The sequence below is a fragment of the Euzebya rosea genome (assembly GCF_003073135.1).
Lineage (GTDB): Bacteria > Actinomycetota > Nitriliruptoria > Euzebyales > Euzebyaceae > Euzebya > Euzebya rosea.
In genome coordinates this window covers 342,994-430,020 of sequence record NZ_PGDQ01000006.1, presented here as the reverse complement: position 1 = coordinate 430,020, position 87,027 = coordinate 342,994, and the positions used below count along the sequence as shown (strand labels likewise).

At 71.4% G+C, this 87,027-nt stretch carries 81 protein-coding genes and 1 tRNA gene; 23 read left to right on the top strand and 59 right to left on the bottom strand.

Annotation, left to right across the window (positions count from 1 at the left end; genetic code table 11):
- Positions 1-58 precede the first annotated feature (58 nt).
- A tRNA-Thr gene (locus CUC05_RS11030) sits at positions 59-131 on the top strand.
- 29 nt (positions 132-160) lie between these two features.
- Here CUC05_RS11030 and CUC05_RS11025 read toward each other — a convergent pair.
- On the bottom strand, positions 161-1,042 hold the full coding sequence (locus tag CUC05_RS11025) for an alpha/beta fold hydrolase (RefSeq protein ID WP_157965455.1): 882 nt from the start codon (positions 1,040-1,042) through the stop codon (positions 161-163).
- 67 nt (positions 1,043-1,109) lie between these two features.
- Between CUC05_RS11025 and CUC05_RS11020 the strand changes: the two genes are divergently transcribed.
- The gene (locus CUC05_RS11020; protein WP_108666129.1) at positions 1,110-1,871 is read left to right on the top strand and encodes an SURF1 family protein; all 762 of its coding nucleotides are present in this window, start codon (positions 1,110-1,112) and stop codon (positions 1,869-1,871) included.
- Between the two features lie 14 nt (positions 1,872-1,885).
- Positions 1,886-2,443, top strand: coding sequence for a LytR C-terminal domain-containing protein (locus CUC05_RS11015; protein WP_108666128.1), 558 nt, complete (start codon positions 1,886-1,888; stop codon positions 2,441-2,443).
- A gap of 40 nt (positions 2,444-2,483) precedes the next feature.
- Here the strand turns inward: CUC05_RS11015 and pepN are convergent, their stop codons facing one another.
- The 4 genes from pepN to rlmB form a co-directional block, all read right to left on the bottom strand.
- A complete protein-coding gene (pepN, locus tag CUC05_RS11010) occupies positions 2,484-4,997 on the bottom strand; it encodes an aminopeptidase N (protein WP_108666127.1) in 2,514 nt (837 codons plus the stop codon).
- A gap of 85 nt (positions 4,998-5,082) precedes the next feature.
- Positions 5,083-5,646, bottom strand: a complete 564-nt coding sequence (locus tag CUC05_RS11005) for a hypothetical protein (protein ID WP_157965454.1) — start codon at positions 5,644-5,646, stop codon at positions 5,083-5,085.
- An 84-nt stretch (positions 5,647-5,730) separates the two neighbouring features.
- Positions 5,731-6,363 carry an RNA polymerase sporulation sigma factor SigH gene (gene sigH / locus CUC05_RS11000; protein WP_108666125.1) on the bottom strand — a complete coding sequence of 211 codons (633 nt, stop codon included), beginning with the start codon at positions 6,361-6,363 and terminating at the stop codon, positions 5,731-5,733.
- 256 nt (positions 6,364-6,619) lie between these two features.
- A complete protein-coding gene (gene rlmB, locus CUC05_RS10995) occupies positions 6,620-7,414 on the bottom strand; it encodes a 23S rRNA (guanosine(2251)-2'-O)-methyltransferase RlmB (protein ID WP_157965453.1) in 795 nt (264 codons plus the stop codon).
- A gap of 171 nt (positions 7,415-7,585) precedes the next feature.
- On the opposite strand from rlmB, the gene CUC05_RS24670 reads away from it, so the two are divergent.
- Positions 7,586-7,795, top strand: a complete 210-nt coding sequence (locus CUC05_RS24670; protein ID WP_157965452.1) for a hypothetical protein — start codon at positions 7,586-7,588, stop codon at positions 7,793-7,795.
- Between the two features lie 42 nt (positions 7,796-7,837).
- On the opposite strand, the gene ispF is transcribed toward CUC05_RS24670, so the two are convergent.
- The 8 genes from ispF to CUC05_RS10955 all read right to left on the bottom strand — a co-directional run bounded on the left by ispF (position 7,838) and on the right by CUC05_RS10955 (position 15,726).
- Positions 7,838-8,317: a 2-C-methyl-D-erythritol 2,4-cyclodiphosphate synthase gene (gene ispF / locus CUC05_RS10990; RefSeq protein ID WP_108666178.1), complete on the bottom strand. Its 480-nt coding sequence runs from the start codon at positions 8,315-8,317 to the stop codon at positions 7,838-7,840.
- 2 nt (positions 8,318-8,319) lie between these two features.
- Positions 8,320-9,015, bottom strand: coding sequence for a 2-C-methyl-D-erythritol 4-phosphate cytidylyltransferase (gene ispD / locus CUC05_RS10985; protein WP_108666123.1), 696 nt, complete (start codon positions 9,013-9,015; stop codon positions 8,320-8,322).
- Positions 9,012-10,133 (bottom strand): PIN/TRAM domain-containing protein, encoded by a 1,122-nt coding sequence (locus CUC05_RS10980; protein ID WP_108666122.1) that lies wholly within the window; start codon positions 10,131-10,133, stop codon positions 9,012-9,014. The genes ispD and CUC05_RS10980 overlap by 4 nt, the downstream gene beginning before the upstream one ends.
- Positions 10,134-10,180: 47 nt before the next feature.
- A complete protein-coding gene (locus CUC05_RS10975; protein ID WP_108666121.1) occupies positions 10,181-10,663 on the bottom strand; it encodes a CarD family transcriptional regulator in 483 nt (160 codons plus the stop codon).
- Between the two features lie 256 nt (positions 10,664-10,919).
- Complete coding sequence (gene disA, locus CUC05_RS10970; protein WP_108666120.1) at positions 10,920-12,014, bottom strand: DNA integrity scanning diadenylate cyclase DisA; 1,095 nt, start codon at positions 12,012-12,014, stop codon at positions 10,920-10,922.
- Between the two features lie 87 nt (positions 12,015-12,101).
- Complete coding sequence (gene nhaA / locus CUC05_RS10965; RefSeq protein WP_205712262.1) at positions 12,102-13,472, bottom strand: Na+/H+ antiporter NhaA; 1,371 nt, start codon at positions 13,470-13,472, stop codon at positions 12,102-12,104.
- 151 nt (positions 13,473-13,623) lie between these two features.
- The gene (locus CUC05_RS10960; protein ID WP_108666118.1) at positions 13,624-14,766 is read right to left on the bottom strand and encodes a YihY/virulence factor BrkB family protein; all 1,143 of its coding nucleotides are present in this window, start codon (positions 14,764-14,766) and stop codon (positions 13,624-13,626) included.
- A 12-nt stretch (positions 14,767-14,778) separates the two neighbouring features.
- Entirely contained in the window at positions 14,779-15,726 is a 948-nt protein-coding gene (locus CUC05_RS10955) for an HhH-GPD family protein (RefSeq protein ID WP_108666117.1), read from the bottom strand.
- Between the two features lie 20 nt (positions 15,727-15,746).
- Here CUC05_RS10955 and CUC05_RS10950 point away from each other — a divergent pair, with 20 nt between their 5' ends.
- Positions 15,747-16,484 carry a dihydrofolate reductase family protein gene (locus CUC05_RS10950; protein WP_108666116.1) on the top strand — a complete coding sequence of 246 codons (738 nt, stop codon included), beginning with the start codon at positions 15,747-15,749 and terminating at the stop codon, positions 16,482-16,484.
- A gap of 181 nt (positions 16,485-16,665) precedes the next feature.
- Here CUC05_RS10950 and nucS read toward each other — a convergent pair whose 3' ends face one another.
- The 3 genes from nucS to CUC05_RS10935 form a co-directional block, all read right to left on the bottom strand.
- Positions 16,666-17,325 (bottom strand): endonuclease NucS, encoded by a 660-nt coding sequence (gene nucS, locus CUC05_RS10945; protein WP_108666115.1) that lies wholly within the window; start codon positions 17,323-17,325, stop codon positions 16,666-16,668.
- Between the two features lie 40 nt (positions 17,326-17,365).
- Complete coding sequence (locus CUC05_RS10940) at positions 17,366-18,475, bottom strand: diguanylate cyclase domain-containing protein (protein WP_170127981.1); 1,110 nt, start codon at positions 18,473-18,475, stop codon at positions 17,366-17,368.
- Positions 18,476-18,918: 443 nt separating this feature from the next.
- On the bottom strand, positions 18,919-21,423 hold the full coding sequence (locus CUC05_RS10935; protein ID WP_108666113.1) for an ATP-dependent Clp protease ATP-binding subunit: 2,505 nt from the start codon (positions 21,421-21,423) through the stop codon (positions 18,919-18,921).
- A gap of 316 nt (positions 21,424-21,739) precedes the next feature.
- Here CUC05_RS10935 and CUC05_RS10930 point away from each other — a divergent pair, with 316 nt between their 5' ends.
- The 3 genes from CUC05_RS10930 to CUC05_RS10920 are packed head-to-tail and all read left to right on the top strand — an operon-like array spanning position 21,740 to position 23,930.
- On the top strand, positions 21,740-22,519 hold the full coding sequence (locus tag CUC05_RS10930; RefSeq protein WP_157965451.1) for a motility protein A: 780 nt from the start codon (positions 21,740-21,742) through the stop codon (positions 22,517-22,519).
- A 26-nt stretch (positions 22,520-22,545) separates the two neighbouring features.
- A complete protein-coding gene (locus tag CUC05_RS10925; RefSeq protein WP_108666111.1) occupies positions 22,546-23,541 on the top strand; it encodes an OmpA/MotB family protein in 996 nt (331 codons plus the stop codon).
- A 20-nt stretch (positions 23,542-23,561) separates the two neighbouring features.
- Positions 23,562-23,930: an RNA-binding S4 domain-containing protein gene (locus tag CUC05_RS10920; protein ID WP_108666177.1), complete on the top strand. Its 369-nt coding sequence runs from the start codon at positions 23,562-23,564 to the stop codon at positions 23,928-23,930.
- On the opposite strand, the gene CUC05_RS10915 is transcribed toward CUC05_RS10920, so the two are convergent.
- The 4 genes from CUC05_RS10915 to lysS all read right to left on the bottom strand — a co-directional run bounded on the left by CUC05_RS10915 (position 23,931) and on the right by lysS (position 27,603).
- Positions 23,931-25,151, bottom strand: a complete 1,221-nt coding sequence (locus CUC05_RS10915) for an RNA polymerase sigma factor (RefSeq protein WP_108666110.1) — start codon at positions 25,149-25,151, stop codon at positions 23,931-23,933. It abuts the gene before it with no gap.
- Positions 25,152-25,159: 8 nt separating this feature from the next.
- Complete coding sequence (locus tag CUC05_RS10910) at positions 25,160-25,501, bottom strand: YciI family protein (protein WP_108666176.1); 342 nt, start codon at positions 25,499-25,501, stop codon at positions 25,160-25,162.
- 15 nt (positions 25,502-25,516) lie between these two features.
- Positions 25,517-25,852 carry a YciI family protein gene (locus tag CUC05_RS10905; RefSeq protein ID WP_108666109.1) on the bottom strand — a complete coding sequence of 112 codons (336 nt, stop codon included), beginning with the start codon at positions 25,850-25,852 and terminating at the stop codon, positions 25,517-25,519.
- A gap of 182 nt (positions 25,853-26,034) precedes the next feature.
- The gene (gene lysS / locus CUC05_RS10900; RefSeq protein ID WP_108666108.1) at positions 26,035-27,603 is read right to left on the bottom strand and encodes a lysine--tRNA ligase; all 1,569 of its coding nucleotides are present in this window, start codon (positions 27,601-27,603) and stop codon (positions 26,035-26,037) included.
- An 89-nt stretch (positions 27,604-27,692) separates the two neighbouring features.
- Between lysS and CUC05_RS10895 the strand changes: the two genes are divergently transcribed.
- Positions 27,693-29,282 carry a hypothetical protein gene (locus tag CUC05_RS10895; protein WP_108666107.1) on the top strand — a complete coding sequence of 530 codons (1,590 nt, stop codon included), beginning with the start codon at positions 27,693-27,695 and terminating at the stop codon, positions 29,280-29,282.
- A gap of 13 nt (positions 29,283-29,295) precedes the next feature.
- Here the strand turns inward: CUC05_RS10895 and CUC05_RS10890 are convergent, their stop codons facing one another.
- The 8 genes from CUC05_RS10890 to folB all read right to left on the bottom strand — a co-directional run bounded on the left by CUC05_RS10890 (position 29,296) and on the right by folB (position 35,716).
- Complete coding sequence (locus CUC05_RS10890; RefSeq protein WP_108666106.1) at positions 29,296-30,063, bottom strand: type III pantothenate kinase; 768 nt, start codon at positions 30,061-30,063, stop codon at positions 29,296-29,298.
- Complete coding sequence (nadC, locus tag CUC05_RS10885; RefSeq protein WP_108666105.1) at positions 30,063-30,983, bottom strand: carboxylating nicotinate-nucleotide diphosphorylase; 921 nt, start codon at positions 30,981-30,983, stop codon at positions 30,063-30,065. The genes CUC05_RS10890 and nadC overlap by 1 nt, the downstream gene beginning before the upstream one ends.
- Before the next feature lie 12 nt (positions 30,984-30,995).
- The gene (panD, locus tag CUC05_RS10880; RefSeq protein ID WP_108666104.1) at positions 30,996-31,409 is read right to left on the bottom strand and encodes an aspartate 1-decarboxylase; all 414 of its coding nucleotides are present in this window, start codon (positions 31,407-31,409) and stop codon (positions 30,996-30,998) included.
- 119 nt (positions 31,410-31,528) lie between these two features.
- Positions 31,529-32,383, bottom strand: a complete 855-nt coding sequence (gene panC, locus CUC05_RS10875) for a pantoate--beta-alanine ligase (protein ID WP_108666103.1) — start codon at positions 32,381-32,383, stop codon at positions 31,529-31,531.
- Positions 32,380-33,768 carry an LppM family (lipo)protein gene (locus CUC05_RS10870; protein ID WP_108666102.1) on the bottom strand — a complete coding sequence of 463 codons (1,389 nt, stop codon included), beginning with the start codon at positions 33,766-33,768 and terminating at the stop codon, positions 32,380-32,382. Before CUC05_RS10870 ends, panC begins: the two co-directional genes overlap by 4 nt.
- 99 nt (positions 33,769-33,867) lie before the next feature.
- Complete coding sequence (locus CUC05_RS10865) at positions 33,868-34,737, bottom strand: Rossmann-like and DUF2520 domain-containing protein (RefSeq protein WP_108666101.1); 870 nt, start codon at positions 34,735-34,737, stop codon at positions 33,868-33,870.
- Positions 34,734-35,309, bottom strand: coding sequence for a 2-amino-4-hydroxy-6-hydroxymethyldihydropteridine diphosphokinase (folK, locus tag CUC05_RS10860; RefSeq protein ID WP_205712260.1), 576 nt, complete (start codon positions 35,307-35,309; stop codon positions 34,734-34,736). Before folK ends, CUC05_RS10865 begins: the two co-directional genes overlap by 4 nt.
- Positions 35,310-35,323: 14 nt before the next feature.
- Entirely contained in the window at positions 35,324-35,716 is a 393-nt protein-coding gene (folB, locus tag CUC05_RS10855) for a dihydroneopterin aldolase (protein WP_108666100.1), read from the bottom strand.
- Between the two features lie 100 nt (positions 35,717-35,816).
- On the opposite strand from folB, the gene CUC05_RS10850 reads away from it, so the two are divergent.
- Positions 35,817-36,779 (top strand): DMT family transporter, encoded by a 963-nt coding sequence (locus CUC05_RS10850; RefSeq protein WP_108666099.1) that lies wholly within the window; start codon positions 35,817-35,819, stop codon positions 36,777-36,779.
- 9 nt (positions 36,780-36,788) lie between these two features.
- Here the strand turns inward: CUC05_RS10850 and folP are convergent, their stop codons facing one another.
- On the bottom strand, positions 36,789-37,928 hold the full coding sequence (folP, locus tag CUC05_RS10845) for a dihydropteroate synthase (RefSeq protein ID WP_205712259.1): 1,140 nt from the start codon (positions 37,926-37,928) through the stop codon (positions 36,789-36,791).
- Between the two features lie 233 nt (positions 37,929-38,161).
- Between folP and CUC05_RS10840 the strand changes: the two genes are divergently transcribed.
- Complete coding sequence (locus CUC05_RS10840; protein ID WP_108666173.1) at positions 38,162-39,451, top strand: aspartate aminotransferase type Ic; 1,290 nt, start codon at positions 38,162-38,164, stop codon at positions 39,449-39,451.
- A gap of 1 nt (position 39,452) precedes the next feature.
- Here the strand turns inward: CUC05_RS10840 and folE are convergent, their stop codons facing one another.
- The 10 genes from folE to CUC05_RS10795 all read right to left on the bottom strand — a co-directional run bounded on the left by folE (position 39,453) and on the right by CUC05_RS10795 (position 49,938).
- Positions 39,453-40,073 (bottom strand): GTP cyclohydrolase I FolE, encoded by a 621-nt coding sequence (gene folE / locus CUC05_RS10835; protein WP_108666172.1) that lies wholly within the window; start codon positions 40,071-40,073, stop codon positions 39,453-39,455.
- Between the two features lie 116 nt (positions 40,074-40,189).
- Complete coding sequence (gene ftsH / locus CUC05_RS10830) at positions 40,190-42,193, bottom strand: ATP-dependent zinc metalloprotease FtsH (RefSeq protein ID WP_108666098.1); 2,004 nt, start codon at positions 42,191-42,193, stop codon at positions 40,190-40,192.
- A 141-nt stretch (positions 42,194-42,334) separates the two neighbouring features.
- Positions 42,335-42,892 (bottom strand): hypoxanthine phosphoribosyltransferase, encoded by a 558-nt coding sequence (gene hpt / locus CUC05_RS10825; RefSeq protein ID WP_108666097.1) that lies wholly within the window; start codon positions 42,890-42,892, stop codon positions 42,335-42,337.
- Positions 42,889-44,364, bottom strand: coding sequence for a tRNA lysidine(34) synthetase TilS (gene tilS / locus CUC05_RS10820; protein WP_108666096.1), 1,476 nt, complete (start codon positions 44,362-44,364; stop codon positions 42,889-42,891). Before tilS ends, hpt begins: the two co-directional genes overlap by 4 nt.
- Positions 44,337-45,332: a zinc-dependent metalloprotease gene (locus CUC05_RS10815; protein ID WP_240606245.1), complete on the bottom strand. Its 996-nt coding sequence runs from the start codon at positions 45,330-45,332 to the stop codon at positions 44,337-44,339. Before CUC05_RS10815 ends, tilS begins: the two co-directional genes overlap by 28 nt.
- Before the next feature lie 86 nt (positions 45,333-45,418).
- Positions 45,419-45,730, bottom strand: coding sequence for a hypothetical protein (locus CUC05_RS24665; protein WP_157965450.1), 312 nt, complete (start codon positions 45,728-45,730; stop codon positions 45,419-45,421).
- Between the two features lie 110 nt (positions 45,731-45,840).
- The gene (locus CUC05_RS10810; RefSeq protein ID WP_108666095.1) at positions 45,841-46,926 is read right to left on the bottom strand and encodes a hypothetical protein; all 1,086 of its coding nucleotides are present in this window, start codon (positions 46,924-46,926) and stop codon (positions 45,841-45,843) included.
- Positions 46,927-47,324: 398 nt separating this feature from the next.
- Complete coding sequence (locus tag CUC05_RS10805) at positions 47,325-48,191, bottom strand: ABC transporter permease (protein ID WP_108666094.1); 867 nt, start codon at positions 48,189-48,191, stop codon at positions 47,325-47,327.
- The gene (locus CUC05_RS10800) at positions 48,188-48,976 is read right to left on the bottom strand and encodes an ABC transporter permease (RefSeq protein ID WP_108666093.1); all 789 of its coding nucleotides are present in this window, start codon (positions 48,974-48,976) and stop codon (positions 48,188-48,190) included. The genes CUC05_RS10805 and CUC05_RS10800 overlap by 4 nt, the downstream gene beginning before the upstream one ends.
- On the bottom strand, positions 48,973-49,938 hold the full coding sequence (locus CUC05_RS10795; RefSeq protein WP_420810902.1) for an ABC transporter ATP-binding protein: 966 nt from the start codon (positions 49,936-49,938) through the stop codon (positions 48,973-48,975). The genes CUC05_RS10800 and CUC05_RS10795 overlap by 4 nt, the downstream gene beginning before the upstream one ends.
- A gap of 135 nt (positions 49,939-50,073) precedes the next feature.
- Here CUC05_RS10795 and CUC05_RS10790 point away from each other — a divergent pair, with 135 nt between their 5' ends.
- Positions 50,074-51,537 (top strand): LVIVD repeat-containing protein, encoded by a 1,464-nt coding sequence (locus CUC05_RS10790; RefSeq protein WP_157965449.1) that lies wholly within the window; start codon positions 50,074-50,076, stop codon positions 51,535-51,537.
- Between the two features lie 233 nt (positions 51,538-51,770).
- Here CUC05_RS10790 and CUC05_RS10785 read toward each other — a convergent pair whose 3' ends face one another.
- The 3 genes from CUC05_RS10785 to CUC05_RS10775 all read right to left on the bottom strand — a co-directional run bounded on the left by CUC05_RS10785 (position 51,771) and on the right by CUC05_RS10775 (position 54,217).
- On the bottom strand, positions 51,771-52,997 hold the full coding sequence (locus tag CUC05_RS10785; protein WP_157965448.1) for a transcriptional regulator: 1,227 nt from the start codon (positions 52,995-52,997) through the stop codon (positions 51,771-51,773).
- Between the two features lie 82 nt (positions 52,998-53,079).
- Complete coding sequence (locus CUC05_RS10780) at positions 53,080-53,379, bottom strand: DUF1634 domain-containing protein (protein WP_108666090.1); 300 nt, start codon at positions 53,377-53,379, stop codon at positions 53,080-53,082.
- Between the two features lie 19 nt (positions 53,380-53,398).
- Positions 53,399-54,217, bottom strand: a complete 819-nt coding sequence (locus CUC05_RS10775) for a sulfite exporter TauE/SafE family protein (protein WP_157965447.1) — start codon at positions 54,215-54,217, stop codon at positions 53,399-53,401.
- Between the two features lie 60 nt (positions 54,218-54,277).
- Between CUC05_RS10775 and CUC05_RS10770 the strand changes: the two genes are divergently transcribed.
- Positions 54,278-55,174 carry an ROK family protein gene (locus CUC05_RS10770; RefSeq protein ID WP_108666089.1) on the top strand — a complete coding sequence of 299 codons (897 nt, stop codon included), beginning with the start codon at positions 54,278-54,280 and terminating at the stop codon, positions 55,172-55,174.
- Positions 55,175-55,440: 266 nt separating this feature from the next.
- Here the strand turns inward: CUC05_RS10770 and CUC05_RS10765 are convergent, their stop codons facing one another.
- The 5 genes from CUC05_RS10765 to CUC05_RS10745 are packed head-to-tail and all read right to left on the bottom strand — an operon-like array spanning position 55,441 to position 60,655.
- Positions 55,441-56,256 (bottom strand): SDR family NAD(P)-dependent oxidoreductase, encoded by an 816-nt coding sequence (locus CUC05_RS10765; protein ID WP_108666088.1) that lies wholly within the window; start codon positions 56,254-56,256, stop codon positions 55,441-55,443.
- Positions 56,253-57,350, bottom strand: a complete 1,098-nt coding sequence (locus CUC05_RS10760) for an ABC transporter ATP-binding protein (RefSeq protein ID WP_108666087.1) — start codon at positions 57,348-57,350, stop codon at positions 56,253-56,255. Before CUC05_RS10760 ends, CUC05_RS10765 begins: the two co-directional genes overlap by 4 nt.
- Before the next feature lie 54 nt (positions 57,351-57,404).
- Positions 57,405-58,262 (bottom strand): carbohydrate ABC transporter permease, encoded by an 858-nt coding sequence (locus CUC05_RS10755; protein WP_108666086.1) that lies wholly within the window; start codon positions 58,260-58,262, stop codon positions 57,405-57,407.
- Entirely contained in the window at positions 58,259-59,215 is a 957-nt protein-coding gene (locus tag CUC05_RS10750) for a carbohydrate ABC transporter permease (protein ID WP_108666085.1), read from the bottom strand. The genes CUC05_RS10755 and CUC05_RS10750 overlap by 4 nt, the downstream gene beginning before the upstream one ends.
- Positions 59,216-59,242: 27 nt before the next feature.
- On the bottom strand, positions 59,243-60,655 hold the full coding sequence (locus CUC05_RS10745; protein WP_108666084.1) for an ABC transporter substrate-binding protein: 1,413 nt from the start codon (positions 60,653-60,655) through the stop codon (positions 59,243-59,245).
- Positions 60,656-60,840: 185 nt separating this feature from the next.
- On the opposite strand from CUC05_RS10745, the gene CUC05_RS10740 reads away from it, so the two are divergent.
- Genes CUC05_RS10740 through CUC05_RS10730 form a run of 3 tightly spaced genes read left to right on the top strand, consistent with a single transcriptional unit; the run spans position 60,841 to position 63,893 of the window.
- Positions 60,841-62,307 carry a mannitol dehydrogenase family protein gene (locus CUC05_RS10740; protein ID WP_205712257.1) on the top strand — a complete coding sequence of 489 codons (1,467 nt, stop codon included), beginning with the start codon at positions 60,841-60,843 and terminating at the stop codon, positions 62,305-62,307.
- 24 nt (positions 62,308-62,331) lie between these two features.
- On the top strand, positions 62,332-63,126 hold the full coding sequence (locus tag CUC05_RS10735) for a DeoR/GlpR family DNA-binding transcription regulator (protein ID WP_108666082.1): 795 nt from the start codon (positions 62,332-62,334) through the stop codon (positions 63,124-63,126).
- Entirely contained in the window at positions 63,123-63,893 is a 771-nt protein-coding gene (locus CUC05_RS10730) for an inositol monophosphatase family protein (RefSeq protein ID WP_108666081.1), read from the top strand. The genes CUC05_RS10735 and CUC05_RS10730 overlap by 4 nt, the downstream gene beginning before the upstream one ends.
- On the opposite strand, the gene CUC05_RS10725 is transcribed toward CUC05_RS10730, so the two are convergent.
- Positions 63,886-65,955 (bottom strand): NAD(+) synthase, encoded by a 2,070-nt coding sequence (locus CUC05_RS10725; protein WP_108666080.1) that lies wholly within the window; start codon positions 65,953-65,955, stop codon positions 63,886-63,888. The genes CUC05_RS10730 and CUC05_RS10725 overlap by 8 nt on opposite strands.
- A complete protein-coding gene (locus tag CUC05_RS10720; RefSeq protein WP_108666079.1) occupies positions 65,952-66,461 on the bottom strand; it encodes a CinA family protein in 510 nt (169 codons plus the stop codon). The genes CUC05_RS10725 and CUC05_RS10720 overlap by 4 nt, the downstream gene beginning before the upstream one ends.
- Positions 66,462-66,556: 95 nt before the next feature.
- Between CUC05_RS10720 and CUC05_RS10715 the strand changes: the two genes are divergently transcribed.
- The 4 genes from CUC05_RS10715 to CUC05_RS10700 all read left to right on the top strand — a co-directional run bounded on the left by CUC05_RS10715 (position 66,557) and on the right by CUC05_RS10700 (position 71,064).
- Positions 66,557-68,473 carry a methyl-accepting chemotaxis protein gene (locus CUC05_RS10715; protein WP_170127980.1) on the top strand — a complete coding sequence of 639 codons (1,917 nt, stop codon included), beginning with the start codon at positions 66,557-66,559 and terminating at the stop codon, positions 68,471-68,473.
- A gap of 100 nt (positions 68,474-68,573) precedes the next feature.
- Positions 68,574-69,002: an ATP-binding protein gene (locus CUC05_RS10710; protein WP_108666077.1), complete on the top strand. Its 429-nt coding sequence runs from the start codon at positions 68,574-68,576 to the stop codon at positions 69,000-69,002.
- Between the two features lie 98 nt (positions 69,003-69,100).
- Entirely contained in the window at positions 69,101-70,195 is a 1,095-nt protein-coding gene (locus tag CUC05_RS10705; RefSeq protein WP_108666076.1) for a L,D-transpeptidase family protein, read from the top strand.
- Between the two features lie 122 nt (positions 70,196-70,317).
- Positions 70,318-71,064 carry a hypothetical protein gene (locus tag CUC05_RS10700; RefSeq protein WP_108666075.1) on the top strand — a complete coding sequence of 249 codons (747 nt, stop codon included), beginning with the start codon at positions 70,318-70,320 and terminating at the stop codon, positions 71,062-71,064.
- Here CUC05_RS10700 and CUC05_RS24660 read toward each other — a convergent pair.
- The gene (locus CUC05_RS24660) at positions 71,030-71,479 is read right to left on the bottom strand and encodes a hypothetical protein (protein ID WP_170127979.1); all 450 of its coding nucleotides are present in this window, start codon (positions 71,477-71,479) and stop codon (positions 71,030-71,032) included. The genes CUC05_RS10700 and CUC05_RS24660 overlap by 35 nt on opposite strands.
- Before the next feature lie 2 nt (positions 71,480-71,481).
- Between CUC05_RS24660 and CUC05_RS10690 the strand changes: the two genes are divergently transcribed.
- On the top strand, positions 71,482-73,431 hold the full coding sequence (locus CUC05_RS10690; RefSeq protein WP_108666073.1) for a cell wall-binding repeat-containing protein: 1,950 nt from the start codon (positions 71,482-71,484) through the stop codon (positions 73,429-73,431).
- A gap of 127 nt (positions 73,432-73,558) precedes the next feature.
- On the opposite strand, the gene CUC05_RS10685 is transcribed toward CUC05_RS10690, so the two are convergent.
- The 7 genes from CUC05_RS10685 to CUC05_RS10655 all read right to left on the bottom strand — a co-directional run bounded on the left by CUC05_RS10685 (position 73,559) and on the right by CUC05_RS10655 (position 81,919).
- Positions 73,559-74,926, bottom strand: a complete 1,368-nt coding sequence (locus CUC05_RS10685; RefSeq protein ID WP_108666072.1) for a cell wall-binding repeat-containing protein — start codon at positions 74,924-74,926, stop codon at positions 73,559-73,561.
- Positions 74,927-75,006: 80 nt separating this feature from the next.
- On the bottom strand, positions 75,007-76,371 hold the full coding sequence (locus CUC05_RS10680; RefSeq protein ID WP_108666071.1) for a cell wall-binding repeat-containing protein: 1,365 nt from the start codon (positions 76,369-76,371) through the stop codon (positions 75,007-75,009).
- Positions 76,372-76,438: 67 nt separating this feature from the next.
- On the bottom strand, positions 76,439-77,587 hold the full coding sequence (locus tag CUC05_RS10675; RefSeq protein ID WP_108666070.1) for a CaiB/BaiF CoA transferase family protein: 1,149 nt from the start codon (positions 77,585-77,587) through the stop codon (positions 76,439-76,441).
- Positions 77,584-77,985: a Fur family transcriptional regulator gene (locus CUC05_RS10670; RefSeq protein WP_108666069.1), complete on the bottom strand. Its 402-nt coding sequence runs from the start codon at positions 77,983-77,985 to the stop codon at positions 77,584-77,586. The genes CUC05_RS10675 and CUC05_RS10670 overlap by 4 nt, the downstream gene beginning before the upstream one ends.
- A 71-nt stretch (positions 77,986-78,056) precedes the next feature.
- Positions 78,057-79,145 carry a metal ABC transporter substrate-binding protein gene (locus CUC05_RS10665; RefSeq protein WP_157965445.1) on the bottom strand — a complete coding sequence of 363 codons (1,089 nt, stop codon included), beginning with the start codon at positions 79,143-79,145 and terminating at the stop codon, positions 78,057-78,059.
- A gap of 141 nt (positions 79,146-79,286) precedes the next feature.
- Complete coding sequence (locus tag CUC05_RS10660; protein ID WP_108666067.1) at positions 79,287-81,251, bottom strand: cell wall-binding repeat-containing protein; 1,965 nt, start codon at positions 81,249-81,251, stop codon at positions 79,287-79,289.
- 89 nt (positions 81,252-81,340) lie between these two features.
- Positions 81,341-81,919 (bottom strand): hypothetical protein, encoded by a 579-nt coding sequence (locus CUC05_RS10655; RefSeq protein ID WP_108666066.1) that lies wholly within the window; start codon positions 81,917-81,919, stop codon positions 81,341-81,343.
- Positions 81,920-82,212: 293 nt separating this feature from the next.
- Between CUC05_RS10655 and CUC05_RS10650 the strand changes: the two genes are divergently transcribed.
- Positions 82,213-83,256: an NAD(P)/FAD-dependent oxidoreductase gene (locus tag CUC05_RS10650; protein ID WP_108666065.1), complete on the top strand. Its 1,044-nt coding sequence runs from the start codon at positions 82,213-82,215 to the stop codon at positions 83,254-83,256.
- Between the two features lie 31 nt (positions 83,257-83,287).
- Here CUC05_RS10650 and CUC05_RS10645 read toward each other — a convergent pair whose 3' ends face one another.
- Entirely contained in the window at positions 83,288-84,007 is a 720-nt protein-coding gene (locus CUC05_RS10645; RefSeq protein ID WP_108666064.1) for a hypothetical protein, read from the bottom strand.
- Positions 84,008-84,220: 213 nt separating this feature from the next.
- On the opposite strand from CUC05_RS10645, the gene CUC05_RS10640 reads away from it, so the two are divergent.
- Positions 84,221-85,795 carry a sialidase family protein gene (locus tag CUC05_RS10640; RefSeq protein ID WP_108666063.1) on the top strand — a complete coding sequence of 525 codons (1,575 nt, stop codon included), beginning with the start codon at positions 84,221-84,223 and terminating at the stop codon, positions 85,793-85,795.
- Between the two features lie 492 nt (positions 85,796-86,287).
- Here the strand turns inward: CUC05_RS10640 and CUC05_RS25600 are convergent, their stop codons facing one another.
- The gene (locus tag CUC05_RS25600) at positions 86,288-86,980 is read right to left on the bottom strand and encodes a nitrilase-related carbon-nitrogen hydrolase (RefSeq protein WP_240606244.1); all 693 of its coding nucleotides are present in this window, start codon (positions 86,978-86,980) and stop codon (positions 86,288-86,290) included.
- Positions 86,981-87,027: the final 47 nt, after the last annotated feature.

The window sequence follows — 87,027 nt, the reverse complement described above, 5'->3', positions numbered from 1 at the left end:
AGCTCCGATGTCACAGCGCTCCCGGCTCTGACCGTGCAGCAGATATCCTTCTGCGCACGCCGGGATAGCTCAGTTGGCAGAGCGTCGCTCTTGTAAAGCGAATGTCGCGAGTTCGATTCTCGCTCCCGGCTCTCTCGCTCCCGGCTCTCTCGCTCCCGGCTCACTCGCTCCCAGATCGGCCAGCACGGTCGTGGAGGGCCAGCAGGTGGTCGGCCACGACGTCGGGGCGCTGCAGGTGCACGTCGTGTGCGCCGTCCAGCCAGACGGCCCGTCCGTGGGGCAGGCGTCGCACGGCCTCCTCGACCCCGGCAGCCTTCCGTGCGGCCCACTCGCCCTCACCGCCGTTCACCGGAAGCAGCAGGGCCGGCACGGTCACCTCGCCCATCCGGGCGAAGGGGTCGGTGGCCCACATCACGCGCACGATGGCTTCGTGGGCGTCCAGCGACAGGCGTGGCTCGACGCGGCCTTCGGGATGGTGGTGCAGGTTCGCCATCTGTGCGTCGAGCGCCCCGGCCGGCCACCCCTCCACCGAGCGCGCGATCATCTGCCGCACCTCACCCGGCGCGAGATCGGCCAGCGGGGGCGGCCGCAGCGCCGCCCAGGCCTCGTCCGCGGTCGGGTGTGCCGCACCGAGGGCGATGAACCCGCCGTCGACGGCGGCCACCGCGGCGAACCCCTCCGGGTACCGCGCCGCAGTCTCCAGCACGACGTTGCCACCCCACGACTGTCCCACCAGGACGGGTCGGTCGAGCCCCATCACCCCACGGAGCGCCTGAAGGTCGGCGGCCACTGCGTCGTAGGACATGTCGCCGTCCGCTGGGCCCGACCGCCCGTGGCCGCGCTGGTCGACGGCGACGACCCGATGCCCAGCCGCTGCGAGGACGGCCGAGACCCCGTCCCACAGGCGGGCGTTGGACGACAGGCCGTGGACCAGCAGGAACGCTGGCCGGTCGCCGGCGCGTTCGCGCACCGACAGCTCGTGCCCGGCCGGCAGGGGGACGTGGTGTTCGTGAAGCGGGGGTGGTGTCGAGACGGTGGTCACTGCCCGCCGAGTATCACCCCCGACCGGCCCGGTCGCCGGCACGAACGGTCCACCTACAGTGGGTCGCATGCCCAAGCAGCTGCTGCGCCCCGGCTGGGTGCTGACCCATCTCGTGGTGATCGCGATCGCCGTGTCGTTCATCAGCCTGGGGCTGTGGCAGGTCCGCCGGCACCACGAGCAGGTCGAGGAGAACACCCGCGTCGAGGCCCAGCTGGCCAGCTCCCCGGCCGCGCTCGAGGACGCGCTGGCGTCCCCCGACATCGACCTCCTCCCCGTGCGGGCCACCGGAACCTTCGAGGCCGACGAGCAGCTGCAGCTGGCGCCTCGGTCCCGCAACGAACGCCCGGGGTTCGAGGTCCTGGCCCCGCTTCGGCTCGACGACGGCCGGGCCCTGCTGGTCAACCGGGGCTGGATGCCGCTGGACAGCGAGCTGCCGGCGCCCCCGGCCGGTGAGGTCACCGTGACCGGTCGGCTTCGCACCCCCTTCGACAGCCGACAGGTGCTGACCGACGATGCCGGCACCATCACCCTGGTCAGCAGCGTCGACACCGACGTGCTGGCCGAGCAGGTCGACGACCTGATCACCGTGGGGTGGCTGGAGGTCGTCGACGAGCAGGCGCGGGAGCAGGGTGTCCTGCCCCGGCCCGCCGAGCCGCCGGTGCTGGAAGCCGGTCCCCACCTGAACTACGCCGCCCAGTGGTTCGCATTCACCATCATCGGTTTGATCGGCTACCCGCTGCTGCTTCGTCGGCGTCTCGCCGACGCCGACCGCGAGTCCGTCGACCGGGCAGGGGCCAGCCGGACCGACCACGCCCTGCAGACCAAGTAGCCTCCGCACCTGCCGTGAACACCTTCATCCGACTGATCGCCCTCAACACCGCCCGGCTGGTGTTCGTTGGTGCGCTCCTGCTGGCCCTGTACGCCGGACTCACCTGGGCGCTGTCGCCCGAGGAGCGCCCCGACGCCGCCAGCATCGCCGCGGCCCAGGCGGCGCTGGACGCCAGCGAGTCAGAGCTGGCCGAACCCTCCGCGACGCCGACGCCGGCCGAGACCGTCGCCGCACCCGTCGAGCCGACCGAGGTCCCGACCACGGAGTCCCCCGAACAGCTGATCGCGGCGGCGAAGCCCCCGGGCGAGACGACGGTGCAGGTGTTGGATGCGGGCGGCGGCAGCGCGAGGGTCGACCAGGCCGAGGCGGTGCTGGAGCAGCTCGGCTACAACGTGGTCGCGCGCAGCCCCTCCTCCCGCGACGTCGTGGAGACGACCGTCTACTACACGGCCGACAACGTCGCCGAGGCAGAGGGCCTGCGGGCCCGCGAACCGCGGTTCCGGGTCGTCGAGGCCAACCGGGGCCTCAGCGAGGGCGTGGACATCCACGTCCTGGTCGGCACCGAGTTCTAGGCCCGGCGCCGACCGGGGCGTGCTGGTGCCGACGGGGGCGTCAGCCGTCGACGACTCGAGCACGCAGCGCACGCTGCGTGGCGTCCCGTCCCTCCGACACGCTGCGCTTGGCGATGCCGGGCAGGTCCGCGTCGAACGCGCGATCGGCCGCGGCGACGACGTCCTCGCTGATCATGGGATGGGGATAGATCGCCTCGGTCATCGTCAGGCCCTCCTCACCGGAGACCTGGTGCCACAGCGACGGCAGCGCCTCGACCCACGCGGTGCTGGCGTAGTCCGCCAGCACGTCCGACTGCTCGACCTGCCAGAACCCGCGCAGCACCGCACGACGCGTGTGCATCGCCGAGCTCGTGTCCATGGCCCGGCGCCACGCCTCTGCCTTCGCGTCGGCGGTGGGCCGTGCCGCCAGCGCCGTCTCGGCCCCACGCCGGCCGACATCGGTCGGGTCCCGCTCCAGCTCGCGTGCGATCGCGTCGGCATCTGCCTCACCCATGGCCGCCAGGTGCCCGAGGGCGAACCAGCGGAGGTCGGTGTCGACGGTGAGGCCCTCGACGAGGGTCGACCCGTCCAGCAGTCCGGCCACGAAGGCGGCGTCGGTCCTGGAGCTGATCACGGCGCGGGCCCAGATGAGCTGGCGGTCGCTGCCGGGTTCGGCCCGGTCCAGGCCTGCACGGCTGGTCGCCGCGATGCGCTCGCGCAGGGCCGTCCTGTTGGCCGGGTCGCCGTAGCGGTCGGCGCAGGCGAACGCCTGTCGGAGGAGCGTCTGCAGGACGCTCACGTCCGCCTCGACGGGACCGTGCTCGCAGACGAGGTCGGCGAAACGGCGAGCCGCCAGCTCGGCGTCGCGGGTTGCGTCCCACAACGAACCCCAGGAGACCGCACGGGCGACACCGTCGGACATCGTGCCGAGGGACCGTTCCAGCGCCTCGATCGAGCGGCTGTCGAGGCGAACCTTGGCGTAGGCCAGGTCCTGGTCGTTGAGGAGGAGCAGGTCCGGTCGGGGCCGTCCCGCCAGCGCGTCGACCGTGGTCGACGGCCCGTCGATGTCGACCTCGACGAAGTCGGTTCGCATCAGCACACCATCCGCGGTCGCGTACAGGCCGATGCCCAACCGGTGCGGACGCAGGGTCGGATGCGCGGGCGGTGCCACCTGGGCTATCTCCACGGCGGTCATGACATCGTCGTCGTCGGTGTCGATCCGGGCCGACAGCGTCGCCACGCCGGCGGTCTCGAGCCAGGACTTCGACCACGAGCCCAGCGCACGGCCGGACGGTCCCTCGAGGGCGTCGAGGAAGTCCGCCAGCTCCGCGTTCCCCCACGCGTGGCGCTGGAAGTGATCGCGCAGGCCCTCGATGAACGCGTCCTCACCCACCCAGGCGTGCAGCTGCTTGAGCACGCTGGCGCCCTTGGCGTAGGTGATGCCGTCGAAGTTGGCCATCACCGACTCGGTGTCGAGGATGTCGGCGACGATGGGATGCGTGCTCGGCAGCTGGTCCTGCTGGTAGGCCCATGCCTTCATCGAATGGGCGAAGTCGGCCCACGAGTCCTCGCCGAACCGTGTGGCCTCGGCCACGGCCTTGTGGGCCATGAACGTGGCGAACGACTCGTTGAGCCAGAGGTCGTCCCACCACCGCATGGTGACGAGGTCGCCGAACCACATGTGGGCCATCTCGTGCAGGATGGTGTTCGCGCGGGACAACCGGGCCGCCTGGGTCACCCTGGAACGGAAGACGTACCGCTCGCTGAACGTGACGCACCCGGGGTTCTCCATGGCACCGAAGTTGAACTCGGGCACGAACAGCTGGTCGTACTTGCCGAAGGGGTAGGCCATGTCGAAGCGTTCGGCGAAGTAGTCGAGCCCCTGGGCGGTCAGCTCGATGATCTCGTCCGGGTCGAGGTACTCCGCCATCGACTTGCGGCAGTAGATGCCGAGCTCCACGTCGCCGTGACGGGCGTCGACACGGTGGTAGGGCCCTGCCACGAGCGCCGAGATGTAGGTGGAGATGGGTTCGGTCGGCTCGAAGGCCCAGCGGCCCGCGGTGCCCGCATCGGGACGCGAGGCCACGCGTGCGTTGGACACGACCTCCCACCCGGCGGGTGCCGTGGCCGACATCGTGATGGGGGCCTTGATGTCGGGCTGGTCGAAGCACGCGTAGACGCGGTGGGCGTCCTGCGGCTCGAACTGGGTGTAGAGGAACACCTCCTGGTCGACAGGGTCGACGAACCGGTGCATGCCGACACCCGAACGGCTGTAGGCGCACTGCGCCGAGACCTCGACCACGTTGTGGTCGGCGAGGGAGGTCAGGCGGATCCGCCCGTCGGCGTAGGCATCTTCCACCGCGGTCCCGTTGACGACGACGGAGTCGACCCGGCGAGCGGCCAGGTCGAGGAAGGTCTCGGCGGACGGGTCGTTGGCGTCGAAGGTGATCCGGACCGTGGAGGTGAACGTGTCGTCCTCGGTCCCGGTCAGGTCGAGGTCGATCTCGTAGGCCACGTTCCGGATCAGGTCGGCGCGGACAGCGGCTTCGTCCCTGGTCAGGTTTGATGATTTCAAGGCGTGTCTTCGATCGGGCGGGCTCTTGGGTCGGCTCTGCAGGCTACCCCTCGTCGCCGTCGCGCCAACCGACCGGGCGTGCGGGTCAGCGGCGGCGTGTTCGGGCGATCGTGCGTTCCCGGCTGGCCCGTGCGGCGCAGGTGGTCAGCAGGGCCATGGCGGCGTCGAGGCGACCGAGCACGTCGTTGCCGAGGGCGGCCACGAACGCCCGATCACCAGCCGATTCCAGGGTCGCCATGGCGCTGGCCAGCTGGGTCGTGGCCGGTTGTTCGCCGGGACGGGCGGCAAGCACGAGCTGGGTGTCGTCGATGGTGTCGATCGCGTCCCGCAGGACGGTCAGCGTCTCCACGGTGTCGGCAGCCGCGACGGCGGCACCGATCACGGCACCGTCGATCAACGCCACGGCCTCCGCGCACCCACGGATCTGGTCCCAGCGGGCAAGCAGGCCGTCCAGCTCGCTCCACAGGTCGTCGTAGGCCACGTCCCGGGTCAGCTGGTGGCCGAGGGCAACCGCCTCCCACACGGTGTCCACCAACGCCTGCCGCACGGTTGCGTGCGGGGCGGTGTCGGCCGCCACGCACCCGAGCTCGATGGCCCGGGCGATTCGCTCGAGTCGATCGGTGATCGTGGTGTGGTCGAGGTGCGTCACGTCATCCGACGCTACCGCGGTCCGCCACACCGGGCGACGATGGACTACAACCGGTTCAGTCGTTCTGCACGCACCGTCACACCATCAGACGAGGACCTTGCGCTCCTCGAGGTAACCCTCCAGCTTGCGCTTGATGCGCTGGATGGCGTTGTCGATGGACTTGACCTGGCGCTCGAGTCCCTCGGCGATCTCGGCGTAGGTCTCCCCGTCGAGGTAGCGCTGCAGCACCTCGGCCTCGAGGTCGGAGAGGATCTGGCCGAAGTAGCTGCGGATGGAGGCCATCTCACCCTGCTGCACGATGCTGTCGGCTGGGTCCTCGCCCCCGTCGAACTGCTCGCCCAGCTCGGTGTCGGAGTCCTCGTCGCTGACCTTGGCGTGCAGGGACACGTAGGAGTTCAGGGGCGCGTGCTTCTGGCGCGTCGCGGTCTTGATCGCCGTGATGATCTGCCTGACGACGCAGAGCTCGGCGAACCCCCTGAAGGACGCCTCGTGCGTCGGGTCGTAGTCACGGATGGCCTTGTAGAGGCCCACCATGCCCTCCTGCACGACGTCCTCGCGGTCGGCACCCACGAGGAAGTACGAACGAGCCTTCATGCGGACGAACCCGCGGTATCGGTCCAGCAGCTGGTCGAGGGCTTCGCTGTCGCCGTTCCAGGTCCTGGAGACCAGCTCCTCGTCGCTGGCAGCAGCACCTCCGAGCGGGGTCGACGAACCCATGCTGGTCCTGTGGCTGGGTACTGCGGTCGGCGGCAAGTTGCCCTCCATGAGCGGCGGCTGGTACTGCGGCGGTAGTCAGCAACTGCAAACCCCCGTTGGCAGCGCGTTGCCGAGAGTTTACGTAGTCACGACTAGTCACTGGCAAAATACCGTAAGAGTCACGAGCCGTCGAGGGCGGGCTTGGGATCCGTCACGAGCGGGTCGGGCGCCAACCGCGCGACCGCACCTCGAGCCGCGCACCCACTGCAACGCTCGACTACCCGTTGTGATGGCGCCGTGACCACTCGAAGGCGGTGACCGCGGTGGCGGTCGCCGCGTTCAGCGAGTCGAGCCTGCCCGCCATCGGGATGGAGACCAGCGCGTCCACCCGTTCCGCGACGAGGCGCGACAGACCGGCACCCTCCTCGCCGATGACCAGCGCCACGCGCTCGTCCAGCAGGGGTTCGTCCCAGATCGTCCGGGGAGCGTCCCCCGCGAGCCCGAGGGACCACAAGCCGTGGTCGCGAAGCTCCTCCACGGCCCTGGTGATGTTGGTGGCGACCACGACCGGCACCCACGAGAGCGCACCGGCCGCGGCCTTCTCTGCCGCAGGGGACGGCGACGCGGCTCGCTTGGACCGGATCACGATGCCACCAGCGCCCGCCTGCTCGGCCACGCGCGCGATGGCCCCCAGGTTGCGGGGGTCGGTCACGCCGTCGAGGACCAGGACGAGGTCGGCGGTGGCGAGCCGATCCATGGAGGCGTAGGCGAACGGGGCGGCCAGGGCAACGACCCCCTGGTGGCGCACCTCTCCGGTCAACGCATCCATCTCGTCCCTGCTCGCGGTGCGCAGCGTCACCCCCGCATCCGCAGCCGCCTGCGCCAGGTCTGCCAGGGCGTCGACCTGGCGGGTGTCGATGATGACCGCCTCGAGGTCGCGACCTGCGCGGATCGCCTCGCGAACGGGCTGCCGGCCCGGGATCACGTAGCGGTCGGATCGACCGTCGCCACCGCGGACCTCCGATGGACGGGTGGTGGTCGGGCGAGACGGTCGACGGTTGCGTGGGCTCACCCCTCCACCGTACGGCGCCGCCCCTGACCCGTGTGCACAGCCGCACGCACCGTGACGTCCGGGCACGACCACCAGGGGCGGGTACGCTGAATGACTGACGCCGAACGGGCTCGAGGGGTGACGACAGCGTGTATTCGTCGACGGCAGAAAGTAATAAAGGACGGGTGGTCCGTGACCGATGAAAAGGCGATGGACTACACCCCGCCACGCCAGAACGTCCTGTCCCGCCTGCGCGACGAACAGGTCATCCGTCGGGTCGAACGTCAGGCGTTCGGCTTCTCGACCCAGAACTACCACCGCAACGAGCGAGTGAAGCGCGCCCTTTTCGCGGTGCTCTGCAGCCTGACGGGGCTGGGCCTCGCGGCGATGGCCATCCTCTAGCCCCACCGGGCGCTCGGCGGACGTCCCGACCGCTCGTCGGGGTCAGCGCACCCGTTCCACCAGGACGACCGCCGTGCAGGCGATCCCTTCCCCGCGGCCCACCATCCCGAGCCGATCAGTCGTCGTTGCCTTGACCGACACCGCGTCGACGGGCACGGCGAGGGCCTCGGCCGTCGCACGCCGCATCGCCGGGACATGCGGCGACAGGCGTGGCTTCTGGGCCAGCACCGTGGCGTCGACGTTGACCGTCCGCCACCCCTCGGCGGCCAGCCGATCGCGGGCCAGCGCGACGAAGGTGGCGCTGTCCGCCCCCTTCGTCCCGGGTTCGTCGACGCCCACGAGGTCGCCGATGTCACCCATCGCGACGGCGCCCAGCAGCGCATCGACGATGGCATGCAGGACCACGTCCGCATCACTGTGACCATCGAGGCCCGGTGCCCCCGGGATGACCACGCCGCCGAGCCGGAGCGGCCGCTCGTCGGTGGCGAAGGCGTGGGCGTCCACGCCCTGTCCGATGCGGATGGTCACGCGCGCTCCTCGTGGTCGCCCGACGCGAGGAAGGCCTCGGCCAGCAGCAGGTCGTCGGGATAGGTCACCTTCAGGTAGCGGGCGCTCCCCGGGACCAACACCACCGTGCCGCCCCCCGCCTCGACGAGGGCGAGGTCGTCGGTCGCGTCGACCCCTCGGGCGTGCGCTGCGTGGAGCACCTCGGCACGGAAGACCTGCGGGGTCTGGACGGCTCGCAGGGACGCGCGGTCGACGGTGCGGATCACCACCTCTCCGTCGGCGACCTCCTTCAGCGTGTCGGTGACCGGGAGGGCTGGAGCCGATGCGTCGGCGCCGTCCACCACCGCGGCGACTGCCCGCCGCAAGGCGGCGGCGTCCACCAGGGGCCGCGCAGCGTCGTGCACGGCGATGACGTCGACCGCGCCCAGCGCAGCCATCCCCGCCGCCACCGAGCCGGTCCGGGTGGCGCCGCCGGGCACGACCCGTGTGCCGGGTCCCATCCGCTCGACCTGCGCCAGGGCCTGCTCCATGTGGGTGGGTGGACCCACGACGACAACGTCGTCGGCTGCCGACGCCAGCCGATCGAGGGCATGTGCGAGCAGGCTGCGGCCGCCGAGCTCGACGAACGCCTTGGGATGGTCGTGGCCGAGCCGTGTACCCGATCCCGCGGCCACGATCACGAGCCCGACGCGGATCGCCGGGCGTCCGCTCATCCGGCGTCGCCCCGCAGCAGCCGTGGCCGGGGTGTCGGATCATCGGCCTCGAGCACCGACGCGAACAACATCCGGCCTCGGGACGTCGACACGATGCTCGTGACCTCCACGGAGAGGTCGTCACCGATGCGGTCGCCCGCACGTTCGACGACCACCATGGTGCCGTCGGGCAGGTAGCCGACCCCCTGCCCCTCCTCCCGGCCCCGCTTCGCCACCGTCAGGGGCAGTACCTGCCCGGGAAGGACCGGCGGTCGCAGGCTCTCGGCGAGGCTGTGGAGGTTGCGCACGGGGATGCCCTGCACCTCCGCGACCCGCGCCAGGTTCCCGTCGGTCGTCACGAGCGGGGTGCCGCGGAGACGGGCGAGCTTGAGCAGCTTGGTGTCGACCTCTTCTCCACCGGGGTCGTCCTCGAGCACCTCGACCCCGATCGAGGACAGCCGCTGGAGCGAGGCAAGGGTGTCCAGCCCCCGCTGCCCCCTGCCTCGACGTTCCGGGTCCGCGGAGTCCGCGAGGCCCTGCAGCTCGTAGAGGACGAACTCGGGCACGAGCAGGATCCCCTCCATCCACCCGTCGCGGCAGACGTCGACCAGGCGACCGTCGACGAGCGCCGAGCTGTCGAGCAGCTTGTAGGCCGACCCGCGGGCCCGGCCGCTGCTGGAGGGCAGGCGACCTCCCGCACCGAGGAACCGGAGCAGGTCGCCGGCTCGGCTGCGACCCAGCCGCATCCCCGCCCAGGCCATGGTGGCCATCACGATGACGGCCATGGGGACGGTGAAGGCCTTGCCCCCGAACAGCAGGACCGGCCAGGTGACCCCCGCGGCGATGACCAGGCCGAGGAGCATGCCGGCCGTTCCGGCCACGATCTCGCTGGCGGAGACCTCCTGGAGGGTCCGCTCGACGTCGGACATCCGCGACTGCGCGAATCGGCCGAGGACGCCACCGACGACGTAGCCGACACCGGCGCCGAGCGCGGTCAGGACGAGCTGCCCGGCCCCCTCGTCTGCCCCCATGCGTGAGGACACGTCCAGGGAGATGGCCGTGGCGAGCACCACGACCGCCAGCCGGATCAGCTCGACGAAAACGACGCCGCCCGGGACGTCAGACGATGACCGTGCCATGTCCGAGCTGTCTCCGGGCGGGGTGTTGTCTGGCGTGGGCGTGGACCCTACGCCGTGAGGACGTCGTCGAGGTAGGCCTCGGCGTCCTCGTCGGACTTGTCGAGGGCCGCAGCGAGCTCGGACACGAGCACCTGCCGCGCCTTGGAGAGCATGCGCTTCTCGCCGGCGCTGAGGCCCTTGTCGCCCTCGCGGAGGGCCAGGTCGCGGACGACCTCCGACACCTTCATGATGTCGCCGCCCTTGAGCTTCTCGTTGTTCGCCTTGAAGCGACGCGACCAGTTGGTGGGGACCTTCGCCCCGCGCATCGAGAGGACCTCGATGACCTTCTTGATCTGTGCGTCGTCGCACACCTGTCGGATGCCGACCTCGTCCGTCTGGTCAGCCGGGACCTTGATCGTCAGGTCTCCGTAGGTCAGTCGCAGGACCAGATATGACCGTTCCTCCCCCAGCAGCTTCCGCGTCTCCTCACGCTCGATCACTGCGGCGCCGTGATGCGGATACACAACAGTGTCGCCAACGGTGTAGGTCATATGCACTTCCCCTGTCCGACTCGGGTGGACGTTTTCTGCGGCTGGCCGGCGGGCAACCTGAGGTGACCCGAGCCGACTAGTGCGAACCCTTACTGTACCACGGAACAGGAGGGGCAACCAAATCAAAAGTGCTGGTCAGACGCGTACCAGACGGTGAACCCGTCATGAACGTGACCCATTCCGCGGACGGTTCGTGCACCGTCCGAAAGAACCATGCGACACAACGTCATCTGCACGGTTGTCAAGGGGCAATGGGTCAGGCGTAGCGCTCGAGGATGCTGGACTCCGCGAGTCGAGCGAGGCCCTCCTTGATGGCTCGCGCACGCGTCTCCCCGATGCCGTCGACGGTGCCGAGGTCCTCCAGGGTGGCGTCGAGCAGGTGGTCGACGCTGGAGAACTTGTCCACCAGCTTCTCCACGATCTGGTCCGGAAGGCGGGGGATGCGCGACAGCAGGCGGTACCCACGCGCCGTGACGGGACGTTCGTCGCCCTGCTCGGCAGGTGAGTAGCCGAGGGCCCTGGCGACCTTGCCGTGCTCCAGAAGCTCGGCGTCGTCGAGGGCGGCGAGCGCCTCCATGACCTTGGAGACCTTCCGGCGCCGGTCGGCGAGGTAGTCGGCGACCACGAGCTCGCGTTCGGACTCGACCCCGAGCAGGAGCTCGTCGAGCTGCAGCTGCAGCAGGCGACCCTCGGTCCCGAGCTCGGCGACGGCGTGCTCGATCTCCTCGGAGATGCGCGCGACCCGTTCGGCGCGCTGGAGGACCTGCACGACGTTGCCCAGGGTGACGACGTTCTCGATCTCCAGGGCGGACAGGGCGGCGGAGACCTCGTCCAGCCGGTTGCGGTACCGCTCGAGGGTGGCCAGCGCCTGGTTGGCCCGGAACATGATGGAGGACAGCTCCTCCAGCACGTGCTTGTGGCCACCGACGTAGACCGACACGATCTGCATCGACTCCGACACGCTGATGACCGGGATGTTGGTCTGCTTGGCCATGCGGTCGGCGGTGCGATGCCGGGTGCCCGTCTCCATCGTGGGGATCCCGGAGTCGGGCACGAGGTGCACGTTGGCCCAGAGGATGTTCTCGCAGGCGTTGTCGATGAGGATCGCGCCGTCCATCTTGGCGACCTCCGACAGGTGCTGGGCCGTCAGCTTGGCCTTCAGCTGGAAGCCGCCGGACCGCAGCTCCTCCATCTGCTTGTCGTAGCCGAGGACGATGAGGGCGCCCTTGCCGGCCTTGATGATCCGCTCGATACCCGCGCGCAGAACCGTTCCTGGTGCGACCTGCTGGAGCATGTCCACCAGGGCATCGTCACGTTCTGCCACTGCTCTCCCTCTCTCGACCGCGGCCATGATACCCACGCCTCGCACGACGACGGGCAGGGTGATCGCTCAACCCTGCCCGAGGCGTGTGCCAGCGGTCGCCGGCGACGGTGGCTGTCAGGCCGTGGTCTTGCGCGCGGCCAGCGCCGTGTAGCCGAGGATCCCGGCGGTGATGGAGGCTGCGAGGATGCCGACCTTCGCCTCGTCGACCAGCAGCGGATCGCCGAACGCGAGCCCGGAGATGAAGATCGACACGGTGAACCCGACACCGGCCAGCAGGCCCACGCCGGCCATCTCGAGCCAGCCGACGCCGCGGGGCAGCTTGGCCACCCCGGAACGGATGACCAGGAACGACGCCGCCATGACACCCAGCGGCTTGCCGACCACCAAGCCGACGATCACGCCGAGCGGCACCGGATCGGTCAGCAGCGCCCCGAAGGAGTCGCCCGACAGCTCCACGCCGGCGTTGGCCAGGGCGAACAACGGCAGGATCACGAAGGCCGACCAGGGGTGCAGGCGGTGCTCCCAGATACGCAGGGGCGACACGGCGTCTCGGGAGACGACCGCGATGTTCTCCAGCTCGTTCTGCTCGGACTCGTCGGCGACGCCGTCCTCCGGGCGCGAGCGCAGGGCGGTCAGGCGGTCGTGGATGAGGCCGAGCACAGCCGATGGCGGGTGCAGCGGGAACGCGGGGGTCAGCAGGCCGAGGATCACACCGGCGATGGTGGCGTGGACGCCGGACTCGAAGACCGCCAGCCACAGGAACGCCGCCAGCAGGACGTAGGGGACGATCGCGTAGACCTTCAGGCGCTGCAGGACGAGGATCGCCCCGACGGCCAGCGCCGCCGCACCCAGCCAGCCGAAGTTCAGGCTGGAGGTGTAGAAGATCGCGATGACCAGGATCGCGCCGATGTCGTCGACGATCGCGAGGGTCAGCAGGAACACCCGCAGGCTGGCCGGGGCACGCTTGCCCACCAGCGCCAGGATGCCGACGGCGAAGGCGATGTCGGTGGCCATGGGGATACCCCAGCCGTTCGCCCCCTCTCCGCCGAGGTTGATGGCCACGTAGACCAGGGCAGGCACGACCATGCCGCCGAACGCCGCCGCGATGGGGAGCGCAGCACGGCGAGGGTCCTTCAGGTCACCGTGGACCAGCTCGCGCTTGATCTCCAGGCCGGCAACGAAGAAGAACACCGCCATCAGCAGGTCGTTGATCCAGTGCTCGACGGACTCGTCGAGGACGAGGAAGCCAAGGTCGATCGTGATGTGGTGGTCGACGAACGCGTGATAGCTCTCGGCGAACGGGCCGTTGGCCCAGATCAACGCGACCGCTGCCGCGAGCACCAGGACGATGCCGCCCGATGCCTCGGTGTGCAGGAACTGCTGCAGCGGCTGCACGATCTTGCGCGCGCTGATCCGGTCGCTGTCGGCGTACGACCGGTTCAGGCTGTTGGCCGGTTCGGTCTTGTTCTCGAGGTCGCTCGTCACATCTTCACCGTGTGTGATCGTGTCCGACAATGCAGGCTCCAGGATGCGTGGGCCTGCATGTCCAGGCCGTCGGAGTCTGGTCGGCATGCGCCGCGCCGAGCTTAGCGCGCGGGGTGGATCCTCCGGCAGTCGACCGGTCGCCGCCGCCGCCTCAGCGCAGGAACCTGCGCCAGGCCCGGGCCGCGAGCGCCGCCCCCGGCGTGGCGGCCGCGACACCCTGCAGCGGCGGGACCACGAGTCCACCGTCGGACGGCTCGTCGTCGCCCTGGTCACGCTGGGTGGTCCCGACCGACGAGCCGTGCCGTGTCCCGACCAGACCCGGATGCCGCGGCATGTCCGCGGTGACGGCGTCGAGGGCGGGGGCGGGGGTCGGATCGGGCCCCGTGTCGCCGCCGGCGGTGGCGTCGGCAGTCAGGTACCGCTCGATCTCGTGGTCCAGCTCCGCTCCCATCAGCAGGACGGTGAAGGAGTAGTTCAGCCAGACGAGCAGGACGATCACCCCCGCGAACGCCCCGTAGGTCGCCGCGTAGGACTGCGAGAAGCTGACGTAGAGCCCGAACAGGAAGCTGAGCAGCAGCCAGCCACCGACGCCGAGCACCGCACCGGGGGTGAGGAACCGCAGCCGTGGCCGGTCGCGGTTGGGCCCGAACCAGAACGCGAAGCCGAAGAACAACATCAGGATGGTGATCGCCGCCACGTACCGGCCCAGGCCGATCAGCAGGCGAAGGGGCGAGTCGAGGACCTCCTGCGGCAGGACGAGCTCCAGCAGCGTCGGGCCGAAGACGATGGCCACGAACATGCCGATCAGGGCCAGGGCCAGCGCGCCGATGACGCCCAGCGAGGTCAGTCGCAGGCCGACGAAGCCCCGGTCCTCCTTGCGGTCGTAGGCCTTGTTCAGCGCGTTGATCAGCGCCGCAGCGGCCCCGCTGGCCGCGAAGAGCCCTGCCCCGATGGAGATGATCAGCGCTACGGTGCCGTCCTCCTTCAGGTTCTCCAGCGCCGTCTGCAGGGCGTCCTCGACGAAGTCCCTGGCGCTCCCCGGGATCAGGTCGCCCGCAGCCGCCACCATCGCCTCGATGTCGGCGGTCGAGACGACCTGGGCGGCGATCGCGACGGCGGCGATGAGGCTCGGCACGAGGGCCAGCACGATCCTGAGGGTGACCACGGCGGCCAGGTTGGACACCTCGTCGGCCTTGAACTCCTGTCCGGTGTTGCGCAGCACCGTGCGCCAACCGTCACCGCCGAGCTTCCACCAGGACCGCTCGTCGAGCGCCTGCGCTGTCGTCCCTGCCATGTCGTGCCCCGGTCAGTCCTCGCGGTCCCGTTCGCCGTCCCGAGACTTGCCCGTCGTTCCCGGCAGCGCAAACCCGCGGCCGCTCCGCACCACCAGCCCGTCGGCCACCAACGCGTCCAGGACCGCTTCCCCGTGTTCGCCGGCGAGCTCGAGGGCTGCCCCGCCCTCCAGCAGGCCCGCACGGGCCGCAGCGATGATCCTCCCGCGCGCCTGGCGGGCCGATCCCTCGAACCGACCCTGCGGGCGGGGACGGTGGGCACCTCGCCCGGCGGGGTCCTCCTCGGGCCCTCCCGCCCAGCTGCACGTCGCCATGACGGGACACCCCTCGCACGCTGGTGTCCTGGCCCGGCAGACCGTGGCCCCGAGGTCCATGAGCGCCGCTGCGGTGGCCGCGCCCCTCCCCCACCGCACCGCCCCGTCGGCCAGCGCCTGGGCGTCCGCACGGTCCAGCACCCTGCCGGTGTGGCGGGCGACGACGCGGGCCACGTTGGTGTCGACCGGGACGACGTCACGATCGAAGGCGAAGGCGAGGACGGCCCGGGCCGTGTAGGGGCCGACCCCGGGGAGGGCCAGCAGGCCGTCGAGGTCGTCGGGCACCTCACCTCCGTGCCGCTCCACCATCACCACCGCAGCACGGTGCAGGTTGACCGCCCGGCGGTTGTAGCCCAGCCCCACCCACAGGTCGATGACCTCCGCCGGGGCGGCCTCGGCCATGGCCGAGGGATCGGGGAACCGCTCGACCAGCTCCACCCAGCGGCCGGCGACGCGCTCGGCCTGGGTCTGCTGGGCCATCACCTCGCTGAGGAGGATCCCCCAGGGGGTGGTGCCGGGCGCCCGCCACGGCAGGTCCCGGTCGTCGGGCCGATGCCACGCCAGCACACCCTCGACGAGCGCACGAACCGCGTCGTGATCGGCCGGGTCGTCAGCCGGGTCGTCAGCGGAGGGAGGAGGGGCACCCATGCTGGGTAGCCTGCCGCGAGATGGAGCAGCTGCACCCAACCCACGTGCCCGAGGTCGACGCCTACGAGGCCCACCGCCCGCCGGCGGACGAGCCGTCGTGGCTGCGGGTCAACATGGTCAGCAGCCTCGACGGGCACATCGTCGACGACGACGGGGTCAGCGGGGGGTTGGGTGGCGAGGCGGACCGGCTGGCCTTCTTCGCGATGCGCCATCACGCCGACGCCATCCTGGCCGGCGCGGGCACCGTTCGGGCCGAGGACTACGGCGGCATGCGGGTCCGCGACACGATGCGAGCCGCACGGGAAGCCGACGGCCGGGTCGACCCGGCGCCCATCGTGGTGGTGACGGCGTCGGTGGACCTCGACCCCACCTCCCGGTTGTTCACCGACACCCGCGTCCCGCCGATCGTGCTGACCACGACCGACGCGGATCCCGAGGCGGTCCAGCGCGTGGCCGAGGCGGGTGCCCGTGTCGTCAGCGCGGGTGAGGGTCGCGTCGACCTAACGGAAGGCCTGGCCGTCCTCCGGGAGTCCCTGGGCCTGCACCACGTCCTGTGCGAGGGCGGGCCGGGGCTGAACGCCGCCCTGCTGGCCGCCGACCTCGTCGACGAGCTGTGCCTGACGCTGGCCGCGACCGTCGTGGGCAGCGACGACCCCAGGCGCATCGCCGGCGGTGCCCACCCCGAACGCCGGATGGCCCTCTCCCGCGTCCTCCACCAGGACGGCGAGCTGCTGCTCCGCTACACCCGCACACGCTGACACGACCACTGAAGCGGGGCGGCAGGAGGCGGCGGGCGGCGGCGAGCCGCGATGTGCACCTCGGCGCCGTTGGGCGCACAGGTGCACAGGACCGGGAGCGGATTGTGCAGTTCAGCGCAGTTGTGGATCAAGCTGCACGAGACGGTGGAGGGACGGGTCGCCGTCCCGGCGGGGGGACGGGTCAGAAGAGCTTGAGCTCGTCGGACTCGATACCGCGCAGCTCGTCGTAGTCCACCTCGACGCAGGCGATGCCCCGTGACTCCGCCAGGACGCGGGCCTGGGGCTTGATCAGCTGTGCGGCGAAGATGCCCCTGACCGGACGCAGCAGCGGATCACGGTCCATGCGCTCCAGGTAGCGGGTCAGCTGCTCGACCCCGTCGATCTCGCCGCGCCGCTTGATCTCCACCGCCACGGCCTGCCCGTCGGCGTCCCGGAGCAGCAGGTCCACGGGCCCGATGTCGGTGGGGTACTCGCGGCGGACCAGCTGGAGGTTCTCGCCGATGGCGTCGGTGTTGGCCGCCAGCAGCTCCTGCAGGTGTGCCTCGACCCCGTCCTTGGTCAGGCCGGGGTCCTCGCCGAGCTCGGTCTCGGTCTCCCAGATGCGCTCGTGCAGGGTGATGGTCAGCGTCTCGCCCTTGGGGGACGTCACGACCCAGCGGTCGTCCTCCTCCTCCAGCCGGTTGGGGGCGTTCATCCAGTTGAGGGGCTTGTAGGCACCACCGTCGGCATGGATGGCGACACAGCCGTCGGCCTTGACCATGATCAGGCGACGGGCCTCCGGCAGGTGGGCGGTCAGCCGACCGTCGTAGTCCACGGTGCAGCGGGCGATGAGTAGGCGCATGGGACCGGCAGCGTAGATGCCGGCACGGCCGCGTGCCCGGTCAGGCCGCGAGGCCGCGACGCTGGCGCGCCGATGCCCGCAGGTGGAGCGCGTGCATCGGGTCGATCGCCGCAGCGGCCTCCACCGCGTCCAGCTCCTCGCGGATCTCCGACACCCGCGTGTGGCCGTCCCACAGCACCACTCCGGCGCTCACCTCGGGACGCACGACAACCCCATCGAGGAGGACCGGCGCATGCGCACGATCCACCAGCCGCTGGGCGGTTCGCAGCGCGATGTCGCTGTCGGCGACCTCGGCGAGGACGACGACCACGCGGTCGTCCCCCACCCGGGCGGTCAGGTCCACTCGCCGGACGGTGCGCATCAGTCGCTCGGCGACGGCGTCCGCCACGAGTTCCACATCGGCCCGGCCGCGCACGGGATGGACTCGGAGGGACACCAGGGCGACCTCCTCTCGCCCGGCCTCGACCATGTCCAGCCGAGCCCTCAACACCTCCTCCGCGGGAAGGGTGTCAAGGGGCTCGGACGACCCGATGCGCGCCCCCGTCGCGTCGAACCACGCCGCCGGCATGCGGGCGAGCAGCTCGCGGCGTCGCGCCCCGAGCAGGGCGGCGGTTGCGTCGGCGGCCAGCTGTCGCTGGGACGGCCCGTCCAGCGTCGTCGCACCAGAGGGACCACCGAGTCGGTTGCCGAGCACGATCACGCCGAGCGGTTCGCTGTCCATCAACGGGACGACGATCGCGTCGTCGACACCCATCCGTGCCAGCCACGGCCGCAGCGGGTGGGCGTCGCCCTCGCGGAGGTCGGCCGGCCGGGGGTCCACCGCCAACCACGCGGTCATCAGCTCGCACAGCTCCTCCGGCGGGCGCGTCTCGATGGTGGTCAGCTGACCGTCCTCCAGCGAGACCCTGGCAACCGCCTTGTTCGGTGGCGTCACGAAGAGCGCGTCGGCCCGGGTGGCTCCCGTGGCCGTCGCCAGCCCGTCGAGGAGATGACGGAGCGCGGCGTCGACCCCCACGGCCTCGCGGGCGCGGTGGACGACCTTCGCGACCACCTCGGGTGCGACGACCGCAGCACGCCTGCGGCCGGCAGCGCGGGCGGTGACGACACCGAGCAGCCCGACGGTGGCAACGGCGATCAGCAGCTCAGGCACGGGCACCCCTGCTCCTCAGGCGACTACGAAGGGCAAGAGCAATACTACCGTGCGTCAACCCACCGGACCAGTCCCGATTCTCCGGGTTCCGGAACGACTGAGCCCCAAGGACGAGCGGGCCCTGGACGAACGAGCGCCATCCTGAACGAGCGAGGGCCCGACGCGCTTGGTGCGTCGGGCCTGTGCTGTGCGTTGACGTCCCCCCTGATCACCTGGGCTCTTGGCGCCCGCCGGGAACGGATCGACGTCGTGTGGTGAGCTTCACGTGACTCGTTGTCCGGATCACGAACGAAGCGTTACCTCATCGTAGCCCGAGGTGAACCCGGAGCCAACAACTTGTCCTCGCTGCGTCACATCCACCAACACCGCGACACCGGCGCCCCTGCACCGAACGCAGGAGGAGCGCCGTGCGATGCACGACGCTCCTCCGACGACTCGAACGGTCAGTCCTCGGCGCTCGCCAGCTCCATCGGCGGCACCTCGGGAGCGTCCATGGCCCGGAAGACCACAGCGTCGTCCTCGATGTCGGCGACGATCAGCTGGTTGGCGGAGAACTCGCCGTACAGCAGCTTCTCGCTGAGCACGTCCTCGATCTCGCGCTGGATGGTGCGGCGCAGCGGACGGGCACCCAGGGTCGGGTCGTAACCCTTCAGGCTCAGCCAGTCCTTGGCGTCCTCGGTCAGCTCGATGTCGAGTGCCTTGGCCTTCAGCTGCTCCTTCACGCGCTTCATCATCAGGTCGACGATGTTCTTGACCTGCGCCTGGGTCAGCGGGTGGAAGACGATCGTGTCGTCGATGCGGTTGAGGAACTCGGGCCGGAAGTGGCGCTTGAGCTCGTCGTCGACCTGCTCCTTCATCTGCTCGTAGTGCGACTTCTCGTCCGCTTGGGCAGCGAAACCGGTCGGCGTCTTGCCGAGGTTCCGGGTCCCCAGGTTGGAGGTCATGATCAGCACGGTGTTCTTGAAGTCCACGGCCTTGCCCTGCGAGTCGGTCAGGCGACCGTCCTCGAGGATCTGCAGCAGGGAGTTGAAGACGTCCGGGTGGGCCTTCTCGACCTCGTCGAAAAGCACCACGCTGAACGGCCGACGGCGCACCGCCTCGGTCAGCTGGCCGCCCTCCTCGTAGCCGACGTAGCCGGGAGGCGAACCGATCAGGCGGCTGACCGTGTGCTTCTCCTGGTACTCCGACATGTCGAGGTGGATCAGGGCGTCCTCGTCGCCGAACAGGAACTCCGCCAGCGTCTTGGCCAGCTCGGTCTTCCCGACACCGGAGGGGCCGAGGAAGATGAACGAGCCGGACGGACGCTTGGGGTCCTTCAGGCCGGACCGGGTCCGACGGATGGACTTGGAGACGGCCACGATGGCCTCTTCCTGGCCGATGATCCGCTTGTGGAGCTCGGCCTCCATCCGCAGCAGCTTCTGGGTCTCCTCCTCGGTCAGCTTGAAGACCGGGATGCCCGTCCAGTTGCTGAGGACCTCGGCGATGTCCTCCTCGTCCAGGGTCAGGACGGTGTCCAGGCCAGAGGACTTCCATTCCTTCTCGCGCTCGGCACGACGCTCGAGGAGCTTCTTCTCTTCGTCGCGCAGGCGCGCCGCCTTCTCGAAGTCCTGGTCGTCGATCGCCTGTTCCTTCTGCTTGCGGACCTTGTTGGCCTCGTCCTCGAGGTCCTGCAGGTCCGGCGGCGCGGTCAGGCGACGGATGCGAAGCCGGGAGCCGGCCTCGTCGAGCAGGTCGATGGCCTTGTCCGGAAGGAAGCGGTCGGAGATGTAGCGGTCGGCGAGGTTGGCGGAGGCCACCAGCGCCGCGTCGGTGATGGTGACGCGGTGGTGGGCCTCGTAGCTGTCGCGCAGGCCCTTGAGGATCTCGATCGTGTGGACGATGGAGGGTTCCTCCACCGTGATCGGCTGGAAACGACGCTCGAGCGCCGCGTCCTTCTCCAGGTGCTTGCGGTACTCGTCGATCGTGGTGGCACCGATGGTCTGCAGCTCGCCGCGGGCCAGCATCGGCTTGAGGATGCTGGCGGCGTCGATCGCACCCTCGGCGGCACCCGCGCCGACGAGCGTGTGCAGCTCGTCGATGAACAGGATGATGTCGCCGCGGGTGGTGATCTCCTTGAGCACCTTCTTGAGGCGCTCCTCGAAGTCACCGCGGTACCGGGAACCGGCGACCAGTGCGCCGAGGTCCAGGGTGTAGAGCTGCTTGTCCTTCAGCGTCTCGGGGATGTTGCCCGACACGATCATCTGGGCGAGGCCCTCGACGATCGCGGTCTTGCCGACACCCGGCTCGCCGATGAGCACGGGGTTGTTCTTGCGCCGGCGCGACAGCACCTGCATGACCCGCTCGATCTCGCGCTTGCGGCCGATGACCGGGTCGAGCTTGCCTTCGCGGGCGTGCTGGGTGAGGTTGCGACCGAACTGGTCGAGCACCGGGGAGCCCTTGGACTCGCCCTCGCCCTGGCTGCCGGGGGCAACGCCTGCCTTGGGGCTGCCCGACGGGGAGCCCTCACCACCGGCGTAGCCGCTGAGCAGCTGGATGACCTGCTGGCGCACCCGGTTCAGGTCGGCGCCGAGCTTCTGCAGGACCTGGGCCGCGACGCCCTCGCCCTCGCGGATCAGCCCGAGCAGGATGTGCTCGGTCCCGATGTAGTTGTGGCCGAGCTGCAGCGCTTCCCGCAGGGACAGCTCGAGGACCTTCTTCGCGCGGGGCGTGAAGGGAATGTGGCCGGCAGGGGCGGTCTGCCCCTGGCCGATGATCTCCTCGACCTGCTCGCGCACGCCTTCCAGGGAGATGCCGAGGGACTCCAGCGCCTTCGCAGCGACGCCTTCTCCCTCGTGGATCAGCCCGAGCAGGATGTGCTCGGTGCCGATGTAGTTGTGGTTGAGCATCCGAGCTTCTTCTTGCGCGAGCACTACGACTCGCCGGGCTCGGTCGGTGAAGCGTTCGAACATATCGTCTGCCCCCTGAAGGCGGTAGCGGGGAGTCGGTGAAGGGTATCGCGTCACTCCGATGGCAGAGGGACGGATCGTGATCCCAACCTGGAGGCCACCCTACCCGTGGGCGCAATGACACGCCGGAGCACGACAACCGTGACAACAGGTGGATCGGCCCGTCCGAGGCGCGTCTGAGCGTCCCGTGCAACGCCGGATCGGAAAGGTGTGGTCCGAGGCTTCAGGTGGCCCCCGGGCGTGCCGATCGAAGTGTGGAGGTTCCGCCAGGGTGGCGGGGCCGTTGCTTCACGGATGAGGCAGGAACGCACATATGGACATGGCACTCATCGGAGGGCTCGTACTCTCCTTCCTCGCGATCATCGTCTCGACGCTGATCGACGGGAACAGCTTCGGACCGCTGATCGGCCCGTCGTCGTTCGTGCTGGTCTTCTTCGGCGCCCTCGGCGCAGGGATGACCGGCCTGAACAAGGAGGACCTGGGACGGATCCCCAAGACGGCGATCAAGGCCATCAAGGGCGCGACGTTCGAGAACTCGGGGACCGTCACGATGATGGCCCAGCTGGCCGACGTGGCGCGCCGTGAGGGCGTGCTGGCGCTGGAGTCACGGCTGGACGGCATCGAGGACGCCTTCCTGCGCAAGGGCGCGCAGCTGATCCTCGACGGCGTGGACTCCGAGAAGGTCGAGGAGGCCATGAGCATCCAGATGGAGTCGACCCTCAGCCGGCACAAGCTGATGATCGCCTTCTACGAGGCCGTCGGCGGCTACCTGCCCACGTTCGGCATGATCGGCACGGTCATCGGCCTGATCAACATGCTGGGCAACCTCTCCGACCCCTCCCAGCTGGGCGCCGGCATGGCCGTGGCGCTGCTGACCACGCTGTACGGCGTGATGTTCGCCAACCTCGCCTTCATGCCCATCGCCGGCAAGCTCAAGCTGCTGATGGAGCAGGAGCAGACCGCCATGAAGGTGGTGCTCGACGGGGTGCTCAGCATCCAGGCGGGCATGAGTCCGCAGATGCTGGTCGAACGGCTCGAGTCCTATCTGCCCCCTGCCGAGCAGCAGGGCTACAGCGACCGCATGGCGGCCGCGGCCTAGCCGCGCGCCCCGATCGGAGAGCTCTCGTGGCCAAGCACAAGTGCGTCATCCCCGACCCGCCGCCGGACACCACCCGGTGGATGGGCACCTACGGCGACATGGTGACCCTGCTCATGGCGTTCTTCGTGATGCTGTTCGCCGTCTCGGAGACCAACAACGAGAAGTTCATCGCCTTCGTCGCGGGGCTCGCCGGCCCGTTCGACAACCCGGCGCTGGAGCTCGGGATCGTCGACGGCGCGGCGCTGCCCGAGACCAGCGTCAGCCCGATCTCGTTGGTGGCCCCCCAGCCGGGGTACCGCGACGAGTTCAGCCAGGAGGCCCTCGAGGAGGTGTCGGCGCAGGAAGCCGCGCGGGAACAGCTCGCCGAGGTCGAGACCGCGCTGGAGGAGGTGCTGGAGGTCACCGACGTGCCCATCACCGTCGAGATCCGCGCTGACGCCCGGGGGCTGGTGGTCAGCATCTCCACCGACCACGTGCTGTTCGACGTCGGGGCGGCGGAGATCTCCGCGGCCGGTCGGCAGCTGATCGCCGAGATCGCCCCCGTGCTGGTGGACGCCCCCAACAGCGTCGTGATCGAGGGACACACCGACGACACACCGCTGTCCGCCGGCGGCGACACCAACTGGAACCTCTCCACCGACCGGGCCGTCGCGGTCCTCGAGCTGCTCGGGACCGAGCACGGCATGCCGTGGGACCGCATCTCGGCGTCCGGCTACGGCGAGCACCGGCCGCTCGTGCCGAACACCTCGGCGGAGAACCGGGCCGTCAACCGTCGCGTGGAGATCCTCGTCGTGGGCCTCGACATCGCCGATGAGGGCGCCCCGCCCCCACCCGCCGACGCCGTGACGGGCGACCCGTCGACCACCACCGCGACCCCCGCTCCGGAGGTCGTGACGGGGATCGTCGAGGACCCGATCGGTGACCCGGTGGCCAGCGCGGACATCTCCGGTGACCCACTCGCCGGGGCGGCCGTCGGTGCCGCCGCGGGTGGACCGACCCTGGCGGCGATCCTCGGCCAGTAGCGGGTAGCGTGGGCCCGACCATGGAGTCCACGCGAGCGGACCGGTGGCTGTGGGCCATCCGGTTGTACAAGACCAGGGCCACGGCTGCGGACGCCTGCAAGGCCGGCCACGTCACCGTCAACGGCAAGAAGGCGAAGCCGGCCGCACCCGTCCGTGTCGGCGACCGCATCGAGGCGCGGGTCAACCAGCACCAGCGCGTCGTGGAAGTCCTGCGGGTGATCGACTCGCGGGTCGGCGCCCCGATCGCGGTGGAGTGCTACGCCGACCACTCCCCTCCCCCGCCGCCGCGGGAATCGGCTGCCTCGCTGGCGGGAGCCCGCGACCGCGGGAGCGGTCGCCCCACGAAGAAGGACCGCCGCGAGATGGAGCGCCTCCGCCGCCTGCGCTGACTACAGGTCGGCGAGGCGGTCGTCGATGTGGCGCCGCTCGACGACGTTGTCGGTCAGGGCGCGGGCGCGGGTGAAGGCCTCGCGGGCGTCGTCGGTCCGGCCGAGCCGGGCGAGCAGGTCCGCGCGGGCGGCGTGGAGCAGGTGGTAGCCGTCGAGTCCGTCGATCCGGTCGATCGCGGTCAGGCCGGCCACGGGCCCCTCTGCCATGCCGACGGCCACCGCGTGGTTGAGGGCGATGACCGGGGAGGGGTCGCCGACCGACAGCGCGGCGTAGAGGCCCGCGATCTGGGCCCAGTCGGTGTCGCCCCACGTCGCGGCCTCGGCGTGGACGGCCTGGATGGCGGCCTGGACCTGGTAGGGGCCCGGGCGGCCGCGGCGCAGCGCCCGTTCGACCAGCGCGCATCCCTCCTCGATCAGCCCGCGGTCCCAGCGCGTCCGGTCCTGGTCCTCCAGCCTGACCAGCCGGCGGCCACGGGTGCGGCTGCGGCGTCGGCTGTCGATGAGCAGCATCAGCGCGAGCAGGCCGGTCACCTCGGGTTCGTTGGGCATCAGGCGGTGCAGCAGGCGGCCCAGGCGGATGGCCTCCCCCGACAGCTCGGCGTCCAGCAGGACCTCGCCCTCGGCCCGCAGGTAGCCCTCGTTGAAGATCAGGTACACGCACGACAGCACGGCCGCGAGCCGCTCGGCAAGCAGGTGGTCGGGAGGGACTCGGAACGGAACGCCCGCGACCCTGATCTTCTTCTTGGCACGGGTGATCCGGGCGGCCATGGTCGACTCCTGCACCATGAACGCACGGGCGATCTGCGGGGTGGTCAGGCCCGCGACCAGGCGAAGGGTCAGGGCCACCTGGGCGTCCTGGGCGAGGGCGGGGTGGCAGCAGGTGAACATCAGCCGAAGTCGGTCGTCGACGATCGTCTCGGCGAACGGGTTGTCGTCGGCCCCCGCCTGCCGGCGGTCCAGCTCGACGGCCATCTCCGCGGTCTTGGCCTCCAGTCGGCCCGCCCGCCGCAGCTTGTCGATCGCGCGGTTCCGGGCAGTGGTCAGGATCCAGCCCCCCGGGTTGTCCGGCGGATCGTCGGCCCAGGTGTGGAGCGCCCGTGCGTAGGCCTCCTGCACCGCTTCCTCGGCGAGCGCGAGGTCGCCGAAGGCACGGACCAACGAACCGACCGCCCGGCCCTGGTCGTCACGGAACGCCCGCTCGACCAGGGCACGGGGGTCCACGGGCGTCCTCAGCGGATCGTGCGCAGGGGCCGGACCTCGACCGACCCCAGCCGTGCGTCGGGGATGCACCGCGCCACGTCGAGCGCGGCGTCGAGGTCGGGACAGTCCAGCAGGTAGTACCCGGCCAGGTGCTCCTTGGTCTCGGCGAACGGCCCGTCGGTCACGACGGCCTCACCGCCCCGGACCCGCACGGTGGTGGCGACATCGGGGGCCGCCAGGGGGCTGGCGTCGACCAGGTAGCCGGTCGACGCCACGTGCGCGTGCAGCACGTCGTAGTCGGCGTACAGCTGTCGCTGGCCGTCCTCCCCCAAGCGGTTCCACTCCTGGATGTCGGAGCGGATCAGGAGCATGTACTTCACGCCCGACTACCCCTCCTCGTCGAAGACCATGACCTGGCGCACCTCGGCGGTGACGCTGGGCGGCAGCTTCCTGGCCCAGTCGAGGGCCGCGGCCTCGTCCTCGACGTCGAGGACGTAGTAGCCGCCGATGACCTCCTTGGTCTCCGCGAACGGCCCGTCGGTCACCGTTCCCGTGGCCACGGCGACCGTCTTGGCGGTCTCGACCGGGTACAGGGCGTCGCCCGCCACGAACACACCGGCGTCCTTGGTCGCCTGGTCGTAGGCGAACCACAGGGGCATCTCTGCGGCTGCCTCCTCCTCGGTCTGGTCGGTGCCGCCGGCGAGCAGGATCATGTACTTCATGGTGATCTCCAGGGTTCGGGGCCGGACCTCTGCCGGCCACTCACCACTCTGACGAACCGGGATGCTCGATATCGACAGCGTGCCGAAAGAAGTTCCCGTCGCTCAGGCCTCCGGCCGGAGCGTCGGGCCCTGTTTGCCCAGGGGGGCTCCGCCCCCCTTCGACCCCCCGGAGTTCCCGTCGCTCAGGCCTCCGGCCGGAGCGTCGGGAACAGGATCACGTCGCGGATGGTCTGGACGTCGGCGAGGAGCATGACGAAGCGGTCCACGCCGATGCCGAGGCCCCCGGTCGGGGGCAGTCCGTACTCCAGGGCGCGGAGGTAGTCCTCGTCCAGGCCCATCGCCTCGGCGTCGCCTGCGGCCTTGGCGGCCACCTGCGCGTCGAACCGCGCGCGCTGGTCGTCGGGGTCCGACAGCTCGGAGAAGCCGTTGGCCAGCTCGCGACCAGTCACGATCAGCTCGAACCGTTCGGTCACGTGCGGCAGGTCACGGTGGCTGTGCGCCAGCGGGGAGGTCTCGATGGGGTGCTCGGTCACGAACGTCGGCTGCCACAGGGTGTGCTCGACCAGCTTCTCGTAGAGCTCCACGATCAGCTTCTGGACCCCCCAGCCGTTCTCCCAGCGGACCTCGTGGGTGTCGCACAGCGCACGGACGTCGTCGATGTCGCTGTCGTAGCCGAGGTCCTCGCGGCCGGTGGCCTCGCGGGCCAGCTCCAGCAGCGGTCGGCGCGCGAAGTCACCGCCGAGGTCGACCTCGCGACCGTCGTAGGTGACCGTGGTCCCGCCGGTGGCCTCGACGGCGGCACGCTGGACGAGCGCCTGCGTCAGGGCCATGACGCCCTCGTGGTCGGTGTGGGCCTCGTAGGTCTCCAGCATCGTGAACTCGGGGTTGTGCCGCGTGGACAGCCCCTCGTTGCGGAACACGCGTCCGAGCTCGAAGACCCGGTCCATGCCGCCGACGATCAGCCGCTTGAGGTACAGCTCCGGCGCGATGCGCAGGTACAGGTCGATGTCGAGGGCGTTGTGGTGGGTGACGAACGGCCGGGCGGTGGCGCCGCCGGGGATCGGGTGCAGCAGCGGGGTCTCGACCTCGAGGAACTCCCGGTCGATCAGCTCCGCCCGGAGGGCCTGCATCGCCCGGGTCCGGATCTCGAAGACTCGGCGCGAGTCGTCGTTGACGATCAGGTCGACGTAGCGCTGGCGGTAGCGGGTGTCGGTGTCGCTGAGCCCGTGCCACTTGTCGGGCAGCGGGCGCAGCGCCTTGGACACCAGCGTGACCTCGCTGGCCATGACCGACAGCTCACCACGACGCGAGCGGATGATCCGGCCCGTGACCGCGACCCAGTCGCCGGTGTCGAGGCAGTCGACGTGCCCCATCGCGTCCTCGCCCACCTCCTTCTTCGACACCATGGCCTGCAGGTCCTCGCCCCGCTCGCGCAGGACCAGGAAGACCAGCTTCCCCATGCCACGCCGCATCACGATCCGCCCGGCGACGGTGACGACCTCGTCGGTCTCCTCCCCTGCGTCCAGGCGATCGGCCCACGCCGCGTTGACGGCGCGGATGCGGTCGGGCACGTCGACGCCGACGGGGTAGGGCTCCACGTCGTCGGCCCGCCACGCCTCCAGCTTCTCGCGTCGCTGGCGCACCAGCTCGTCGAGGTGGCTGGCGTCGGAGGCGCTCGCCGCGTCGGTGGACGCGTCGGCGGAGGGAGCGCCGGTCACGGCGTCGGGCTGGGGGGAGGTGGAGTCGGACACAGGCGCGAAGGGTAGGTCACCCTGCCCGCTTCGTGCACCCTGTGGACGACTGCAGCGGCCGTGGGTTCGACCTCGCTACTGTTCAGCGGGTGAGCCAGCCCCCCAGCTTCGAGCCGTACCAGCCGACGTGGACCCAGCCCGCCCCCGAGCCGTCCCCGCCCGCAGGTCCGGCCGGCCGTGGCCGCACGGCCGTGCTCCTGACGGCGGTCATCGTGCTGATCGTCGCGCTGGCCGCCGCAGGGACCGTCGCCGTCGTGCAGACCACTCGGCTCGAGGCAGCCCGTGACCGGGCGACGGAGCTCGCCGAGGAGGTCGCCGACCGGGATGCCCGGATCGAGTTGCTGGAGTCCGGCGCGGCCACCGCGCCCGACACGCCCACCGATCCCCTCGAGGACCTGCTGGGCGCGGACCCCGACGAGCTGCTCGACACCCTCGAGGGCCTGCTGGAGGACGGGGGCATCCTGGACGGGGACGGTCCGTTCGGCGGTGACCTGGAGGGGTTGCTGGACGGCCCGCAGGCCGACACGAGCGGCTGCCTCGCCGATCTGACGGACGTCGCCGACATCACCGGTGACACGGTGCCCGAGCAGATCGCCTCGTCGCTGGATGCGGTGGAGGCCATCCGGGGGGATCGGTTCCCGGGCACGCTCGATCCGGCGATCCTGACCAGCGAGGAGGTGCGCGAGCGGATCGCGGATGAGGTCGACTCGGGCTACTCCGAGGAAGCTGCCGGCATCGACCTGGCGATGCTGTCGGCGCTCGGCGCCATCCCGCCCGGCCTGGACCTGCGACAGACCCAGACCGAGCTGCTGGGCGACCAGGTGGCCGGGTTCTACGACCCCGACACCGAGGAGCTGGTCGTCCGCAGCGACGACGCCAGCGACGAGCTGGACATCGCCGGCCTGCTCACGCTGGTCCACGAGCTCGAGCACGCGCTGGCCGACGCCGTCGTCGGCCTGCCGGCCCTGGACGACAACCCCGACGACGAGGACGCTGCGATGGCGGAGCTGGCCATCGTCGAAGGCGACGCCGTGGCGCTGCAGACGATCGCCACGGCGGTCGCGGTGTCCCCCGGTGACCTGCTGGGCCTGCTGTCGGACCCGGACCTGCTGGCCGCCGGTGCTGGACTCGACGACGTCCCGCCCTACCTCGCCTCGTCGTTGACCTTCCCCTACGTCGCCGGACCGACGTTCGTGTGCAACGCCTACGCCGACGGCGGATGGGACGCCGTTGACGCGCTGTTGCAGTCGCCCCCGGCCACGACCGCCGAGGTGCTGTTCGGCGACCCGGTGGTCCCCGAGGACCCCGCGCCGCTGCCCGGCCCCGACGGCTTCGAGCTCGTGGAGGAGCGGACCTTCGGGGCTGCCCAGCTCAGCTGGCTGTTCGCCGCACCCGGGGGCGACACCGAGCAGGCACTCGAGGACCCCGTCGAGCTGGTGCGAGGCTGGCAGGGCGGCCGCATCAGCCTGTGGCGCCAGGCCGATGGCGGTGCCGACGCCGACGTGGTGGCGCTGGCCTTCGTCGACGGCGGTGGGCTGTGCGACGCGGTGACCGAGTGGTGGCAGCTGACCGAGCCGAGGCTCGACGGGAAGGTGGGGACGATCGTGTGCCGGGGCGATCAGGTCATGGTCGGCGTCGCGGCCACCGAGGACGTCGCGATGGCGGCGATCGGCGGGTGAGCCCGGCGGCGGATCAGGTGTTGCGCTCCCAGATGATCCGCAGGCCGGACAGCGTCAGCCACGGCTCGTGGTGGCTGATGGTGTGGCACTCCTCGACGATCGCCGACGCCAGGCCACCGGTGGCGATGACCACGGGCTCGGCCTCCAGCGCCTCCGTCAGCTTCTCGACGATGCGGTCGACCTGGCCGGCGAAGCCGTAGACGGCACCCGACTGCATCGCCTCGACCGTGTTGCGGCCGATGGCGGAGCGCGGCCGACGGAGCTCGAACTTCGGCAGCTGGGCGCCGCGTGAGGACAACGCTTCCATCGACAGCATGACGCCGGGCGCGATGACGCCGCCGATGAACGTGCCGTCGGCGGTGTAGACGTCGAAGTTCGTGGACGTGCCGAAGTCCACGACGATCCCCGGCCCACCGAACTGATCGTGTGCGGCGATGGCGTTGACCAGCCGGTCGGCGCCGACCTCGCGCGGGTTGTCCATGTTGATGGCGAACCCCGTCTTGGTGCCCGGCCGGACCACCACGGGGGCGAAGTGGAAGTACTTGCGCGTCATCTCCACCAGCCGCTCGGTCATGAGCGGCACGACGGAGGACAGGACCACCCCGTGCACGTTGCGCGAGAAGGAGAGGTTCTGGAAGGCCATGAACCCCTGGAACAGCAGCGCCAGCTCGTCGGCCGTGCGCCGCGAGTCCGTGGCGATGCGCCAGTGCTCGACCAGCTCGGTGCCTTCGTAGACCCCGATCACCGTGTTGGAGTTGCCGACGTCGACCGCGAGCAGCATCAGGCGTCCTCGCTGCCGGCGTGGCCCGTGTCCCAGGCGATGTCGAGGCCGACGTCGAGGGCGCCGGAGGAGTGGGTCAGGCCGCCGACGGCGACGGCATCCACCCCGGTCGCGGCGATGGCCGGGGCCGTCTCGATCGTGATGCCGCCGGAGGCCTCGACGAAGATCGGTCGTCCGGTCTCCTCCGCGAGCGCCCGGCAGCGTCGGACACCCTCCTCGGTGTCGGCCAGCGAGAAGTTGTCCAGCATCACCCGGGTTCCCCCGGAGGCCAGCACGACGTCGAGCTGGGCGAGGGAGTCCACCTCGATCTGCACGGGCAGGCCGTCGGCGGCGGCCAGGGCGCCCGTCGCGGCGTTGCCCATGCCGCCGGCAGCCGCGACGTGGTTGTCCTTGACCAGCAGCTCGTCGACCAACGACATGCGGTGGTTGCGGCCGCCACCTGCGAGCACGGCGGCCTTCTCGACCAGGCGGAGGCCGGGAAGCGTCTTGCGCGTGTCGCGCACGACACACCCGGTGCCGTCCACCGCGTCGACCAGGGTGCGGGTTGCGGTGGCGATGCCCGACAGGTGCGTCAGGAGGTTCAGCGCGGTGCGTTCACCGGCGAGCACGGCGCGAGCCCGCCCGGACACGACCGCAATGGGTTCGCCCGGGACGGCGGGATCCCCGTCGGCAGCGCGCAGATCGACCTCCAGGGACGGGTCGACCTGGCGGTAGGTCTCGGTGATGGCGTCCAGTCCGGCGACGACGCCGGCCTGGCGCGGGACGAACGAGGCCGTCACCCGCGCGTCCGCAGGAACGGTCGCGCGGGCGGTCACGTCGTCATCGGCGGACCAGCCGGGACCGAGGTCCTCGGCGAGCGCGGTCGCCACCACTGCGGACAGCGGGACGAGCGCGGGCTGGCGGGGGGCGACCTCGGTCATGGCCGCCGGATGCTACGTCAGGTCAGACAGGCTCGCGAGATCGGCCATCGTGGAGTGGGCCGGCTCGTTGCCCAGCAGGTTCACCGGCTGGTTGAAGTCGTCGAGGATGACGACGGTGGGCTCGTGCTCGGCCTGCTCGGCACGGTCGTACATGCCGTAGCTGATCACGATGATCTTGTCGCCGGGCTGGACCAGGCGCGCCGCCGCACCGTTGAGGCACATGTCGCCGGATCCGCGCTCGCCCTCGATCACGTAGGTCTCGAGGCGGGCACCGTTGTTGTTGTTGACGATCTGGACGCGCTCGTTGGGCATCAGATCCGCCATGTCCATCAGGTCCGGGTCGATCGTGATCGAACCGACGTAGTTCAGGTCGGCTCCGGTCACCGTCGCGCGGTGCAGCTTGGACTTCATCAGCGTGCGGAACACAGCTCTTGCCTTTCGTCGTGCCAGGCCCGTCATCTGCGGGCTCCAACCGAGTGGGAAGCTCTTCTGCGTGGTGCTGCTGCGTCGTCGCGTTCCGCTGGACCTCGACGCGGTCGCGTCGCTCAGACGCGCAAGCGCATCGTGTCGATCAAGCGGGTCGTCCCGACCCAGGCGGCTACCACTGCCTGACAGTCTCCTGACCGGACGCCCTCGAGGGGTTCGAGGGTCTCGGGATCGATGATCTCCGCATAGTCCAGCTGGATTCCTTGGGCAGCAGTGAGTCTACCCAGAAGCAGTGAACGCCCCGAATCGACGTTTCCTTCCCATCCGTCGGCAAGTTCCCGGAGCGCTCCCGAGAGGACCAGCGCGTCCCGGCGCTGTTCGGGTGTGAGGTAGATGTTGCGGCTGGACAGGGCCAGGCCGTCGGGTTCGCGCACGATCGGGCAGGTGACCACCTCGGTCCGCATGTCGAGGTCGACGGCCATGCGCCGCAGGATGGCCTGCTGCTGGAAGTCCTTCTCGCCGAAGTAGGCATGGTCGGCCTGCACGACGTTGAACAGCTTGGTCACGATCGTGGTCACGCCGTCGAAGTGCGTGGGCCGCGTCGACGCCTCGAGCCCGCCGGTCAACCCCTCCACGTGGACGGTGGTCCGGCGCGTGTCGGGGGTGAAGGCCGATGGCGCCGGGCTGAAGACCAGGGTCACGCCCTCGGGGGCCAGCAGGTCCAGGTCGGCGTCGAGGGTTCGCGGATAGGCGTCGAGGTCCTCGCCCTCACCGAACTGCAGCGGGTTGACGAAGATGCTGACCACGACCACGTCGTCGGCTGCGGCAGCGGCGCGGACCAGCGACAGGTGACCCTCGTGGAGGGCACCCATCGTCGGCACGAAGCCGATGGTCCGGCCGGCACGCCGGTGGGTGTCCAGCACCGTGCGCACCTCCTCCGGGGTCCGGACGAGGTGCGGGCGGTCGTGGCTCACCGGTTGTTCGGGTCCTCGGGCGGCAGCAGGTCCTCGGGACGGAACGTCCGCGTGGAGCTCGGGTCGAACCCGCCGCCTCCGGGCTGGTCACCCTGCGGCGGCTGCGGCTGCGGCGGCTGCGGCTGCTGCGGGGCCTGCGGCTGGGGTGGCTGCGGCTGCTGGGGCTGGTAGCCCGCCTGCGGCGGGGCACCCTGGCCGGGCACACCGAACCCACCCGACGAGGGCGCCTGGCCGGGCACACCGAACCCGCCCTGCGGCTGCTGCGGCGCAGCGGGAGGGCCGGCGTAGCCGCCCTGCGGCTGCTGCGGCGCGCCCGGAGGTGCACCGAAGCCACCCTGCGGCTGCTGCGGGGCGCCCGCGGGCGCACCGAAGCCACCCTGCGGGCCGGGCTGCCCGGGCGCGCCGTACCCACCCGCGCCGGGGGGGCCGCCGAACGGCGGGGCGGCGGCGTTCTTCTTCTTGCCGCGGCTGCGGAGGAAGAGGAACAGTCCGAGGAGGATCAGCAACAGCACGACCACACCGATGATGACGAACAGCAGGTTGCTGGAGCCACCACCCTCGGTCGCCGAGCCGACGGCCATCATCGTGGTCGCCGAGTCCACTGACAGGTTCCACGTCACCGTGTTGCCCTCGATGGTGTCGGCGTTGTGCTCGCTCACCTCGCCGGGGAAGGTGACCGAGACCGTCGCCTCGAACTCGGGGGCTGCCCCGCCGAGGGCGTCCTCGAAGCCCTGCTCGAACTCGCTGCCGAGGTTCTCCAGCTCCGACCCGAGATCGTCGGGGAAGTCGGTCGGGAAGTCCGTCGGCAGGCCCTCGAGCTGCTGCTCGAGCTCGGAGAAGGCCTCGTCGACCTGCTGCTGGATCTCCTCCGGCGTGTCCTGGGCGACCTCGTCTGCCTGGGCGACCTGGCGCTTCTGTCCCAGGCCCGACCCGGCCACCGCCTGGTTGAGGTCGATGGTGCCGTTGAAGACGAAGTCGTCGCCGTCACGCACGATCGAGAACTCCTCGAACGGGCTGTCGGGGTCCTCGCCGAGGAAGCAGTTGATCGACTCGATCGGGACGCTGGTGAGGGTGATCTGGACGCCCATGAAGTCGTCCTCGGTGTACTCCCCCGCGGTCACCGCGTCCTCGGAGAACCCGCACTGGTCGGCCAGCGCTCGGATCTCCGACGCCGTCTCCTCGGGATCCATGTCCTCCGCGCCCTCGGTGGCCTCCGGCGGCAGGTCGCCCTCGAAGCGGACGCCGATGATCAGGTCGAGCGTGGCGGTGTTGTCCTCCGACAGCACGACGTCGGTCTGGAAGCGCACCGTGCACGCGGTGCTGAGCACGAGGAGCGCGATGAGCGGCAGGAGCCACCGGCGCGGCGCGGCGGGCAGGTTGGTCACGGGAGTCCCCTTCAGCGTCTGGTCTCGACTGCGGATCAGCGTAGAGGACGCCGATCCTCGCACACCGAGACGTCCGGCTCCTGTCACAAAGGGGACCCGTCACCCGGCTCGGCGCCGATCGAGGGCGCGGCGGACCGTGTCGGCCCGATCGGGGTCCAGCCCCGCCCGGACGGCGTGGACCAGGACGAGGTCGGCCAGTGCGATGTAGGTGTCCACGACCTCGGGGAAGCTGACGCCGAGCTCGTCGAGGTGCGCGGCCACGGTCCCGGCGTCGCCCCGGCGGACAGGACCGGTCAACGCCTCGACGCCACGGCTGGCCCCGCCCGTGGCCGAGGCGGTCACGAGGGGGCCCAGGAAGGCCGCGGGATCCTCGATGCCAGCCCCCAGCAGCAGGTCGCGCGCCATGGTGACCACCGCGGTGGTGGCGTTGCTGCCCACGGCCAGGGCGGCGTGATACAGCGTCCGGTCGACATCGCGAACCGTCGCAGGAGCGCCGTCGAGGTCGACCACGAGCTGGCGGGCCCAGGTCAGGTCGACGTCATCGGCGGTGACGGCCCACGAGGCCCCGCGCAGGTTGTCCGCCCCGGTGACCGGATCGGGGAAGGTCATCGCGGGATGGCACGCGGCGACCCGGCCCCCGGCCGCCGCGACCGAGGACAGCACGCCGACGCCGTGGCCACCGGAGGTGTGCACCCACCGCTGCCCCTCACCCACGCCCTCGGCAGCGACCACCCGGCGTGCCGTGACCTCGATGACGTCGTCGGGGATGCAGACCAGCACCAGGTCGGCCCCGTCGGCGACGTCGGTGAGGGGACGCACCTCCACGTCGGGGACCACGCGGGTGAACGCCGTCAGCGAGGCCGATCCGTCGCGGCCCGCCACGGACCGCACCCGGTCTCCGCGTCGCCGCAGCGCGATGGCCAGCGACCCACCGACCCGTCCGGGGCCGATGACGGCGACATCCCTCACCGCTCGAGCTCCGGCATGGGTGGGGGCGGGGTCAACGACACCTGCCGGCCGATGGCGGCAACCCCTTCGATGGGGGCCAGCTCAACCGCACAGCGCGCGAGGGACCGGCCATCGGGCAGCCGCCATCCCGGCGCCACCTCCATCAGCGGCACCAGCGCGAACCCTCGCTCGGTCAGCCGCGGGTGCGGCACCGTCAGCCGCGGGTCCTCCAGCACCCGGTCGCCGTAGACCAGGATGTCCAGGTCGATCGTGCGAGGTCCCCACCGCACGGTCCGGACCCGGCCGAGGGTGGCCTCGATGCGCTGGCACGCCTGCAGCAGCCGTGCGGGGGACAGCTCGGTCCGCAGCCGGACGGCGATGTTGTAGTAGCTGTCCTCCGACGGCCCGACCGGCTCGGTCTCGTAGACGCTGGAGATGTCCTCCACCGCGGTCCTCGGGGTCTCGTCGAGCAACGCGACGGCACGGTTGAGGTAGTGCAGCCGGTCGCCGACGTTGCCCCCGAGCCCGATGAACGCCGCCTCCGGCCCCGCAGGCGGCTGGTACCGCTCGAGCAGCCACCGGACGGCTCGCACCGGTCCTTCGCCGATCACTGGCGTTCGCGCCGCAGTCGGACGGCCACCTCACCGAACTCCTCGGTCACCGGCGCCTCGGGCTTGGCGATGCGGATCTCGGCCGCGGTGACCATGGGGTCGGACATGGCCACGTCGAGGAGGTGGCCGGCCAGGCGCTCGATCAGGTCGAAGCGGGTGGCACGGACCTCGTCGGCGATGCGCTGGGCCAGCGTGCCGTAGTCGATGGTGTCGCCGAGCTCGTCGGTCACCGCCGGCCGTGACAGGTCGGCCTCGAGCACGACGTCCACGACGAACGGCTGTCCGTCGCGCTTCTCGTGGTCGAAGACGCCGTGGTGCCCCCTGACACGGAGGCCAGTGATCTCTATTCGGTCTGTCGCGGGGCGGTCGGTCGCGGTGCGGTCGGTCACAGTGCTCGAAGACTAGACGCGAGCGGCACCGCCCACCGGGCTGTCAGGAGGGGCGGGTGGTGTGTGAAGTGGACCGGTCCGCTTCGGCACCATCGTGCCCATGACCGACCAGGAGCTGGACCCCTTCGCCGCCGCGGACTGGGGGATGTTGATCGCGCTTGCACTGATCTGGGGGTCCTCCTTCCTCTTCATCGCCGTGGGGCTGGAGCACTTCACCCCGGCGCAAGTGGCCTTCATCCGCATCACGCTCGGCGCAGGCGCGCTCGGCCTGGTGCCACGTGCCCGCCGGTCGGTGGACCGTGCCGACCTGCCGCGGATCGTCCTGCTCGGCCTGCTGTGGGTCGGCATCCCCTTCATGCTCTTCCCGATCGCCCAGCAGTGGATCGACACCTCGCTCGCGGGGATGATCAACGGCGGCGTGCCCCTGTGGGCGGCCCTCGTCGCCACGCTCGTGTCCCGACGACTGCCCCCGAAGGGGGTGGGGATCGGGTTGATCGCGGGATTCTTCGGGATCGTGCTGATCGGCCTTCCGTCGCTGGACATCGGCGGTGACATCGCCATCGGTGCCGGGCTCGTGCTGCTCGCGACGGTCTTCTACGGCGTGGCCCTGAACCTCGCCGTCCCCCTGCAGCGCCGTCACGGCGCGTTGCCCGTGATGTTCCGTGCCCAGATGGCCGCCGCGGTCTTCACCCTGCCGTTCGCCGCTGCCGGCCTGGACCGAGCCACCTACGGCCTGTCCTCGGTGGTGTCCGTCGCCGCGCTGGGCGTGCTGGGCACCGGCGTCGCGTTGACGCTCATGGCCACCCTGGCTGGGCGGGTCGGGGCAGCCCGCGGCTCGGTCGCCATCTACCTGGTCCCGATCGTCGCCATCGCCATCGGCGCAGTGGTGCGGGGCGAGTCGGTGCACCCGGTGTCCCTGGTCGGCACCGGGTTGGTCATCTTCGGCGCGTGGGTGACCTCTCGGTCCCAGCAGGCCACGCCGACCACGACCGACGACGTGATCGCCCACCCCGACGATCCGGCGGTGAGCGCTGCCGCCACCGGGGTGGCGTCACCCTCCTGATCGGCCGCCTCAGCGGGTGACGGGGTCCCAGTCGGTGCTGCCCGTTGCGATCGCCCGGGCGGTGCGCACCGCCTGCACGGTCTCGGCGACATCGTGGACGCGGAGGAACGCCGCCCCCGCGCCGGCGGCCATCGCTGCGGCGGCCAGGCTGCCGGTCAGCCGGTCGTCGACCTCGTCCACCCCGGAGGCGGTGGCCAGGAAGCTCTTGCGTGACGCCCCGATCAGGACCGGGCGGCCGAGGCTGCGCAGCTGGGGGACCGCGCGCAGCAGCGCAAGGCTCTGCTCGGGGGTCTTGGCGAACCCGATCCCCGGGTCCACGATCACCTGTTCGCGCGCCAGCCCGTTGTCCTCGCACGCCTGCAGCCCGTCGGCGAGGAACTCGAACACCTCGGCCACCACGTCGTCGTACTCGGTGTGGTCCTGCATGTCCGCCGGGGTGGCGCGGGCGTGCATGAGCACGTACGCGGCACCGGCGCGGGCCGCCAGGGCGATCACCTCGGGGTTCGCTGCAGCGCTGACGTCGTTGACGATCGCGGCGCCCTCGCGCAGCGCCTCGGCAGCGACCTCGGCCTTCATGGTGTCGATGGAGACGCACACCCCGTCGCTGACCAGCGCACGGAGGACCGGCATGACGCGGGCCAGCTCCTCCTTGGCGTCCACCGAGGTCGCACCGGGCCGGGTGCTCTCACCGCCGAGGTCGATCAGGTCGGCCCCGGCGGCAACGAGGCCACGGGCATGGTCGATGGCGCGGCCGGGATGGCCATCGGGGTACAGCTGTCCACCGTCGGCGAAGGAGTCCGGGGTCACGTTGACGATGCCCATGACGAGCGGGCGGACGTTGCACGGCAGCAGCCGACCCCGCGCCTTGACCGGCGGAGCCGTTCCCAGCCAGGCCGCGACCGCCTCACGAAGGGTGCGGTCGACGGCACGTGCCTCGTCGAGCTCCAGCGACCGGCCGGCGGCGCGCGCGAGCGCCTCGACCGTGGACGTGGCGTGCACGCGATCACCGATCCGTTCCAGCGTGGCCCCCGACGACGACCAGGCGGACTTCAGCCGGTCCGGGTGGGAGACCCGGCTGATGACCAAGCTGACCTGGGCGTCCACACCCAGGCTGGCGTCGACGATACGGACGAGTGGCGCAGCCTCCATGTCGCTGAGCCTAGTCCATCCCCCCGGTCCCCGACCGGACACCCAACGCTCCTCGCCAGCGACCGACCCACCGGCCGACCGACCGGTCGACCGACCGGCCGACCGAACCGCCGACCGACCGGCTGACCGGCCGAGTGCCCGACCAGCTGACCGACTGGCTGCTCGACTGGTCCTGCCGCCAGCGGCTACCGTCCGCGGCCGCCACCGTCCCGCCGACCTCGTCCGGAGCTGCGATGCCCGCCGACACCACATCCCTCGACCTCGACGCCCTCGAGGCCGCACACGCCGACCTGCGGGCCCGGGGCCTCGCCCTTGACCTGACCCGCGGCAAGCCCTCACCCGACCAGCTGGCGCTGTCGGACCGGCTCGACGGCATCCTGTCGGGCACCTACCGGCACGACGGCACCGACCTGCGCAACTACGGCGGGATCGACGGGCTGCCGACCGCCAAGCGCCTCGGGGCCATGCTGATGGACGTCCCCGCCGACGCGGTCCTCGTCGGGGGCAACGCCAGCCTGGAGATGATGTTCCACGCCATGCTCGTGGGCACCCACTTCGGCTGGGACGGCCCGGGATCGGCGTGGACCACCCGGCCGTCGGTCAAGGTCCTCTGTCCCGTCCCCGGCTACGACCGCCACTTCACCGTCAGCGAGCGGCTGGGCCACGAGATGATCCCCGTCCCGATGGGCGACGACGGCCCGGACATGGACGTCGTCGAGTCGATCGTCGCCGACGACCCCGACGTCGCCGCGATGTGGCTGGTCCCCAAGCACTCCAACCCCACCGGCGCGATCTGCAGCGACGAGGTGGTCGCGCGCGTGGCCGAGCTGGGCAACCGAGCGCGTCGCGGGTTCAGGGTCATCTGGGACAACGCCTACGCCGTGCACGACCTGACGCCCGAGCCGATCCTCATGGCGTCGTTGTGGGCGGCCTGCGAGGCAGCCGGCACCACGGAGTCGGTCATCCACGTGGCCTCGACGTCGAAGATCACCTTCGCCGGCGCCGGGCTGTCGTTCCTGGCCGCAGGGCCCGAGACCCTCGCCACGCTGCGGCAGCACCTGTCCGCCGTCACGATCGGTCCCGACAAGGTCAACCAGCAGCGTCATGTCATGCTGCTGCCCGACATCGATGCGCTCCGGGCCCACATGGTCCGCCACGCCGAGCTCATCGCGCCCAAGGTCGACGCGACCGTCGCCGCGCTGGAGCGGGGCCTGACCGGCCTGGCCCGCTGGACGACCCCGACGGGCGGCTACTTCGTGTCGTTGTGGACCCCGCCGGGCCTGGCGACGGAGGTGGTCGGGCTGGCCGCCGACGCCGGGGTGCGCCTGACCCCCGCCGGGGCGGCGTTCCCGCTGGGCCACGACCCCGAGGACAGCCACATCCGGCTGGCCCCGTCCTTCCCGACCCTCGACGAGGTCCGCCTGGCCATGGAGGTCGTCGTCACCTGCGTCCGCCTGGCGATCGCCCGCCAGCGGGCGTCACGGGACGGCACGGGCGAAGCGGTGCAGCCCGGCCCGACGTGACCTACGGGCCGTAGGAGGACACGCGGGGGCCGCCGATCAGCGACATGACCTCCGCGCGGGTGCGGGCGTCCTCGCGGATGGTCCCGCGCACCGCCGAGGTGACGGTCATGGCGCCCGGCTTGCGCACGCCCCGCATGGTCATGCAGAAGTGCTCGGCCTCGATCTGGACGATCACGCCACGCGGCGACAGGACCCGCTCGAGGGTGTCGGCGACCTCCGCGGTGATGCGCTCCTGCAGGTTGGGCCGCTTGGCGACCACGTCGACCAGGCGGGCCAGCTTGGACAGCCCGGTGATCAGCCCGTCGTGGCCCGGCAGGTAGCCGACGTGGGCACGGCCGACGAACGGCACGAGGTGGTGTTCGCAGATCGAGGCGAAGGGGATGTCACGGACGATGACGATCTCGTCGTGGCCCTCGTCGAACGTGGTGGACACCACGTCCTCGGGGTCGATCAGCAGGCCGGCGAAGACCTCGTCGTACATCCGGGCGACCCGGTCGGGGGTGTCGCGGATCGTCGGGGAGTCGGGGTCCAGCCCGATGCCCTCGAACAACATCCGCACGCCTGCCCGGATCCTGTCGTGGTCGAAGCGTCGCTGCGGTTCGGCGGTGGTCAGCACCCGCACGCGGTCGTCGGAGGCCTGGCCGCTGACCTCCACGGCACGAAGCTCGATGTCCTCGGCGGACACCTCGGCGCGGTCGCGTCCGCCGATCCCGTCGGGATCGACCCGGTCGCCGTCGCTCACGCGTCGTCGACCGCGGACCGCGGGTTGACCAGCTGCGCAGCGCCCTCGGGGCCGTCGGCGGGGTTGAGTGCCACGGGGTCTCCGCGGCGCAGGGCCGCGACGACCTGCTCGGGGCTGAGCCCCGACGGTTCGCCGTTCATCAGCGGTCGGCTGGAGCGCGACGGACGCGGCGTGACCCGGCTGAGGACCGCGGCCAGCTTCTCCTTGTCCAAGGTCTCGTGCTCCATCAGCTCGTCGGCCATCTCCTCCAGGACCTGGCGGTTCTCCACCAGGATCTGGACGGCCTCGTCGTAGGCCTCGTCGATGAGGTTGCGGATCTCCTCGTCGATCATCGAGGCGACCTGGGCGCTGTAGTTGGGGTGGTTGGTCTCGCGGCCCAGGAACGGCTCACCGCTGGCGTGGCCGAACTGGATCGGGCCCAGCTTCTCGCTCATGCCCCACTCGGTGACCATCTTGCGGGCGATCTCGGTGGCCTTGGCGATGTCGTTGCCGGCCCCGGTGGTGTAGTCGCCGACGGTCAGCTGCTCGGCGACGCGACCGCCGAGGGCCATCGCCATGCGGTCGATCAGCTCCTGGCGGGAGTGGCCGTACTTGTCGCGCTCGGGCAGCGAGATCGTGACACCCAGCGCCTGGCCGCGCGGGATGATCGTGACCTTGTGCACGGGGTCGGCGTGGGGCAGGGCGTGGCCGACGATGGCGTGGCCGCCCTCGTGGTAGGCCGTCAGCCGCTTCTCGTCCTCGTGCATCAGCCGGGTGCGGCGCTCGGGACCGATCAGGACACGGTCGATGGCGTCCTCGAGGGAGGCCATGGTGATCTCCGCCACTCCGCGACGGGCGCTCAGCAGCGCGGCCTCGTTGATGAGGTTCTGCAGGTCCGCACCGGTCAGGCCGGGGGTCTGCTTGGCCAGCACCGTCAGGTCGGCGTCGGGGGCCAGCGGCTTGCCCCGGGCGTGGACCTTCAGGATCGCCTCGCGGCCGACGATGTCGGGCCGGTCGACGACGATCTGGCGGTCGAAGCGGCCGGGACGCAGCAGCGCCGGGTCCAGGATGTCGGGTCGGTTGGTGGCCGCGATCAGGATGACGCCGGTCTTGACGTCGAAGCCGTCCATCTCCACCAGCAGCTGGTTGAGGGTCTGCTCGCGCTCGTCGTGGCCGCCGCCCATGCCGGCGCCGCGGTGGCGACCGACGGCGTCGATCTCGTCGACGAAGATGATCGCGGGGGCGTTGGACTTGGCCTGCTCGAACAGGTCACGGACGCGGGAGGCGCCGACACCGACGAACATCTCCACGAAGTCCGAACCGGAGATGGAGAAGAACGGCACCCCTGCCTCGCCGGCCACGGCGCGGGCCAGCAGGGTCTTGCCGGTTCCGGGGGGACCGAACAGCAGGACACCCTTGGGGATCTTCGCGCCGATGGCCTGGAACTTGGTGGGGTTGGCCAGGAAGTCCTTGATCTCCCGCAGCTCCTCCACGGCCTCCTGCGCACCGGCGACGTCCTCGAACGTGACCTTGGGCTGGTCCTTGGAGATCTGCTTGGCCTTGGCCTTGCCGAAGCTCATGACCCGGCCGCCGCCACCCTGCATCTGCGACATCAGGAAGAAGAACAGCAGGAAGATGAGCGCGAACGGGATGAGGTTGATCAGCAGGCTGACGAACAGGTTCTGGTCCTGTGCGTCCACGTCGAGCTGGTCGGCCTCGATGCCCGCCGCCTGCAGCTCGGCGTCGAGCTGCTCGTCGTTGACGATCGGGTTGAACGTCGCGGTGTACTCGGTGGCCTCCGACTCGCCACGGGGCTCGACGAACTCGCCCTTCAGGCCGTTGGAGCCGGACAGGATCGTGACCGAGGCCAGCTCGCCGTCCTGCAGCGCCTGGATGAACTCGCCGTAGGTCAGCTCCTCGGGTGCGGAGGAGCTCCCCAGCGTGGAGACCATGGCCAGGGCCACGATCAGCAGGAGGGTGATCCACAGCAGTGGCCCTCGCAGGAAGCGCTGTACGTTCATCGACTCACTCAGTCCTGTGTACGCCTCGCAGGGACCGGCTGGCGCCTGCGCCTGCGGTCGGATGCTACCAGCGGCCCCCGAACGGCGGACCCGACCGTCATGGCAGCTTTACCCCGTCTTTGCCCCTCGTCGGACTGGACGTCAGCTGTAGACCTCGGGCTTGAGCGTGCCGATGTAGGGCAGGTTCCGGTACCGCTCGTCGTAGTCGAGGCCGTACCCGACGACGAACTCGTTGGGGACCTCGAAGCCGGTCCACTTCACGCCGATGTCGACCTTGGCGGCGTCCGGCTTGACCAGCAGCGCCATGACCTCCACCGACTTGGGTCCCCGCGCCCGCAGGTTCTTCAGCAGGTAGGACAGGGTCAGGCCGGAGTCGACGATGTCCTCCACGATCAGGACGTGACGGCCCTCGATCTCGATGTCGAGGTCCTTGAGGATCCGCACGACGCCGCTGCTCTTGGTCGACGCGCCGTAGGACGACACGGCCATGAAGTCGAAGATGGTGTCGACGTCCAGGGACCGGGCGAAGTCCGCCAGGACGATGAAGGCGCCCTTGAGGACGGCGGTCACCACGACCTGCTCCCCGGCGTAGGTCTCGGAGATCTGCTTGCCGAGCTCGGACAGGCGGTCGCGGATCTCCTCCTCGCTGATGAGGACCTTCTCGATGTCGGGATGATCGGGCGCCGCGTGGGAAGTCATGGACCGCCACGATAACCGGTCGACCCGCTCCCGTCGGCGGCCACGGAGATCCGCAGGCATGGCTGTCCGGGCACGGCGGGGGCCATCGTCCGATCCCCGACCGTCAGCACGGTGCCGTCGGCCGCGACGACGATGGGTACCTGATCCCGGAGTGCTGCTGGAGTCCGCTGCAGGACCTTGCGGAGGTGCCGGTCGCCCGCCGCGGCACGGGGACGGATCACGATCCCGCCGGGACCGCTCGGTGGCATGGCCACCTCTGCGGTCCATGGCGGCGGACCCATCGGGTGGCCCTCCGGCACGGCGGTGCCGGCGACGCCGGCATGCACCACGCAGGCGATCCCCAGGTCCGGCAGCGACACGACCTCCCGCAGCGGCAGCGGCTGCGCGTCCCAGGTCGGGACGGCTGGGTCGAGGAGGACGCGGAACCCGTCCGCGCCCGTCGCCCGGACCCCACCGGACACGTCGATCCGTTCCCCGGCCGTCAACCCGAGGATCCGCTCGATCGAGTCGGCGTCCGGCGACAGGCGATGGCCTCCGGGCAGCATCCGCCACCCCGCCCGTACCCGCCGGCGCCGCACCGCCTCGTGGACGCGTTCGTCGAGGGCGGTGCCGTCGAGGGCGGTGCCGTCGAGCGCCGTGCCGTCGAGCGCCGTGCCCGTAGGGACGGAACCATCGCGGTGGGGGGTCCCGAGGTGGATCGTGGCGTCCATGTGCACCACGACCGCGGTGCCGTAACGGCTGACCGTGCCCGGCGTCACCGCGACGGCGTCCAGCAGCGCCGCGTCGGCCGCGGCCAGGTCGGCCAGCCTCGCCAGCGCGGGGACGGGATCGCCCTGATCGGGTCGCAGGCGGGCGAGCGCGGGCAGCGCGTCCCGGCGGACCCGTCCGCGTCGCTGGTCGGGGTCGTCGGTGTTGGACGGATCCACGGCGGTCGGATGCGCGTCCGAGACGGCATGCACGTCGGCCCGGCGGAGTCCGAGCAGGGGACGAAGGATCGGGATCCCGTCGCGCTCGGTGGCCGGGCGCATGCCGGCCAACCCGTCGATCCCGGTCCCCCGTGCGAGCCGCAGGAGCACCGTCTCGGCCTGGTCGTCGGCGGTGTGGCCGAGCAGCAGCGCCGCTGCACTCCGTTCGCGCGCCAGGCCGAGCAGCGCCGTGTGGCGTGCGATGCGGGCGGCGTCCTCTGGCCCCTCCCCCTCCCCCACGGCGACCGACAGGACGACCATGCCGGCGCCGAGGACCGCGGCGTTGGCGGCGGCCGCCTCGGCATCGACGGCGTCGTCGCGCAGTCCGTGGCGGACGTGGCCGACGACCAGCCGCAGGTCCGGCCGGGCGCCGGCGACCAGGTGCAGGAGCGCCACGGAGTCGGGGCCGCCCGAGACCCCCAGCACGACGGTCGCATCCGCCGGGACGTGACGGTCCAGGACGTCGGCGACGGCGGCGGTCAGGCCGCGGTGATCCGTGTCACCCATGCGTCGGGATCCTCCAGCTCATCCGGGCTGGGGATGTGCTCGGGCCGTTCCCACACGCGGTGGAAGGTGTCGCGCCCGTGCCGTTCGGCGACCTCGGCGATGAACTGCTCACCGACGGCGTACTGCTCGGCCTTCATGGCCATGCCGAGCGCCCGTCCGACGAGCCGACCGGGCCCCGACTGCGAGGACCGTCGACGGTTCAGCGCCGTCCGGACGCGCGAGGGATCCACGCCGTCGTCGGCGAGGACCTCCACCCCCCAGTCCATGACGATGTTCCCGTGGCCCTCCAGCACCGACATGAGCGCCTGCGCCTGGGCCATCTGCACGGCCTGCTCGGGGCTGAGGAACGCCTCGAGGACGTCGCGAACGTCCAGCCCGCCCTGGCCGATCCGAGACTTCAGCTGCGACAGCCCGCTCTTCAGGCGGTCGGGGTCGATCTGGGTCTCGGCGAGGTAGGTGGTGATGATGGCGTGCAGGTGGCCGCGCAGCCAGTCGACACCCTCGAACTGCAGGCGGTGGCCGAGCTCGTGCAGGACGACCCCGAGGACCAGGTCGGTCCCGTCGATGTCGGTTTCCTCGGCCAGGTCACGCTCGGCCTGCAGCAGGTTGGGGCCGACGAGGGTGAGCTGTCCGGGCGTGCGGCCGTTCGGCAGGAAGACCTCGTACTGGCCGAGGACCCGCGTGGACAGGAACCCGAAGATCGCTCCGACCTGCATGCCGACCGCCTTGGCCGACACCGACTTCGGCAACGACGACCGCGACAGCAGCGCGTCGGCGAACGGGTCGGTCAGGTACCGCATCGACTGCAGGTTGGACCGGATCCATTCGCCGCGACCGACGACCCGTGCGTCCGCCGGGCCGAGGTCGGCCCCGAGCTCGGTCACATCACGGCTGGCACGGTCAGCCAGCGCGACGGCGTCGGCGACCTGTCCCCGCAGGCGACGCACGTCCTCACCGGTCGCCCGCACCACGGACAACCCGGCGACCCGACGGCCGACGCGTTCGGCGAGGGCCCAGTCGGCCAGCGTCGCCGAACCCTCCTGGTCGGTGGGAGTCAGCGCTTGGATCGCGCCTCCGCCTCGCGGGCGAAGCGCGGCTGGAAGACGAGGTACTGCATGATCACGAACCCGGCGACCAGCACACCGGCGGCGGCCAGCGGGTAGATCATCCAGTCGAAGAACCCCGGGCGCTCGGCATCCTCGGCGTCGGGGGTCAGGAACTCCGCCCCGATGTCGGAGGCGTTCTCACGGATCTCGGAGTACTCCGTGAAGTGGCTCTCCTCGCCCTCGGTCGCCATGACCGGACCGGCCACGAGACCGACCACCATCAGGGCGAGCAGCAGGGCGGAAAGGGTTCGAGTAACCATCGGAGCGAGTGACCTCGTCGTTGTCGATCGTGTTCGCACACACCGTGGACGGCGGCGCTGGGGCCGGGATTGTACTCGGTTGAGTGCCCCTGCCAGAAGTCGGCGGACCGTCAGCCAGCCGACATCGGCCCGAGGCCGTCGGCGTCGCCGAAGTCGGTCTCGACGCCGTCCGCCTGGTCGTCCTCGTCGCCGTCGAGGTCCAGCGGCGGGACGACGAAGTCGTCGTCGGTGGTCGGTTCGGTCGTCGGTTCGGGATCCGCGGTCGCCGGGGTGGTGGGAGTGGTGGGAGGTGTCGGCCGGGGGCCGTCCTGCGGCGAGGCTGTCGCGGGCTCGGCGGCGGTGGGGCCGGGGCCGGGGCGAGGTGCCGGTTCGACCATCCGTCCGTCGTCCCCCCACGGTTCCGTGTCGGCCATGTCCGGGACGTCGGGCATGGCGGGCGTCGCGATCACGGGTGGCAGGGAGATGTCGAGGTCCGCGGCGAGGCGGCCGAGGTCGGCCAGGAGGACATCGACAGACGGCACCGTCCCCAGGAGCTCCGACAGCGCCGCGTGCTGCTCGGTGATGACCATGCGCAGCCAGCTGCGCACCTCGGGTTCGTCGCGGACGTCGGCGGGCAGGCCGTCGATCGCGTCGTGCAGGGACGCCGACCGTGCGGTCAGGACGTGCACGTCGCGGGCCTCCCCCGACTCGGCAGCCTCCGCAGCCGCGAGGGCGTGCTCGGATGCCTGGACGGCAGCCAGCAGCGGATCGGGCTCCGGGGCGCGGAGCGGGCCGAGGCCAGCGAAGGCCAGGGCGGCCAGCGCCAGGGCGGCGACGACGCCGCGCCGCAGCGAACCGCCAGCGGTGGGTGTGGCCGGTTCCGTCGTGGGCTCCTCGGCGGACCGCACGTCGACCTCGGGAGGGTGGACTGGGGGAGGTGGTGGGGGGACCGCCTGCGCGGCTGCGCCCACGGCGCGGTCCACGACGTCCTCGGCATCACGTTCCACCAGCGCGCCGGCCACCACGCGCTGCACGCGCGACTGCAGCTGCTCCAGGGAGGCCAGGTGGGACTCCAGCGTGGCGATCGCACGGTCGTGGTCGCCATGCTCTGCCGCGAGGTGGGCGTCGACCAGGTCCTCGGCCAGCGTCGTGCGGTAGTGGTCGACCTCGCGCCGCAGGCCGTCCTCGAGGCGACGTGTCGCGGCGCGGGAGGGCACCGGGCCTCGAGGCGACTCTGGGGCCTGTCGATCCATCGGTGTCCTCCTTTCGCGTTCGGTCTTTCGCGTTCGGTCGTGTGTCCGCGGGGACGTTCGGTGCACGTTCCTCGCTCGTAGGCATGTTCTCGTTCGACAGTGGCCGCACCTGCCGACGTTTCGTCCGGGTTTTGTGGGCCGTACGCATCAGACCGTCCGAGAACGGTCCGAAGTGCGCACGGTTCATTTGGTCATTTCGAGCCATCGACGAGAAGTTGTTCGACGGCCACACTCGTGTGAGTCGAGCTGCGGTAGGGGGCGGGCGGCTCGCTCTGGTGGCGTATCGAGGGAACGCCATCCAGGTGGTTCGGGTCCGGCGGGGCCCGAACCAACCTGCGTCCACTCGAAGCTGGGGCGGAGGTTCAGGTTCGCAGAAGGACCACGAACCGTCGAGCCCCCAGGCGGAAACCGATCAGCCCGAGCACCACCAGCACGCCGAGGTGCAGCACGATCCACGCGTCGACCTGGCCGAGCATGACCTGCCGCAGGGCTGTGACTCCGTGGTACAGCGGCGAGACGTGGGTGATCACCTGCGCCCAGGTCGGCAGGACGTCGATGGGATAGAAGGTCGCGGAGAACAGGAAGAGCGGCACGATGGCGATCTGCAGCAGGTCGAAGTCGTTCCAGCTGCGCATGTGGGTGGTTGCCCACAGGGTCAACGCGGCGAACGCGAAGCCGATCAGCAGCGCCACGGGGATGGCGAGCAGGGCCAGGGGGCTCGTGAGCACGCCGAGCGCGGCGGCCACGACCATGAACCCCACGGCGTACAGCGCCACGCGGCTGACCGCCCACACGATCTCACCACCCGCGATGTCACGGGGCGCGGCGGGGGTGGCGCCCATGGCGTCGTAGATGCCGTCGTGACGCAGCTTGAAGTAGACGTTGTAGGTCTCGTAGACCGTGGCGTTCATCGCGGCGGCGCCGAGCAGCCCGGCCGCGACGAACTCGCCGTAGGCCGCACCGCCGAGGTCTGCCGTGCCGTCGACCAGGCTGCCGACGCCGACCCCGAGGACCAGCAGGTACAGCAGCGGCTCGAACACGCCGGACAGCAGCGCCGGCCACTGGTTGCGCCACAGCAGCACGTTGCGTTCGACGACGTGCTGGCCCCTCGGCGCCCCCAGCAGGCGGTAGGGCGCCAGCCGGGCGAGGAGGAACAGCAGGTCGAGGCGTCGCGGCACCGTCGGCGGGGCCGGTGATCCCGACGGAGCGGGTGCGGTGTCGGTGCTCATGGGTGCAACCGCTGGGTCAGGGTGCGGATGGTCACGAGGACACCGGCGAGGGTGCAGGCCACCAGCACGGCGACGTGGACCAGCGGGGGGTAGGCGGTCGGGAGGCCGAGCCCACCGGCCCGGACCAGCTCGATGCCGTGCCACAGCGGCGAGACGGCTGCGAGGGGCTGCACGGCCGAGGGCAGCTCGCTGATGGGGAAGAACGTGCCCGAGAGGACGAACAGCGGGACGACGACGAAGCGGAAGACGTAGCCGATCTTCGTGCCCTCCTGGGCCCACGCGGCGAAGGCGAACATCGGGGCGCCGCAGGCCAGGCCGACGAGCACGGACGGGGCGATGACGCCCAGGGCACCGGCCGGGTCGACCAGGTCGAGGGCCAGCAACGACACCGCGAAGACGATGCCGGAGATCGTCAGGTGGACGGCCAGGACGATCAACTTCCCGCCGACGATGTCGGCAGGGGTCAGCGGGGTGGACGTCGACGCCACCCAGGTGCGGGTGAAGCTGATCGCGCCCATGACCGGCCACGACAGCTCTCCCGCGCCGGTCTGCATGCTGGAGGCGGCAAGGACGCCCGTGCCGGCGAACGCGGCGTAGCTGACCCCGCCGAGCTCGGCGGCGGCGCCCCCTCCCTCCACCAGCTGCCCGATGCCGAGGCCGATGCCGGCCAGGTACAGGATGGGGGCGACGAAGGTCGAGAAGGCGCTGCCGTACCACGTGCGCCGCCACAGCTCGAGCTGGTAACGGGCGAAGCGCAGGGACCCGGAGACGGTCATGGCGCTCATTCGTTGAGGCTCCGGCCGGCGAGGTGGAGGAAGACGTCCTCGAGGGTGCTGCGCCGGGTCAACGTGCCGGCCAGCGCCAGGCCGCTGGCGTCGATGGCATCGGCGGTACCGGTGGGTTCGTCGGTGTAGAGCAGCACGCGGTCGGCCAGCACCTCCACGTCCTGGGCCATGGTCGCGAGCTGCGTCTGCAGGGCGTCGGTGTCGGCGGGCACGCCGTCGCGGAACCGCAGCTCGATCACGTCGGAGGTGACGTAGGTCTCGATCAGCTGCCGGGGCGGGCCCTGCGCGACGATGCGACCGCGGTCCATCACGACCAGCTCGTCGCACAGCTGCTCCGCCTCGTCCATGTAGTGGGTCGTGAGCACCAGCGACACCCCCCGCTGCTTGAGCCGGTAGAGGCGGTCCCACACCAGCTGTCGAGCCTGCGGATCCAGGCCGGTCGTCGGCTCGTCGAGCAGGACGATCTCGGGTTCGTTGATCAGCGCACGGGCGATGACCACGCGGCGCTTCATCCCTCCGGAGAGGGTCTGCACGCGGGCGTCGCGGCGATCCCACAGCTCGACGAACCGCAGCAGGTCCTCGATGCGGCTGGCCAGCGTGCGGGTGTCGAGGCCGAAGAAGCGTCCGTAGAACAGCAGGTTGTCCGACACCGACAGGTCGTTGTCGAGGTTGTCCTCCTGCGGGACGATGCCCAGCCGCGCCCGGACCGACGACCCGTCGGTCGTCGGATCCATGCCGAGGACCTCCAGCGACCCGGACGTGACCGGGCTCATCGCCGCGATCATCCGCATCATCGAGGTCTTGCCGGCGCCGTTGGGGCCGAGGAACCCGAACGCCTGACCGCCCCGGATCTCGAAGTCGATCCCGTCCACGGCGACGTAGTCGTCGAAGCGCTTGGTCAGGCCGGTCGCCCGGACCATCGTCGTCTCGGCCCCACCCACGTCGGTGGAACCCTGCCCCATGGCCGGTGCGGCGGCCTGCCCCTTGGCGTTCACAGCCCGCCAACGCTACCTCCGTGACCCCGCCCCCGCCCCTCCCCTTCCCGACCGATCCACCCGGGGAAGGTGTTGGGGGCGCCGGTGTCGAACCACCGGTCCATGACCCTCGCGAAGTCCTCACCTCTGCTCGCCGGCGCGGTCGCGCTGCTCCTGGCACTCGGCGCCACCGGCGCGGGTGCGGTGGCGCTGGATGCCACCCCGCTGGCGGCCGATCCCCCTCCGGGTGCGATCTCCGACAACCTGGAGTTCGTCGCCAACGCCCCCGAGGCGTCCAGCGCCATCGCGGTCAACTTCATCGACGACACCATGTTCGTCTCGACCGTGACGGGGATCTACAGCTACGACGTGGCCGACCCCGCTGCTCCCCAGCTGCTGGGCGTCCTGCCCATGTACATCTGGGAGAACGAGGACATGGACGTCGACGCCGAACGCGAGCTGCTGTTCATCAGCCGTGACCCGCGCGGGTTCACCACCCCCGTCGCGCCGGCCCAGGCGCGGCTGTTCGGGGCGGTCCACATCATCGACGTGTCCAACCCGGCGCTGATGGCCCAGATCGGCTTCGTGACCCTTCCGGCCGGCCACACCTCGACCTGCGTGTCCGCCGACCCCGACGACGTCGACTCGTGCGACTACCTGTGGACCGGCGGCCCCTACGGCAACACCGCCTTCGGCCCCTACGGGCGGCCGATCTACGCCACCGACGTGACCGACCCGCTGAACCCCGTGACCTGTCCGGAGCCGATCAACACCGGGCTGATGGACGACGGGTCCACCGGCTACGCCCACGACGTGCAGGTCGACGGCGACGGCGTGGCATGGGTCTCCCACGAGGCCGGGGTCAACGGCTACTGGACCGCCGGCGAGCACACCGACCCGCTGACCGGTACCACCCGGACGGCGACGCCCTGCGAGCCCATCCCCTACGGCGGCGGCTCGACCCCCTCGGCGGCGACCCCCAGCCGCTTCATGCACAACAGCTTCCGCAACGTCGACCTCTCCATCCCCGGCCAGGACGGGTCGACCGGCGCGGTGCTGATGGCGACGGAGGAGAACCTGTCGTCCAGCTGCGCATCGTCGGGCCGGTTCGCGACCTACGACATCCGGTCGTCGCTGGACGGCAGCGGCTTCGCCGACCCGGCCGGGTTCCGCATGGACGTGCTGGACACCTGGACCCCCGAGGACGCGGAGGGTGCGACCGGCTGCGCGTCGGCCCACTACTTCGAGGACCGCGGTGACGGGCTGCTGGCCTACGCCTTCTACGGCCAGGGCCTGCGCCTGCTCGACACCAGCGACCCGACCGACATCCGGCAGGTCGGCTACTTCCGCCCCGACGACGCCAGCGCGTGGGCGGGCTACTGGCGCGACGGCTACATCTACGTCGCCGACAACGGGCGTGGCGTGGACATCCTGCGGCTGAACGAGGACGCCGACGGCAGCGTCGCGCCCGCCGTGATGCCGACGGTGACCGCCCCGGCCCTGTCGGCTGCGGTTGCCGCACGGCAGGCGGCGCGGTTCGAGGCCGACGAGGTGTTCGGCTACCTCTGCCCGATCGTGGTGGCCTGACCGCAGGCAAGAAGAAGTGCACCTGCGGGCCTCGGGGAAAGGCGGGAGGTTCCCCGAGGCCGGGCAGGTGCGGAGGTGAGGTTGGTGCGGCGGGGACGAACGGGAGCACGCCCGGCCCGCCGCATATCTGGGTGCCGCTGCGCCGACCACTGCATGTCGGACCCTCGGCTCGTTGGGCGCATCCTGACCCGCGTCAGGTTGGCAAAGGGTTGGGACGCCCGATCCGAGCCGTCTCAGCGACGGGCGGTGTCCAGCCGGGCCCGTGCGATGGCCCGCCGAGGGTCGTCCTCGGCCAGCCGTTGCATCGCCTGCTCGTGGATCGCGTCGTCCAGCGGCATCGTCGAACCGAGGGCGAACAGCAGGTCCGGGTCGCCGGCCTGCAGGACGGCGTCGCGCAGGGCCCGCTCGACGTAGAAGCGGTGTTCGACGATCGCCGGGGCCTCGCTGGACGGCAGCATGGGCCCGCCGTAGGCCTCGACCGCCCCGGCGAGGTCGCGGTCGGTGAGCAACCGCATCACGTCCACGTGGTCGGCACGGATGGCCCCCTCGATCCGGTAGGGACGCGAGGCGATGACCCCGCCGAGGGCACGTCGCAGGTGTGACACCTCGGCCTTGCACGTCGAGGCCGACACCGTGAGGTCCTCGTAGAGGTGGGTGTGCAGCGCATCGAGGTTCAGCCCCTCGGGGAAGAGGCTGAGGACGGCGAGGATCTCCACCTGACGGGGCGGCAGCTTGAGCAGCCGTCCGTGGAGCCGCACCTGCGCGGTGCCGAGGGTGCGCAGGTCGACGCCGGCCTGCTCGCCCGCCCCGTTCCCCCGGCCGTCGTGGGGGACGAGCAGGCCGAGGTTGCGGGCCAGGGCCGACGCGGTGGACAGGGCCAGCGGGTGGGCCCGGTCCCATGTGGTCGACAGGTCCAGGACCCCGAGCGGCGCACCCGTTGCAGGGTCGACGATCGGGGCGGAGTAGCACACCCACTCGTGGACGACCTCGGTGAAGTGCTCCGCGGAGAACACCGCCGCCGGCCGGTTGGCGTCCAGCGCCATGGCCAGGGCGTTGGTCCCCATGGACGCTTCGTCCCAGCGCCCGCCGGGGACGAAGTGCACCGCCTCGGCGCGGGTGCGCATCCAGCTGGATCCGTGGGTCCACAGGATCTTCCCGTCGGGTCCGGTGACGGCGACGATGAAGGCCCCGTCCCGCGCGACGGAGGTCAGCTCGGACTCCAGCGTCCGTACGGCCGGGCGCAGGGGTGAGGACGCCCACTGCTCGCGGGTGCGGTCCTCGTCGTCGAGCGGGGCCTCGGGTCGTGTCCGGGGCAGCAGGTCCGAGGACCGCTCCCACGACTCCAGCACGTCGCTGCGAACCCCGCTCGGCCGACCTCCCTCCGCATGCCGCGACCACTCCCGCAGGAGGTTCTGGCGCGCAAGCCTCGGGTCGTCGTCCGCCGACATGGAAGGGCTCATTGGGGAGCGATCGTAGGACGGTTCGGGGTCGTTCGTCCGGCTGCACCACGAGACGGCCCGTACGCGCTCGGTGGTGAGGGGCCTACTGGCGCATCGCGATCGTCCCCGCCAGGACGACCACCGCGAGCAGCGTCGTGGCCAGGCCGGCGAACAACCAGTCGCGCCGGTCGACCCAGCGGACGGCCAGCCAGGCGACACGGCCGAGCGGGGTCGCCACCACGAACCCCACGGCCGCCCAGCCGGTCGCGGTACCGGCGGGGCCGGGCAGGACCGTCCCGAGGGCACCGAGCACCAGGGCGGCGATCCCCGCGCCCCGGAGGACCCGGGCCATGGCCTCGTTGGCCCGCACCTGCTGGTCGAACGGCCGCTCGCGGTTCTTCACGAGACACCGCGTGCCTGCGTCACGACGACCCCCACAGCAGCACCGCGACGACGACCAGCACCGCGGCCAGCCCACGCTGCAGCAGCGTCCGGGGCACCGAGCCCTGCACCGCGGCGCCCAGCCGACCGCCCAGCAGGCTGCCCGCCACGACCGCGGCGGAGGCCTTGGCGTCCACACGGCCCTGCAGCGTCATCACGACCAGCCCTGCCGCCGCCGTGACGCCGACGGTGAAGGTGGTGGTCGCTGCTGCGACGCGTGGCGGGATGCCCATCAGCGTGGCCGTGACGGGCGTCTTGAGGAACCCGCCGCTGACCCCGGCGGTCCCGGCGGTGACGCCGGCCACCCACATCAACGCCAGGCCCACCGGCAGCCGGCGGGCACGGTAGGTCACGACGTCGGAGTCGACGTCGGTCGCCCCGGCGATCCGGCCCGGCCACTCCCCGATCGCATGGCGTCCGACCTCGGCCAGCACCCGGTCCCGTTCGGTCCGGGACCAGACGACGGCCACCGCAGCGGCGAGCGCCGCCACGGCGAGGGCGCGGGCCAGCAGGCGGTCGTCGACCAGCCCGGCCGCCAGGGCGCCCATGGCAGCCCCCGTCGTGGCCACGACCTCGGTGGTCACCCCCAGCCGGTGGTTGACGATGCGCTCGCGCAGCTGGGGGGCGCCGGCAGCCACGGACCCGGCCGCCACCGACACCAGCCCGAGGGGTGCTGCCTCCGATGCCGGCAGGCCGAGGACGACGAGCACGGGGACCAGCAGGACGGCCCCGCCGATGCCCGCCAGCGTCCCGATACCGCTCGAGCACAATGACGCGACGAGGGCGAGGAGGGCAGGCACGGGCAGCAGCCTTGCACGCTGCCGCCCGGCGACGCACGTCGGTCGGTAGCATCCCGAGCCATGGCGGAGCGCTGGATCGGCATCGAAGCGGGCGGCACCAAGGTGGTGTGCGCCCACGGCTCTGGACCCGATGACCTGTCGGCACCCACCCGGATACCCACGACCACCCCGGAGGAGACGCTGGGGGCGATCGTCGACTGGGTCCGCTGGTGCCTGTCCGACGGTGACGTCGCCGGGATCGGACTGGCGTCGTTCGGCCCCCTGGACCTCGACCCGGACAGCCCCACGTACGGCCACCTGACCACGACCCCGAAGCCGGGCTGGGCTGGCGCGGACCTGCTCGGCCCGTTGCGCGAGGTCTTCGACGGCCCCATCACGGTCGACACCGACGTCAACGGAGCGGCGCTCGGCGAGATGCGCTGGGGGGCGGGGGCCGACGTGCCGTCCCTCGCCTACGTCACGATAGGCACGGGTGTGGGCGTCGGCGCGATCATCGAGGGTGTGCCGGTGCACGGGCTGCTGCACCCCGAGGCCGGCCACATCCTCGTCCGCCGCCATCCCGACGACCCGTTCGCAGGCCGGTGCCCCTCCCACGGCGACTGCCTGGAGGGCCTGGCCTGTGGACCGGCCTGGCTGGACCGCTGGGGCCTCACGTCCGAGGAGATGGACCCCGAGACGCTGGAACGCGCCGTGACCATCCAGGCCAGCTACCTGGGTCAGCTCGTCGGGACGCTCGTGCTGGTGCTCTCCCCCCACCGGATCGTGTTCGGCGGCGGCGTGATGAGCCAGCCCGGCCTGCTCGCCCGCACGCGTGCCGCCGCCTCGGAGGTCCTCAACGGCTACGTCGACGTGCCGGCGGTGACCGACGGGATGGCGCGCTACGTGGTGGCCCCGGGACTCGGCGACCGGGCCGGCGTCCTCGGCGCGATCGCCCTCGCCCAGCGCAACGCGTCCTGACCGAGCCCCATCGGACGACCCCCTCGTCCCGATCCTCGCCCGGCACGCCCGAACCCGCCGGACCCGCCCAACCCGGCATTCCCCGACAATCGTAGGAATCGGTGCACCCGTGCCCCCGTCACCACAATCGTCGCGGCATCCCAATCCCGGAGGATTGGCAGCCGGACACGGTTGTAGGGATGGGTGCGCCGGTGCTCCCGTCGCCACAATCGTCGCGGGTCGACAATCGTCGCAGGGGTGGGGGCCCGCGCCCCCGACGAGGGCTCCTAGCGGATGCCGCCGGTGACGAGGATGTTCTCGCCCGTCACGTAGGACGCGTCCTCCGACAGCAGCCAGGCGACGACGCCGGCGACCTCGTCGACCGACCCCACCCGGCGGAGGGGGACCTGGCCGATCATCTGTTGCTCGACCGTCGCCGGGTCGTCGGCGTAGTACTGGCTCGGCGCTGCGGCCTGCTCGGCCACCTGACGGTCCCACATCTCCCCCGGTCCGATGAACGCCGGGGACACCGCGTTCACACGGATGCCGTGGGGCGCGAGGTCCAGCGCCGCCGCCTTCGTCAGCCCGATCACCGCGGCCTTGGACGCGGCGTAGGCAGGCATGTTGGCCGCCCCGCCGACCCCGGCCATCGAGGCCGTGTTGACCACGGCACCGCCCCGCCCCTCGGCCCGCAACCGGCGGACGACGGCCTGCATGACGTCCAGCACGCCGACGACGTTCACCGCCATGACGCGTGCCGCGTCCTCGACCGGGTACTCCCCGACCGGCAGGAACCGACCCTGGTAACCGGCGTTGTTGAACAGCAGGTCGGGCGGCCCGATGTCGGATGGGACCTCGGCCAGCGCGGCGTCCACCGCGCCGGCCGAGGTCACGTCGAAGGCGACGACGTGGACCCGAGCCGAGGTCCGGTCCTCGCGGCATCGACGGGCTGTGTCCTCGACGGCATCCGACCGGCTGGCCAGGTCGGCCAGCACGACCGTCGCGCCCGAGCGCGCCAGGCGGACCGCAACGGCACGGCCGATGTCGCCGCCGGCTCCGGTGACCAGGGCAACCCGGCCACCGAAATCGTGGGTGACGGTCATCCGGGGATGGCCGCCGCGGTCGTGGTCCCCAGGCGCAGGCCGTCGGGGCCGAAGACGTGGACCGGTCCGTCGTAGGCGACGTGCACGGTGTCACCGCGGTGGACGCTGGTGCCGCCCTCGGTCCGGACGAACAGCCGCAGGTCCTGTCCCTGATGGGTCGTGGCCACGCGGACGAAGGCCTCGCTGCCGAGCTCCTCCACGACCTGGACCAGGCCGCTCAGGCCGTGGTCGGCCAGCCGCAGGTGCTCGGGCCGGACCCCGACCGTGACGGTGCTGCCGCGAACCAGGGAGGACTCGACGGTGTCGGGCAGCGGGACGGGCAGCCCGGCGATTGCCACACCACCGTCCTCCACGACGCACTCCACGAGGTTCATCGCGGGGGACCCGATGAAGCCGGCCACGAAGGTGTTGGCCGGCTCGTCGTAGAGCCGCTTGGGCGTGTCGCACTGCTGCAGCACGCCGAAGTTCAGCACCGCGACCCGGTGGCCGAGCGTCATGGCCTCGACCTGGTCGTGGGTGACGTAGACGGTGGTGGTGCCGAGCCGTGCCTGCAGGTCGGCCAGCTCCAGGCGGGTCTGCACCCGCAGCTTGGCGTCGAGGTTCGACAGCGGCTCGTCCATGAGGAAGACCTGCGGTTCGCGGACGATCGCCCGTCCCATCGCCACGCGCTGGCGCTGGCCGCCGGAGAGGTTCTTCGGCTTGCGGTCGAGGTACTCGGTGAGGTCGAGGATCCTGGCGGCTTCCTCGACCCGCTTGCGACGCTCCTCCGCGGGGACCTTCGCCTGCTTGAGGGCGAACCCCATGTTGGCGGCCACCGTCATCTGGGGGTACAGCGCGTAGTTCTGGAAGACCATCGCGATGTCCCGATCGCGCGGGGGTGTCAGGGTGACGTCGCGTCCACCGATGTGGATGCTGCCGGCGTCGCACGGTTCCAGCCCGGCCAGCATGCGCAGGGCCGTGGACTTGCCGGAACCGGACGGGCCGACGAGGACCAGGAACTCGCCCTCCTCGATGTCGATGGAGAGCTGGTCCACCGCTGGCTTCGGCACCCCCGGGTAGATGCGTGATGCCGCCTCGTAACGAACCTCAGCCATTGCCTTCTCCCTTGACGAACGTGGTTGCTGGTGGGCAGGTGTGCGACGGGACCATCACTTGATCGCTCCCATGGCGAGTCCACGGATCATCCGCTTCTGCGCGATCCATCCCGCGATGACCACCGGCACCGAGGCCAGCGTCGAGGCGGCGGACAGCTTGGCGATGAAGTTGCCTCGGGTGGAGACGAACGACGTCACCCAGATCGGGACGGTCTGTCCGTCCACGGTGTTGAGCTGCACGGCCAGGAAGAACTCGTTCCAGGCGAAGATCAGGCACAGCAGCGCGGTGGCGGCCACACCCGGGGCCACGATGGGCAGGACGACGGAGGTCAGCTGTGCCCACAGGCTGGCCCCGTCGACATCAGCCGCCTCGATCAGCGACTTGGGCACCTCGCGGAAGAACGACCGGAGCATCCAGACCGCGAGCGGCAGGTTCATCGCGGTGTAGAGGATGATCAAGACCACGCGGCTGTTCAGGATCCCGAGCTCTCTCGCGATGATCCACAGCGGCAGGATCGCCGCCACGATGGGCAGGAACTTGGTGGAGATGAAGAAGAAGAGGACGTCGCGCCACTTCTTGACCGGCCGGACCGCCAGCGCGTAGGCGGCGGGGATGGCGAGGACCATGACGAGGATCGTGGAGATCCCGACGATCCAGGCGGAGTTGGCGAACGCTTCGGTGAAGCCGAGGAGCCCCGTGGTCTGCTGGGTCACCGCGGTGTACTGCTCGGTGGTTGGTTCGAAGAACAGCTGGGGGTCGCTGTTGGCGACCGCCTCGGTCTTGAAGCCGTTCATGAACATCCAGGCCACCGGGAAGAAGAAGAGGATGCCGACGATCCAGGCGATGATGCCGAGGACCACGTTGTGCCACTTCTTCTCACCGACGATGACGCTGGTGCTGTCGCCGCTCATGCTGTCTCCTCGTCCTCGAGCAGGCCACGCAGCACGCGCAGTCCCAGGTTGGCGATGATGATGGTGACGATGACGACGATCGTGGCGTAGGCCGAAGCCGAGCCGAACCGCCAGCCGCCGCCGATGGAGCGTTGGTAGACGAAGTAGGGGACGTTGGTCGAGCCGGGCCCGCCGCCGGTGATGACCTCGATGTGGTCGAAGACCTGGATCAGGTAGATCGACCCCAGCAGGACGCTCAGCTCGATGTAGGAGCGCAGGTGGGGCAGCGTGATCTGGAAGAAGATGCCGCGGCCGTTGGCGCCGTCGACTCGAGCGGCCTCCAGTACCTCACCGGGCTGGCTCTGCAGGCCGGCGAGGGCGATCAGCATCATGAAGGGGGTCCACTGCCAGACCAGGACGATCACGACCGACCACGTGGGTGCCCGGGAGACGAACTCGATGCTCTCCAGCCCGATGCGCTCCAGGACCCAGTTCAGCACGCCGTACAGCGAGGAGAACATCTGGGTCTTCCAGACCAGGCCGGCGACGACCGGCATGATCAGGAAGGGGGTGATCAGCAGGGTCCTGACGAACCCCTGGCCGAAGAACTTGCGGTCCAGCAGCATCGCGATGGCCGTGCCCAGCACGACCGACAGCAGCACTGCGGCGACGGTCATGAAGATGCTGGTCCGGGCGGCGTCGACGAAGAAGCTGTCGCTGACCAGGTCGGTGTAGTTGCCGACTCCGATGAACTCCTGGTCGGTGGGCGGGGTGATGGTCCAGTCGGTGAGGCTGTACCAGAGGGACAGCACGAACGGGACCTGCGTGACGACGATGGTGAAGAGGAGCGCTGGCAGCAACGGCAGGCGTCGCAGCCACCCATCTCGCCGGTTGAGCCGACGAACCTCTTCAGCGTGGGTGACCGCCCCCTCCGGCGTGCTGCGGGAGGGGGTCGGCGAGATGGTGGCGGACATGGCGTCAGCGAGGTCGGGTCGGCCTGATCAGCTGGACGCCGACGCCGCGATCTCCTGGCAGGCCTCGATGGCGGTGTCGAAGTCGACGCTGCCGGCGATCACCGCCGAGAACTGCTCGGTGCACCGGGTGCCCACGTCCTGGAACTCGGGGACACCGACGAACTGGACCGCGGGCAGGCCCGGCCGGGGAGTCGTGCCCGGCATGTCGATCGGTGCGTTCTCGATGGCGGTCAGGGTCTGCTCGGCGAAGGCAGCGGCCGCCTCCTGGTACTCGGGGGTCTCGTACAGCGACCCGCGGGTTCCCGGCGGGACCGCCGCCCAGCCGCCCGGCAGGTTCTCACCGGCGGTGCGCAGGTAGTCCGGTCCGGTGGCCCAGGAGATGTACTCCCATGCCAGGTCGGGGTTTGCGGCGTTCTGGGGGATGGCCAGCGACCAGGCCCACAGCCAGCCGGCGTTGTCGGTCTCCATGACCGGCGCCTGCGCGAAGTTGTTCTGGCCCTGGACGGGGCTGTCGTCGGCCTCGAGCAGTCCGGCGGCAACGGTGGCGTCGTACCACATGGCGACCTGGCCGTTCTGGTACTGGGTCAGGCACTCGTTGAAGCTGGAGTTCGCCGCGTCGTCCTCGCCGACGCTGGTGACCAGGTCGACGTAGAACTGCAGGGCCTCGCGGAACTCGGGGGTGTCGACCTGCGCCTCACCGATCGAGCCGTCGTCGTTGGCGGCCCACCAGGTGCCACCGAAGGTGTTGAGGACGGTGGTGAACGCCGCACCGAGGTCACCCCAGCCGGGCTTTCCGCGCAGGCAGATACCGGCGGTGTCCTCGCTGTCGAGGGCTGCGGCGATCTCCGCCACCTCGGTCCACGTGGGGGCGTCGGGCATCTCCATGCCGGCGGCCTCGACGAGGTCCTCGCGGTACATCAGGAACGACGACTCCGCGTAGAAGGGTGCGGCGTACAGCTCGTCCTCGTAGGACAGGCCGGTGCGGACCGCGCCGATCAGGTCGTCGACCTCGTAGTCGGCGTCGCCCTGGGCGTAGTCCTCGAGGCTGACCAGCCAGCCGTTCTCCGCGAACTGCGGGGTCTCGTACAGGCCGATCATGATGACGTCGAAGGACTCACCCCCGGCACCGGTCTCGCGCGTCACGATCTCGCGGAGGGTCTGCTCCTCCAGGATCGTGTAGTTGACCTCGATGCCGGTGTCGGCGGTGAAGTGCTCCGGGGTCAGGGAGGCGATGTCCTCCATCTGCGGGTTGCCGACGATGGCGACGTTCAGCGAACCGCCGTCTGCGGTGCTGTCACCGCCGTCGTCCGTCGTGGTGCCGTCACCGCCGCCCGAATCAGTGTCGTCGGTGCCGCTGCACGCGGCAGCCAGCAGCACGAGCACGGCGAACAGGGCGACGGCTCGCCAGGTCCGGTTCAGCAGAAAGACGTCTCGACTCATCACGAAAGCTCCCAGTCAGGGGGTGGTCACGGCTCGTCGGCGCTGCGCCCTTGCACCTCCGACACCGATCAGGTCTACGCCACTCAATGTGGGAACGCAAGAGAAAACCACACAGAAAACTTTGGTCTCTTGGCTATTGACGCATCAACAGTGTTGATGTTCCGTACTGGACCAAGGAACTGGACATGGGAGTGCCTGACATGAAGCTGCGACCGGACAGCCTGTCGGAGGCCGACGATCGGCTCCGTCGACCGGACTACGACCGGACGGCCCTCCGCCGTTCGATCGTCCACATCGGGGTCGGGGGCTTCCATCGAGCCCACCTCGCCACCTACGTCGACGAGCTCTGCCGTGGGGGACACACCGACTGGTCGATCGTCGGAGCGGGTGTGTTGCCCCACGACGCCGCCATGGCGCAGGTCATGGCCGACCAGGACGGGCTGTACACCCTGCTGGTCCGCGACCGGGACGGCGTGGAGGCCACGGTGATCGGCAGCATCGTGGACTACGTGCACGCCCATCCCGACCCCGAACCCCTGGTCGCCAGGATCGCCCACGCCGACACCGCGATCGTGTCGTTGACGGTCACCGAGGGCGGCTACCCCGTCGACGACGTGACCGGCGAGTTCGACCCGGACTCGCACAACGCCGCGCCGGGGTCGGCCTTCGCCGCGCTGGTGGCCGGCCTTGCCCGTCGCCGGGCCGACGGGGCACCGCCGATCACCGTCCTCAGCTGCGACAACGTCATCGGCAACGGCACCGTCACCCGCACCGCGACCCTCGGGCTCGCCCGGACGACCGACCCCGACCTTGCGGACTGGATCGAGCGGACCGTCGCCTTCCCCAACAGCATGGTCGACCGCATCACGCCGGCCACGACGGACGAGGATCGCGCATGGCTCTCGCGCGAGCGGGGACTGGACGACGCCTGGCCGGTCGCCACCGAACCGTTCCGCCAGTGGGTGGTGGAGGACCACTTCTCGGGACCGCGGCTTCCGCTGGAGGACCTCGACGTCATCGTCACCGACGACGTCGAGCCGTACGAGCTGTTCAAGCTCCGGCTGCTGAACGCCGGCCACTCGTGCCTGGCCTACCTGGCGCGAGTGGCCGGTCACCGGCGGGTCGACGAGGTGATGGCCGAGGACCGGTTCGCCGAGTTCCTGCGCACCTTCCTCGACGCCGAGGCGGGACCGGTCGTCCCCCCGGCTCCAGGCATCGACCTCGAGGACTACAAGGCGTCGCTGGTCACGCGGTTCGCCAACCCCGCCATCGGCGATCAGGTCGACCGCCTCTGCATCGACGGGTCGTCGAAGTTCCCCAAGTTCCTGGTGCCGACGATCCAGCGGCAGCTGGCGGCAGGTGGACCGGTCGAGCTGTCGATGCTGGCCCTCGCCGGGTGGTGTCGGTACCTGCAGGGCGCGGCCGACGACGGGACGGCCCTGGAGCTGTCAGCGGACCCCCACCTCGCGGAGGCGATGGCGTTCGCCGACGCCGCCCGCGCCGACCCAGCGGCCTTCCTGGGTTATCGTCGCGTCTTCGGCGAAGCGCTCGCAGGGGACCCCACGGTTCACGAGGCCTTCACCGAGGCGCTGACCCGCCTGACCGCTGACGGCGTCCGTGTCACCATCGACCACACCCTCGACCGCCAGTGACCGGCCCACCCCGCACCCCCCTCCATGACGACCACCACCGGCCCCCCGAGCCGCGCCGAGCTGCAGAGCCAGCGACAGGACGAGATCCTGCGCCTCGTCCGTGAACGCGGACGTGTGGAGGTCACCACGCTCGCCGAGCAGTTCGACGTGACGACCGAGACGATCCGTCGGGACCTGTCGGGCATGCAGAAGCGCAAGCTGCTGCGACGGGTCCATGGTGCCGCCGAGCCGTGGCAGGCCGTCCGCTACGAACCCAGCATCAGCGCGCGCCACTCCCAGCAGGTGGAGGAGAAGCGCCGGATCGTCACCGCCGCCCTCGACGAGCTGCCTCCCGAGGGCACGATCATGATGGACGCGGGGTCGACGACCTCGTTGTTCGCCGGCTACTTCCCGCCCGACCTGCAGCTTCGGGTGGTCACCAACTCGTTGCTGATCGCCCCGATGCTCGCGGAGCACGACAGCCTGCGGGTCATCGTCCTCGGGGGCACCGTTCGTCCGCAGACCGCCTCGATGGTCGACCACGACACCGTCGAGACGGTGCGGCGCATGTCGGTCGACGTGCTGTTCATGGGCACCGACGGGCTGACCCCCGAACGAGGGTTCACGACCCCGTTCACCGACGAGGCCGCCGTCAAGCAGGCGATGATCGCGTCCGCTCGCCGGGTGATCGCCCTGGTGGACTCCACCAAGTTCGGCAACGACCACTTCGTGCGGTTCGCCGACCTGACCGACATCGACACCCTCATCACCGACACGGGCGCCAGCGACGCGGATGTCGCGGCGCTGGAGGCCGGCGGCCTGCACGTGGTGCGCGTGTGACCGCTGCGCCAGCGCCCCACGAGCTCGAGGCGATCGCCGCGGAGGTTGGCCGGGCCGCTGCATCGGCCGTCCGCGCGGCAGCCGCCGACGTGACCGCCCTGGACACCAAGTCATCCCCGACCGATGTCGTCACCGCCGCCGACCTCGCCGTCGAGACGCTGATCCGCGACCGCCTGCTGGCCGCCACGCCTGGGGCGGCCATCATCGGGGAGGAGCACCCCGACACCGCTGGCGACACGGCGTTCGGGTGGATCGTCGATCCCATCGACGGGACGGTCAACTACCTGCACGGGCTCCCGTTCGTGTCGGTCAGCATCGCCGCCACCGTCGAGGGCCACGTCGTGGCGGGCGTGGTCGTCGACGTGCACCGCGACGAGGTGTTCGGCGCCGCTGCCGGCTTCGGTGCCCGCAGGGACGGCCACCCGATCAGGGTCGCCTGCCCGCCGTCGCTGGACCGTGCGCTGGTCGCCACCGGCTACGCCTACGACGCCGATGTCCGGGCCGCACAGGGACAGGTGCTCGCGGGCCTGATCGGCCGCGTAGCCGACATCCGCGGCTTCGGCTCGACGGCGCTGCACCTGGCCTGGGTCGCCTGTGGTCGTCTCGACGGCTTCTACCAGTCACACGCCAACCGCTGGGACTACGCCGCGGGGGCCCTGATCGCCGAGGAGGCGGGGGCGTCCGTGCGATTGCCCGGCGAGCCGTCGGCGATGCTGCTGGCTGCGGCCCCGACCGTGGCCGAGGACCTGGCGCTCGCGGTCAGCTGAAGTCGGCCGGCACGTTGGCGGCAAGCTCTGCGAGGAAGGGCGCCGCGGTGCCGTCGGAGGGTGCCCGCCAGTCCCCGCGGGGCGACAGCGCACCGGCGCCGCTGACCTTCGGGCCGTTGGGCATGGCCGACCGCTTGAACTGGCTGAAGCCGAAGAAGCGCCGCAGGAACACCTCCAGCCACCGGCGGATCGTCGCCGGGTCGTGGGCCCGCCTGGCCTCCTCGGGGAAGTCCGCCGGCCACTCGCCGACCGCCGCGTCCCGCCATGCGTGCCACGCCAGGAACGCCACCGTCGAGGGTGCACGGCCCCGCCGGGCGATGTGGTGCAGGAAGAAGTCGTGCAGCTCGTAGGGCCCGATCGACGCCTCGGTGGACTGGATCTCCTCGCCTTCCTCGGCGGGGATCAGCTCCGGGGAGATCTCTGTGTCGAGGATGTCGACCAAGACCTCGTCGGTGGCCCCGTCGTACTGGTCGGTGGCCACGGCCCAGCGGATCAGGTACTGGATCAGCGTCTTGGGCACTCCGGTGTTCACCGCGTAGTGGCTCATCTGGTCACCGACGCCGTAGGTGCACCAGCCGAGCGCCATCTCCGACAGGTCGCCGGTACCGAGCACGAAGCCGTGTCGGTGGTTGGCCAGGCGGAACAGGTAGTCCGTCCGGAGGCCCGCCTGCACGTTCTCGAAGGTCGTGTCGTAGACCGACCGGTCCCGCTCCCCCTTCGCGTAGGGGTGGTCGAGGTCGGCCAGCATCTGCTCGGCTGCCGGACGGATGTCGATCTCCTCGGCGGTGATCCCGAGCGCCCGCATCAGGCGCCACGCGTTGGACTTCGTCCCCTCGCTGGTGGCGAACCCGGGCATCGTCACGCCGATGATGTCGGTGCGGGGCCGGTCGAGCCGGTCCATGGCCTTCGCCGCGACGATCAGCGCATGGGTGGAGTCGATGCCACCGGAGACCCCCACGACCAGCGTCCGGCTGCCCGTTGCGGTCAGGCGACGGATCAGGCCGTCGACCTGGATGTTGAACGCCTCGTAGCAGTCCTCGTCCAGCCGCGCCCGGTCGCTCGGGACGAACGGGAAGCGCTCGATGGTGCGCCGCAGGCCGATGTCCCCGTCGGTGCGGCCCAGCTCGAAGTCGATGCGCCGGACGGTCGTGTCGGGGCGGCCGGCCGCCACGGCCGCGTCGGCGAACGTGGGGGTGCGCATGCGTTCCGACACGAGTCCGCCGAGGTCCACGTCGGCGACGACAAGCGCCTCGGAGTCGTCGAAGCGGGCCGATGCGGCCAGCAGCCTGCCGTTCTCGTGGATCAGGCTCTGGCCGTCCCATGCCACCTCGGTGGTGCTCTCCCCCGGCCCCGACGCGGAGAAGACGTAGGCCGACAGGGTTCGCAGCGACTGCGACGCACACAGCAGCGCCCGGTCGCGGGCCTTGCCGATGGTCACGTTGGACGCCGACAGGTTGGCCAGGACCACGGCGCCGGCCAGCGCCGCACGGGTCGACGGCGGGGTGGCGGCCCAGAAGTCCTCGCAGATCTCCATGCCGAGCACGAAGTCGGGGACGTCGGTGGCGGCGAACAGCAGGTCGGTCCCGAACGGCACGGTCTGCCCCGCCACGGTGATCCGTCCTCCCACGACACCGGCACCGGGCGTGAACCAGCGCTTCTCGTAGTACTCGCGGTAGTTGGGCAGGAAGCTCTTGGGCACCACGCCGAGGATCCGGCCACGGTGGATCGCCAGGGCGCAGTTGTACAGCGTGCTGCCGGAGGGCACCGGCGCCCCGACGAGCAGCACCGGGTGCAGGGCCGCGCTGGCGTCGACGACGGTGGCGATCGCCCGGTCCACGGCGTGGTGCATGCCGCCCTGCAGGTGCAGGTCGTCGATGGCGTAGGAGGAGAGGTTGAGCTCCGGGAAGACGACGAGGTCGACGTCCTCGTCGTGGGCTCGTTCGGCGATCTCCACCGTGATCTCGGCGTTGCGTGCGGGGTCGCCCACGGTCGCCCTCGGGGTGGCCGCACCGACACGCACGAAGCCGTGGGTGTGGATGGATCGGAACGCGGTCGGGCTCACAGGGTCTCCTCCAGCAGGTCGAGCGCCGCGCTGAGGGTATGCAGCCGGACGGCTCCGCGCCCGACCGTCCCGAAACGCCGAACACGGTGCACGGTGTCGCCATCGGTCCGTGCGACCGCCATGTGCACGAGGCCCGGCTCGGGCCCCACGTCGGCGTACCCCGTCACCGACACCCCGATGTCGGCCCCGTCGGGTCCCACCAGGGCCTCGGCCATGGCGACGGCGACCGGCCTGCTGACCGCGCCGTGGGCCTCCAGCATCTCCGCGGGGATGCCGAGCACGTCCTGCTTGGCGCGCAGGGAGTACACCACCAGGCCGCGGTCCAGCACGTGGCCCGCCCCGGGGATGTCGGTGAACAACGAGGCGAGCAGGCCGCCCGTGCAGCTCTCGGCCGTCGCGAGCGTGCGCCCGCGTCCGCTCAGATGGTTCAGCAGCCGACGGGTCCGAGCCTGGAGCTCCGGACCGAGGACGCCCGCGAGCGCTTCGGCATCGTGTCGAGGATCCATGCCGCAGCGGTACCCCCGTGCACGGCGGTCGACACCGCCGTCACTGGATCACGGGTGTCCTCATGGACACGCCCGCAGCGCCGATGGAGAGGACGATGCCCACTGCCTTCGATCGCCTCCGCTTCCGGTCCAAGCTGCTGTCCCTCGTCGCGCTGCCGCTGGTCGGCATGCTGGTGTTCGTCGGCGGCAGTGCCCTGGAGCAGCGCCAGCGGGCGGCTGATGCCGAGCACACGGGCAACCTCGTCGAGCTGGCCACCGTGACCGGGACGGTGATCCACGAGCTGCAGCTCGAGCGCGGCCTGACGTCGATGCTGCTCGCCAAGTCGACCCCCGAGAACCTCACGGCGCTGGCCGACCAGCGGGCCGTCACCGATGTCGCCCTGGACGAGTGGACCGCCTTCCGGACCTCGCCTCGCGGCATCGACGCCGGTCGCGACCCCGAGGCCACCCCCGAGGCGGCCCTCGCCGAGCTCCCGACGCTCAGGGAGGGCATCGACCGTGGCCTGATCGGTTCGACCGACGTGGTGGATGGCTATGGCGAACCGACCACGCAGCTGCTGGCCTCGTTGGTCGGCGCCGCCTCGGCCACCGCGGATGCCGCACTCAGCCGCGAGATACTCGCCCACGTGGCGCTGCTGGAGGCCAAGGAAGAGGCCGACCTCGAACGTGCCGAGCTGGCCAACGTCTTCTCCCTCGGCCGGTTCGCGGCAGGTCAGAGCCGAACCATCGCCGCGGCGATCGCCGCGCAGGAAACCCACCTCGAGGACTCCCGGCGGGCCGCATCGCCGCGGGCGCGCGCCATCCTGGACGACGCCGTCGCCCACCCCTCCTTCGCCCGGGTCGCGGAGATGGAGGACGCCGCCTTCCGCCACGCCCGTACCGGCGAGTTCGGCGTCGATGCCGCGGACTGGTTCGCCGCAACGACCGAACGGATCGATGTCCTCCGGTCAGCCGAGCAGGCGCTGGCCGCCGGGTTGCTGGCCGACGCCGTCGCCGCCGGTGAGGCCGCCGACAGGGCGTTCGCCGTCGCGGTGGCCACCGCCGTCGTGCTGTTCGCGCTGACGATCGGCTGGTGCGCCCTGGTGGTCCGTCGCGTGACCCGCCAGATGACCCGCACCGCCGATGCGCTGGACCGTGCCGCCGGTGCGCTGGGCCCCGTCACGACCCACGTCCGCAGCGCCGCCGAGCGGGTGTCCGCCGAGGTCTCCACCGTGTCGGCCCTCGTCGGCCACACCGCCAGCAGCGTCGACGGCGTCGTCGCCGCCACGGCGGGGCTGTCTGCGGCGGTCGAGGACATCGCCCTGAACTCCCGTACGGCCGAGCAGCGTGCTGCCGAGGCCACGCGGGCCGCGACGGCGACGTCAGCGTCGGTCGAGGCGCTGGTGGAGTCCGCCGCCCAGGTCGCCTCGATCTCCGAGATGATCGGCCGGATCACCGAGCAGACCAAGCTGCTGGCCCTGAACGCCACGATCGAAGCGGCACGGGCGGGCGATGCCGGGCGAGGGTTCGCCGTCGTCGCCAGCGAGGTGCAGGCGCTGGCGACCGAGACGGCCGACGCCACCGGGCTCATCGACGAACGGGTGGGACGCATCCGCGAGGCCGTGCAGGGGATGTCGACGTTGTCCGAGGACGTCACGGCGACCATGTCGGCGGTTCGCGACAGCCAGCAGGCCATCGCGACCGCCGTCGAGCAGCAGGTCGCGGCCAGCAACGGCATCAGCAGCAGCCTCGACGGGATGTCCGATCGTGCCGATCAGGTCACCCGGGGGGTGCTGGAGGTCTCCGCCATCGTCCAGCAGTCGCTGGTGGCTGCCGACAGGGCTGGCGAGGCCGCCACCGTCGTCGACGCCGCCCAGGCCCAGCTGCGCGCCGTCGTGGACGGTGCGCGGACACGGAGGGCCTCGATGGACGCCATCGGCGGCCGACCTGCGCAGGACGCCGGGCTGCGGTCGGCGGACGCACACCCGACGGTGACGCCGCCAGCGACGTCGCCGGAGTCGGTACCCGCCTGACCTCCGGACCGTGCCCCGTCCGGACAGGCAGGTGTAGGGCGGGGCAGTCGCGGGCATCCAATGACCCGTCGCCCGCACCCAGCGCCGAGGAGCCGCCCCCGTGATCGACATCGCCCTGGATGTCCAGCTACCCCGCCAGCTCAGGGCCGTCGGCCACCTGCGCCGCACGGTCCGTTCGTTGTGCGTCGAGATGGGCGTTGCAACCGACGATGTCGATGCCCTCGTGCTGGCGACGTCGGAGGCCTGCAACAACATCATCCTGCACGCCGACCTCGACGACACCTTCGAGGTGCGGTTCCGCCTCCGCGGGCACACCGCCCGCATCGAGGTCGTCAACGAGAACACGCCGTTCCTCGACCTCGAGCAGCAGGCTGCCGACCCCCTGTCGGAGTCCGGTCGCGGCCTGCAGATCATGCGCCACCTCTGCGACGAGGCCCGCTTCACCACCTCGGGTGAGGGGGGGACGTTGGTGGAGATGGTGCGCCACGTCCAGGCGACCGAGGGGTCCCTGCTCGACGGCCCCGGCTGAACCGGCCCCGGCTGAACCGACCCCGGTCCGACCCCACAGGCATCGGGACGTCATCGGATCGTGGTGCGTGTCGCACCCCGCGCGTACGTTGGCGACACATGCGCAGAACGCTCCTCTTCTTCGTCTCGGCGCTCGTGGTCGCCGGCGCCGCGCTCGCCACGTCACAGCTGGGCGGGGACCCGGTCATCGACGTGCCACCGGCCCCCACCGTCGTCCCGGTGCCCACCCCGTCGGACACCACGACCGCCGAGCCCGTCCCGACCGCGACGGCCGCGCCGATCAGCACACCCACGCCCACGCCGACGCCCACCGACCGCGAGGGCGAGGCCGAGGTGGCGTCGGTGCAGCAGGCCCTCACCGACCTCGGCTACTACGTCGGCGCGATCGACGGGAAGGCCGGTCCGGCCACCGCCAGCGCCGTGCAGGCCTTCCAGAAGGTCAACGGGCTGTCGGCGGACGGGGTCATCGGCCCCAACACCGTCGCCGCGATGGCCGACCCGGCCCAGCCGACCCTCGTCGGCGGGCCCCCGACCCGTGTCGAGGTCGACCTCGACACCCAGGTGCTCGTGCTCGTTGAGGGTGGGACCGTCACGCGGATCCTGCCGATCTCCAGCGGCTCGGGTGACACCTACGCCACCGCAGGCGGCGGCACGGCCGAGTCGGTCACCCCGGTCGGCACCTACACCGTCGAGCGGCGCATCTCCGGTGAGCGCCACGCGCCCCTCGGCACGCTGTACGACCCCATGTACTTCTACCGGGGCTGGGCCATCCACGGGTCCAACAGCGTCCCGGCCTACCCGGCGTCCCACGGCTGCGTGCGCGTGACCCGCACCGACGCCAAGTGGTTGTTCGAGCGGGTGGGCGTCGGCATGCCGATCGTGCTGCACGGCGACCGCAACGCCTTCGACCCGCGCCGGGGCGAGAGCGCCGGCACCGCCGAACCGGCCGGTGACACCCCCGACACCACGCCGCCGGACGGCATCCAGACCCCCGAGCCCACCCCCGGCGCAACCGAACCGGCACCGGCACCGGAGCCGACGCAGCCGGCCGAACCGCAGCCCACGACGGCGCCGCCCGCCGAACCGACGACCCCGCCGGAGCCCACCCCGACCGGCGGCGGGACGCCCGGTGACGAACCGCCCGGTCCCGCTGCACCGCCCACCCCCGTGCCCGAGGTGCCCGACCCCTCGTGATCCCGACAGGTCGGTGACGGTTGGTCCGAGCCCCTGTTCCCCGACGAGAATCGGTGCTACGACTCCCTGATCCGGCGGTGCCGGCAGGACCGCCCCCCGGGGCCGTGGACCGAGGAACGCAGATGAGGAGGGGGCTCGAGGCGATCGGCATCGCCATCCTGCTGATCGCCGTGGGCGCGATCGGCCTGTCGCTGGGCCAGGCGCTCAGCCGGTTCACCGCGGTCGCCGAACGACGCATGCCCGGCGCGGTCACGTTCGAGGCCGAACCGGGTGCCACCTACGGCGTTGGCCTCGACGACCGAGGCCTGGACCGGGTGTTCGGCCCCACACCGGGCGAGCAGCGACGGCCGGACTGCACGCTGGTCCAGGGCGAGCGCGAGGACGCGCTCGACCGGACGGTCGTGGCGGACTCCGGCGGGTTGGTCCGCATCGCCACGTTCGAGGCGACGAGCGCCTCGGTCACCGTCGACTGTCGCTGGACCGGACCGACACCCGACGACTCCGTGCAGCTGCTCGTGTTCCGCATCCACCCGTGGGTCCAGCGGACCCTCGGCGCGCTGATCGGTGCCGGCATGATCGCGCTCCTGCTCGGCATCTGGCTGCTGTACCGGGCCGGGGTCCTTCGCGACGAGGACGCGCTCGGGGAACCGGACGAACGGCCGCACCCGCCGCCACCGATGACGACGGGACCCGACGAGCCCGCACCGTCGCCCATGCCGCCCGACGGTGCGTCACCGATGGACGTCCTCCGCTGGGGGTTCGATCAGGCGCGGGCCGGTTGGGCGGAGTCCCAGCAGCCGTCGACCGCGGACCCGGGGGACCGCGAGGACGCGGTCAACGAACGCGTTCGGTCCGACGAGCAGCCATGACGGCGTCCACGAGCACCCAGCCGCCGTAGCCGAAGGCGAGCAGGAAGCTGGCCCCTCCTCGGACGACGCCGACCTGTGGATCGTGGCTCACGGCCACCGACAGGATGCACAGCAGGGTGGCGATCGCGAGCTTCAGGTGGGCCTGGGCCGACAGCGCGGTGTTCATCACCTGCATCGTCGGCAGGCCCGCCCGGAGGCTGACCCAGCCCGCCCAAGTTACGTACCGCGGGAAAAATATGCAGTCAGTAATGACTAGATACTTCAGGTCATGGGCGTACGTACCGATGCACTGGTCGACGGCCCCGCCGGGGACGGTCCGGACCCTCCGGATCGGTTGGTGGGCGTCGCCGCGTACGAACCGACAGGGGAGCACCGCCGCCGCGGTGCTGTCGTCGCCCACCAGCCAGGAGACCACGCATGAGGACCCGCATCACCCGCATCGCCACCGCCGGCTTCACCGCCGCCGCGCTGGCACTGACCGCCGCCGGCCCTGCCGCCGCACAGGGCCTGCCAGACCTTCCGACCGCCCCGTCTGGCGCCGTCGGCGAGATCCTCTCGCCGCTGGAGGACCTGATCGGCGAGATCACCGGCCCGCTCGGCGACGCCCTCGGCGACGTCCCGCTGGACAACGCCGTCACCCTGACCGGCACCGACGCGGTCGAGGCCGCCGTCGCCCTGTCGCGCATCACCTTCCCCGAGAGCCAGATCGCCTTCGTCGGCCGCGACGACGTGTTCGCCGACACCCTCTCCTCCGTCGCAGGCCAGGGCATCGCCGGGGCACCGCTGCTGCTGACGCAGACCGACACCATCGACCCCCGCACCACCGACGAGCTGACCCGCCTCGGCGTGACCGAGATCGTCATCCTCGGCGCCGAGCAGGCCATCTCCACCGCCGTCGAGGACGAGCTGGTCGGCATCTACGGCGCCGACAACGTCACCCGCGTCGGTGGCCCCTCCCGCATCGAGACCGCGGCGGACCTGGCGGGTGTCATCGCCCCGCAGGCCGCGCACGTCGTCATGATGCGCGCCTACCCCTCCGAGGGTGCCGACCAGTCGCAGGCCTACGCCGACGCGTTGTCCGCCGGCCCGCTGGCCTCCAACCTGGAGCTGCCCTCCCTGCTGACCACCACCGACTACCTCCACGACGCGACCGAGGCCTACCTGCGCTCGGCCGGCGTCGAGCAGGTCACCCTGATCGGCGGCGAGGCCGCGATCTCCCCCGAGGTCGAGAACACCCTCCTGGACATGGGCGTCACCGTCACCCGCGTCGCCGGCGACAACCGCTGGGACACCTCGGTCCGCATCGCCAACGCGATGGGCATGCTGGACGTCTCCGACGCCAACCGCGTCATCCTCAGCGAGGGCGGCGCCGTCGCCGAGCCGCTGTGGGCTGCTGGCTTCGCCGCTGCCGCCCACGGTGCGGTCTACCAGTCGCCGGTCCTGCTCGTCGATGGTCCCCTGCTGCCGCCCGAGACCATCTCCTTCATCGGCGACGGCCTGATCGCCAACGCCCTGCGGGTCAACAACGAACCGGTCATCTGCAACAGCTTCGTCGACTTCCTGGCCTGCGAGACCGTCGCCCTGATGATGCTGGGCACCCTCGACGCCGCCAACGAGCTGGCCGGTGGCGCCATCGGCAGCGTGCTCGGGCCGGTGCTCGAGCCCCTGGTCGAGGCCCTCGACGGCATCCTGCCCGGCCCCGACGGCACCAGCCCCGGCCTGGTCGGCCAGATCCTCGGCCTCATCGGTGTCGGTGGCACCGAGGAGGAGCCCGAGTCCGACCTGTGCGGCGACGGCGTCGACAACGACGAGGACGGCGAGATCGACGAGGCCGACGAGTGCGAGGGTGCGTCGGAGGAGTCCGCTGACGCCCGGTTCGCGGCCGCCATGGCCGACCAGCCCGTCGAGGTCCGTACCGCCTTCACCGAGATGATGGGCGCCGAGGGCAACCGCGTCTCCCCGTCCGAGCAGGGCGTCCTGATCCGCATCCTGTCCGACCTGTCCGCCGCCCTCGGTGGCCCGGTCGACACCTCCAACCCGGCGCAGGCCGCCGCGCTGGTCGACGTGATCGAGTCCATCAACGCCGTCGTGGGCGACCGCTCCGGCAACATCCCGCTGGGCGAGCTGACCAGCCTGCTGGAGGGTGTGGAGCTGCTGACCGCCGACCTGGCCGACGTCGTCGCCCTCGGTTCGCTGGTCGAGGAGCTCGGCACCGACACCCTGCCGGTCGTGGAGGAGCTGACCAGCGTGGTCGGTGGCTTCCTGTCCACCTCCGCTGGCTTCCACGAGGTCGAGCGGGACCTGGTCTCCACCTACGGCCCCGAGGCCCAGCGCCTGGCCAACGCCATCAACCGGCTGACCAGCTAGCACCGAACCCCGGCCCCTCCCGAGGGCCGAACAACCCCCGACGCGAGGGGCCGCCGACCACACGGTCGGCGGCCCTTCGTGCATCTGCGGTGCACGTTCCCCGGGCCGGACGCGGACGTCGACCGGGTCAGCAGGCCTCGGCGTCGAGCTCGTCGAGGTCGGCCCGTACCGATGGGTCGACCACCTCCGGGCCACCGACGACCGCGATGACGATGGGTGCGTCACGGCAGGAGGTCAGCGCAGCCCGGGTGGCCTCCGGCGCCTCGTGGGTGTCGACGAAGAGGATCGGCGCCTGCTCGTCGGCGGCGAGGCCGGCGGCGAGGAGGCCATGTGCCCAGGCGCCGTCGAGGTAGCCGTTGACCAGGTGGTGCGCCGCGACGGCAGCGCCGTGGGCGGCAGGCACCAGGCGTGCCGCCGCGACCGCCGTCCCGGCACGGTCGGGGCCAGCCACCCGGTCCACGCCCGGTATGCCGGCCAGGGCGGTGTCGCTGACGGCGGCGACACCCCCGGCGACGATCGTCCGGGTGGTGCCGTGGTCTGCCAGCCAGCCCGCGACCGCCGGCGAGCCGATGTCGCCGTCGGTCAGCAGCACCGGCGTGGCCGTGCTGGCCGCGTGGGCGCCGAAGGCCACCGAGTCCGCCCACGCCGCTGCACCCTGCCCGAAGGCCCGGGCCAGCACGACGGTCGAGGGGTCGGTCCCCGACGCGATCAGCCGATCGGCAACCGCCAGCGCCGTCCCGATCCGCGACGTCCCGGCCAGCCGGACCGGCTGGTGCCCCCGGACACGCAGCGCGTCGACGACCTGCTCGCTGATGGCCCCCGGTCCACCGAGCACCAGGACGGTCCCGCCCCGCGGCAGCACTCGGTCGATCTCGTCGGCCGTGGCCGGGGCCAACGCGTCGGGCAGGGTGTACAGGAGCGGACCGCGGCCGGTCAGCGCAGTGCCTGCCAGGGCGTCGGCGAAGTCGTCGGATCGTGCCAGGACCACGTGCGGGACGTCCGCGGCAGCGCCTCGGAACCGCATGCGGGAGACCACGACCGCGTCCACGACCGGATCGTTGCCGACGACCGGTGTGGGCAGGGTGTCGATGGTGATCGTTGCGCGATCGTTGGCCGACCGTGGGTCGGCGGCGCTGCCCTGCACCGAGGCGGTGACCTGCTGGGCCCCCCGGTCGGTCTGGACGATCTCGACCGGGAAGGTGGTGCGCGATCCGGGCATCAGCTCCGGGGTGGTGCACCGGAGGGTGTCCGGTCCCTCCGCGACGCAGCCGGCCGGCAGGTCGACGGCGAGCAGACCGGACGGCAGGGTGACGACCGCAACCCCGGTGGCGTCGGAGGGGCCGTCGTTGGCGACCTGGATCAGCAGGTCGTCGTCGTAGCTGGTCCGCAGCAACGCGGAGACGTCGGCGGAGGCGAAGAGGCCCTGCGCCCCCGCGGCGGCGGGTGCGAAGAGGAAGAGGATGGTGACTGCAACGGCGAGAAGTGGTGATCGCACGCAGGGCACGGTTGCCCAGCGCAACCATCGCGGTCATCTATTTCACTCCTGGTAACCAACGGCATCCCCAGCGCCATCCGTCAGCAGCGCGATCCGTCCAGCTGGTCGAGCTCGGTGCGCAACGACGGGTCGACGACATCGGGACCGCCGACGACGGCGATGGCGACGGGCGCGTCGCGGCAGGACGTCAGCGCCGTGCGGGTCGCATCGGGGGCATCCGTGCGCGTGACGAACAACACGGGAGCGCCCTCGTCGACGGCAAGGCCGGCGGCGAGGAGACCGTGGACCCAGCCGTCGTCCACGTAGCCGTTGACCAGGTGGACGGCGGTTGCCGCTGACGTCCGTCGGGTGGGCAGGAGCGCACCCGCCGCGACGGCGGTCCCCGCCCGGTCCACACCGGCGATCCGCTCGACGCCCGGCAGGCCGCCGAGCGCGGCGTCGGGAACCGCACCCACTCCACCGGCGACGAGGGTGCGGGTGGTGCCGTGGCCGGCCGCCCATCGGGCCACCTCGCCGGATCCGGCCACGGGGTCGGTCAGCAGGATGGGGGTGGACGTCTGGCCGGCGAAGGCGCCGAACGCGATCGCGTCGGCCCATGCGGCGGCAGCGTCGCCGAAGGCCCTGGCCACGACCACGGTGGAGGGGTCGGCGCCCGACGCCACGAGCCGGTCGGCCACCGCGAGGGCCGTCTCGATGCGCGACCCCCCGGACAGCCGAACGGCCTCGTGTCCGCGTGCTCGCAGGGACTGCAGGACGGGTTCGGCGATGGCACCGGTCCCGCCGAGGACCAGCACCGTGCCGCCCTGCGGCATGACGCGGTCGATCTCCGTTGCCGTCCGGGCATCGAGGGCGTCCCGGGCGGTGAACAGCAGCGGGGCGTTGCCGGTGAGGGCGGTGCCGACGAGCGCGTCGGCGAAGTCGTCACTGCGGGCCAGGACCACGTGTGGCACGCCGACGGCGGCACCGCGGAACCGCATGCGGGAGACGACGACGGCGGAGTCGACGGCATCGGTGCCGACGGGTGGGGACGGCAGGGCCTGGATGCTCAGGGTGGCACGGTCGTTGGCCGTCAGCGGGTCGGTGGCGGTGCTGGTGACGATCACGCTGACCTGCTGGGGTCCGCGGTCGGTCTGGACGACACCGAGGGGGAAGGTCGTGCGCGACCCCGGCCGCAGCACCGGCGTGGTGCACCGGACCATCCGCGGTCCGTGGGCCGAGCAGCGGGCCGGCAGGTCGACGGCCATCAGGTCACGGTCCAGCGAGACCTCCGCCGTCGCCCGAACCTCCGACGGGCCCCGGTTGGTGACGTCCACGAGCACGTCGTCGTCGTAGCTGCGGCGCAGGTCGACGGCCACGTCCGCCGTGGCAAGCAGCCCCTGTGCGCTGGCCGTCACCGGGACGAACGAGGAGAGGAGGACGATGACGATCAGTAGTGAGAACCGCACGGAGAGCAGGATCGCTCATCGGCGCCCCGAGCGACAGCACCGATGGAGGATTCGTCGCGTCGGCCGGTCAGCCGTCCGCCAGCCAGGCCCGGATCTCGGCGTCGTGCTGGCCGATGGACGGCGGCCCGTGCCGGTAGCTGGCAGCAGCCGTGTCCAAGCCGATGGGGTTGCGGATCGAGGGCACGCCGCCGACGTCCACGACCGGTGACAGCCCGAGCGATTCCGCGAACGCCACGCCCTCGGCGACGGTGTGGACCGGGCCGCCCGGCAGACCGGCCGCGCGGAACGCCTCGAACCACTCCGCCGTGGTCCGGGTGCGCAGCACGTCGACGAGGTGCGGCTCCAGCTCGTCGCGGTTCGCGGTTCGATCGGCGTTGGTCGCGAAGCGCGGGTCAGTGGCGAGCCCGGGTCGGCCAAGGACCTCGGCGAGGGTGGCGAACTGCCCGTCGTTGGCCGCGATCACGATGATGTGCCCGTCGGCGGTGGGCAGGGGGTTGTAGGGGAAGATGCTGGGATGGGCGTTGCCCATCCGGGAGGGCACGACACCGCCGGCCACGACGGCGCTGGACTGGTTGACCAAGCCGGAGAGGGTCGAGCTGAGCAGGTCGACCTCGACGTGCTCGCCGAGTCCCGTCACAGCGCGCCGCTGGAGGGCCGCGAGGATGCCGACGGCGGCATGCAGCCCGGTGATGACGTCGCACACCGCCACCCCGGCGCGCATCGGTGGTCCGTCGGCATCGCCGGTCAGGCTCATGAGGCCGCTGATCCCCTGGACCATGAGGTCGTAGCCGGGCAGTCCGGCACCGTCGCCGCTGCCGAACCCGGTGATGGAGGCGTAGACGACCCCCGGGTTGGCCGTCCGCACCGCCTCGTGGTCCAGCCCGAACCGTTCGAGCCCGCCGTGGCGGAAGTTCTGCACCATGACGTCGGCCCGGGCCGCCAGCCGCTGCGCGACGGCTCGGTCCCCGGGGTCGGCCAGGTCGAGTGCGATCGAGCGCTTGTTGCGGTTGACGCCCAGGTAGTACGTCGACTCACCGTCCCGGGTCGGGGGCGTCCACGTGCGGGTGTCGTCGCCGCCCGGCCCCTCGACCTTGATGACGTCGGCCCCGAGGTCGGCGAGCATCATCGTGGCGTAGGGCCCGGCGAGGATGCGGGAGAAGTCGGCGACCACCAGGCCGCTGAGCGGACCGTTGTCCGCGGTGCCGGGTGGAGTCACCCCGAGCAGCCGGCGCAGTGTCCGTAGATGTCGGCCCGGTGGGCGGTCACCTCGAAGCCGTGTGCCTCCGAGACCCGTCCGACCCACTCCTCCACGATCTCGGCGCGGAGCTCCTCCACCTCGTTGCAGGACAGGCAGACGAGGTGGTGGTGGTGGCTGGTGGAGCAGAAGCGATAGGCCTGCTCGCCGTCGCGGTCGAAGGAGTCCAGCAGGCCGACGTCCTGGAGGGATTCCAGCGTCCGGTAGACCGTGGACAGGCCGATGGTCTCACCGCGTTCGCGGAACTCGGCCCAGACGTCCTGCGCGCTGAGGGCGTCGGTCCGTTCCTTGAGCGCCTCGAGCACGGCAAGCCGTTGGCGGGTGACGCGCAGTCCCGCTTCGCGGAGCGCCGTTTCCATGGCATCGATCCCCGGGGTGAGATGTCGTCGGCTGGACCTCGATGATAGCGAGGAGATGCGAGGGGCCGACGTCACCCCAGGGCGTCGGCGATCAGCGTGGCGTTGTGCCGCATGTAGTCGGCGTAGGTGGCCGCGGGCCCGTCCGCGTCGCTGAGCGAGCCGCCGTACAGCTCGACCACGGCGACCTCCCGGCCGACCTCCTCGGCGACGACGTCGGACAGGCGGGACGGGTCGGTGGTCTCGGCGAAGATCGCCGGGACGCCCGCGTCGCGGATCGCCTCGACGAGGGCCTCGAGGTCCGCCGCGCTCGGCTCGGCAAGCGTGGCGCCGCCGGGGATGACGGTGCCGAGGACCTCGAAGTCGTAGGCGTCGGCGAAGTAGTCGTAGCTGTCGTGGTTGGTGACGAGGACACGTCGGTCCTCGGGCACCACCGAGAGGATCTCCTCGAGCTCGTCGTCGAGTGCGTCGAGCTCGGTCGCCAGGTCGTCGGCCCGAGCGGCCCACTCCTCGGCGGTCAGCGTGTCGTCGACCTCGGCGATGTGGTGGGCGAGGTCGGCCATGGCCTCGGCGACACGCTCGGGGTCCAGCCAGAAGTGCGGGTCGCCGTCGGCGTGGTCGTGCTCGTGCACGTGCCCCTCCTCCGACTCGTCCTCGTCGGCATGCTCCTCGTCGGCGTGCTCCTCGTCGACATGCTCCTCGTCGGCGTGATCCTCGTCATGACCATCGGCGTCGTCGCTGCCGGCCAACGGCTCGACGGTCTCCGCGAGCGAGACGACCTCCACCCCGTCGTCCGCGGCCGCCTCGAGGGCATCGAGCATGCCCTCCTCCAGGCCCAGGCCGTTGGCGACGACGAGGTCGGCGTCGCGGAGGGTCTGCCCCTGGGCGGAGGACAGCTGGAAGCTGTGCGGGTCGGCGCCCGTCGGCATCAGCGCGACGACCGTGGCCGCGTCCCCGACCAGCCGGCTGGTCAGGTCGGCCAGGATGTTGGTGGTGGCGATGATGACGGGTCCGCTGGCCTCGTCAGGCGTCCCGTCCGCTGCCTGGCCGCTGGACTGGCCGTCCGCGGTCGACACGCTGGTGGCGTCGGCGCCACCCCCGCAGGCAGCAGCGGCGAGGGCCAGCACGAGGACGAGTACGGCGATGGTCGGGCGGTGTGACATGGCGGGTCCTGGACGGTCGGCGAAACTGCTTCTGAGAATCGGTGTCATTAACGTTAGCCAGTTCGTCGACGTGCCGCACACCAAACGGCCCGGACACGTGGTCCGGGCCGTCGGGTGCGTGGTCAGGGGGTCGGAGTCAGCTCACCCCGCGATCGACGCCAGCTGTGCGTCGGTCACCAGATCGGCACCGCCGAAGGTGATCACCTGGTCGGTCCCGACCGTACGGGCGGCCGCGAGGACGGCCGGGGATGCGTCGGCCGGGGGGTTCTCCACGCCGAGCTGTGGGGCACCGGCAGCGGCCGAGACGACTGCGGCCGTCAGCGCCGTCTGCCAGCCCTGGTCGTGGCGGACGTTGACGACCACCACTCCCCCGCCGTCGAGGCCCTCCGCGTGCCACAGCTCCGTGGCGATCGCCGCGGACGTCGCGGTGCGATCGGCACCCGACACGCGACGCACGTCCTGGACCGGCAGCTGGTCGGCGACCGACTGGGCCACCGCCGCCTCGCCGCCGAGCACGACGACCTCGTCGACGCCCGTGTGGGCGGTCAGGAAGGCAGCGGTCGCCTGGTTGAGCTGGGTGGAGGGGGTCAGCAGGATCGGCACACCGGCCCGGGCGGCGTAGGCACCGCCGGTGATGGCGTCGGCGAAGGCATCGCCGCGGGCCAGCAGGACCCGGCTGCCGGGGTGCTCGGCCAGGACGACCTCGGCGATGCGCGCCGCGGTGTCCTCGCGTCCGGAACCGGCGAACCGGCAGGTGGTGGGAAGCGGGGCCTCGCACGACCGGCCGCCCGCAGCCGCCCGTGCCGTGGTGGCGGCGAGCTCGCTGACCGCGGCGTCGCCGCCGAGGGTCAGGACGATGCCGTCGCCGCCGGTGACGCGAGCGATCTCGGCCTCCACCCGCGGGTCGAGGTCCGCGCCGGAGGGGGTCAGCAGGATCGGTCCACGGGTGCCCGCCAGCGCGGCGCCGGCGAGCGCGTCGGGGAACCGGTCGGCGGTCGCGAGGACCACGCGGTCCGCGGCACCGTCCTCGAACAACGACCCGGAGGTGGCGATGGCCTGTCCGATGGGGTCGGCGGCGCCGCCCCCGTCGATGCGGAACACCTCACCCGGACCGGGACCGGGACCGGGCCCCGGGCCGGGGCCGGGGTCGACCGGACCGCCGTCGGGGTCGTAGGGAGCGGCACCCCAGAAGGGGTCGGTGGCACCCTCGGCGATGACGATCTCCTCGTCGGCGCCGCAGGGGTCGGCGGAGAAGCCGGTCAGGACCTTGACCTCGGCGTCCTCGAACTGCTCGTCGGCGAGCCGCTCGGTGTAGACCAGTCCGCCGTTGCCGGGGGCGATGGAGACGTCGTCGAAGCTCACGACCGCCTCCTCGTTGACCACGAAGCAGGGCAGGGCCGTGGGGACGGCCGGAGGTGCCCCGTTCATGCGGTGCATCTCGATCACGGGGGCACACCCGAAGCCGGGGTCCACGGAGTGATCGCAGCCGGCGACGGCGAGCAGCGACCCGTCGGGGGAGATGTCGAGGTCGGTGACGTCGACCAGGCCGCGGTCGAACCACGGCGTTGTCTCGGTGTCGCCGGGCCGGACGGTCTCCAGGCCGTTGACCACGACGGTGGCCTGGCCGGGCACGAAGGTCAGGCCGTGGGTCTGGACGGCCCCGCCGAGGGGTGCGGTCTGCCGTCCGTCGGCGTACACGATCTCGGTGTTGCGGCAGGAGTCGATCTCGCCGTTGGGGCGGTTGCACAACATGATGGAGGCGTAGGCGACGAGCTCGCCGTCGGCGCTGACCTCCATGTCGTAGATGCCACCCGCGAAGACGTCGTCGGGAACGAAGGAGGACAGCACCTCACCCGACTGGGTCATGCGGACGATCGTCTCGGTGCCCTGGACGGCGACGATGGTGCCGTCGTCGGCCATGGACGGGGCCTCCCAGTTGCCGCCGTCGGCGACGACGTGGCTTGCCGATCCGTCGGGGGTCGACGCGATGACGTTGCCGTCCTGCACGTAGACGATCGTGCCGGGCAGGGCCTGGGCGGCCGCCGGGGCGAGGGGGACGAGGGCCATCACCAGGGCGGTGAGGGCCAGGGCATTGCGGATGCGCATGGCGGTGGTGTTCCTTGTTCCTGTGGTGCTCGGTGTGCTGGACGGTTGGGGCGTCCGTGGGGTGGACTGAGTCGCGCGGGTCGCGGAGGTCATGCCTCGACCACGATCTCGGCGACCATGCCGACCGACGCGTGGGGCGGCTCGTCGCCCTCGACGGGGCCGTCCTGCTCGAAGATCAGGTCGGGGTCACCGCCGACGGGCAGGAAGCAGACGGCGAGGTAGCGACCCGGTTCGGTGATGGTCCCGTCGCCCACGTAGAGCTGGCCGTCGGCGCTGGGGCCGGCCACGGAGACGAGCACGGGCTCGGCGGTGGGGTCCAGCGCCTGCCACAGCTCCTCGGCTGGGCGGGTCTCGTCCTCGTCGATGGGGAAGACGACCAGCTCGTGCGCTTCCTCCAGCGAGGCGTTGACGAAGGCGATGCTGTCGCCGGCGTTCACGACGTCGGGGATGCCCTCGAAGACGTAGTCGCGGCCGGTGATGATGGCGTCGGCGCCCACGCGGTCGCCGTCGACGGGGTCGGACGTGGCGGCCGGGTTCACCGACTGCGGGTCGGAGAACTCGGTCTGCTCGGCGCTGGTGACGGCGCTGGAGCAGCCGGTGGCCAGGATCAGGAGCGCGGTGGCCGCGATGGCGGCGGCGCGAGGTCGGGAGGTGGTGAGGGGGTGCACGAGAGTGGTTCCTGTTGGTCGGTGACCGGTCGGCGGACCGGTCGGCGGGATGGCGAGCGGAGTCGCTCGAGCCACGGCGACCGTAGGAACGTCGACGACCCCACGAGCCACCTCACCTCGGGGTGCAGCCGCCCTGCAATCCCCCTGCAACACCCCGGGTGTGTCGTCGAACCGGCCACACGTCGCCGCTGGGCGACACACGTCGGGGTCGGACCCACCCCACCACCCGGGTGTGTCGTCGAACCGGCCACATGTCGTCGTTGGGCGACACACGTCGTGGGTAGGGTGCCGACGTGCCGTCCTCCCCCGCTGCCCCCGGATCCACCGCCGACCGTGCCGATGTGGTCGTGGTGGGGGCGGGGCTGTCGGGGCTGGTGGCCGCGCGGCGCCTCGTCGACGCCGGCCTGCGGGTGGTCGTGCTGGACAAGGGCCGCTCGCCCGGCGGACGGCTGGCGACGCGCAGGTTGGACGACGCCGGCGAGGCGGTGGCCGACCACGGCGCCCAGTTCTTCACCGTCCGCTCCGACGCGTTCGCCGAGCTGATCGCGGACTGGCCGGTGGAGGTGTGGCACCACGGAGCGGCGACGGCACGGTCGATCACCGACGATCCCACCACGGTGGAGGAGGGGGGCGACGGCCATCCGCGGTACTGCGCGCCGGACGGGATGAACCGGATCGCGCGTCATCTGGCTCGGGGACTGGACGTGCGCACCGGCGTCCGGGTCGGACGGGTGCACGAGGGCGGCCCGTGGAGCCACGGGGGTTGGGGTGTGGTCGCCGTGGACGGCACCGTGTGTGCGGCCGACGGGGTGCTGCTGACGCCGCCCGTTCCGCAGGTCGCCGCGCTGCTTGACGCGCCGCTGCCCGACGACGTTGCCGGGCTGTCCTACGACCCGTGCCTGTGCCTGATGGCGGTGCTCGACGGCCCGTCGGGACTGCCCGGGACGGGCGCGGTGCAGTTCGCGGAGGGGCCGGCCAACCACCTGGCCGACAACGTCAGCAAGGGGGTGTCACGGCGGCCGACGATCACCCTCCACCTGACCGGTCCGGCCAGCGCCGAGCGCTGGGGCGACGACGATGTCGCCGTGGAGGAGGAGCTGCGCGCGATGGTCCGACCGTGGCTGGCCGGTGCGGTCGTGGCCAGCCAGCTGAAGCGGTGGCGCTACGCAACCCCGACCACGCCGCACGCCGACCGAGCCGTCCGCATCGTCGAGGGCGCGAACATGGGCTCGGCCGGCGGCCTCGTGGTGGCTGGCGACGCGTTCGGGGGACCGAAGGTCGAGGGTGCGGCGCTGTCGGGCCTGGCCGCCGCGCAGCTCCTGCTGGGGACTGGCTGACCCGGGGGTCGGGCCTCGCGGTCGGACTCGGTCAGCGGGCGTCGGGGACGACGAGCTCCTGACGGCCGCCACGCCATGCGGTGAAAGCCATCGCGATCATCCAGACGGGGGTGACCAGCCCGGCCGACCACGGCAGGTTGAGCGCCATGGTCACGGCACAGACCGCGAAGGCGAGGAGGGCCGAGAGGGCACCGACCCAGCGGGGCAGCCCTCCGTGGCGGAACACCAGGACCGCGGTCAGCGCCATCGTGGCGACGAGCGGGACGAACACGCCGTACTGCAGCTGCCCGGAGACGGTGAAGAGGACGGCCACGTCGACCTGGGTGTAGAAGTCGGCGTCGACCGCGCCGGGCAGGCCGCTGGTCAGGATGGACTTGAACACCGCCCCGATCGTGACGGTGGCCACGGCCACGTCCAGGGTGGTGCCGATCCGGTCGACCAGCTCCTCGGCGGCGGGTGCAGCCCGGCGCAGCATCTCCACGAGGCGTGGGCGGAGCAGGAGCAGGCACACCGCCGTCGCGTACAGCAGTGCTGCGCCGACCTGGGAGGGGATGTGCCCGCCGGTCAGCTCGGCGAAGACGGCCTCCGGGCCATCGGCGAACACGCCCGGGTCGGTGATGAACGGCGGGCCGGCGATGGTGCCGGCGGTGCCGAGGACGGCGACGCCGACCGCCAACCAGATCGTGGAGGTGACGCGGCGGGGGACGATGGTGGACGGAGCGGTCTCGAAGGCGGGGGCGACGGTGGCCATGGCGTTCTCCTGTGGCTGAGGGGCTGGCGGGTGGCTGGCGGGTGGCTGGCGGGTGTGGGCGGTCCTGTGGATCGCGACCCGTTCTGGCAGGACCGTAGGCAGGCGCATCTCCTTCCCCTCGTCCCGGTTCGGCCGTGCAGCGTCCCTGCAACACCGACGCAATCGGGCGATCGGAGGAGGAATCGCGGGGGTCGACGGCGAACCCCCGGGCAGATGAACACCACTCGCGCGTCCGTGTCCGCCCTGCTCGTCCTCGGCCTGCTGCTGTCGCTGCTGGTCGCCGCCCAGTCGGTCAGTGCCGACCCGGCGGACCCGACCTGCGAGACCTACGACCCGGCGGCCGGTGCGTCGAGCGTCTGCGACGTCGATGGCCGCTGGACCCAGATCGGTCACAACAACTTCGAACCGACGATGGGCGTGACGCCGGAGGGTGGCCTGTACATGGCGACGACCCCCGGTCGTGGTGTGGCCGTCGGGTGGCGCGCCGGTGTGGCGAAGGCCGAGTCGCTGGACGCGGCGTTCACGTCCAGCTGGACCGACGTGCAGCCGACGATCGCCGGGTACTCCAACCCGCCGGAGACCAACGACCCGTACGCCTACGTCGATCCCTCGACCGGCCGGATCTTCAGCTTCCACATGAGCCCGATCCTGCTCTGCTCGATCCTGAGCTTCTCCGACGACGGCGGCGAGACCTGGACGACCCCGCCGGTCGGCTGTGGCCCCTCGGGCGCCTGGGACCACCAGACGATGGTGGCCGCACCGCCCACCCCCGGCACCGTGATGCTGGGCGACTACCCCAACGTGCTGATCCAGTGCGTCAACTCCGTCTACGCCGAGATGTGCGCGCGGTCCCTCGACGGCGGCCTGACCTGGGGTGCGGGGTACCCGGCGTACCCCAACCCGTCGCTGACCGGCGCCGGCACGCAGACCGGCCACCTCGCCGCCGGCCCGGACGGCACGATCTACTTGCCCTCCCCCAACGGTGGCAACCAGGCGAGCATCTACGTCTCCTCCGACTCGGGCCTGACCTGGACCGAGCGCGAGATCACCGACATGGACATCCCGTTCTCCGACCCGGCGATCGACCTGGACGCCGACGGTGTGCTGCACGTCACCTGGATCGACACGTCCAACCACCTCTGGTACGCCTCCTCCACCGACCGGGCCGAGACGTTCAGCGAGCCGGTCCGCGTCACCTCCACCGGCGTCCACGCCGAGCTGCCCGCGCTGGTCGCCGGTGACGCCGGTCGCGTCGCCATCGCCTTCGCCGGCACCCGTGACCTGCCGAATGGCTACCAGACCAACGTCGCCGCCAGGGACGTCTCCTGGGGCGCCTACATCGCGGTCACCGACACGGCGATCCCCGGTCAGACCCCCACGTTCGACATCGTCAACACCACCGGCGACGACCCGATCCAGCGCGGCACCTCCTGCAACTCGCGCTGCCTGTACCTCGTGGACTTCATCGACGTCGTCGTGACGCCGGACGGCACCCCGGTCGCGGCGTTCTCCGATGGGTGCGACAGCGCGGCCTGCATCGACGGCACGGCGTCGAACAACGTCACCGACCGCGGCAAGGGCATGATCGCCGTCGCCGACTTCGACCTGTGCGCGACGACCTGCCACCACTTCACGCCGGCCGAGGGCGGCCAGTCCCCGCTGCTCGGCGCGATGCTGCCGGCGTCGGAGCACATCGGCCACGAGGCTCGCGACGTCCTGGGCGCGGCACGCCACGAGGCGCTGCTGCAGGCCCACCTGGACGAGCTGGGGTTCACCCCGGCGGAGTGAGCGCGGGCTCTCCTCCCCGCGATCACACGGGCCGGCCGGCGACGGTCGGCCCGTTCGCCGTTCTCGGGTCTCCGCCCCTCGGTCTCAACGGCGGGCGTGCCTCAGCGGCGAGGGCGCGTCAGCGGCGAGGGCGCGTCAGCGGCGAGGGCGCGTCAGCGACGAGGGCGCGTCAGCGACGAGGGCGCGTCAGCGACGAGGGCGCGTCAGCGACGAGGGCGCGTCAGCGGCGAGGGCGCGTCAGCGGCGAGGGCGCGTCAGCGGCGAGGGCGCGTCAGCGGCGAGGGCGCGTCAGCGGCGAGGGCGCGTCAGCGGCGAGGGCGCGTCAGCGGCGAGGGCGCGTCAGCGGCGAGGGCGCGTCAGCGGCGAGGGCGCGTCAGCGGCGAGGGCGCGTCAGCGGCGAGGGCGCGTCAGCGGCGAGGGCGCGTCAGCGGCGAGGGCGCGTCAGCGGCGAGGGCGCGTCAGCGGCGAGGGCGCGTCAGCGGCGAGGGCGCGTCAGCGGCGAGGGTCGTCGAGGAACGTTGCTGCCGTCTGCCGGCGACGGTCGACGGTGACGGAGAACACGTCGGGCCGGCTGTAGTGGCCGGTGGCGTCGAAGGTGTGTCGCGCCGCACGGATGGTCGCGGGGTCGATGTCGGCCACGACGAAACCCTCGCGGCCGACGAGCGGCTCGGCCAGCCAGCGACCGTCGGGACCAGCGATGGCGCTGCCCCCGTTGAAGGCGACGTCGTCGGGCTCCAGCCGGTCGAGCAGCGGGAAGTCCTCGGGGACGTCGTCGAGGTCGAGCACCGCCGACGCGGCCAGTGACACGACCCTCCCCTCCTTGGCGATGAACCGCGGGATGTCGTGGGTGTTGTGGTCGCCGCCGGGCCACACCGAGACGTGCAGGTCCTCCCCCGAGGCGTACAGCGCATGGCGGGCCTGCGGCATCCAGTTCTCCCAGCAGTTCAGCCCGCCCACCCGGATGCCGTGGCCCGTGTCGTGGACCCGCAGGCCGTGGCCGTCGCCGGCGCCCCAGACCAGCCGTTCCTCGAACGTGGGACGCAGCTTGCGGTGGGCGCTGACGACACCGGCATGCGGGGAGATGGCAAGCAGGGTGCACCAGACGGTGCCGCGCCCGGACCCGCCGCCACGTTCGGTGATGCCCAGGTAGGTGAACACGCCCGTGTCGGCCACGCACTCTGCGATGGCGTCGACCTCGGGCCCGTCGAGCTCGACGGCCGCGTCCAGGTAGT

Excerpts from the sequence above, each read along its gene's own strand:
- nucS (WP_108666115.1), bottom strand. The coding sequence starts at position 17,325 with ATGCGCCTACTCATCGCCCGCTGCACCGTGGACTACGACGGTCGGCTG.
- CUC05_RS10765 (WP_108666088.1), bottom strand. The coding sequence starts at position 56,256 with ATGACCGTCACCCACGATTTCGGTGGCCGGGTTGCCCTGGTCACCGGA.
- CUC05_RS10660 (WP_108666067.1), bottom strand. The coding sequence starts at position 81,251 with ATGCGCATCCGCAATGCCCTGGCCCTCACCGCCCTGGTGATGGCCCTC.
- CUC05_RS10905 (WP_108666109.1), bottom strand. The coding sequence starts at position 25,852 with ATGAAGTACATGATCCTGCTCGCCGGCGGCACCGACCAGACCGAGGAG.
- CUC05_RS10955 (WP_108666117.1), bottom strand. The coding sequence starts at position 15,726 with ATGGGTGCCCCTCCTCCCTCCGCTGACGACCCGGCTGACGACCCGGCC.
- CUC05_RS10690 (WP_108666073.1), top strand. The coding sequence starts at position 71,482 with ATGAGGACCCGCATCACCCGCATCGCCACCGCCGGCTTCACCGCCGCC.
- CUC05_RS10930 (WP_157965451.1), top strand. The coding sequence starts at position 21,740 with ATGGCACTCATCGGAGGGCTCGTACTCTCCTTCCTCGCGATCATCGTC.
- CUC05_RS10720 (WP_108666079.1), bottom strand. The coding sequence starts at position 66,461 with ATGGATCCTCGACACGATGCCGAAGCGCTCGCGGGCGTCCTCGGTCCG.
- nadC (WP_108666105.1), bottom strand. The coding sequence starts at position 30,983 with ATGACCGAGGTCGCCCCCCGCCAGCCCGCGCTCGTCCCGCTGTCCGCA.
- CUC05_RS24665 (WP_157965450.1), bottom strand. The coding sequence starts at position 45,730 with ATGGTTACTCGAACCCTTTCCGCCCTGCTGCTCGCCCTGATGGTGGTC.
- tilS (WP_108666096.1), bottom strand. The coding sequence starts at position 44,364 with ATGGGTGACACGGATCACCGCGGCCTGACCGCCGCCGTCGCCGACGTC.
- CUC05_RS10805 (WP_108666094.1), bottom strand. The coding sequence starts at position 48,191 with ATGAGCACCGACACCGCACCCGCTCCGTCGGGATCACCGGCCCCGCCG.
- CUC05_RS10700 (WP_108666075.1), top strand. The coding sequence starts at position 70,318 with ATGAGGAGGGGGCTCGAGGCGATCGGCATCGCCATCCTGCTGATCGCC.
- CUC05_RS10935 (WP_108666113.1), bottom strand. The coding sequence starts at position 21,423 with ATGTTCGAACGCTTCACCGACCGAGCCCGGCGAGTCGTAGTGCTCGCG.
- CUC05_RS10670 (WP_108666069.1), bottom strand. The coding sequence starts at position 77,985 with ATGGAAACGGCGCTCCGCGAAGCGGGACTGCGCGTCACCCGCCAACGG.
- CUC05_RS10705 (WP_108666076.1), top strand. The coding sequence starts at position 69,101 with ATGCGCAGAACGCTCCTCTTCTTCGTCTCGGCGCTCGTGGTCGCCGGC.
- CUC05_RS10840 (WP_108666173.1), top strand. The coding sequence starts at position 38,162 with ATGCCCGCCGACACCACATCCCTCGACCTCGACGCCCTCGAGGCCGCA.
- CUC05_RS10980 (WP_108666122.1), bottom strand. The coding sequence starts at position 10,133 with ATGGCACGGTCATCGTCTGACGTCCCGGGCGGCGTCGTTTTCGTCGAG.
- CUC05_RS10745 (WP_108666084.1), bottom strand. The coding sequence starts at position 60,655 with ATGAGTCGAGACGTCTTTCTGCTGAACCGGACCTGGCGAGCCGTCGCC.
- CUC05_RS10755 (WP_108666086.1), bottom strand. The coding sequence starts at position 58,262 with ATGAGCGGCGACAGCACCAGCGTCATCGTCGGTGAGAAGAAGTGGCAC.
- ftsH (WP_108666098.1), bottom strand. The coding sequence starts at position 42,193 with ATGAACGTACAGCGCTTCCTGCGAGGGCCACTGCTGTGGATCACCCTC.
- hpt (WP_108666097.1), bottom strand. The coding sequence starts at position 42,892 with ATGACTTCCCACGCGGCGCCCGATCATCCCGACATCGAGAAGGTCCTC.
- CUC05_RS10920 (WP_108666177.1), top strand. The coding sequence starts at position 23,562 with ATGGAGTCCACGCGAGCGGACCGGTGGCTGTGGGCCATCCGGTTGTAC.
- CUC05_RS10645 (WP_108666064.1), bottom strand. The coding sequence starts at position 84,007 with ATGGCCACCGTCGCCCCCGCCTTCGAGACCGCTCCGTCCACCATCGTC.
- CUC05_RS10735 (WP_108666082.1), top strand. The coding sequence starts at position 62,332 with ATGACGACCACCACCGGCCCCCCGAGCCGCGCCGAGCTGCAGAGCCAG.
- CUC05_RS10760 (WP_108666087.1), bottom strand. The coding sequence starts at position 57,350 with ATGGCTGAGGTTCGTTACGAGGCGGCATCACGCATCTACCCGGGGGTG.
- CUC05_RS10715 (WP_170127980.1), top strand. The coding sequence starts at position 66,557 with ATGCCCACTGCCTTCGATCGCCTCCGCTTCCGGTCCAAGCTGCTGTCC.
- CUC05_RS10800 (WP_108666093.1), bottom strand. The coding sequence starts at position 48,976 with ATGAGCGCCATGACCGTCTCCGGGTCCCTGCGCTTCGCCCGTTACCAG.
- CUC05_RS10950 (WP_108666116.1), top strand. The coding sequence starts at position 15,747 with ATGGAGCAGCTGCACCCAACCCACGTGCCCGAGGTCGACGCCTACGAG.
- CUC05_RS10910 (WP_108666176.1), bottom strand. The coding sequence starts at position 25,501 with ATGCTCCTGATCCGCTCCGACATCCAGGAGTGGAACCGCTTGGGGGAG.
- CUC05_RS10790 (WP_157965449.1), top strand. The coding sequence starts at position 50,074 with ATGACCCTCGCGAAGTCCTCACCTCTGCTCGCCGGCGCGGTCGCGCTG.
- CUC05_RS10850 (WP_108666099.1), top strand. The coding sequence starts at position 35,817 with ATGACCGACCAGGAGCTGGACCCCTTCGCCGCCGCGGACTGGGGGATG.
- CUC05_RS10750 (WP_108666085.1), bottom strand. The coding sequence starts at position 59,215 with ATGTCCGCCACCATCTCGCCGACCCCCTCCCGCAGCACGCCGGAGGGG.
- CUC05_RS10740 (WP_205712257.1), top strand. The coding sequence starts at position 60,841 with ATGGGAGTGCCTGACATGAAGCTGCGACCGGACAGCCTGTCGGAGGCC.
- disA (WP_108666120.1), bottom strand. The coding sequence starts at position 12,014 with ATGGCCGCGGTCGAGAGAGGGAGAGCAGTGGCAGAACGTGACGATGCC.
- sigH (WP_108666125.1), bottom strand. The coding sequence starts at position 6,363 with ATGGGTTCGTCGACCCCGCTCGGAGGTGCTGCTGCCAGCGACGAGGAG.
- CUC05_RS10975 (WP_108666121.1), bottom strand. The coding sequence starts at position 10,663 with ATGACCTACACCGTTGGCGACACTGTTGTGTATCCGCATCACGGCGCC.
- CUC05_RS10890 (WP_108666106.1), bottom strand. The coding sequence starts at position 30,063 with ATGCTGCTCGCGGTCGACGTCGGCAACTCCAACACGGTGATCGGGGTC.
- folP (WP_205712259.1), bottom strand. The coding sequence starts at position 37,928 with ATGGAGGCTGCGCCACTCGTCCGTATCGTCGACGCCAGCCTGGGTGTG.
- CUC05_RS11020 (WP_108666129.1), top strand. The coding sequence starts at position 1,110 with ATGCCCAAGCAGCTGCTGCGCCCCGGCTGGGTGCTGACCCATCTCGTG.
- CUC05_RS10960 (WP_108666118.1), bottom strand. The coding sequence starts at position 14,766 with ATGGCAGGGACGACAGCGCAGGCGCTCGACGAGCGGTCCTGGTGGAAG.
- CUC05_RS10785 (WP_157965448.1), bottom strand. The coding sequence starts at position 52,997 with ATGAGCCCTTCCATGTCGGCGGACGACGACCCGAGGCTTGCGCGCCAG.
- CUC05_RS10795 (WP_420810902.1), bottom strand. The coding sequence starts at position 49,938 with ATGGGGCAGGGTTCCACCGACGTGGGTGGGGCCGAGACGACGATGGTC.
- CUC05_RS10665 (WP_157965445.1), bottom strand. The coding sequence starts at position 79,145 with ATGTCACACCGCCCGACCATCGCCGTACTCGTCCTCGTGCTGGCCCTC.
- ispD (WP_108666123.1), bottom strand. The coding sequence starts at position 9,015 with ATGAGCGGACGCCCGGCGATCCGCGTCGGGCTCGTGATCGTGGCCGCG.
- CUC05_RS10640 (WP_108666063.1), top strand. The coding sequence starts at position 84,221 with ATGAACACCACTCGCGCGTCCGTGTCCGCCCTGCTCGTCCTCGGCCTG.
- CUC05_RS10770 (WP_108666089.1), top strand. The coding sequence starts at position 54,278 with ATGGCGGAGCGCTGGATCGGCATCGAAGCGGGCGGCACCAAGGTGGTG.